This window comes from Bartonella sp. MU37NMGALS, assembly GCF_042194015.1.
In the GTDB taxonomy this organism is placed as follows: domain Bacteria; phylum Pseudomonadota; class Alphaproteobacteria; order Rhizobiales; family Rhizobiaceae; genus Bartonella; species Bartonella grahamii.
This window is the reverse complement of sequence record NZ_JBHIML010000004.1, coordinates 57,672-152,695: the sequence shown is the minus strand read 5'-3', so window position 1 is coordinate 152,695 and position 95,024 is coordinate 57,672. Positions and strand designations below refer to the sequence as shown.

At 37.1% G+C, this 95,024-nt stretch carries 71 protein-coding genes, 1 other RNA gene and 3 pseudogenes (1 of these 75 only partly in view); 37 read left to right on the top strand and 38 right to left on the bottom strand.

Annotated elements, in window-relative coordinates:
- Positions 1-153: 153 nt before the first annotated feature.
- Positions 154-357, bottom strand: a complete 204-nt coding sequence (locus tag ACFIJP_RS04095) for a helix-turn-helix transcriptional regulator (RefSeq protein WP_375625724.1) — start codon at positions 355-357, stop codon at positions 154-156.
- A 1,051-nt stretch (positions 358-1,408) separates the two neighbouring features.
- On the opposite strand from ACFIJP_RS04095, the gene ACFIJP_RS04090 reads away from it, so the two are divergent.
- Positions 1,409-2,071: a lysozyme gene (locus ACFIJP_RS04090; protein ID WP_012754682.1), complete on the top strand. Its 663-nt coding sequence runs from the start codon at positions 1,409-1,411 to the stop codon at positions 2,069-2,071.
- Positions 2,072-2,921: 850 nt separating this feature from the next.
- Here ACFIJP_RS04090 and ACFIJP_RS04085 read toward each other — a convergent pair.
- Positions 2,922-3,376 (bottom strand): annotated as a pseudogene (locus tag ACFIJP_RS04085) (integrase); the annotation flags it as partial.
- Positions 3,377-4,848: 1,472 nt separating this feature from the next.
- On the opposite strand from ACFIJP_RS04085, the gene ACFIJP_RS04080 reads away from it, so the two are divergent.
- On the top strand, positions 4,849-4,971 hold the full coding sequence (locus ACFIJP_RS04080) for a hypothetical protein (protein ID WP_375625722.1): 123 nt from the start codon (positions 4,849-4,851) through the stop codon (positions 4,969-4,971).
- A gap of 1,086 nt (positions 4,972-6,057) precedes the next feature.
- On the opposite strand, the gene lldD is transcribed toward ACFIJP_RS04080, so the two are convergent.
- Both lldD and ACFIJP_RS04070 read right to left on the bottom strand, forming a co-directional pair.
- Positions 6,058-7,209 (bottom strand): FMN-dependent L-lactate dehydrogenase LldD, encoded by a 1,152-nt coding sequence (gene lldD / locus ACFIJP_RS04075; RefSeq protein ID WP_375625720.1) that lies wholly within the window; start codon positions 7,207-7,209, stop codon positions 6,058-6,060.
- 1,165 nt (positions 7,210-8,374) lie between these two features.
- Positions 8,375-9,463 (bottom strand): 2'-deoxycytidine 5'-triphosphate deaminase, encoded by a 1,089-nt coding sequence (locus ACFIJP_RS04070; protein WP_375625718.1) that lies wholly within the window; start codon positions 9,461-9,463, stop codon positions 8,375-8,377.
- Positions 9,464-9,702: 239 nt separating this feature from the next.
- Between ACFIJP_RS04070 and mutL the strand changes: the two genes are divergently transcribed.
- Both mutL and ACFIJP_RS04060 read left to right on the top strand, forming a co-directional pair.
- Entirely contained in the window at positions 9,703-11,556 is a 1,854-nt protein-coding gene (gene mutL, locus ACFIJP_RS04065; protein ID WP_375625716.1) for a DNA mismatch repair endonuclease MutL, read from the top strand.
- A gap of 108 nt (positions 11,557-11,664) precedes the next feature.
- Positions 11,665-11,901, top strand: coding sequence for a DUF2093 domain-containing protein (locus ACFIJP_RS04060; RefSeq protein WP_375625714.1), 237 nt, complete (start codon positions 11,665-11,667; stop codon positions 11,899-11,901).
- A 19-nt stretch (positions 11,902-11,920) separates the two neighbouring features.
- Here ACFIJP_RS04060 and lpxK read toward each other — a convergent pair whose 3' ends face one another.
- The 9 genes and pseudogenes from lpxK to ACFIJP_RS04015 form a co-directional block, all read right to left on the bottom strand.
- Positions 11,921-12,961 (bottom strand): tetraacyldisaccharide 4'-kinase, encoded by a 1,041-nt coding sequence (lpxK, locus tag ACFIJP_RS04055; RefSeq protein ID WP_375625713.1) that lies wholly within the window; start codon positions 12,959-12,961, stop codon positions 11,921-11,923.
- Positions 12,951-14,273: a lipid IV(A) 3-deoxy-D-manno-octulosonic acid transferase gene (gene waaA / locus ACFIJP_RS04050; RefSeq protein WP_375625711.1), complete on the bottom strand. Its 1,323-nt coding sequence runs from the start codon at positions 14,271-14,273 to the stop codon at positions 12,951-12,953. The genes lpxK and waaA overlap by 11 nt, the downstream gene beginning before the upstream one ends.
- A 903-nt stretch (positions 14,274-15,176) precedes the next feature.
- Positions 15,177-15,440, bottom strand: a pseudogene (locus ACFIJP_RS04045) (type ISP restriction/modification enzyme); the annotation flags it as partial.
- 259 nt (positions 15,441-15,699) lie between these two features.
- Positions 15,700-15,945 (bottom strand): DUF4170 domain-containing protein, encoded by a 246-nt coding sequence (locus ACFIJP_RS04040; protein ID WP_375625709.1) that lies wholly within the window; start codon positions 15,943-15,945, stop codon positions 15,700-15,702.
- A gap of 46 nt (positions 15,946-15,991) precedes the next feature.
- Positions 15,992-16,795, bottom strand: a complete 804-nt coding sequence (locus ACFIJP_RS04035; RefSeq protein WP_375625708.1) for a 3'(2'),5'-bisphosphate nucleotidase CysQ — start codon at positions 16,793-16,795, stop codon at positions 15,992-15,994.
- Positions 16,782-18,113, bottom strand: a complete 1,332-nt coding sequence (locus ACFIJP_RS04030; protein WP_375625706.1) for a TldD/PmbA family protein — start codon at positions 18,111-18,113, stop codon at positions 16,782-16,784. Before ACFIJP_RS04030 ends, ACFIJP_RS04035 begins: the two co-directional genes overlap by 14 nt.
- Before the next feature lie 1,695 nt (positions 18,114-19,808).
- Entirely contained in the window at positions 19,809-20,258 is a 450-nt protein-coding gene (locus tag ACFIJP_RS04025) for a hypothetical protein (protein WP_375625704.1), read from the bottom strand.
- A gap of 803 nt (positions 20,259-21,061) precedes the next feature.
- A complete protein-coding gene (gene rsmD / locus ACFIJP_RS04020) occupies positions 21,062-21,628 on the bottom strand; it encodes a 16S rRNA (guanine(966)-N(2))-methyltransferase RsmD (protein WP_375625702.1) in 567 nt (188 codons plus the stop codon).
- Positions 21,609-23,009: a pseudouridine synthase gene (locus tag ACFIJP_RS04015; RefSeq protein ID WP_375625701.1), complete on the bottom strand. Its 1,401-nt coding sequence runs from the start codon at positions 23,007-23,009 to the stop codon at positions 21,609-21,611. The genes rsmD and ACFIJP_RS04015 overlap by 20 nt, the downstream gene beginning before the upstream one ends.
- A 268-nt stretch (positions 23,010-23,277) precedes the next feature.
- Here ACFIJP_RS04015 and ACFIJP_RS04010 point away from each other — a divergent pair, with 268 nt between their 5' ends.
- Positions 23,278-23,724, top strand: a complete 447-nt coding sequence (locus tag ACFIJP_RS04010) for a nucleoside deaminase (RefSeq protein WP_375625699.1) — start codon at positions 23,278-23,280, stop codon at positions 23,722-23,724.
- 647 nt (positions 23,725-24,371) lie between these two features.
- Here ACFIJP_RS04010 and ACFIJP_RS04005 read toward each other — a convergent pair.
- The 19 genes and pseudogenes from ACFIJP_RS04005 to gshB form a co-directional block, all read right to left on the bottom strand.
- Entirely contained in the window at positions 24,372-24,863 is a 492-nt protein-coding gene (locus ACFIJP_RS04005; protein WP_375625697.1) for a hypothetical protein, read from the bottom strand.
- 178 nt (positions 24,864-25,041) lie between these two features.
- Positions 25,042-27,957, bottom strand: coding sequence for an isoleucine--tRNA ligase (gene ileS, locus ACFIJP_RS04000; RefSeq protein WP_375625696.1), 2,916 nt, complete (start codon positions 27,955-27,957; stop codon positions 25,042-25,044).
- A gap of 248 nt (positions 27,958-28,205) precedes the next feature.
- Complete coding sequence (locus ACFIJP_RS03995) at positions 28,206-29,693, bottom strand: porin (RefSeq protein ID WP_375625694.1); 1,488 nt, start codon at positions 29,691-29,693, stop codon at positions 28,206-28,208.
- Positions 29,694-31,514: 1,821 nt separating this feature from the next.
- The gene (locus tag ACFIJP_RS03990) at positions 31,515-32,405 is read right to left on the bottom strand and encodes an outer membrane protein (RefSeq protein ID WP_375625693.1); all 891 of its coding nucleotides are present in this window, start codon (positions 32,403-32,405) and stop codon (positions 31,515-31,517) included.
- Positions 32,406-32,588: 183 nt separating this feature from the next.
- A pseudogene (locus ACFIJP_RS03985) lies at positions 32,589-33,432 on the bottom strand (outer membrane protein).
- A gap of 347 nt (positions 33,433-33,779) precedes the next feature.
- Positions 33,780-34,613 (bottom strand): porin, encoded by an 834-nt coding sequence (locus tag ACFIJP_RS03980; protein ID WP_375625691.1) that lies wholly within the window; start codon positions 34,611-34,613, stop codon positions 33,780-33,782.
- A gap of 326 nt (positions 34,614-34,939) precedes the next feature.
- Entirely contained in the window at positions 34,940-35,773 is an 834-nt protein-coding gene (locus ACFIJP_RS03975; protein ID WP_375625689.1) for an outer membrane protein, read from the bottom strand.
- Between the two features lie 1,966 nt (positions 35,774-37,739).
- The gene (locus ACFIJP_RS03970) at positions 37,740-38,093 is read right to left on the bottom strand and encodes a hypothetical protein (protein WP_375625688.1); all 354 of its coding nucleotides are present in this window, start codon (positions 38,091-38,093) and stop codon (positions 37,740-37,742) included.
- Between the two features lie 1,394 nt (positions 38,094-39,487).
- Complete coding sequence (locus ACFIJP_RS03965; RefSeq protein WP_375625686.1) at positions 39,488-40,108, bottom strand: ribonuclease D; 621 nt, start codon at positions 40,106-40,108, stop codon at positions 39,488-39,490.
- The gene (locus ACFIJP_RS03960; protein WP_375625684.1) at positions 40,101-41,495 is read right to left on the bottom strand and encodes a M20/M25/M40 family metallo-hydrolase; all 1,395 of its coding nucleotides are present in this window, start codon (positions 41,493-41,495) and stop codon (positions 40,101-40,103) included. Before ACFIJP_RS03960 ends, ACFIJP_RS03965 begins: the two co-directional genes overlap by 8 nt.
- Before the next feature lie 83 nt (positions 41,496-41,578).
- Positions 41,579-42,442, bottom strand: a complete 864-nt coding sequence (mutM, locus tag ACFIJP_RS03955) for a bifunctional DNA-formamidopyrimidine glycosylase/DNA-(apurinic or apyrimidinic site) lyase (protein WP_375625683.1) — start codon at positions 42,440-42,442, stop codon at positions 41,579-41,581.
- Between the two features lie 284 nt (positions 42,443-42,726).
- Positions 42,727-43,974, bottom strand: a complete 1,248-nt coding sequence (locus tag ACFIJP_RS03950; RefSeq protein ID WP_375625681.1) for an aminopeptidase — start codon at positions 43,972-43,974, stop codon at positions 42,727-42,729.
- Positions 43,975-44,148: 174 nt separating this feature from the next.
- Positions 44,149-44,985 (bottom strand): cell wall hydrolase, encoded by an 837-nt coding sequence (locus tag ACFIJP_RS03945; RefSeq protein ID WP_375625679.1) that lies wholly within the window; start codon positions 44,983-44,985, stop codon positions 44,149-44,151.
- 586 nt (positions 44,986-45,571) lie between these two features.
- Complete coding sequence (gene phoU / locus ACFIJP_RS03940; RefSeq protein ID WP_012754655.1) at positions 45,572-46,294, bottom strand: phosphate signaling complex protein PhoU; 723 nt, start codon at positions 46,292-46,294, stop codon at positions 45,572-45,574.
- A 21-nt stretch (positions 46,295-46,315) separates the two neighbouring features.
- Positions 46,316-47,074: a phosphate ABC transporter ATP-binding protein PstB gene (gene pstB / locus ACFIJP_RS03935; protein WP_375625677.1), complete on the bottom strand. Its 759-nt coding sequence runs from the start codon at positions 47,072-47,074 to the stop codon at positions 46,316-46,318.
- A gap of 51 nt (positions 47,075-47,125) precedes the next feature.
- On the bottom strand, positions 47,126-48,415 hold the full coding sequence (gene pstA / locus ACFIJP_RS03930) for a phosphate ABC transporter permease PstA (protein WP_375625675.1): 1,290 nt from the start codon (positions 48,413-48,415) through the stop codon (positions 47,126-47,128).
- Complete coding sequence (gene pstC, locus ACFIJP_RS03925; RefSeq protein ID WP_375625673.1) at positions 48,412-49,872, bottom strand: phosphate ABC transporter permease subunit PstC; 1,461 nt, start codon at positions 49,870-49,872, stop codon at positions 48,412-48,414. Before pstC ends, pstA begins: the two co-directional genes overlap by 4 nt.
- A 75-nt stretch (positions 49,873-49,947) precedes the next feature.
- Positions 49,948-50,994, bottom strand: a complete 1,047-nt coding sequence (locus tag ACFIJP_RS03920) for a substrate-binding domain-containing protein (RefSeq protein WP_375625672.1) — start codon at positions 50,992-50,994, stop codon at positions 49,948-49,950.
- A 142-nt stretch (positions 50,995-51,136) separates the two neighbouring features.
- A complete protein-coding gene (gshB, locus tag ACFIJP_RS03915) occupies positions 51,137-52,075 on the bottom strand; it encodes a glutathione synthase (RefSeq protein ID WP_375625670.1) in 939 nt (312 codons plus the stop codon).
- A gap of 87 nt (positions 52,076-52,162) precedes the next feature.
- On the opposite strand from gshB, the gene ACFIJP_RS03910 reads away from it, so the two are divergent.
- On the top strand, positions 52,163-52,957 hold the full coding sequence (locus ACFIJP_RS03910; RefSeq protein WP_375625668.1) for a molybdopterin-synthase adenylyltransferase MoeB: 795 nt from the start codon (positions 52,163-52,165) through the stop codon (positions 52,955-52,957).
- An 873-nt stretch (positions 52,958-53,830) separates the two neighbouring features.
- Here the strand turns inward: ACFIJP_RS03910 and ACFIJP_RS03905 are convergent.
- Positions 53,831-54,394 (bottom strand): c-type cytochrome, encoded by a 564-nt coding sequence (locus ACFIJP_RS03905; RefSeq protein ID WP_375625666.1) that lies wholly within the window; start codon positions 54,392-54,394, stop codon positions 53,831-53,833.
- A 104-nt stretch (positions 54,395-54,498) separates the two neighbouring features.
- On the opposite strand from ACFIJP_RS03905, the gene ACFIJP_RS03900 reads away from it, so the two are divergent.
- The 24 genes from ACFIJP_RS03900 to truB all read left to right on the top strand — a co-directional run bounded on the left by ACFIJP_RS03900 (position 54,499) and on the right by truB (position 80,270).
- Positions 54,499-55,230 (top strand): 3-deoxy-manno-octulosonate cytidylyltransferase, encoded by a 732-nt coding sequence (locus tag ACFIJP_RS03900; RefSeq protein WP_375625665.1) that lies wholly within the window; start codon positions 54,499-54,501, stop codon positions 55,228-55,230.
- Positions 55,227-56,090 (top strand): prephenate dehydratase, encoded by an 864-nt coding sequence (locus ACFIJP_RS03895; protein WP_375625663.1) that lies wholly within the window; start codon positions 55,227-55,229, stop codon positions 56,088-56,090. The genes ACFIJP_RS03900 and ACFIJP_RS03895 overlap by 4 nt, the downstream gene beginning before the upstream one ends.
- Positions 56,091-56,601: 511 nt before the next feature.
- A complete protein-coding gene (locus tag ACFIJP_RS03890) occupies positions 56,602-57,009 on the top strand; it encodes a hypothetical protein (RefSeq protein ID WP_375625661.1) in 408 nt (135 codons plus the stop codon).
- Positions 57,010-58,595: 1,586 nt separating this feature from the next.
- An RNA gene (ffs, locus tag ACFIJP_RS03885) (signal recognition particle sRNA small type) lies at positions 58,596-58,693 on the top strand.
- A 222-nt stretch (positions 58,694-58,915) separates the two neighbouring features.
- Complete coding sequence (locus ACFIJP_RS03880) at positions 58,916-60,844, top strand: DNA polymerase III subunit gamma/tau (RefSeq protein ID WP_375625659.1); 1,929 nt, start codon at positions 58,916-58,918, stop codon at positions 60,842-60,844.
- A 14-nt stretch (positions 60,845-60,858) separates the two neighbouring features.
- On the top strand, positions 60,859-61,185 hold the full coding sequence (locus tag ACFIJP_RS03875) for a YbaB/EbfC family nucleoid-associated protein (protein WP_375625657.1): 327 nt from the start codon (positions 60,859-60,861) through the stop codon (positions 61,183-61,185).
- Positions 61,186-61,213: 28 nt separating this feature from the next.
- Positions 61,214-61,819, top strand: coding sequence for a recombination mediator RecR (gene recR, locus ACFIJP_RS03870; protein WP_375625655.1), 606 nt, complete (start codon positions 61,214-61,216; stop codon positions 61,817-61,819).
- Between the two features lie 49 nt (positions 61,820-61,868).
- Positions 61,869-62,897: a YeiH family protein gene (locus tag ACFIJP_RS03865; RefSeq protein WP_375625654.1), complete on the top strand. Its 1,029-nt coding sequence runs from the start codon at positions 61,869-61,871 to the stop codon at positions 62,895-62,897.
- Between the two features lie 543 nt (positions 62,898-63,440).
- Positions 63,441-64,127, top strand: coding sequence for a tRNA (adenosine(37)-N6)-threonylcarbamoyltransferase complex dimerization subunit type 1 TsaB (tsaB, locus tag ACFIJP_RS03860; RefSeq protein WP_375625653.1), 687 nt, complete (start codon positions 63,441-63,443; stop codon positions 64,125-64,127).
- Positions 64,127-64,609 carry a ribosomal protein S18-alanine N-acetyltransferase gene (gene rimI / locus ACFIJP_RS03855; protein WP_375625651.1) on the top strand — a complete coding sequence of 161 codons (483 nt, stop codon included), beginning with the start codon at positions 64,127-64,129 and terminating at the stop codon, positions 64,607-64,609. Before tsaB ends, rimI begins: the two co-directional genes overlap by 1 nt.
- A 40-nt stretch (positions 64,610-64,649) precedes the next feature.
- Positions 64,650-66,026 (top strand): tRNA (N6-isopentenyl adenosine(37)-C2)-methylthiotransferase MiaB, encoded by a 1,377-nt coding sequence (gene miaB, locus ACFIJP_RS03850; RefSeq protein WP_375625649.1) that lies wholly within the window; start codon positions 64,650-64,652, stop codon positions 66,024-66,026.
- A 159-nt stretch (positions 66,027-66,185) separates the two neighbouring features.
- Positions 66,186-67,310, top strand: a complete 1,125-nt coding sequence (locus tag ACFIJP_RS03845; protein WP_375625730.1) for a PhoH family protein — start codon at positions 66,186-66,188, stop codon at positions 67,308-67,310.
- A complete protein-coding gene (gene ybeY / locus ACFIJP_RS03840) occupies positions 67,307-67,798 on the top strand; it encodes an rRNA maturation RNase YbeY (protein ID WP_375625647.1) in 492 nt (163 codons plus the stop codon). The genes ACFIJP_RS03845 and ybeY overlap by 4 nt, the downstream gene beginning before the upstream one ends.
- 85 nt (positions 67,799-67,883) lie before the next feature.
- The gene (locus ACFIJP_RS03835; RefSeq protein ID WP_375625645.1) at positions 67,884-68,909 is read left to right on the top strand and encodes a hemolysin family protein; all 1,026 of its coding nucleotides are present in this window, start codon (positions 67,884-67,886) and stop codon (positions 68,907-68,909) included.
- On the top strand, positions 68,872-70,506 hold the full coding sequence (lnt, locus tag ACFIJP_RS03830) for an apolipoprotein N-acyltransferase (RefSeq protein ID WP_375625643.1): 1,635 nt from the start codon (positions 68,872-68,874) through the stop codon (positions 70,504-70,506). The genes ACFIJP_RS03835 and lnt overlap by 38 nt, the downstream gene beginning before the upstream one ends.
- 148 nt (positions 70,507-70,654) lie before the next feature.
- Positions 70,655-71,068, top strand: a complete 414-nt coding sequence (locus ACFIJP_RS03825) for a helix-turn-helix transcriptional regulator (protein ID WP_330168649.1) — start codon at positions 70,655-70,657, stop codon at positions 71,066-71,068.
- A 130-nt stretch (positions 71,069-71,198) separates the two neighbouring features.
- Positions 71,199-72,467: a methionine adenosyltransferase gene (gene metK, locus ACFIJP_RS03820; protein ID WP_375625641.1), complete on the top strand. Its 1,269-nt coding sequence runs from the start codon at positions 71,199-71,201 to the stop codon at positions 72,465-72,467.
- Positions 72,464-73,165, top strand: coding sequence for a tRNA (guanine(46)-N(7))-methyltransferase TrmB (locus tag ACFIJP_RS03815; RefSeq protein ID WP_375625639.1), 702 nt, complete (start codon positions 72,464-72,466; stop codon positions 73,163-73,165). Before metK ends, ACFIJP_RS03815 begins: the two co-directional genes overlap by 4 nt.
- Positions 73,166-73,292: 127 nt before the next feature.
- Complete coding sequence (rimP, locus tag ACFIJP_RS03810; RefSeq protein WP_375625728.1) at positions 73,293-73,943, top strand: ribosome maturation factor RimP; 651 nt, start codon at positions 73,293-73,295, stop codon at positions 73,941-73,943.
- 47 nt (positions 73,944-73,990) lie between these two features.
- Positions 73,991-75,622, top strand: coding sequence for a transcription termination factor NusA (gene nusA, locus ACFIJP_RS03805; RefSeq protein WP_375625637.1), 1,632 nt, complete (start codon positions 73,991-73,993; stop codon positions 75,620-75,622).
- Positions 75,623-76,258, top strand: a complete 636-nt coding sequence (locus ACFIJP_RS03800) for an RNA-binding protein (RefSeq protein ID WP_375625635.1) — start codon at positions 75,623-75,625, stop codon at positions 76,256-76,258.
- Positions 76,255-78,774, top strand: a complete 2,520-nt coding sequence (infB, locus tag ACFIJP_RS03795; RefSeq protein WP_375625633.1) for a translation initiation factor IF-2 — start codon at positions 76,255-76,257, stop codon at positions 78,772-78,774. The genes ACFIJP_RS03800 and infB overlap by 4 nt, the downstream gene beginning before the upstream one ends.
- A 121-nt stretch (positions 78,775-78,895) precedes the next feature.
- Positions 78,896-79,303 carry a 30S ribosome-binding factor RbfA gene (gene rbfA / locus ACFIJP_RS03790; protein WP_375625631.1) on the top strand — a complete coding sequence of 136 codons (408 nt, stop codon included), beginning with the start codon at positions 78,896-78,898 and terminating at the stop codon, positions 79,301-79,303.
- 4 nt (positions 79,304-79,307) lie between these two features.
- On the top strand, positions 79,308-80,270 hold the full coding sequence (gene truB, locus ACFIJP_RS03785) for a tRNA pseudouridine(55) synthase TruB (protein ID WP_375625629.1): 963 nt from the start codon (positions 79,308-79,310) through the stop codon (positions 80,268-80,270).
- A 457-nt stretch (positions 80,271-80,727) separates the two neighbouring features.
- Here the strand turns inward: truB and ACFIJP_RS03780 are convergent, their stop codons facing one another.
- A complete protein-coding gene (locus tag ACFIJP_RS03780) occupies positions 80,728-82,356 on the bottom strand; it encodes an MFS transporter (protein WP_375625627.1) in 1,629 nt (542 codons plus the stop codon).
- Positions 82,357-82,670: 314 nt separating this feature from the next.
- On the opposite strand from ACFIJP_RS03780, the gene rpsO reads away from it, so the two are divergent.
- The 3 genes from rpsO (at position 82,671) to ACFIJP_RS03765 (ending at position 86,453) form a co-directional block, all read left to right on the top strand.
- Positions 82,671-82,940, top strand: a complete 270-nt coding sequence (rpsO, locus tag ACFIJP_RS03775; RefSeq protein WP_005774142.1) for a 30S ribosomal protein S15 — start codon at positions 82,671-82,673, stop codon at positions 82,938-82,940.
- Between the two features lie 249 nt (positions 82,941-83,189).
- Positions 83,190-85,385 carry a polyribonucleotide nucleotidyltransferase gene (gene pnp, locus ACFIJP_RS03770; RefSeq protein ID WP_375625625.1) on the top strand — a complete coding sequence of 732 codons (2,196 nt, stop codon included), beginning with the start codon at positions 83,190-83,192 and terminating at the stop codon, positions 85,383-85,385.
- A gap of 72 nt (positions 85,386-85,457) precedes the next feature.
- On the top strand, positions 85,458-86,453 hold the full coding sequence (locus ACFIJP_RS03765) for a class I SAM-dependent methyltransferase (RefSeq protein WP_375625623.1): 996 nt from the start codon (positions 85,458-85,460) through the stop codon (positions 86,451-86,453).
- A 19-nt stretch (positions 86,454-86,472) separates the two neighbouring features.
- Here ACFIJP_RS03765 and hslU read toward each other — a convergent pair whose 3' ends face one another.
- A complete protein-coding gene (gene hslU, locus ACFIJP_RS03760; RefSeq protein WP_375625621.1) occupies positions 86,473-87,783 on the bottom strand; it encodes an ATP-dependent protease ATPase subunit HslU in 1,311 nt (436 codons plus the stop codon).
- On the bottom strand, positions 87,784-88,365 hold the full coding sequence (gene hslV, locus ACFIJP_RS03755) for an ATP-dependent protease subunit HslV (RefSeq protein ID WP_012754621.1): 582 nt from the start codon (positions 88,363-88,365) through the stop codon (positions 87,784-87,786).
- A 220-nt stretch (positions 88,366-88,585) separates the two neighbouring features.
- Between hslV and ACFIJP_RS03750 the strand changes: the two genes are divergently transcribed.
- The 4 genes from ACFIJP_RS03750 to ACFIJP_RS03735 all read left to right on the top strand — a co-directional run bounded on the left by ACFIJP_RS03750 (position 88,586) and on the right by ACFIJP_RS03735 (position 93,104).
- Positions 88,586-89,575, top strand: coding sequence for an asparaginase (locus tag ACFIJP_RS03750; protein WP_375625619.1), 990 nt, complete (start codon positions 88,586-88,588; stop codon positions 89,573-89,575).
- Positions 89,576-89,697: 122 nt separating this feature from the next.
- Positions 89,698-90,696, top strand: a complete 999-nt coding sequence (gene coaA / locus ACFIJP_RS03745; protein ID WP_375625617.1) for a type I pantothenate kinase — start codon at positions 89,698-89,700, stop codon at positions 90,694-90,696.
- A 13-nt stretch (positions 90,697-90,709) separates the two neighbouring features.
- Complete coding sequence (locus ACFIJP_RS03740) at positions 90,710-92,083, top strand: M17 family metallopeptidase (protein WP_375625615.1); 1,374 nt, start codon at positions 90,710-90,712, stop codon at positions 92,081-92,083.
- Positions 92,084-92,240: 157 nt separating this feature from the next.
- Positions 92,241-93,104 (top strand): NlpC/P60 family protein, encoded by an 864-nt coding sequence (locus ACFIJP_RS03735; RefSeq protein ID WP_375625613.1) that lies wholly within the window; start codon positions 92,241-92,243, stop codon positions 93,102-93,104.
- An 845-nt stretch (positions 93,105-93,949) separates the two neighbouring features.
- Here ACFIJP_RS03735 and mutT read toward each other — a convergent pair.
- Both mutT and argJ read right to left on the bottom strand, forming a co-directional pair.
- Complete coding sequence (gene mutT / locus ACFIJP_RS03730; protein WP_375625611.1) at positions 93,950-94,363, bottom strand: 8-oxo-dGTP diphosphatase MutT; 414 nt, start codon at positions 94,361-94,363, stop codon at positions 93,950-93,952.
- A 130-nt stretch (positions 94,364-94,493) separates the two neighbouring features.
- Positions 94,494-95,024 carry the end of a bifunctional glutamate N-acetyltransferase/amino-acid acetyltransferase ArgJ gene (argJ, locus tag ACFIJP_RS03725; protein WP_375625609.1) on the bottom strand. The gene runs 702 nt beyond the window's last position, so the window shows 531 of its 1,233 coding nt (coding positions 703-1,233); its start codon lies off the right edge, out of view; its stop codon occupies positions 94,494-94,496.

Here is a 95,024-nt window from a genome sequence, read left to right as displayed (position 1 = left end):
AATAACCATAAAAACAACAAATTATCACGTATCCCTACCTAATCCCACTTAGTATAAAACCTAGTGTCAAACTGCAAACATCCAGATTTTTTATTTAATTATCTGTTTGAAAACCACCTTTTAGACCACCTTCTACCGTTTATACAATTTTACCTAATCTGTTGTTATTTGCTCCGTATTTTTCTCTGGAGTAAAGGCTAAGATCTCTTTCTTTCTCCACCTCACCGCTCTCCATAGCTTATATGGCTCCGGAAACAACCCCTGAAGCACCCAATTGCAAATCGTTGTTGTGGATACACTAAAAAGCTGTACACATTCACGGGTTGTTACATATCTATCGCCATCATCAAATATCATCTCATTACCTTTCTCTTTTTTATGTTATGTAAATGGGCGGAGATGCTAGGAGGAGAGAACCTCCCATATCTTCAAGCGGCTTTTTGTTAAAATCTTTTGTATCTCTTGTATTATTGCCTCTAAAAAGATTTCAATAGCTTGATTGATTTGTTTAAGACGCTTCTGGAAACGTAGCCAATACATCACTAGACAAAGATGATACCATTGGCCTCAGATGCCCCATAAAACGCTTCATATGAAAAAGACGAAAGCGTTATTCATATGGAAAAAATATATGAAACCGAAATCATCGTTCAAGTTTATTACAATACAATATTCTTTACAACACTATCCAATATCATTGGTCCATATATTGAATATGCTCCACTACTATATTGTTTTAGTTGGAAACAGACTACTAGAGAGGGAGAAAATATCGATTATGTTTTATATAACATTTTATTTAAAATCCTTCATAAAGATATTTTTAAGAAAATTAAGCAATTAGAGGAAAAAATAAATAATAGTTAAATTCACTATAGATTTTTTTATTAAATATGTATAATACGTTACGTGTATATCGTGTTGATTCTAAGATAATTTGTAGATCTATAATATTCAACTGTAATGTTTTTTTGTTTTTATGAAAATAATTCTATGGTGTAATTTATGGGTTATGCAATTACTTGAAAATCAATACCTATTATTTCATTACTTATTATATCTCTTATTTTTTTGTTAAAAAATGCTTTTTTTCATCAGGATTATTGAAGTTTTTTAAGTAAAGTTCTTCTAAATCATTCTGGATCAACTGTAAGAATTTATGAGTAAAATCTATCTGATTATAAATGGATCTATTATAGAGTTATTATCTTGAGATGGAGATCAATTGCTGCAAAATGAATGGTGTTTAGCATAATATTTGTTCAAAAAACGATATGGATTTTAACATAACTCACTATGGAGATTTTGAATTTATTATGCCCTTTCGCTGTTCTGTTCTTAAAAATGAGTAGATGTAAGTTTTCGATTCATATCCTGCTTTGTGTAGGTTTTTTTATAGGTAAGAATAATGCGAAAAATATCAAAAGAAGGGCTTGCATTGATTAAGCAATTGGAAGGCTTACGTTTATCGGCTTATGAATATTCTGGTGGTGTATGGACAATTGGTTATGGACATACAAATGCTGCTGGTGCTCCAAGCGTCCACAAAGACATGCAAATTACGGAAAAAGAAGCTGAAAAAATCCTTTGTCAGGATTTGAGAGAGTGTGAACTCGTTGTTGAAAAAGCCGTTACCGTTCCTTTAAACAATGAACAATTCGCGGCATTAGTATCATTTTGCTATAACGTAGGAATAACAGCCTTTTGCAACTCTACACTTTTAAAAAAGCTCAATAAAGGTGCATATGAAGTGGTACCAACTGAATTACAAAAATGGACAAGAGTAGGAGGAAAACGTATCCAAGGTCTTGTCAATCGCCGAGCAGCCGAAGCAGGATTATGGGCGAAAGGATCTCATGTTGCTCCAAATTATCATGTAGTAGAATCAGAGGGTGTAACAGGTATTTGCAAAGTAGAAGCTCTTGCACCAATCATAGGTTCTTTTTCAGGGCTTGGAGGGCTTTTTTCAGGAAATGGTCCTGTTCAATGGGTTTTAGCAGGCATTATGGTTTTAGCTGCTTGTACAGCTATGGTATACATTGCTAAACGCTTTCAAGAACACCGCCTATGATCTTATGGATAAAAAAATATCTAACAATGACATCAGTGACCATAGCAACTTTTCTTATAGCTTTAGTGAAAGCCTTTTTTCTTGGGAAACAAGTTGAGAAGCAAAAGCAAACAAAGGAAGCTTTCAAAATAGGACAACACGGCTTAAGGTAGAAAATGAAGATTAATAAGAAAACTGATGCTGCTATGCGTACTAAGCTTTCTAACTGGCTGCGCGACGAATGAATGAACTTCTTGTATTGGATGACTGTCAATTTATTTGAATCGACAAGATATCAATGTGATTAGTCCAAATTTGGCGAGAGATATTTAAAACATAATAAACAAGGTGCTGGTCTATGTGGTTGGAGGCATAAACGGAAAATAAAGTGCTAAGGATACAATTCCTCTGAAAGATTAATCAATGAAAAGATTTGAAAGAGGTCGATATATTCAGATTAAAAGTAAAAGAACTTAAAGGATAAAAACGCTCTGGTGGTCGATTGGATTTAATTAGAGTGACGGAGATGTCTGAGTTGAAGCGAAAGGATTCAACAAGGTTATATTTGTATAAAGTGATTGAATTTATTGATGTATTCCAAGAGCATCTTTGTTATCCTACCAAAAGAAGATGAGAAAAGATTTTACGGATTGCACTGCTGTCGTCGTTCAAAGAACTAATAATACTCAACGTTCTGTCTTCAACAAAATAGGATTTGGCATGCTTAAGAAAAACAATCCACGGGATTGTATAATGAACAATGGACAGCTTTTATGTGATTTGTGAATGACGTTGTTTCAGCTTTCTAATTGTAATAATGATGTTGAAGATAAGACAAATAGTTCCGCACGGTATCTGCTTTTTCATGCTAAAGTGGCGCAAAAACATTGTGAGTGATCTTGGCTGTTAATTTTTCTGTAGTAAATTCCCTATGTGGGAAATAACATGCAACTCTAGTGGAGAAAACCAGAAACCGTTTTTACCTTCATTTTTTAACTCTGCTTTTTTGCTTTCAAAAGTCGCTTTTGCAGTTTCTTGAAAAATATTGCTTTGCTGTTTTAAGATAACTTGTTCCTGAAATAAAATGGGACCATTACCTTCTTTTAAAACATCACTCTAATATCTTGCAAACTCATATGCTGCTTTTAGAGAAAGTTTGTAACAGAACCGTGCCTTTCACGGCGTTTATTGTGATGTGTATAACGGAAAAATTAAGAGCGTGTATTATCTTTTTGAACATTCAACCACTGTCTTACTTCATCACAATATTTACCTTGAGGAGACACTTTATACAAAAGATGCTGATAATCTATAAATCTCCCTCACCTAATTCACCTTCTCGTTCATCCTTCTATGCATTGCCCGTCCACCTTTTAAACCACCTTAAATTTTTGATATAGAATTTTTTCTTTAATTTTTATTGAATCATAAAAATGATCCATACCAATCTCACCTCTATGCATCTTTATACACTTTGATTCTTGTTTCTAAAGCCCAGTCTGCCAGCGTATCATACTGTTTTTTATATGTAATATATATTTTTAGATTTATTCGTAATTTGTTAGAAAAGTTTCTATATTTTGATAGCAAATCTTCTATCAGTTCACTTTTTGCAAAAGATTCTCAAAAAGTCCGCAAATTTAAAGACTCTTTAATGCGTATTGTTTCTTTTTTAGAAATCAAAATTGGTGGTGCCCTATTCCTTACCAGAAATTGTATTATTTGAAGAGCAATCTGTATAAGATGGTGTAATCTCTTTTATGAAATTAACTAAAGTTTTTTGAATTTCTAGCATATTGTTTAAAGACAAAAGAAACCTCCCTTTTATTTATACAAGCAGCTTAGACATCAGCTGATAATTCTCCCGCTTATAAAAATCTTTTCTGGAATAACCTTCAAAACCACAATAAAGTGGTGAAAGATAAAACAAGTTTTTTAGATGATCATAACGCACAATAAAATCAGACCAGTTTAAATGTTCAATGCTAACACCTGCTAAACAGAGGCAAATAAGTTTTAGCACGCCTTCAAATTGGAAAGACTTAAACCCACGCGCTACGACGGATTCCAACTCTCATCGTACGATTTACCTTCCCTCCAAAACTTAATCGCTGTAAATATAAAAATCTTGAAGCCCATTCTAAATCCGTGAGAGTTGTTGGGTCTTACTGTATTAAACGTTGAAACTCCTCACAGCTACTCATCTTAAATGCTAGATTTTTCATAAAAGGACGATAGTGACGTTGTAACATCCCCCAAAAGTTTACGACATCACCGGAGAGATTATTGCTAATTTCAGGGGATAGAATCAATTTCTGCTCAAAGAAAATCCCACCCATACCAACAAAAAGATTTAGTCTACATGCTATGAGGAATGTCCTCAATAATTTTGATAATTTTTTTAGTCAAATTTCTTTTGTTACCAATATCAGCAGCAACTGGTGTGGAATTAACATAATTATAATTTTTTATTTTAAAATGTATCCCTCATTTTTTACATTCTTTTATCTATCTTAGCCTTCTTTTCACAGCTTCAAGTGATAAAAAGTAACTGCAATGTTAAGTTGTCTTGCATCGAACAAATTGCTCGCAAACTATCCCTATTGGCTAGATGACAACACATCCTCTATTTAAAGAAAGAAAAATTTTTCTTTTTTATTCAGCGATAAAGTAAATATTATCCAATTACTTATGAGAGTAATTCGATCAAATGGAAACTGTAATTTTTTCCACTCTGAGTAATCCTGTACCCGTTTATATAAGTTTAGGAAAGCGCGCTGTTATGAATATTCACAAAAATGCTGCAAAAATTGATATCAGAAAAACTTCTGTTTAAAAAAGGGAAAGATGTTCTCTTACTTGCTACTGAAGAACCTGTTCAGATTTGTCTTGATATTGCTGTAGAGCTTCAAAAAACATAAAGTTATCCCAACGTTTACAAGTGTGCCAACAATTCAACTTTGAGATAATATATCTGTGCTAGAGTTATGCCAATCTCACCAATCTGTTGTTGTCTATGAAGAGCATAGTATCAATGGAGAAGCCTAGAGATGCAATTGTTAAATCCCTTATAGAACAAAACGTTCTATGCCAATTTGTATCATTAGGAATACCTAACGACCCCATCTGTAATAAAAACAAACTGGATTTTTTTAACAAATTATGAAATCAATAGAGAAAGCATAAACAGTGTTAGCAATGACATACTATACAAAAAATATTTAACTGCTTCCTAATATGTTCGCCAGTTCAAAAACATCATAACTCATTGAGGATGCAAGAAAATAAGAAAGAAAAACATTAATTCACGCAGTCTTGCTCTCAGTAAACGAGCTTTTTTAAAGATTGTATGGGTATTTTTTTCATTGCTTAAAAATGTACTCCATAAAAACAATATCATATCCATATAATAATTACCCAATAAAATTAATATAAATAATATATAGATTATAGAAATATTATTTATTAGATCTATTTTTTATTATAATTATAGATTACAATAAACACATATTGACATTTTTAATAATTTTATTTATATGCTATAATTAATATTGTTCTATATTAAAATAAAACTAAATGAAGTTTATAAATTTACGTTTTATGATAATGTGGGAAAGAAGTAATTAACATGTTATATTTTTATATATAGGAGAGAAAAATGCTCGCAGCATTATTTATATCTATTTTTTCTATATCAACAATTGTTTTACCTTTAATATCAGCGCTTGTTCCTTTTTATCCATAGAATGAGCTTTTAATAAAATAAGTAAAAGATGTATGCAATGTTATTAGTGTTTTTTTTGTGTTTATTATTATTAAGATTTTTGCGTTAAATATTATTGTATTTACGGAGTATTATTTTAGTTACTGAGTATTTTATGTGATTTTATAGAGGAGCTTTTTGATTTTTTCTATTTAACTTTAACTGTTAACATATTTGTAAAATATATAATTATGCTCCTCTATAAAAAGACTTTCTTTTTCTGAAAGCAGTAAAAATATTGCTTTCATTGCTTAAAAACATCTATATTTACTAGACTCTTGCGTGTAATATCTTTAATTGCCTGAGTACCGGTCAGTGTCATAGCTACCCGCATTTCATTGGCAAAAAGATCAAGGAGATGCATAACACCTTTCTTACCTGCTGCTGCAAGCGCATAAACAAAAGCACGGCCAATCATAACAGCATCCGCACCTTGTGCTATCATGCGGACAACATCAAGACCAGAACGAACACCTGAGTCCGCTAAAATAGTCAAATGATCCTTTACAGCATCCGCAATTGCAGGCAACGCTCGTGTTGTTGATAATACACCATCAAGCTGACGTCCGCCGTGATTAGAAACAACAATACCATCCGCACCAAATTTTACTGCTTCTCGTGCATCTTCTGGATCAAGAATACCTTTCAAAATCATTTTTCCTTTCCAAAAATCGCGAATCCATTGTAAATCATGCCAACCAATTGATGGATCAAAATTTGCACCAAGCCAACCAACGTAATCATCTAATGCAATTTTCTTTTTGAGATAAGTGGAGACATTTCCAAGATCATGGGGGCGCCCCATAACACCAACGTTCCAAGCCCAATATGGATGAGTAAACGCTTGTAAAAAACGACGTAATCCAGCATAAGGACCAGACATCCCCGAATGCGCATCACGATAACGCGCACCAGGAACTGGCATATCAACTGTAAAAACCAACGTGCGTACACCAGCTAACCAAGCCCGTTCTAGTGCATCACGCATGAAACCGCGATCTTTGAGAACATAAAGTTGAAACCAAAATGCACCTCCAACCGCTTCTTGCACTTCCGCAATGGGACAAACTGAAACAGAGGATAGAGTAAAAGGAATCCCTTTTGCCGCTGCGGCACGCGCTGCTTTTACCTCTCCACGACGTGTATACATGCCCGTTAGCCCAACAGGTGCAAGTACAATCGGTAAATCAAGTGTCTGATCAAAAAGCTTGATTGAAAGATCAACTTCACCAACTTGCCTTAGAATCCTTTGACGCAGTGCAAGAGCTTGAAGATCTTTACAGTTACGTCGCATCGTTTCTTCAGCATAAGCCCCACCATCAATATAGTGAAAAAGAAAGGGAGGAAGACGACGCTTTGCTGCCTTACGATAATCAAGTGTTGAAGAAATAATCATTGATGGCACCATTGTTCCTAAATGAAAAGAGAAGATATCCTAAAACGCATAAAAGCGAATCCGTGTACCTTCCTACTCGATATTCTCCCAAAACGCTCTATTGGATAGATAGAAGCAACAGAGATTGCAACTTTCTAAAAAAACTAATTGATAAAAACAATGTCTTTATTTCTCCTATCCAAATTTAAAATCTCACAGTATGGGGTATCATTAATAACGTATCCACTCATATATTGTTCATGTGCAATTGAAATGTTATATTTTCTTTAAACGAACACCTCTTCGAAAGCGATTGCTCCGCAGCTTAATTAGTTATAATTTAAAGTCGTTTCTCCCTCCACAGGTCCTTACATTATAGGTTATAAGAATATATATAATATAGAGCCTGTAGTCATTAAGTATAAACCATAATCTCCCCTAAAAGATAAAAAAATCCTTTATTAATACTGGAAATAAAGCTGTCGCATATATCCAGAAATCTTCTTATATCAATACTCAAAACTGAGACTTGTTACTTACTTCATGAAAGTTTATAAAAATATACAGTGCCTAATTCACATAAAGCATAAAAAAAATTTTAACGTTCATACGAGTAGAAGCTCTCCATATTGAATTGAATAATTTTCTAGCAATATTTTATATCTTGAAGCTATAAATGAGTTACTAAAAGTAGAACAATTTTTATTAAAAAAATTGTTAATAAACTTTAGTGCAAAACTTCTTTATTGGCTCTTAAGGATAATTTTTATACGAAATAAAATATACTGGTCATTCAAGCTCTAGAAAAATGGAGCAATAGCAGCATCCAATCTCGCATGTTTACTTTGAAAAGCAAATACGTTACTGTTATATTGAATTTTAGTAATTTATTGATTTATTATAATCAATAAATACGAATAACATATTGAATATAGTAAAATTCTTTCATTTTAGATTTTTTCATGATGAAATAATCAAAACTATTCTTTTGCACATCATAAACGAAGTTCCTATAGATACAACCTCTTGAAAAAAAAGAAATAAAAATGCCTCTCAAATGCAAGGGATGCAATAACTTTGGAAACTAAAAATAGAATGAATGGCGCCGGTTTTGCGAAGAACAAAATTTTCTTTTATCCAAAATACACTTTCTGCATACATGTTATCAAAATTCGTAGTTTCCAACTCATTTAAAATGCTTGGACAACTTTAAACCCTGTGCTTGATAATGTGATCCAACATCATGTCCATAAAGGGTTGATGGTCGATTAAGCATATGCTCATAGACCAAACGGCCAATCATTTGACCATGCTCTAAGATAAAAGGAACTTCATGGCTCCGCACTTCTAAAACCGCTCTTGCTCCTTTTCCACCCGCTTCCACATGCCCAAATCCTGGATCAAAAAAGCCTGCATAATGCACCCTAAACTCACCAACTAAAGGATCAAAAGGAGTCATTTCTGCGGCATAAAGCGGAGGCACATGAACAGACTCTCGTGAAACTAAAATATAAAATTCATCAGGATCAAGAACCAACTCCCTTTGACCACGATCAAAAAGAGGTTCCCAAAAATCTAAAACGTGGGCAACAGCACGTTTATCAATATCAATAACACTTGTATGATGTTTACCACGATAACCTATAAGCCCGTTTTCGTCTCCCTTTAAATTAATGGAAAGACCAATACCACCAGCGCTAATATTAGGAAGATCCTCCGATATCAGTGTTTCTTGCTTTTGCAAAGTGTGTAACTCAACTTCATTTAAATAACTTTGCCCTTTTCTAAACCGAAGCTGTGATAAATGTGAGCCTTTATGCACCAAAATTGGAAATGTGCGTGGACTAATTTCCAAATAAAGTGGACCATGATAACCAGCACAAATTTTATCAAACTCCTGAGCATTATCCGTAATGACACGCGTAAAAATATCTAATCGGCCTGTAGAACTTTTGGGATTGGCAACAGCAGATAAAAATTCTGGTAAAGCTAAACTTTCCAAAAGAGGAACAATATAAACACACCCCGTTTCCAAAACGGCTCCGTCTCGTAAGTCAAACTCATGCAACTTTAACCGTTCAAGCTTATCCAAAACTTTTGTATTAGGACCCGGCATAAAAGAAGCACGTATACGATAAGCTTTCTCCCCTAAACGAAGATCAAGGCTTGCTGGTTGTATTTGAGATCTATCAAATGGATACTGAGCCTTGAGAAAGTTATTCTCAATCAGAGCTTGTATATCACTATCTGCTAAAATACCGCTTATACGCGCCATATATATTGCCTTCCCTTTTTACATTGTTTCTTTTTTGACCTAGATGATAAATTGGTGCAAGCTATTTTAAGGTGATAAAAACTATTTTTTCTGTTTTTTCCAACCAATTTGTTAACATAAAATAAAATAGGAGGTATTGTAAAAATAATACCTTCCATACTCTCTTATTCTTGAATGTCGCGCAAATGATGTTATCATAATTTTTTATAGAAGCCTTAAGATTCCTGTTAGAATTTATTATGATTATACGCCATCTTAGCGAAAATATTATTAATCAAATCGCCGCTGGTGAAGTTATTGAACGACCAGCAAATGTTGTCAAAGAACTTGTTGAAAACGCTATTGATGCTGGTGCAACACGCATCGAAATTATTACAGCAAATGGTGGAAAAAATTTTATAAAGGTGAGTGATAATGGTTATGGAATTCCTGCAGATCAGTTAACTTTAGCAGTTTCTCGCCATTGTACCTCAAAGATTACCGATGACGTACACAATATCTGCTTCCTTGGGTTTAGAGGAGAAGCCCTCCCCTCTATTGGTTCTGTTGCTAAACTTAAACTCATTTCACGAACAAAAGATGCTGAGAGCGCTGCTGAAATTTCCGTTACTGCAGGAAAAATTGTAGGACCCAAACCAGCTGCTGCAAACCTTGGAACAATTGTTGAAGTTCGTGATCTTTTCTTTGTCACGCCGGCACGATTAAAATTTATGAAAACCGATCGGGCTGAAACAAATGCTATTAGCGATATGATTAAACGAATTGCTATCGCATTTCCACATATCCGCTTTTCTCTTTCAGGACTAGATAGAACATCTATAGAACTGTCCGCTACAGAAAATAATATTCAAGGACAATTGCAACGTATTACGCAAATTATGGGAAAAGAATTCGCCCCTAATAGCATCGCACTGAATGCTAAACGCGAAGCAGTGCGCTTAACGGGTTTTGCCTGTTTGCCATCCTTCAACCGAAATAACAGCCTTCATCAATTTGCTTATGTTAATGGGCGTCCCGTGCGTGATAAATTTCTATGGGGCGCTATCCGAGGCGCTTATGCTGATGTCATGACACGAGATCGTTATCCTGTCGCTATTCTCTTTATTGATCTCCCACCTGCTGAGGTAGATGTTAATGTACATCCAGCCAAAGCTGATGTACGATTCCGTGATCCAGGATTAATTCGTGGTTTGATCGTTGGAGCTATTCGTGAAGCATTACAGCAATCTGGTATTCGTCCTACTTCAACCCGTTCTGAAGCAACGCTAGCTGCATTTCAAATACAAAAACCATTGGCACAACAACCGTTAGGCAATTTTAAGAACACGTACCAGTCCTCTTCCTATAGCCCACAGCCTCATCATTTTGCCACCGCTTCAATGGTTCACAAACCATTGGATATTACTAGTTCTTCTGGTTTAAAAGAAGATGCTACTCCTATTATGGAGGGCTTAAATATACCAAGTGGAGATGCATACATTCCAAACACTACATCTTCATCAGAAGAGTTATCTTATCCATTAGGAGCGGCCAGAGCACAAATCCATAAAAACTATATTATCGCCCAAACACAAGATAGTTTGATCATTGTCGATCAGCATGCAGCTCACGAACGATTGGTTTATGAAGCACTCAAAAATGCACTTTATTCCAAACCGCTTCCTTCACAGTTATTACTTATTCCTGAAATTGTAGAACTCTCTGAAGAGGATGCAACATGCCTTTTAACCCACAAAGATGCTTTGCAAAAATTTGGATTAGGAATAGAACCATTTGGACCAGGAGCAATTGTTGTGCGTGAAACACCTTCCATGTTAGGAGAGATCAACGTCCAAGCCCTTATTAAAGATCTCGCAGATGAAGCCGCTGAATATGATACAACAAACAATTTAAAAGCAATGCTTGATTATGTTGCAGCAACGATGGCTTGTCACGGTTCAATACGGTCTGGGCGCCTTTTACACCCCGAAGAAATGAACACACTGTTGCGACAAATGGAGGCAATACCCAATACAAGTACATGTAATCATGGACGCCCTACTTATATTGAACTCAAATTGGCAGATATAGAACGGCTTTTTGGCAGAAAATAAACTCTTAACCATTTTGACAAGAAAAATATTTTTAAATTAACTCTCGACTTTATAATATATCTTATGGCACTTTTCCTGAATATCTTGTATCAGTAAAAAGGAGTTATAATGTTTTCCGATAGTGAACGCGAAGCAAAAATTCATTATTCTAATAATGGATATGACATTATAGAATATGGTTCCTATACCATTTGTGCTGTTAGTGGACAAAAGATCCCTATAGATGATTTAAAATATTGGAATCATCACCGCCAAGAAGCATATGCTAGTTGTGAAATCTCCTATAAGCGCGAACTTGAGTGCAACCCATATCTCAAGCAATTGTTAAAAACAAAAGAAAAATAAACCCTCGAAAGCTATAAATTTAGCCTTTGCCTCTTAGACAAGAAAACTCAAGGGAACGTTTTCTAAAGCGGGTCATGACCTCCTCAAGGACCATGCGACAGAAGTCTTTTTGAACAAAATCGACATTCACATCAAAGACAATAAGATTTTTCAAATCTTTTTGCGTGTGAATTGTCTGTATACGGGTATAATCTTTAGCTGTTGTTGCTAGCCATAAATTGTGCATTTTAGCCTTTTGTATAAGGATTTTTAAATTTTCATCTGTGAAAAAATAGTGGTCTGGATATATGTAAGTTTGCACCACATGACCAGACAATTCTTTAATAGATTTAAAAAATTTATCTGGATTGCCAATCCCGGCAAATGCCAAAAATGATTTTCCTGAAACCTCATCAGAGGCACTGGCTTTAAGATGAGCACGATATAAAGGCTTTCCAGTACGAGACACAAGAAAAGCAACATTACCAGGCGCATCGGAGTGACCAACCAATAAAACACTATCCATAAAAGAAAATTGCGTTTTTAATGGTACGCGCAAAGGTCCTGCTGGAAAGACAGCTCCATTACCAAAACCGCGCATCGCATCAACAACGAGTAACGTATAATCCATATAAAGACGGCGACTTTGAAATCCGTCATCCATTAAAATAAGATTACATCCCTCTTTTTTCAGCCGTTGTGCCGCTGCATAACGATTAGGTGATACAGCTACCAAAGCATGCCGTGCAAGTAAAAGTGCCTCATCTCCAACATTGTGTGGAGTATCATATTTCTCATTTACAAGATGTACCCCTTTAACTGATCCACCATAACCACGTGATACAACACCAGGTACGAAACCAAGTTCTTTAGCCACTTTGGTAAAAGCAATAACAACCGGCGTTTTACCCGCACCGCCACATGTAAAATTTCCAATACACAAAACTGGCAAATCAATCACGGGAGGCTGTCTTGCCATAAAACGACTTGAAAAATAACCATACCCCCATGAAACTGGAGCTAATACAAAACGCAAAAAGCTTTTATTTTTCCACCAAAAATGGGGGGCGCTAATATGCATATCTACCCTGACGCTGACGTAAACCTGTTTGTATTACAAGGGGTTGTAAAAATGGATCTAAAATCTTTAATGTGCGCTCAAGTGCACCTGCCATATTTGTCGCCACTTCATGAGCCTTATCAACCATTTCTTGTCGCAATGTTTCATTTGTTAAAAGCTTATACACCTGAATAGCAAGCTGTTTTGTATCTTGAACCATATATGCTGCAGCATGCGTTAAAAATTGTTCGAACATCTCTTGAAAATTTGAAACATGGGGCCCTGTCAAAATAGCGGAACCAAGCAAAGCCAATTCCAATGGATTGTGTCCACCATTTCCACATAACGACTTACCAACGAAAGAAACTTTCGATAAGCGAAGAAAAAGACCCATTTCTCCAATTGTATCTCCCCATAAAATATCGGTATTCATGTTTGGAACAGCATCTCTACTCCTACGAATAAAACGTAATCCCTTATTGTCGCATTTTCTGATAAGATCTTCTGAACGTTCAGGATGACGAGGCACAATAATTGTTAATAAATCTGGCAAATAATTTTTAACAATCTTATGGACCTCAAAAGCAATCTCCTCTTCCCCTTCATGCGTTGAAACAGCAGCCCAAACTGGACGATTGCCGATAGCATTACGATAACGTGCAAGTAATGCTTGATCTTCAACCAGAAAAACATCAGCCTTGAGATTACCAGAAAACGTAACAGATTTTACGCCAAGTGTATGGTAATAAGCTACATCTCTTTCGTTTTGACCAATCGCCAAATCAATATCCTTAAAAATATGTTTGGCAAGAACGCGTCGTTTTTGCCAAGCTTTAAAAGAATGTTCAGACATATGGGCATTAACCAAAATCTGCGGAATACGCATTTTTGCAAGTTCTTTAATACGAAGGGGCCAAATTTCTGATTCACAAATCAAGACGAGATCAGGCTTCCAATGACTAATAAAACGGCGCACTGCAAAATCTAAATCCAAAGGAGCATATTGATGAATCAACCTATTACCAAAATGTTTTTTCACAAGAGTAGAAGATGTTACAGTCCCAGTTGTCATTAATACATTGATTTTTAATGATAAAATATAGTTTACAAGTGGAACAAGTGCAAGTGTTTCTCCAACACTTGCTGCATGCAACCAAACTAACGAACCTTGGGGACGTACATGAGAACTTTTACCTAAACGCTCTTTTTTGCGATACCACTCTTCTTTTCCACGAATAGCACGAAAGAACAAATAAAAAGGAATAACAGGACATAAGAAAAAACCAATCATCCGATAGCTTAAAAGAGCCGTATGTGCCTTTAATTCTACCATTTAAATCACCTCATCCAGCTACTTTAAGATATCTATATGCTTATTTTGTTAAAAAATTCATCAACACTATTAGTTACATCCATATTTTTTTAATATCATCCATATCTTGAATAAAAAACGCTTCACCCATGAGAAAATTCAATACATAAAGGACAAAAAACGTAATTTTATCGCCATATTTTTTTTAAATTTTCCTATAAAGATAACATATACAGATTATTTAAATCTCTTTTAATGAAATTTTGTATCACTTCATTCTGCACCCTATGAAAAGTCTTACTCAAAAAATAACAAAGCTACATTTCAGTCGATTATAATTTTGAGAATATAAATGATAAATATCATACAACCTATAACATAGATTATATCAATTTTTTTCAGCTCACTGAATAAATACTTCTTATGATTTTAGTAAAAATTTGAATTTTGCACGTTGATATTTTAGAGAAAAAACTTATTTTTACATATGTTAGGTATTATCAATTTTTCAAAAAATAATCCATATAAATATTACAACCTATATAAATACAACAAATAAAATATGTTTAAAAGAAAGCCCAATCTCTATAATTTCATTTCAATAAAATGAATATGTAAAACTAATCTTAAAAAAACTTTTGAGCGGTATAAAGTTCTCATTTTAAATTGTGATATAATCTCTTAAAGGTAATCCAGAAAAATCTAATCTTGTTTAATAGAAAATTTCTTAAAAGTCTTAAAGCAATTTAAATAAGAGTTTTCAAAATTTTAAATCCTCTCTTTTCAGGAAATCGCATGGTATATTATTCCTTTTAAGGTTGTATATAATCAACGCAAAATGATTAATTTATAGATTGTAGTTTTAAACGAGTACTCAAGAAATCCTTATGAGGTAAATTAACTTCATCAATCTATTCAGTTTTTCTAAGTTTCTAATTTTGGTAAGTTTCTAACGACTTTCATGGTTTCTAAGCTTATAGTGATAACTTGTTGGAAAAATTCCAATGGATAAGTAGGGAGTGCTAATAATCTCAACGAAGTAGTAATTGGTATCATTAATAATGCTACTCTTTTTATTAATCTGAACGCATTAATGTTTCATACTCCATTCAAAAGCAGAGTGACTATTCACAATATAATCATAAACTTCGAGTGATCGCTCGTCATGATAATATTGCTGTTGTAAATAGGTTAATAGAACTGTCTTGAATTTTTATTAAGCGTAAAGATGGTGGTATAACAATGGATTTTATACCTTGCACGGACACCATTATGAAATGTGCTTGGGTGCCTTGAAAGATGTTTCCTTAAGAAAACATATGAATTTTAAATAACAAGCATATTTTTTTACGGCATTCTATTTTACCCAAAGAACGTACCTATGAAAAGGACGACTAAACAAAAGCGTGAAACAATCTACAAGCTATGATGACCAAATATTCAAGCTTTATTCTACATCGCCTAACTCAGCATCAAGACACTGATGCAAATCTACAATGTAATAACGTTGTAATGCATTATCTACACTGCTTTGTGCTTTTGCCTGCCATGCTTCTTTAGCCGATTGATAATCTGAGAAAATACCAACCACATCTAAATCATCAGGATTCTTAAATTGATTACTGTTAAGGTTTTTTAATTCCCCACCAAATACAAGATGTAAATACTGTTTTTTTTTGTTGGTTTCAGTCATATGTGCCTCTATATCATTTAGATTATTTTAGCGTGCTTTTACGTGATTAAACTAACTTTGTTTGACGAACAACATCTATCATATCTTGACAGCAATTATTTTTACCAGCAATTAAAAGTCCATATTGGTAAGGTTCAATTCCATAAGATAGTAAAGGGGCATCAAGCGATAAAAAACACCCTCCACACTCCTGCAAAATAAGATCAGCAGCGGCAATATCCCATTCATGACAATTCGGACGAACTAATACGATATCAATTTCATCTTGAGCAACAAGGACAATACGATAAGCAAGAGAAGGAAGATAATGGTAAAGACTAACTTGATTGAGAAAATCATCTGGTAATTTTTGTGCGAGCGATTTATCAAGTGAAATTTTATATTTTCGATGCCCCCCCGAAGTTAAACGAGGAAGTTTTACCCCATTTAATGTTGCCCCTCCACCCGTTACAGCTGTATAAACATCTCCTTGAGCCGGACATTGTAGTACGCCCACAATAGGACGCCCATTCTCAATAATGGCAACCGAAATACACCAATAAGGACTGCCAGAAAGAAAACCACGCGTTCCATCAATAGGATCAACAACAAAAGAGCGTTCATAATCTTGTTGTTCTCGACTATCTTTTGTTTCTTCTGAAATCCATCCATAATTTGGACGTGCTCCAAGAAGCTTCTCTTTCAAAAAATGATCAACAGCAAAATCTGCTTCACTGACTGGAGAATTACCCTCTTTAATCCAAACATCCAACGTACACCCAAAATACCGCATTGCTAAATCTCCTGCCTCTCGACAAACGTCACGCAAAAGATTTAAATCAGAAGAATGATGCGTGTTATTTTCCTGCAAGTGTCATCCCTTCAATTAACAATGTTGGAGCTGCTGTACCATAACGCCGATCAATATCATTGGCAGGTGTTAAATGTGCTAACATATGAAGCAAATCAGAACCTAGCGTTACTTCACTCACCGGATAAGCAATTTCACCATTTTCAATCCAAAAACCGGAAGCCCCACGACTATACTGACCAGTAATAAAATCAATGCCATGACCGAATAATTCAGTCACATAAAATCCATTTTGCAAATCTTTTATCATATCGCAAGGCGATACTAAACCCGGTTCAATAGCAAAATTTGTACTGGTCGGCTGCACTAATGATGCCGAACGCACACCATGTCCATTTGTTTTAAGTCCCAGTTCACGTGCTGTAGATGATGAAAGAAGCCAATTTTTTAAAATACCATTTTCAATAATATTGAGCGTTTGCCCCTCTACCCCTTCTCCATCAAAAGGATGAGAAGCATTTCCACGTAATCGCAAAGGTTGATCGGTTACATTAACATTAGGCTTCATCACTTCCTTGCCTAGGAAATTCTGTAAAAGACTCGTTTTACGAGCTACAGAGGCTCCATTGACCATAGATGCGATATGCCCTGCAATTCCGCGAGCCGTACGCGGATTAAAAATAACATCAACGCCGCCAGTTGCCGCACGAACTGCACCCAAACGTCGGACAGCACCAAACCCTGCATTCTTTCCAACAATTTCTGCTGCCTCTAAATCAGAAAAATGTAAGGCTGTTGTATAATCATAATCCCGCTCCATCTGTGTTCCTTCACCTGCAAGAGCACTACAAGAACGTGAAAAACAACTGGAGCGATAGGCTCCACAAAAACCATCGCTGGTCACAAGAATAAACCCACTACGGCCATAAGCTGTTGCAGCGCCACCAGAATTACTTACACCTTTAACATCAAGAGCTGCTGCCTCTGTTTTTAAAGCATCTTCTGTTAAAAAATGACTACTTGGCACAAAATCATCAAAAAGATCAAGATCTTTAGGAGACTTAACCAGACACTCTTTATCTGCCAAACCTTCAAATAAACTATCGGGAGAAGCTTTAGCCATCGCAACAGCACGTTCCGCAAGTTCTTGCGGATAAGACGCTAAATTAGCAGAAACACTTGCTACTTTTTTTCCAACAAAAACCCTTAGAGTAAAATCATTGCTCTCTGCTGCTTCTGTTGATTCGACTTTCCCAAAACGCACTGATACACTGGTAGAATGAGCATGAACAATAACGGCATCAGCAGCATCTGCCCCAGAACGCCTTGCTGCTTCAACCAATGAAACAGCTTTCTCAATCTGGTTTTTGTCAGTCATTATAGACTCCCTGAAATATTTTATTATTTACATTGATAAGCACTCTGACAAATTTATATAAATCAGAATATACTCTTGTATGTTTATTCATAAGATTACGCATATTTCATGCATTTTTTTCTTTTAATGCATCGAATAATTTCCCTTTTAGCTTCTTTATGAAAAGACGCAGTATGTCGTAAAATTTCTTTAGTTTCAAGATTTCTCATTGCCCCTTATCATTTTAGAAAACCCAATCTGTACTGATAATCAAATCAACCGAAAACTTGGCAATCAACAAAAGACCTAGCAATAACACTTGAATTTAAGTCAAAATCCTCAAAAATTCGAAAAGCATAAAACGACTTAAGTCACAAGCCTTATGTCCTCTGGATAGTGAAATAACTTCCTTCATTCCTATAGCACTCTTTAATTTCCAAGCAAGAATCAAGAAAATGCCTTATATTTGTGTATACTTCTTTGCTTCTATAAACTCTCTCACAATAAGATGGCAATCTTGTAAACAAAAAGACATAAACGGAATAAAAAATTTTTCCTTTCATTATGGTTTCAACAAAATGAGCAGTCATAAACTTCTTTACCCTCATGGACGTGGTATCACAAAGAACTCATTTTTTATATTTATCAGAAATAAGTTATAATCATAACATTCTCTCTCGTTTCTAATACGTCTAATCGAGAGCATCTCATTTTTTCATGCGGCATCCTTAATCGGTTATTTTGTTATTAAACAGGCATAATTTGACTGACTTCTTTTTCCTAAAATAAAAGTCCCAAAATACAGGATAGATTTTGATTTAAGAACTATACTCTTTCCCTTCCATTAAAAAATAAAGAAGCGTAGTATTGTCATAAAATGATAATTAATAAAACTTTTATATGAAACTCAACGTTGTATCTATCTTTCAATTCAATCTGCAATAAGCGTATTCTTCCAATTAATTTTGGCAAGTTTATCGCTCATAATTGTTTTAATAGATACAAAAATATTTGCAGAAACTGGGATATCTTTAAGCATTTTAAAAAATCGCTTTTTTAAACATTTAAACCCAGTATATACAATGATACGAAATTAATTTTTACGAAAATTAAGGGAGGTGTTATTTTATCATCTAGAGCCTTTTAGAGCTGCACTCTCTAGAGAAGTGATCATCTTTTAATCAAAAAAACACTTTGATTTATAATAATAATTGATCGGTTTGTAATTTGCATAAAAGAATCAAATATCATTAAATTTTCTCCATTTTAAACTTATTTATGTTGAGGAAATCACAACTATTTGCTCTCACATCATGAATAGAGGTAATATTGATAAAACCTATTTAAGAAGAAGTCAAAATGCCTTTTATGAATGCTCCCAAATCAAAAACTATCGCAATACTAGAAACTGGCAAATATCATGACAATATCGACCTCAGATTCACAAGAGCAGAAATAAGCTTCTACAACTTTCTTTATTTTCAGTAAAAATGCGCACCTTATAAGCTTTTATATATTGAATAAAATTCAATGACTTTTATAAGATCTTTGGTGCAAAATTAATTTTCTCAGATGATTTGACTCGATTTCAACGACTAATGAAAAAACAAATCATAGCTCATCGATTTGCTATGTACTCATAACAAATTTTATTCTAACAAGACTAAGGTTTCTGCGCCTTTGTAAAGGTATTAACTTCTTTATAAATGCACCCCCTTACGAGATGATTTTGTTTTCAGTAAGAGCACGTCTGCTCATTTCAATCATTGCATCCCGAAGATGTAACTTAATTTTTGACCCAATAATCATTCCAAAGAAAGGAGAAAATAAACCAGACATGGTTACAGTATGACGAATTTTGTTATTTGAAGAACCCGATTTTGTTGAACAAATATATTCATGATCAAAACTCATGTGAGTAAGAGGAAGTTTAGCATAATCAGAAAAGAAAACATTTTTTATAACTTTATCAAGTGTAAAAGTTACTGTAGGTCCCTTTCTAGGTTTCATGCGTCCTGTAGCCCCTTCTTTGAAAGGACCAGAAAGTTCTACCCACTCAAGTTCACTATCCCAACAAGGCCATGATGACACATCTTCCCATATAGCCCAAATTTGCTCAGCACTCGCTTCTGTGTTAATTTCTTCGCTATATATCCATTTAAACATGATAATCTTCCCTGTTTTAGAAATCATTTAGTTTTATTGCTTAAGAATAATATAAAAATTATTCTTAAAAATGTAATAACGATAACACACTTAATACTTTCAGATTTACTTAATATAATGATTAACTCACTAAGCGATATTAATAAAATAAACACACAAATGTTCAGTATAAATGAACACTATTGTCTACCTTAAATAGAAAATATCTGTTTTAAGTTCATACAATAACAAAGATAAAAGTTACGCACTATTTAGGATATAAATGCAGACTGCATAGTTGAAAGCTTTCAGCTGCTAATGAGATGTTGATGATTAATGTGCAGCCGAAAGAAATTAGACAAAAAGGTATCATAACTGTTGTCGTGAAATATATATCCTATTGGAGAAAAAACATTCATCGGTAGTAAAGCTAATAATACACTAAAGCTTTGACAATGTGTTACACTTTTAATGTAGATGAAATTAACAAATCAGCATATAACTTACAAAAATTAGCAGCAATACATACTGCTAATTTAGGTCTAATAGCATTATACCTCAAAGCAATTTTTGGCTAGACAAAAGAACAGATGGCCCCTCTATATTAAAGGGCGTATATTGTAAAAACTCGCTCTTGAGGCTATAAAAAACTTCAAAAAAAATAAGAGATTGAGACAAAAAACATAATGAAATAAAAATTCATCAATTTCTTTAACATCAAAATCTTTTATTTACTTTCTGCTTAACCTTTTAAAAACCATATAAAATGAAGAAAACTGTAAAGAAGCATTTTTTCATCCTACCGGATAAAAACAAGAACTTTCTCAAGATGTAAGCGATCGTAATTTATAGAGACGGATTGCTGTCTCACCATAAAAACGCTCATCATCTAGATAAAAGACGTCAGGTAAATGAATCATTGTATCTTTCTTTTCTTCAAGTATGAAAAGTGTATCAGCTTTTGCCCACCCCCCTCGCAAAGCTTCTACGAAAGCACGTTCCCCTAAACAACGGCTATAGGGAGGATCAGCGCAGATAACATCAAATGGAAGCATAGTGCCAATATTGCCAAGTTTGGTCGCATCGCGACGCAAAATCCGTCCTATCGACTGTAATTCAAAGGCTTCTATATTTTTTTGAAGCAACGCCCGCCCCTCAACCGAGTTTTCAACAAAAACAGCCGCCTTTGCTCCACGTGAAAGTGCTTCGATGCCTAAAGCACCAGTACCAGCAAAAAGATCAAGAATACGTTTATTGGTCCAAAATTGTTCTTCACGGCTAGAAAGAATATTAAAAAGGCTTTCACGTGTACGATCACTCGTTGGGCGAATCGACTGATTAACAGGCGAAAACAAAACACGACCAGCAAATTTACCGCCTATGATCCGCAAGTGAGCCTCCAAATCGCTTCGAAGTTTTTCCACCATCCCTATGTGGTTTAGATTTTTTCATAGCACCACCAAACGATTTTACCTTTTTCTTTCTCTCAAAAGAATGCTCCTCATGTCCACTTTTTATCATTTTCTCTTTATCCTTGAAAAAGCGATCTTTCTTACCAAAGGGATGCGTCTCGTCATAAGATGTTTTGCCACGTTTTTGAACAAAACTTCCCCTCTTTTCTTTGTGTAACGGACTTTCTTTTAGTTTTTCCTTGCCTCGATGAAAGGATTTTTTACCATCCAAACCGCTCTTATGATCATGCGATTTCTCCTCACTATAGGAAGGCTTTCTACGTGTACTCTGGGGACGCGCACCAGGAGCCATCCAAACATTAGCACGGCGAGAACGCGGTAGAAAACGCTCTGCTTTTCCTTCCTCACTTTTCTCCTTCTTTACATTCTCATGAGACTTTGTACTTAATTGCGCGCGACTATGTTCAACAGAACCATCTCTTGGTCGGCGCCGTATCGCCCTTTCACTTGAGAAAACCCAACCATCATTTGCAACAGAAAGATCTTTCTGGCTTTGCTTTTCTGCAACAACTGCAGAATTTGAAAAGGGTTTCAGAATAGGAGCATCAAAATCTGCATTGGCTTGCATAATCAAACGCTCCCCCAACTGATCTCGTAACATCCGCCCTTTTAACTCTTGCACGGCTCCTTCTTCTAAATCAGAGAGATGAAATGGACCATAGGATACACGGATTAATCGATTAACTGATAATCCCAATGCCCCTAAAACATTCTTTATTTCACGATTTTTTCCTTCACGCAAAGCGACAGAAAGCCATACATTCGACCCTTGTTCACGTTCAATTGATGCTTCAATCGAACCATAAAAAATACCATTAATCGCAATACCATTTTTAAGGTTATCCAGCGCACTCTGTTTTACTCTTCCATGAGCACGGACGCGATATTTGCGGACCCATCCTGTTACAGGAAGCTCTAATACACGCGCTAAGCCACCATCATTGGTTAAAAGCAAAAGACCTTCCGTGTTAATGTCAAGCCTTCCAACAGAAAGAACACGCGGCATTCCTTTTGGTAAGTTACTAAATACTGTAGGTCTGCCTTCAGGATCACGGTTCGTGGTGACAAGGCCTGCTGGCTTATGGTAAAGCCATAAACGCGTTCGTTCTATAGGAGGTAAAGGTTTGCCATCAACTTTAATAACATCAGAGCGGCTAACATTAAAAGCAGGCGTTGTCACGACTGTACCATTCACAGAAATACGACCTGCAACAATCATCATTTCTGCATCTCGACGCGAAGCAATACCAGCACGCGCTAACCTTTTAGCAATTCGTTCACTCTCATTATTTTCATTCATTTGCGTTTCAAACCAATCTTTGCCAGTATGTTCAGAAAATTATTCACATGCACCATACCGCTTATCCTGAAAAAGGAAGTAGCATAATCATTTATCATTTTCTATCCTTTAACGACAATAATGTATCTGTCGACTTGCAAGTTTGTTTTAAACTCTTTAAAAATAGAGGTATTCCTTTCATTATAAAAGCGTAATAAATTATTCATTCCATAGCATTCCTTATCGAGATAACCTTTAGATTTTCTATACCTTCAGTAGAAAGAATATTATGACTTTGACGCCCATGGAAATAGCTCTTTTAGAAGCGCAAGGGGCTGCAAAAAAAGATGAAGTTCCCGTAGGTGCTGTCATTACACGTGGAAAAGCTATCATTGCACGCGCTGGTAACTTTATAAAATCTGCATATGACCCTACAGGACACGCAGAAATGCGCGCAATCCGTATGGCTTGCAAAACATTGCAAAGCGAAAGGCTTCCTGATTGCGATCTTTATGTAACACTTGAGCCTTGTGCTATGTGTGCTGCTGCCATTTCATTTGCACGCATACGACGTCTCTATTATGCAACAAATGATCCCAAAGGGGGTGCTATAGAAAATGGTCCACGTTTTTATCAGCAACCAACCTGTCATCACAAACCTGACATTTATTCTGGTTTTAAAGAAAAAGAAGCTGCTCAATTACTTAAAGATTTTTTTGTACAAAAGCGATACTAAAAAAAATTCTTCTTCCATAACTTTCACTCTTTAAAAACTATCCTATTTCTCAAACAAGACTATTAATACTTCTGATATATATAGCAAAAGCTACTTCAAAGCATTTTTTCTCTCTTTTAATCCTGCATATTGCTTCTACTAGATGATACATTCATTCATAAGAATAATTCATTATTTTATATAATAAAATATAAAGTCCAACATATCGTAGATATCCTCTCATTTCAAATTACATTGAAGCAATAAAAATCACTTTCTTGCATATCATAAGCGGGATTATCGTCTAGATAAAGAACGTTTTAGAAAAGATTAAAAATGTCTCTTATGAAGGCTCTCAAATGCAAGAATTGTCGCAATATTAGAATCTGGAAAATAAAATGATGGTATCAGATTTCTCCTTCCTAAGCATAAAGCTTCTGGAGCACAATAGATTTTACGTTATACTATCCACATGAGCGATGTTGTAAAATGAGCTTGAGAAATTTTTCGTGTTAGGAAACGCATAAGGACTCTCTCGATGCTGTTGTCATATTGCTATTTCATGAGAATAACACCCCTCCTACAGCAGCATTATAACTGTGCGTGAATGAGAGCTTGGTACCATAAGTAATTGGAAAAATACTTTACTTAAATATTTTGTTTTTCCCCTATCGACCAATAGGTGCAGTTTTTGCAGGTTGGCGATAACTTAAAGGTGGTTCAGTGAGGTAGCGACGGTATTTTGAACTTCCAACTTGTGCTCTCTGACGACGTAAATATTCCTGTCGTTGCTTTGCATTCAACTGTGAAGGATTTTCTGAACCAGCACCATTAACTGACGATCCTTTGTGAGGAAAAGGAGTATTTCCTTGATGCTTCTTCGATGCTGCCATTTCATTGACAGATCTATCTTGTTGCGGCACCGGCAAAAATCCGCGCGAACTAGGGCTTGGTATTACAAGTTTTGGATGAGGTTTCATAACAATCTGGCTGCTGTTATTTGTTGGTGTTAATGAAGTAATATTAGCAACATCTTCAAAAAACTGTATCGAAACTGGTTTATCGGTACCATAGGTAGGAGCGGATAAATTACATCCCGTTAAAACAAAGCACATCCCTAAAATTCCTATTGGAAATATTTTTATTTCACGTTTTCTCACTGCCTATTCCATTTCCTAGGTGTATGGCTGATTAATATTCCCGTTATTTATGAGAGAACGGTCCATACACAAATTTCCCCCCCTGCAGATAAAACAACGGAATTTTCTTCGTACCACAAAAAACTATATTCATCAATATGAGAAATTTACTTGCATTTCTTTCCTTTAATCTAAAATTTTAAATCTTGCCAAGAATCTGCAATTCCCGCAAAGCAGCTGCATCACGAGCAGACACATCCGGATAGGCAGGATCACTCCCAACATCTTGTGTATAACGCCATGATCGAGCACATTTTTTTCCTAATGCCTTCTCTGGATATACACCAACACCTTCAACATCACTCAAAGTAAAAGCATCAGAAGGTATTGTATCCTGCGTAATTGTGAGTGCACTTGTAATACAGATCTCCGCCATATCCACATTTTCTAATGCTTCTCGTAAAGCCGGATTGGAAATAAAAACAATGGGAGCGGCTTCTAACGAGGATCCAATACGCTTATCAACGCGTTCAAGCTCTAAAGCACCTGTAACAACTTTACGGACCTGCCGAATTTTTTTCCAACGCTCAGACAAAGATTGGTTTTGCCATTCTTCTGGTACAGAGCGAAATTGTTCCAAATGCACCGATTGGCTTTCTGGGTAACGCTCTAACCAAGCTTCCTCCATAGTAAAAGGTAACATTGGAGCAAGCCATGTTACCATACGCTCAAAAATCTCACGGACAACCTGCAAGGAGGCCTTGCGTTTTTTTGATGAAGGCGCATCACAATAAAGAGAATCCTTGCGGATATCAAAATAAAATGCCGATAACTCAATGATTGAAAAATCCAATAATGCACGCATAATCTTTTTAAAATCAAATTCATCGTAAGCGCGATTAATCAACTGATCAAGTTCAAAAAGCCTATGCAATATAAATTTTTCAAGATCCGGCAGTGCGCCATAAGATATTTCTTCTCCATCATCATATGCTAAAGTTCCAAGCATCCAACGAATTGCATTGCGTAGTTTACGATACGAATCCACATTTGTTTGAAGAATTTTTTTGCCTAAACGCTGATCTTCCCAATAATCAGTTGTCATAACCCAGAGACGAAAAATATCAGCTCCAGATGTTTTAATGATCTCTTGCGGAACAACCGTATTGCCTAAAGATTTAGACATTTTCTTACCATTCTCATCCAAAGTAAAACCGTGTGTGATCACTGCCTTATAGGGAGAGCAAGCACGCGTACCACAGCTTTCCAAAAGAGAAGATTGGAACCATCCGCGATGTTGATCTGAACCTTCAAAATAAACATCAGCAGGCCATTTCAAATCCGCCCTATCTTCCAACACAAAGCTATGGCTTGCTCCAGAATCAAACCAAACATCCAAAATATCATAAACCTGTACCCAAGGCTCATGTGCACGCTCACCTAAAAAACGTTCACGTGCTCCTTCAGCAAACCATGCATCTGCCCCTTCTGCTTCAAAAGCCCGTAAAATACGCTCGTTCACACCTTCATCTTTTAGAATAACACCATCCTCATTCGCAAAAATACAAATAGGAACACCCCAAGAACGCTGACGAGAAAGAACCCAATCAGGACGATCTTCTATCATAGAAGCTAGGCGGTTTTGACCAGAAGACGGCACAAAACGCGTTTTTGAAACAGCTTCCAAAGCCCGACTACGTAAAGTTGAACCATCCCCAAAATCTTTATCCATTGAAATAAACCATTGTGGTGTATTGCGAAAAATAACGGTTTTTTTTGAACGCCAACTATGGGGATAGGAATGCTTTAAACGCCCCCGTGCAAACAATCGATCTGCTTTAATTAAAGCGTTAATGACCTCTTTATTGGCATCACCCATTTTTCCATTATCATCAATAACACGCGCAGGTCCTCCTTCACGATCTGGTCCTAAACCTGGAACATCTTTCGTATAGAACCCTGCATCATCAACAGGAAACGGTATAGACGTATCAATCCCCGTTTGCTCCAGTAAGGACTTATAATCATTCCAAATTTCAAAGTCCTCACGCCCATGGCTTGGTGCTGTATGGACAAAACCTGTACCAGCACTCTCTGTTACGTGCGAACCATTTAGCAATGGAATTTTAAAGTTATACCCCCCAGCCAAACCTTTGAGTGGATGAGAAAGAACAAGAGCTTTCAATTCTTCAGCAGAAATAACACGCAAACGCTTCAAAACAAGTTTGGCTTTTTCTGCACAAATCATTGCTAAAGCGTCTGCAAAGAGAAGCTTTTCTCCCACTTGAGGACCAAAATCATTTTCAGCACTTTCAACTTCGTAAATACCATAAGAAATCTGTGAAGAATAACTCACTGCACGATTGCTTGGAATTGTCCACGGCGTTGTTGTCCAAATGACGACATAAGCACCATATAAATCATCAGAATTTGCTTCAAAAACAGGAAACTTAACCCAAAGCACCTCTGATTCATGATCATGATATTCAATCTCAGCCTCTGCCAAAGCCGTACGCTCTACAACAGACCACATCACCGGCTTGGAACCACGATAGATCTGATCTGACATAGCAAATTTTATCAATTCACTGGCAATGCGTGCTTCTGCATGGAAAGCCATTGTAGTATAAGGCGTGTTAAAATCTCCCATGACACCAAGGCGTTTAAATTCTTCACTTTGAACGGTTACCCAATGCTGTGCAAATTCACGGCATTCTTGACGAAACTCGTTAAGCGGTACCTCATCCTTATTTTTTCCTTGTGCTCGATATTTTTCTTCAATTTTCCATTCAATTGGAAGCCCATGGCAATCCCAACCAGGTACATAATTTGCATTAAAACCGCGCATTTGGAATGAACGGACAACCACATCCTTTAAAACTTTGTTTAAAGCATGCCCAATATGAATATGACCATTGGCATAAGGTGGACCGTCATGAAGAATATAAAATGGACGATCTTTTGCTTGTTGGCGCAATTGCGCATAAAGCCCCATATTTTCCCAACGCGCCATCAATTCAAGCTCTTTTTGCGGAAGCCCTGCACGCATAGGAAAATTTGTCTGTGGGAGATAAAGAGTTTTTGAATAATCTATTGTTTCATTTTTCACAGCCATTGTGAAATATTCCTGTCCACTTTTACGATTTCATTTTTGCATAACTTCCCTGAATCCTGCAACTCTGGTTTTTATCTATAGGGAAAGCCGAGCTTATTATTCGTATTAAGCAGCGATCAGGAAAATATATCATCACACTCTGTGGGCTTTATCATGAAATTCACAGGAAAAGAAACCAAAAAGTGATCTTTAAAAAAATAAAGGCTCCACTGACAGTGGAGCCTCTTAGAAATTTACTCTTTAAAAAATTAGAATTTATAAGCTACACCAACGCGGAAATCATTGGTTTTGTAGTTAACTTCAAGTTTTTCCTTTGCAAATTTCTTTTTACCAAAATCAGAGTAACGATATTCTGCCCGTACAATCACATTATCCAGAAGCGAGAAATCAACGCCACCACCAAGTGTGTAGCCAATCATGGTTTTTGTTTCATCAGCTAAGTTCTTAGAAGAAACGACTCTTCCATCCTCATCCTTAATGGATATTGATACAGTGTCTTGGAACTGCCCATAAGCAATACCCCCAGCAAGATAAGGCATAAAGCGATCAGCAGCAAAACCAATACGTACCCGTGTAGCACCACCCCAATTTTGTTTGAAAGTATGACTTAAAGTTTCAACTTCATCCTCTTGATCAAGACCAAATTCAGAAGCCATCTTTTTCATTTGTTCTATACCATATACACTGGAATCGTTCTTATCCACCGCTTGTGTACTTTGTGTACCATGAGAACGAGAAGTATGTGAATTAGCACCATGCGCATGAGCGCCAGAACCATACCCACCTGCATGAGATGCACCATGCGGATTAGTACTTCCACCACCATGATGAGTACTATGATGACCTTGGGCTCCACTTGTTCCATTGGAAGCTTTTGCTGATTCAGAGGATGATCCTAATCTCGCCAGTACAAGTGGTCCGCTCGGTATTGTTTTTTCTGCTGCTGAATTAACATTGCCAGAACTTCTAGTTGTTGGGGATTGACTTAATTGCCTTGCTCCTACTTGTGGTTGCTGAGCTGCATTTGCTGACTGATTTGATTGTCCTGCTCCTGCTTGTGGTTGCTCAGCTGCTGCTGGTTTAGCTGCTGCTGGTTTAGCTGCTGCTGGTTGCGCTGGTGCTGCTGGTTGCGCTGGTGCTGCTGGTTGAGCTGGCGCTGGACCGGATCGCGTTGCAGCAGATCTTCCTGATGCGGCTTCTGCCGTTGGAGCCCCTCCTGTTACAGTTCCTACACCTGCAGGTGTTCCTGAAGCGGTTCTTTGTGCTTGTGTTCCTGATACTGCTGGTGGGGCTGGAAGCGTTTGTGGGTTTGCGGATCTGCGGGATCTTACGACTGCATTTTCTATTGTAGTGTTATCAGCTGCACCTATGGTAATGGTCTTTGTGTGTTTTTTACCAGATATCATTAAATCCGTATCGACACCAAAAATAAAGTTATCACCGAGGTCAATATTAGAACCTACATAAAAACCACCTACAAAACCTGAAAGTTTAGGAGAGAACTCTTTATCTAGTGGCAAACTCTTTTCTTGACCAACAAGAGCGATATCAGCTTTGCTCGAAAAACCACCAGCTTGGACACCTAAATAAAGACCTGTCCATGAAAAAGTAGGTGCAACAATGGTAGAAGAAGTCGATAATGCTGGCTGATGAGGAATCATAACATCAGCAGCCAGCGCTGTAGACGCTGAAATTAAAGAAAAAATAGACGCTGTTATTAAACGTTTTGTATTCATAAAATCTCTCCAAATATCCAAAATGAAATGTATATAGAGCATCTTTTTTGAAAGATCTGTAGCAAAAATGACACACTCACAAAAAAATAAAGATTTTTTTTTGAAAATAAGGCTTCTTAAACTTTTAATTTTGCATTCAATGAAAATTTGTAAACTAAACCACACTAGAATTATGTATCTTAAAGTTGGATTCATTTTCATTAAATTTTTGCATAACTGTTAATGATAATATTCTTTATAAATTTCTTTTTACCGAAATCTGAATAACAGTATTCTGCATGCAATAAGCTATCATCTGTTATTGCAAAATCAATGCCAGCGCAAATAGTGAAATCAAATATTGCCTTTTTTAAAACCAGGCGACATCAAAGTTTCATCCATTTATCGCATGATCTATTTTTGATGCTTTAGCAATAATATTTTGTATCTAAAATTAAGAGAAACAAAAGACTTATTCAAACACTCGCAAAAAAACTTTCAGATTCTTTCCATAAACATCTTCATCCTGATACATCAATTTGATTTATAAGGATAACTTATTGTTTTCATGTTGAATGAAAAAACTAATACTGTAGGATTCTATCCTTTAAAACCTGTTCCATGTTGTATTAATCAAAACCATATCTCTCGATAGCGGAAAAAATCTATGAATAAAAAATATTAAAGAAAGAATTTTAAATATCTCTTATAAACACTTTTAACAGCCAAGGTCTATCCACAACATTCGTGGCCGGCAAAATGTATGATAATGCTAGCTTGCTCTTTTTATTAAGCGTGTAAAGATAATGGTGCTCTATAAATTTTATATTATTTCATTGGGAGGCTTTACCGTCTTATATCACTCACGGATACTGACATGAAGTGGGCTTGATGTACTTTGAAAAATATTTCTTTAAAACAAGCGTGTGACTACACAACAATAAGTGTATTCCGTTTGGGGTGCTCTGTTTTGCATAAGGGACTTTAACAGTTTTCTTGTAATCTATTTATATGTGTTTAATAGTATATATGGATAGATTTATTGGGATAGGTAGGGCAGCTCAAACTTTGGGGGACTCGATTAGCACTTTACGCAGTTGAGGAGGTGAAGGCGGAATTATTTCTGAGCATATGGTAATAAATCACCACCGTTATGACCTATTCAAGCTGAGACCTGATCTTTTCCATTCAAGAGAACTGTCACAAAAAAACTATTGCTTATGCTTGTGTATCGAGCCATCAAAAAGACGACTGAGAGCGGTAAGAACAGGTTCTTGAGCTTTATTACGCAAGCCAAGGTTGGACTTATGAAATCATCTCTGATTGAGGGTGGATCCTATAAAAAGAATGCAATAAACAAAAACGTAAGACATTATTCTAAATGCTTTTGAAAATCGTAAAGCTAAATTAAAAGAAGATGGTAAAGTTGGAAACTAGCTTTTCTCTTTGTCACTTCATATGCTTCCCCAATGAGGCTGTATTCCCGTTTAAGAACTTACTCCAACAGATATACGTAATACGTTTGCTCTAATCTGGTATATGCAGAATAAAGTTCGTCACTGGTTATGATCTTTTCCTATTTCTGAGATTAATTGAATACTTTTCACTTAGGCGTAAAATGATAGCCGTAATATAAGATTTTATGTAATAAGTAGTTATAAAATCGATGCATACTACTAATTAGCCTTTTATAATATAAACTTTTTTAAAGCCCTATAATACAAAATGATACCAATAAAAATAGAAGGAATTAAGAGAGTTAAAATAGAGAGCGAATAAAATAAAGGCCTCGTTAAACGAGGCCTTAGTATTTTTTATGCTTCTAATTTCGTTTTTACAAAATTAGAATTTGTAAGCGACACCTACACGGAAGTCATTGGTTTTGTAATTGAATTCACGTGTATCGTTTGCAAATTTCTTTTTACCAAAATCGGAGTAACGGTATTCTGCACGTAAAAGAACGTTATCTGTCATTGCAAAATCAACACCGCCACCAATAGTGAAACCAAGCATTGTCTTCGTTTCATCAGCCCAAGCACCACCAGTCAAATCTATGGCTTGCTTAGCTCCTGCATCTGGCACTTTTTCACCCCCGTCAGCTTTCTGCTCAACTTTAGCTCTCTCTCCTTTTCCTGCAACGGATTGAATGCCCTGTACCTGCGCATAGGCAATACCACCAGCAACATAAGGCATAATACGGTCAACAGCAGTAAAACCGATACGAACGCGTGTAGCACCAGACCATTTTTCTTTGTAACTGTGCGTTTCTGTTACCTTGTCACCTTTTTGAAACTGTTGCTGATCTTTTAGTTCAACCTTAGCTTTTTCAAGGGCAGCATTAAAATTTTCTGCATCTTTTTCAGTAAGAGTCAATTCACGGGCTTTTTTTGATTCTTCACGGTCTGCCCAAACTGCATCGGTTTCAACACCGAGAATGAGACCATTTCCGAGGTCTACGTTAGATCCGGCATAAATACCACCCATGAAACCAGAAGGACTAGGTATGTTATCTTTTTTGAAAAGTTCTTTGTCTGCTCCTGGAATAGTTACTTTGGTTTTACTCGAAAAGTTGCCAACTTGACCACCAAGATAAAAACCTGTCCAAGAAAATGAAGGGGCTGCTGCAATAACTGCTGGTGCAGCTTCATGAGGGATCACCACATCAGCAGCTTGTGCTGCAGAAGCTGAAATTAAAGCGGCAACAGACGTTGCTATTAAATATTTTGTATTCATAATTTTGCTCCTAAATTAACTATAAAATGACCTTACAAGATTATAGATAAAAAAGCTGTAGTAAAAATGTCACAGTCATACAAATAAAAACCCAGAAAAACAGCGGTTTTGTAAAAGTCAAGATCTCTTGAAAATTTAATTTTTTATTAATACTTTTTATTCATAATTGCAGTTTTGATTAAATTAGACCTTGTAAGCGACACCTACATAAAAGTCATTGTTTTGTAGCCTAGTTTAAGGTAATCTTTTTTAAATTCCTTCTTACCAAAGTCTGAGTAGCGGTATTCCGCACGAAGAAGAATATGATCTGTCATCGCGAAATCTATACCACCACCAAGAGTGAAACCCACCATCGCTTTTATTTTATCAAATACCGTAGCAGAAACGGCTTTACTTGGTTTACCATTTGCCGACTTTTTTGTTCCTGAAACTTTACCAACACCTTGTATTTGCGCACAGACAATACCACCGGAAACATAAGGCATAAATGCGGTCAGCGACGAAAAAGCCTACACGAACCCGTGTTTCACCAGACCTTTTTCCTTTTAAACCAATGCGACACACTGCTGTGTTACCCTTTTGAAACTTTTCATCTTCATCCAATGTAACATCAGCATCTTCAAATTCATCATTAAAATCATTAAATTCGTCAATCGCAAGAATCTTTGAGACCGTCTTCGTCTCTCCTCGGTCTGCCCAGACTGCATCGGTTTCAACACCTAGAATGAGGACATTTCCAAGATCTACATTAGAACCTAATTGGAACCTAAATAAATACCACCTATGAAACCTCAAGGCTTAGGTAGTCCATCTTTATCTGAAGTTTTTTCTTTTGTCTCTAAATCAAATACATCAATTTTGACTTGAAAAGTTGCTAACTTGACCACCAAGATAAAAATCTATCCAAGAAAACGAAAGGGCTGTGATAACTGCTGAGACTGTTTCACGAGGAATGATAACATCAGAAGATTGTGCCACAGAAGCTGCTGCCATAGCGATAACAAAAAGTTGTTCCTAAAGATTTTATATTCGTAAACTTTGCTCCTTATTTATTTAGGAACAAAGTATTATGAAACTACAGAAAAAACGCTGTAGTCAACATGACACAACCATAGAAAATGAAAGACAAACCCAAGATAAAATCATTTCAAAACTTCACTTCGTACAAGAAATTGTAAGTTACAAGTACGTATAACTTATTGATTTTATGGCATAATTCTTATCTTTCGTTTATAAAAATCTTTTTAATAAAATCTGAATAATATCTTTTACTTCCCTAATAAATATAGGGTATGTGATAATATAACAACGGAAAATAATAGAGGCTCTGTCTTTGACAGAGCCTCTTGGAAGTTTATTTCGTTGTTTACGAAATTAGAATTTGTAAGCTACACCTACACGGAAATCATTGGTTTTGTAAGCGAGTTTATCCCCATCCTTTACAAATGCTTTTTTACCGTAGTCTGAGTAACGATATTCTGCACGCAATAGAACATTGTCTGTCATTGCAAAGTCAATACCACCACCTACAGTGAAACCAACCATTGTTTTTGATGCATCAAACACTTTAGCAGAAGCGATTTCGGCACCATCAGCTCCTTCCGCCTTAAGAAAATCAACCACTTGCAGCTGCGTATAAGCAATACCACCAGCAAAATAAGGCATAATGCGATCAACTGCTGCAAAACCAATGCGAACGCGTGTAGCACCAGACCATTTTTCTTTTATAGAGGTGCCCTTTACACGTTTGTCAGTCGCCCCGATACCAGCAATAGTTTTTCCTGCAGCAGGTGTAGCTTTCGCTTCTATAAGCTCATTTTTGAAAGCATCAAGGCCAGTTTCTCCAATAACTGCTGAATGCGTTTTTGAATCTTCGCGGTCTGCCCAGACTGCATCGGTTTCAACACCTAGAATGAGGCCATTACCAAGATCTACGTTGGAACCTACATAAATACCACCCATGAAACCGGAAGGCTTAGGTGTCCAGTCTTTATCTGTAATTTTCTTGTTTGTTTCTGAATCAACTACATCAACTTTACCTGAAAAGTTACCAACTTGACCACCGATATAAAAGCCTGTCCAAGAAAATGAAGGGGCTGCGATGACTGCTGGGGCTGTTTCACGAGGGATGATAACATCAGCAGCTTGTGCTGCAGAAGCTGCTGCTATAGCGATAACAGAAGTTGTTACTAAAGATTTTATATTCATAAACTTTGCTCCTAATTTATTTACGAGCACAGTGCTACAAGATTACAGAAAGAAAAGCTGTAGTAAAAATGATACAGTCACAGAAAATGGAGGGCACATCCCAGACAAAAGCAATTCATAGCTTTGTTTTGTACGAGAAATTACAAACTGTATATATAAATAACTTATTGATCTTAAATGTAATTATTGTTTATGATTTTTTTAAGAAAATCTGAATAATATCTTTCCACATCCACAATAAATTATGTATTGTGTGATAATATAGCAACAGAGAATAACAGAGGCGCTGTTAAAGACAGCGCCTCTGTTATTTAACTTATCATCTGTTAAAATTTGTAAGCAACACCAACTCGGAAATCATTGGTTTTGTAAGATGTCTCATATTTATCATTTGAGAATTTCTTTTTTCCAAAATCAGAGTAACGGTATTCCGCACGGACAATAACGTTATTGGTCATAGCTAAATCAACACCAGCACCCAGAGTGTAACCAACAAGGGTCTTTGTTTCATCAGACAAGCTACCAGAAGCTATTACTTTATCTGAATCTTTGCCTGTTATTGAAATCGATGCAGTATCTTGAAGCTGTGTATAGGCGATACCACCAGCAACATAAGGCATAATGCGTTCAGCTGCAAAACCAATACGTACACGTGTCGCACCAGCCCACTTTTCTTTAAAAGTGAAACTGTGGGTCCGTTTAGCACCAGCTTCAAGCGCATCTTTACCAATACTAATTCCAGATTCTGTTAATATCTTCTTAATATAATTTATGTGATCTGGAGCAATAACGTATGTGTTTCCTGTCTTCGTGTCATCTTTATTAGACCACACGATATCTGTATCAACACCTAAAATAAGGCCATTACCGAGATCAACGTTGGAACCTGCGTAAAGACCACCCATGAAACCAGAGAGTTTTGGCAAAAGTTCATCAGGTGCTGGAATCTTTTTTCCGTTACTGAGGATATCCATTTTCGTTTTACCCGAAAAACCACCAATCTGTCCCCCAACATAAAAACCTGTCCAAGAAAAAGTTGGAGCAACAATAACGGGAGCAACAGGTGTTGGACTAGGGGGAACAATAACATCTGCTGCTTGTGCTGCTGAAGCTGAAACAAAAGCGAAAGCAGAAGCTGTTATTAACCATTTCATATTCATATTTTCTCTCCATAGCTGAATATTTATTTGAACACATCATTTCATATAGAGCCCAAACTTCAGATATCTGTAGCAAAAATGATACACTCATAAAAAAAACAAAAAGCCAATCAAAGCACCTTTGATCGCTTGATCTGTAATATCTTTAATAAATGAGAATTAAACTATGCCAATGCACAAATGATTTTCTCTTGTCACATTTGCTCTCCTTTATAATTTTTCAAAAATATCTGCATTATCACCATGTAAAGCGTGTGCTATTAGCATGAAAATATAATGTATTGATTATAATGAAAAAATATCTTTATATTCATTCATCTGCAATATTGAAGATGTTCTTTAAGCCTTTTTATATTAAAGAAACCAAAACTACCCCCTGCACCTCACAAACGAGCAAATGTGTGTGGATAAAAAAACTATTTAAAAGCTGAAATGCTTCCTATTAATACTCTCAATATTGGAACAGTGAAAACTGTTCCAATATTGAGAGTAACTAAATGTAACCGTTCTATTTAAATTCATACAAATAACGTTTTTACCTTTATCCTTAACATGACCAAAAGTGAAAGCTATGTATTTGTTTTTTCATCATTGTAAAGAACGCTTGTACCACATAGAACAAGATCTCTACTACCCCATGGACTGCAACAAGATTACATGCAATTTCATCACGCTTGCTCTTTGTTTACAATTTAGGCATCTATGGTTTTTTGACATACTTACTATTTTTTTTCTTCTCTCAACCGTATAGTAAAGTCTTTTTCAGAGCTTCAGCCTTATTTGTAGGCTATCATTTCATACCCCTTTACAAGACTAAATTGAAAAAATGCCTAAAGACAGACAACCGGTATGATAAACATTAAAACTTATATAGAAATCTCCTTAAAGCTGAAAAAATGAGAAATCTTTCTTAAAGTTTTCAAACCAAACTTTGCTTTGAAAGTCATTTTGAGCAAACAATTTGGCAGAGCAAATATCTGATATTTTGAATCATAGACAAATAAAGAATATTTTATAAACTCTGTAGTCAAACAATATATTAATGTATGACATAATTCATCATTTCGCATATTGGATAAGAAACCCGAATATCGTAAGATTCTCTCATTCCAAACCGGTTGCATGTTGCAATCAATCGAAACAATTCCCTTGCACGTTACAAGCAGGAAAAGCCATGTGGATAAAAACTGTACAAAAAAGGATTAAAAACGCCTCTTATGAAGAGTCTCACATACCAAAGGCTGTCACAAAATTGAGAGCCAGCAAAGTGTGTGATAAATGCTAGCTTTCCCTTTCATAAGCGTAAAGATAGTAGTACTCAATGGATTTATGATTATAGCCTTCATAAATGGTGTCGCGAAATGGGCTCAGAAGCATTGAAACATATTTCTTTAAAACAAGCGCACATAAGTATGCAACTCAATGACGTTTTATTTTTTGAACTACGCTATAAAGATCAAAAGTTTAACATTAAAATAAATACTTGGTTTTCTTCTCTATTTGGATGAAGCATTCTATTAGACCCTGTCTGCAAATAGTCCAGATTTTTGTCGAGTGGATTTCATTTAGCTTCCCATTCATGTAATTCACTTAATCAAAGGTTCTATAGACAAGCTCTTTACTTGATCCCACTATGTACTCTAAAAACACTTATTAAAGCGCTTTACATACCTTATATAATCACACTCAAAATGATGATATTTACAGCGTTAAAAAAATAACCCCAATCTCTAGGCTATATTCATCTAAACCCATGAATTTTTAATAACTAATTGCTATTATACAGTGTTATTCGTTCACTGCAATTTCCCTGCTCGTATCTTTTCCGAACAGTACTCTTCATTCTCGTCGTATACAATCATAACATCCTTTAAACAAATAGCTCCCTCCTGTTTTCAGGTGATAATATCTCCTTTCTTTATTTTTCGAGCATACGTTATAACTCTCAATGTTGTTTTCTCACTTTCTAAAAACTCGTTGGACTTCGTGTAAATAGGTTTGGCCGTCCTCTTTTCCTTGGTCCTTTTTTAGAATTATATCCTCTTTTTTTACCAGAATGTGACACAGGTACTAACTTAGCTGCTGTTATATATTCATTGTTATTTGTGCAAGAAAGTTCTATTTGAAAAACTTCAGATAAGACCCTGCGAAGCTGTTCACCAGAAAAAAAACCTATTGGAGAAACAACCGAAGATGCTCTCTGTATAAGGTTTTGAGACGCTAAAAAACTCGCACCCTGAGCGATAGAGATTGAAGCAAAAGTAGCAAAAGTTGTAATAAAGTATTTTATGCTCATAAATTTAACCTCATTAATATCCATAATGTATTTTACCTAGTGCCTTCATTGCAAATTTCTAGAGAAAATAATATGTTTATAGATAAAAAGCGAAAATCCTTAAAAATAAAGCTTTGGAGCATTTTTATTTTAAAATAAAAGCAAATTGCCCTGCGCTGCCAACATAAAAATCACTTATTGAGTAATAAATAAAGACACGAAGTATCGTCTAAAAATAATAAACCATACGAACTTCACGACAACATATTGATTTATAAATATAATTTGTATTTCATTCACACAAAATGAGCCTCTCAAATATCAGATATTCTCTCATTTCAAACTTGTTCATTATACATGAAGAAAATTTATTCGCTTCCACATCATAAATGAGATTTGTATATGGATAAAACTCTTGACAAAAGGGAGATTCTTACGAATCTGTTGAAATGCAAAAGCTATTGCGGTATTTTGACTTAGTAAAGAGAACTCTTGCTGACTTGTTTCTAGCACACTTTTCTAGGAGTTGCTCTTTGCATTATTCAGTATAATCGTGATTATCTTTATACATTAATCATATAATGTATTGATCTATAATGATCGTTTAGCGTTATTCATATTGAATGAGAACCCTGAATACCGTAAAATTCTCTCATTCCAAATCTTTTTTATATTGAATTAATCAAAATCATTTGTTTGCACGTTTGGGAGAGCTGTGCAGACAAAAAACACTAAAAAAGACTAAAAATGCCTCTTATTAACTGTCTCAAGTGCCAAGGGGCTACACAAAATATTGGGAGTTGGCAACAGTGTGTGATAGTAGCAGCTTATTACTCCATAAGCGTAAAAATGGGAGTGCTCAATGAATTTTATATCATATTTTTTGGCTTTATCATTATACCATTCACTAAGCGCCCCCCGTGAAATGGGCTTGGGGATTGGTTTCTTTAAAAAAGCACATGAATTAGCAGAACAAATATACTCCGTTTAGGGGGCGTTCTGTCTTACATGAAGAACGTAAATCCATTAAAAACGTGAGGCAATGCGTAATCTCTATTATTTAACAGACATTGCTTTATATACTTTTGAAAGTCGTAAAGCAGAATAAAAACAATGGTAAAGATGAGTTTTGGTCTTTACATTTACGACTTCATATTCTCCCCTAATTAGGCCGCATACCGGTTTCAGAGATTTAAGTCTTCAACCTACCGTATATTTCCAGCCTCTCCTCAAAATTGTTTTTTTAAACAAAAGCTATTACAAAAATAAAAAATATGAATTCGCAAAAGTACTTTGATTACCTAAACTTCAAATGAAACAGCACTTAAGAAGTTATTATAACTCTTATCAAAAAAATGAGAGGATAAAATGCCCATAATGTGTAAGAATTTTGTCCTTTTACATCAATAATTAACTCCATTTAAAAGCCAATTTTAAAGTTAGCTATGCGCAAAAATATCCACTTCCGCCCATCCTAAAAGATCAAGCCTAGCTCTCATAGGCAAAAATTGAAAGCATGCCTTGGCAACATTTTCTCGCTCTTCACGTCTTAAACGTTCTTCAAATATAACTTTTAAACGATGCAAATATAACACATCCGACGCAGCATATTCAATTTGTGCCTGTGATAACGTTTCCGCCGCCCAATCCGAAGATTGTTGCTGTTTAGAAATACTCACATTTAGCAATTCATTACAAATTTCTTTCAAGCCGTGGCGATCCGTATAAGTACGCGTGAGTTTAGAAGCGATCTTTGTACAAAAAACAGCCTCTGGCATAACACCAAATGTATGCGCTAAAATCGCAAGATCAAAACGCCCAAAATGGAATATTTTGATGACTGCGTTATCTCCAAGAAGCTTGACCAAATTAGGTGCACTCTTTTGTCCTTTAGCAATTTGTATAATATCGGCAGTACCATCTCCAGAAGAAAGCTGAACAACACATAAACGATCACGATGGGGTTGTAACCCTAAAGTTTCAGTATCAATCGCAATGGCGTCAGTTTTATAATTATCTAAGTTTGGTAAATCACCTTGATGAACGCGAATCTCAGCCATTTACCCTCCTATTTGCGAAAGCAGCAAGAATACGCGCCCAAGACCGCTGCCCCTTATGAAACGATTTTAAATTATACTTTTCATTAGGCGAATGAATACGGTCATCAGCCAGTCCAAAACCAACCAAAAGAGTTTCCATACCAAGAATTGACCGAAAATCTGCTACAATTGGGATCGAGCCCCCCATAGCTGTCAAAACAGCAGGCACTTCCCACTCTTGTGATAAGGCATCCTTCGCTTCCTTGATAAAAGATGAATCATCAGAAATCTGAAGTGCCGGAGAAGAACCGTGATTCTTAAATTCAACCTTACAATCAGCAGGAATTGAGCTACGTACATAATCACGCAACGCTTGGCGTATTTTCTCTGGATCTTGCTTATGCACCAAACGACACGATACTTTTGCACTCGCTTGAGAAGCAATAACCGTTTTCATCCCTTCCCCTTCATAGCCGCCACTAATACCATTAATTTCCATGGTAGGACGTGCCCATACAAGCTCTAAAATGCTCCGTCCTTTTTCACCAGCTGGAATGGAAAGTCCTATAGGACCAAGAAAATTTTCAGCAGTACAATTAAGCGCATTCCATGATTGTAAAATATGTGGAGGTGTTTCTTCTACTCCATCATAAAAACCAGGAAGTGTTACCCTATTATTTTCATCGTGAAGTCCTGCTAAGATTTTCGTTAAAATACGAATGGGATTAGCTGCTACTCCTCCAAAATAACCAGAATGCAAATCACGATTAGCTGCTGTGATAATAATCTCTTCTGCCATAATTCCCCGAAGAGAAAGAGCAATAGATGGTGTATCCGCATCCCACATTGACGTGTCACAAACCAATGCATAATCTGCCTTAAGTTCATCTTTATTTTCTTTTAAAAAAGGAACAAGGGAAGGAGAAGCGCATTCTTCCTCACCTTCACATAAAATAGTAACTTTAACAGGAAGCTGCCCTTTTTCTTTCTTAAATGCACGACATGCTTCAACAAAAGTCATCAACTGACCTTTGTCATCTGAAGCTCCACGAGCACAAATAACTTTCTCTCCATCTCTCTCTTTTAATGAAGGTGTAAATGGATCATCCTCCCATAAACTCAATGGATCAACAGGTTGAACATCGTAATGTCCGTAAAACAACACATGCAAACAATCATCTGAAGGCCCTGGATGATGCCCAACAACCATTGGATGACCTAGTGTATCACGGCGTGAAGCCTCAAAACCGATGCTTTTTAAATCCTCTACTAACCAATCAGCTGCTTTGCGACATGCATCCTTGTAAGCCGAGTCTGTAGAAATCGATTGAAAACGTAAAAGAGAAAAAAGGCGTTCAAGGCTCTTTTCTATATTTCCATCAAGATGTGTTAGTACTTTATTCAGCATAAAAAACCCTCTCAAGCCTTGTGTAATTATATTATAGATATGACGACTTTAAGCCTCTTGTAAGATTTTGCAAGACACCTTATTCATTTTTGGCATTGTGAGCAGTAAAAACTTGAACGTCCAGCCTGTAAAATACGCACAATAGGCGTTCCACATTCCAAACATTGCTTGCCTTCTCGTCCATAAACTGAAAAAGCATGTTGAAAATAACCAAGTGAACCATCTATATGCATATAATCACGTAAAGAGGAGCCACCAGACAAAATGGCTTCAGAAATCACATTGCGTATATTTTGTGCTAAAGAATCTGCAAATTCACATGCACGTACCGTTTTTGATGCCAATGTGAATGCACCACGTTGTGGAGACAAACGACTCCGCCAAAGTGCTTCACAAACATAAATATTCCCAAGACCTGCAACAATAGACTGATCAAGTAAAACGCTCTTAAGAGACATTCTTTTATTAACAAAAGTCTTTTGTAAATAACGGCCAGAAAACGAATTACTCATAGGTTCAAGCCCTAGCTTATTTAAAAGTGGATGTTCATAAAGCTTGTCCGTATTGACTAAAAGCATAAATCCAAAGCGACGCACATCATTATAAATAAGATGATAAACTTCACCATTCCTTGTTTGAATATCCATGACAAAATGATCATGTTTAACCAATTTACTTGTCGTTCTTAAAAGATCATTCTCTATACGCCATGAACCAGACATTCCTAAATGGCTTAAAATCGTTTCATTCTGAGAAAGATGAAATAATAAATATTTTGCACGCCGACCAAGTTCTATAATTGTTCTGCCAATAAGGCGCTCAGAAAAAGCCTCAGGAAAGGGAAAGCGTAAATCTCTACGATTAAGCCTGACTGATACTATCTTTGCATCAGTTACAACAGACTCAAGTCCACGACGAACTGTCTCTACTTCAGGAAGTTCAGGCATCTCTCTTCTTTAATAATTATACACTTTCCAATTGTATCACCAATAAATTGGCTTCTTTTCTCCCCTCAAAGAACGAAACCTTCCTCTACATCTGCTCTATAAACGACTCAAATTCTTGATGAGTGGATTTCACTTAGCTTCCTACTCATGTGAGTCACTTAACTAAAGGCTTTATGACCAAACCCTGCCTTGAATATTCACTAGGCATTCTAAAATACTTAACGTATCAATGAGGCTTACACCCCACCCTACCTCAAATGACAATATTTGAGGACATAGCAGGATTAAGCCCACTCACCTTTACGAAATACAGGAACTCTTACACCATCTTGGGTAATGCCATCTATATCAATTTCGCCAGAACCAATCATCCAATCAATATGAATGACACTTTTATTACCACCACGCGCTGCAATCTCTTCTGATGTCAATGATGCCCCATCTAAAAAGCATTTGGAATAACACTGTCCTAAAGCAATATGACATGCAGCATTTTCATCAAATAAGGTATTATAAAAAAGGAGGTCACTCTTAGAAATTGGTGAAGAATGAGGAACAAGAGCAACTTCGCCCAATCGGCTTGCACCCTCATCACTTTGCAAAACCTGCTGCAAAACTTCCTGCCCCGTTGATGCACGGGATTCAACAATACGCCCTGCTTCAAAACGTACTTCAATATTATCAATCAGTGTTCCTTGATAGGAAAGTGGCTTTGTTGAGCGAACAAAACCTTCAACCTTATGAGCATGAGGAGTCGTGAAAACTTCTTCTGTCGGAATATTCGGATTGCAAATAACACCATTTTGAGCAACAGATGCACCACCATGCCATTCATGATCATCTGCCAAACCAACAGTTAAATCAGTCCCTGGCCCTGTAAAGTGTAAAGTAGAAAAACGCTGCTCATTAAGCCAAGATGACCGTTTCTTTAAATTCTCGTTATGGACGAACCACGCATGTACCGGATCTTCTTCTGTAACACGTGAAGCAGAAAAAATTGCATCGGCTAATTTTTTAATCGCCTCATTCAGTGGTAAAGAAGGAAACATTGCCTCAGCCCATCCTGCTGTTGGATAAGCAACAATTGACCAATTTATAGAAAAATTCGATATTTTTTTGAGAGCAGGCTGGTAAGCTAGTGAAGTCGCCTTATTCAAACGCGCAACCTTATCGAAATCTTGATTGGAAAGGAGCAAAGGATTATCACCAACAATTGCTAACCGCGCTGCCCCCTTTTCAAAAGCCTTCGCCATTCCCTCATAAAGCCAAGAAGGGGCACAATCAAAACTAGCTGTATGGGCATTTTCAAAACGTGTAAGCGATAACATATCATCACTAAAAATTGGTATAATGACACCAGCACCAACCTTATAAGCATGATACGCAATACGCCGAACAAAAGGTAATGCTGAAACTGGAGCGGTCAAAACAAGATCCTGCCCCTCTTGTAAATTCAACCCCACTTTTACTGTAATTTCTGCAAGACGATTAAGCATTTCAGGCGAAATTGTCTCATGAATATCAAAGTACATTAGCAATACCCTTCTTTAAATAAAATGCGTTCTTTATGTCGTCATCTTATAAATTTTTTTAGATCCTTCGAGTTCATTTTCTCTACGTATATTTATGCGTGTCATTATCGCTAAAAGGTTCACTTAATTCATAAACCGCAATGGGTATATAACCCTTCTTTTGTCGTGAAAAACTTACCAGTTTCTATGTCGTTTTTCTAACATTGCAACAATTGCATTTAACTGATCTGATGAAGGCAAAGTCATAATCGTTTTATTTTCCTCTTTCCTAGCTAGATGTTGAGGTGCATAGGCAGGAATAGGAACTTTATCAAGCTGTACCAAAGCAAAAGATGCAAGATGTGCCGTCTTGGACTGTGCTATTTCTATCGAAGGAGATGCCCTTTTTTCTACCTTTACTTCCCCACTTTCTAAGCCTTCATCTATAAAGCTTGGCGCATGACCAGAACGTTCTTGAGCAAAAGCATAAGCAACATCATAAGGGCGATTATTTGTAGGAACTTGAAGTTCCCCATCACGTGATCGTTTTTCATAAAAAGCATTTCCCCCTGCAACCTGAACATAATGCATGTTTTTATACGGAAAAGACAAACCAGCGGTATGAAAAAACTTAGCGTGTCTAACTTTCTTATCTCGCTCACCCCGTAAAACAGCATCAGCCGCCTCTCTTACACGAGCAACAGATGCTTTCTCCGTCATAGGACGCGTTAAAACACCAGGAGCAAACTGCTTATATTGACCAACAACACCACAAATCGTCTTAGGATAGGCGGTTGAATTAACACGATTCATAACAACCGTCCCAACGGCAATCATTCCTTCACGGCTTGTGCGATTTGATTCAAAATACATCGCTCGCATAAGACATTGACGCTCTGTCAATGGATACGTAACTATTTTTGTCTTATTATTATTTACTTTTCCAGTATCTAAACGATTTGAAGCACATCCCACAACAACTAACGGCGCTACACAACAGGTAACAAAAACATTCCAACGATTTTTTTTCATCTTATGCAACACATTCCTATAATCTCTGAGCTACTCAAATTTTGAAATGAGCTTTAACTGTGTCTCTCAATAAAGTACATAGCTAACTGTTACCACTCAGTAAAATTTTAATGCAAGAGGTAATCAAAAAGTATCTATGCAAAATAAAAAATAAAAAACTCTTAATTTACAGATCAATATTGTTATTCTTTATGGTTCAATATAGGCCATAATAGCCCACACGTTCCAATTACAATGAAGTAACACTATCCACTTCTCCTACATACAAAAAATTTGGATACCAAAACTCTTTGCATCGATATTAAAAAAATAATACAGATATCCCCTTTAATATAAAATTTTAACAAAATGATCTGAAAGGAAATTCCCCTAGAAAACTCCCCTCCGTCCGCAATACGAGTGATGATATCATCCAATATACAAATATGTCAAACCAAGAGTTAGCAATCTGCTATGCTTCTCTGAAAAAACTCTTTGTTGCCTCTTTATGCTTTTCCATAAGATAGTTATCTTATTCTTTCTATAGCCGCACTGTAAGAAAATACTCATATATCTACAAACTGATTTTATACATATAAGAAAAATCTTAATCTATTTTCTTCTCACCTACCCCAACTTTATAAGTAAGGTCATCGCGAGGACGATCAGAGGACATATGGTAACCCGTTATGATATAATGCAGCATCTCAGCAATATTAGTAACATGGTCACCAATCCGTTCAATATTCTTTAAACAAAACAGTAAGTGCGTACAAACCGTAATATTACGCATATCTTCCATCATATATGTCAAAAGTTCACGAAAAAGAGAAGTATACAAAGCATCAATCTTCTCATCACGCTCACGCACCGCGTCAACACGCTCTAATAGGCGACTCGTATAAGCATTTAAGACTTCTTTTAATTGATTGAGTGCTAAAGCTGTAATTGTTTCAAGCCCATGATAAACAGAAGCAGATTGACGTATTTCTGAAAGTGCAACAGTCCTTTTAGCAATGTTTTTGGCCATATCCCCAATCCGCTCAAGATCAGAAGAAATACGAATGGCTCCAATAATTTCACGCAAATCGACAGCCATCGGTTGGCGTTTGCAAATAATAGCAACCGCTTTTTCATCAATGTCACGTTCTGCTTCATCTAAAAACACATCATCGGCAATCACTGTCGTTGCAAGTTGAAGATCACTACACACAACCGATGCTACAGAACGTTCAATCATTCTTTCTGCATGGCTCCCCATTTCTGTAATCCTTGCTTTTAAATATTTTAGTTCTGCATCATAAGAACGGACAGTATGGTTCATAGACATATCTTACACTCCTCAATTCACCTATCCAAAACGCCCCGTAATATAATCTTGCGTCCGTTGCTCTTTTGGTGAGGTAAAGATCATTTCAGTCGCACCAACTTCTACCAAATGCCCTAAATGAAACATAGCCGTATATTGAGAAACACGTGCGGCCTGTTGCATGGAATGCGTTACAATAACAATTGTATAATTTTGCCGTAACGCATCGATAAGCTCTTCAATCCGTGCCGTCGCAATGGGATCAAGAGCTGAACAGGGCTCATCCATCAAAATAACTTCAGGACTAACCGCAATAGCACGTGCAATACACAAACGCTGTTGTTGTCCCCCTGACAAACTTGTTCCAAGATCATGAAGACGATCTTTTACTTCTTCAAACAAACCTGCCTGCCTCAAACTCTTTTCAACTACATCATGCAATTCAGAGCGCGTTTTAACTAAACCATGAATGCGTGGACCATACGCAACATTCTCAAATATAGATTTTGGAAAAGGACTGGGCTTTTGAAAAACCATTCCAACACGAGCGCGCAATTCTACAACATCAATCCTCTGGTCATAAATATTCTCCCCATCTAAGGTAATAAGACCGGTTGTTTTAGCGCCTTCAATCGTATCATTCATACGGTTAAAACAACGCAAAAAAGTCGACTTTCCGCATCCTGATGGACCAATCAAGGCTGTTACTTGATGTTCAGGAATATCAAGTGTAATACCATGGAGTGCTTCTTTGTCTCCATAAGAAACCTTCACATCCTGACCGCGCATTTTAATCTTCATTACAAAAATTCACCTTACAAAAATCTTATCAAAGCTGTTGTTTTATTAAAATTACTGGCGGCGTTCAAATCGTCGACGTAAAAAAACCGCAGAAATATTCATGATCGCAAGAAAAATCATTAATACAATAATAGCTCCTGATGTCTTTTCAACAAAAGCGCGCTCTGCTTCACCCGCCCACATAAAAATTTGAACAGGCAAAGCCGTTGCTGGATCCATGGGGGTCGTAGGAATATTCACAACAAAAGCAACCATTCCAATCAAAAGCAAAGGCGCTGTTTCACCCAAAGCCTGCGCGACTCCAATAATTGTGCCTGTCACAATACCAGGCGCAGCTAAAGGAACAACATGATGAAAAATCATTTGTGTTTTTGATGCTCCCAGTCCTAAAGCTGCTGCACGAATAGAGAGAGGAACAGCACGCAGAGCAGAACGTGTTGCAATAATGATCGTGGGAAGAGTCATGAGCGCTAAAACAAGACCACCAACAAAAGAGGCTGAACGTGGTAATCCTAAAAAATTAACAAAAAAAGAGAGTCCTAAAAGACCAAACACAATTGAAGGAACAGCTGCAAGATTATTGATATTAACCTCTATAAAATCTGTAAATTTATTTTTGCGTGCATATTCTTCCAAATAAAGAGCCGTTGCTATGCCTATCGGGAGTGAAACTAATAAAACAATGCCTATCATATAGAGAGAACCAATGATCGCAACACCTAATCCCGCAGTCTCAGGACGACTTGAAGCGCCAAATGTAAAAAAACCAATATTAAATGTTTTATAAAGCGTACCATCATGCGCTAAACGCTTTATCCATTCTACTTGTCGATTAGAAACTTTACGGTTTTTTTCTGCTACACGCAGATCAATCTGTCCCTTATAAGCAGAATCAATATCCGCAGATGCCAAAACTTTAACTTTTTGCATTGTGCCAATCAGTTTGGGATTCTTTGTTATCATTTCACGCAGCTGAACGCGGACACCATTTGAAAACATACGATTAACTTCCCGAAGAGAGGCTCGATCATTTTGATCTATATTAAGTTTCTTTGCTAAAGCATTGCGTACAAGAAGTGGATAATTCGCCGTCATGAGCACTCGCGGTTTTGTTTTATGTTGACCACTTGGATCAATGATCTTTTCATCCAAATAAATCGATAATGTCATTTCACTTTGAAAAAAAGCTGTATAACCCTGACCAATGATAGACCATAAAAGCGTAAATAAAAAAAACAAACCAATAGAAATGGCAATCAAACCATAGGCACGAAAACGACGTTCAGCCCAATACCGACGCTTGAGGCTAATATTGCGACGAGGGAAAAAATCTTCATTCATTCATATTGTTCCCGATATTTACGCACAATATAAAGAGCTAGGATATTCATCAAAAGTGTCATAACAAAGAGCGTCATTCCTAAGGCAAAAGCCACCAGAGTTTGTGGAGAATTAAACTCAAAATCACCGGTCAATTGATTAACAATCTTTACAGTCATCGTAGTCATTGCTTCGAAAGGATTGAGTGTTAAGTTTGCTGCAACACCTGCCGCCAAAACCACAATCATTGTTTCTCCAATTGCACGCGATGCCGTCAACAAAATGGCCCCCATAATCCCTGGAAGCGCTGCTGGTATAACAACTTTTTTAATTGTTTCAGATTGCGTTGCGCCTAAACCATAAGAACCTTCACGTAAAATGCGTGGAACAGCCGTAATAACATCATCCGATAAAGAGGAAACAAAAGGTATCAACATAATTCCCATCACAACTCCAGCAGTCAAAACACTTTGTGCCATAATAAAACCACCCCCATCTGAGAGAGACGCAGAGAGATCACGTAAAAATGGTCCTATAACCTTCAAAGCAAAAAAACCATAAACAATGGTTGGGATGCCAGCAAGAACTTCCAACAATGGTTTTACAATTGCTCGCAATCGCGCAGAAGCATACTCAGCCATATAAAGAGCTGAAAATAGTCCTATAGGTACAGCAAAAAGCATGGCGACAAATGCAATATAAAGCGTACCAGCAAGAAGCGGTATTAAACCAAATTGTCCTACTTCATCGCTTGAGCCACTCGCGGAAAAACGCGGATCCCAAACAGTTCCTAAAAAGAAATTTGAAAAGGATACAGACTGAAAAAAGCTCACTGTCTGAAAAAGCATAGAAAGCGCAATGGCTATTGTTGTCAAAACTGCAACAATAGATGCACAAATTAACCCAATAATAATAAAAGATTCAACCTTATTGCGCGCACGCTGATGAGGCGCAATTTGCATCATTCCACAGATAAAACCAAAAGACGCAACAGCAAAAAGGAAACCATAACCTATAAACTTAAGCTTTTCAGAAAAGAATACCCACGACTGTGCTATTTTGAACACATCATCCGATGCTTCATGAGGTAAAATCAATCCCTTCGCGAGTAATTGTGTCTGCACTTCCTTATAGGAAGCGGTAGAAAGATTCCCCTCAAAGCGATGAATCATTTTGACGAAACTTCGAAGTGTCTCCCAAAGTAGATCATGATTTACAGGCTCTGTCACATGCGCACTATACGCCCCAAGTTCTCGAGAAGCATTATATTCTAAATAAATTGTACTCCCAGCATCCCAAAAAATTAAAAAAATAAAAGCTGGAATAACAGTAATCAAAAATGTCCACCAGCCATAATAATACGCACGAGAATGCATTTTATGCTGTCTGTATTCAAGAGTGCGTGCTCGCATATAAGAAATACAAAAGCCACAAAATCCAAAAATCAATAATAGCAAAATAATGAAGGAAATGCGCATTTTATCTTTCAGTTTTTATAAAAAATAGCACCCAAATTTCCTATCCCAGAAATCCAACAAATTATTCCCTGCAAATTATTTCAATGTCATTATTCGACCAGCAGAAAAATCAGAACGCTGTGCTTGACGCTCCTTTTCAGGAGAAACAATCAAACCATATTCAGCCAAAGGACCCTCTGGACCAATCATTTGATCAGAAAGAAAAAAGTCAACATATTCTCGCAAACCTGAAACAATACCTAAATGTGCTTTCTTAATATAGAAAAAAAGCGGACGAGAAACTGGATATTGTCCACTAGAAATCGTCTCAACTGTTGGTGCAAAACCGTTAATATCGGCAACCTTTAGCCTATCAGCATTATTTTGATAAAAAGACAAACCAAAAATACCAACCCCTGTTTTATTAGAAGTTAGACGCGCAAATGTTTCAGAATAATCACCATCAATATCAACCGCTTTTCCATCCTTACGTATCGCAATACAAGCAGTGTGTATCTCCTTATCATCCATTCCTAAAGACTTCATCACCTCAACTGCCCCACTCTCTTTACACCCCTCAGTAAGTAATTTTTCCTCAAAAACTTCACGCGTCCCATGCTTCTCTCCAGGAATATACGCTGCTATCGTCCAATCAGGAAGAGCACTATTAACTGCACTCCATTTCAAAACATTATTCGGTTGCAACTTTCCGTCTATAATAATTCGAGCAGCAAGAGCTTTATAAACATCTACTGGCTTTAACTTCCAATCAGGACCCTTAATATCTGTTGCAAAAACAATACCATCATACCCAATACGTATTTCCTCAACATCTTTTACACCAGCATCAAAACAAGACTGTAATTCACTCGGCTTCATTGCTCGCGAAGCATTGACAATATCAACGGTGTTCTCCCCAATACCACGGCAGAATTCCTTAATACCAGCTCCTGTTCCACCTGATTCGATAACAGGAACCTTAAAATGGGGATAAATTTCTCCAAATGTCTCAGCAACAATCTTTTGATAAGGTAAAACTGTAGATGAACCAGTAATCTGTATTTGATCGCGCGCATTGCCTCCATTTGCTGACAGCAGTAGCGCAAAAATCAATCCCACTCCAATTGATAATACTCTGCTCATCTATAAACTCCCTAAAAATTGAGGACAAAGCCTCTTAATTTATATCATACGGTCATTCTAGTTCACATTTGCAACATAACAAATATAAAAAACAACATGGATCATTTTTTTAAAACCATGTTTTTGTCCTCTGTCAAATAAATTAATTTGAACGCTTGAACTCAATAACATCCCAAAACAAATGAGCAACATCTGTACCGCAGAAGCGTTTAATTTCACGAATTCCTGTAGGAGACGTCACATTAATTTCTGTTATATAATCTCCGATCACATCAATCCCCACAAAAAGAAGACCACGTTCCTTTAAGGCTGGAGCAATACGTTCACAAATCTCATAATCACGTTTTGTTAACTCAACATTTTCCGCGCGACCTCCAACATGCATATTAGAGCGCACATCTGTTTTTGTCGGAATTCGATTAATAGCTCCAACGGGTGTACCATCAAGCAAAATAATCCTTTTATCTCCTTTTCGTACTGCCTCTAAATAGCGCTGAACAATAAAAGGTTCATGATAAATTTCTGCAAACATTTCCAACAATGATGCTAAATTGCGATCATCTTGTTTTAAATAAAAAACACCAGCGCCCCCATTTCCATAAAGTGGTTTAACAATAATATCGCCAAATGTCTCTCTAAAAGCTGTTATTTCTTCAATATCTTTGGTAATTAATGTTTCTGGCATCAGATCGGAAAATTCAGTAACAAAAATTTTTTCTGGACTGTTGCGTACCCATGCTGGATCATTCACAACAAGTGTTTTAGGACGAATCCGTTCTAACAAATGTGTCGTTGTAATATAATTGAGATCAAAAGGTGGATCTTGTCGTAAAAGAACCACATCCATATCTGTTAATTCCGTGCGAACAGGCTTTTCTAATTGATAGTGGCTTCCCTCTTTATCACGCACAATCAATGGCTCCAATCGTGCAATCACACAACCATCACACAGAGATAAACGATCTGGTGTATAATGGAAGAGAGAATGTCCACGTTCTTGTGCTGCTAAAGCGAGTGCAAATGTCGTATCTCCTTGAATCCAAACTGTTGAAATATGATCCATCTGAATAGCAATTTTCATAAATAAATCCTCCCTATCCTAAAAGCAGACTGGTCTATGCACCACAAACTTAGTAAACAATAAAAGAACTATGACAAGAGAAAATTTATGACACAAGAAACAGATATAAAATTAAATAACAAAGAAATCGAACGCTATGCACGCCACATCATTTTGCCTGAGATTGGTGGTGCAGGGCAACAAAAGCTAAAAAAAGCACGTGTTCTTGTTGTGGGCGCTGGTGGTCTTGGTGCTCCTGTCTTAACCTATTTGGCTGCCGCAGGTGTTGGAACCCTTGGAATTGTCGATAACGACATCGTTTCACTTTCCAATTTACAACGCCAAGTTATTCATAAAACAAATGCAATAAACAAAAGAAAAACAGACAGTGCTGAAACCACTATAAAAGCAATAAATCCTCATGTTGTAGTTGAAAAACACACCCTACGCTTAGATAAAAGTAATGTGGATAAACTGCTCAATGCTTACCACATCATTGTTGATGGAAGTGATAATTTTACGACACGCTATCTTCTTGCTGATCACGCTGCCCAATGCAAAAAACCTTTAATAAGTGGTGCTGTAGAACGTTTTAATGGCTCATTAACCGTCCTTATGCCGTATAAAGACAATAATCCTCACTATCGCGATTTATTTCCCTCGCCTCCGGCTCACGGGACTATCTCAACATGCGCTGAAACTGGAATCATCGGTGTTTTACCTGGCGTTATTGGGACCCTACAAGCAATGGAAGTTATTAAAATGATCACAAATATTGGTGAACCTTTAGTAGGAAAAATTCTTCTCTATAATGGATTATTAGCGCAATTTAATATTATTGCTTATAAACGCTCAAATTATAAAAAGAATGCCATAGTTATTAAGAAGCTTGGAGGATCATGATTATGTCCCCTCTCCCACTAATTTTTAACACTCTCGCAATGTGTATTGAAATACTAATATTTTATCGTAAGTCATCGAAACACTGTAACCAATGAAAATTATTAAATTTATCACAAATATGGAAAACCGTTTGTGAAAAAATAATTCTTTATAACGGATTATCAGCATAATTTCATGTCATCGTCTATAAATGGACAGAGACTCGTGCAAATTTAGCTGCCATCAGTATTCTTGTGTAAAAAATTTTCGAAGTAGATAAAAATACAATCAGCAGAACTCTATTCAACTATTTTACTATTCACACATAAAAACTCCCTCACATGAAAGTACTTACTTCAAACCATAACCTATAAATAAATAATCTAAGTCATATTTTAGTGATCTATACTATAAAGGTCAATGATTTGTACTTACACCTTTAAGCTCAAGAGAAAACCTCTATTCATCAAGCATCATAGAACGCAGCTTAGGATTATTGCGCGTATAAGAAAAATACATGGGGATTGATGTGTATAGAAGGATTAAGATAAACTTCATGGAGAGCTTTAATTACATAATTATTGCATTCAGAAGCAGAAAGCTGCAGCTCATGAATTGATAATCCTTCAGCAATAATTTCACAGACAAGTATATGTAGAAAAAGTGAAGCACACAAATCTTGAAAACCAATCTACAGATGACAGCGTAAAGAGTGCATTTTTATAAAAGATCTCTTTAAAATAAGCGAGTAAATATGCAACGTTAAATGTGTTCTATTTTGCGTGAGGGGCGTTCCCCTTAACAAAACATCAATAAGAGCTCTTTTGATAAAAGTGTGAAACTCAAATTACAAAAAATCAGACTTCTTTCTAAAATTAACATTTATGGTATAAGTTAATTTCGCTCGTTCGCTTTATTATTATCCATTGGTAAAGGAACAGGATGATCGGATAAACTGCGTAAATAAAGCAAAAGATCGGCACGATCTTGGTCATTTTTAATTCCACGAAAAGACATAATGGTTCCAGGAAAAGCTTCACGTGGAGAATGTAAATAACGATCTAACGTTACAAAATCCCATTTTTGATCAGAATGAGCACGCAATGCCCGTGAATAAGCAAAACCTGCTGCTGATGCCAAAGGGCGGTTAACAATCTCCCAAAGAACTGGACCAACACGCCCTGCTTCATTGCGTCCAGAATTATGGCATATGGCACATTGGCGAAAAATTTTACGGCCATTTTCAAAATTTCCTTGTTGAAGACGGCTGTCTAGTGATAGGAAAACATCAGGTGCTTTTTGTTTTTCTTTAAATGTATCATTCTCGGCAATTGTATGATAATGTTGGACTGATGTAGGATGATCGTAAATGATATTGCTGAGTGTGAAAATCCCCACAATAATGACCAGTACACATAAACAAGCACAAATAAAATAAATAAATCTCAGGCGATTCATAAAAACTCAAATGTTCACGGTTTCATTACCATTTTTAGTTTAAGCTTTTTCTTTATAACACACAACATCATAAATGCATCACAGATGACATTTGGAATCTTACAATGGCCCTTGAACCAATTATTCTTATTCCTGCCCGTATAGGCTCAACCCGTCTTCCTCAAAAAGCTCTCGCTGAAATTGGCGGAAAGCCGATGATTGTTCATGTCGCAGAACAAGCCAAAAAAGCTGCAATAGGGCGTACGATCGTTGCAACAGATCATAATGATATTGCTAAAGCTGTTGCAGATTATGGACATGAATATATCATAACACAAGGTGATCATAAGTCTGGATCTGACCGTATTTATGAAGCTTTAATGCGTATTGATCCCGAACAACGTTACAATACCATTTTAAATATACAAGGTGACTTACCAACAATAATGCCTCGTGAAATCATTCATGCTTTACGCCCTTTAGAAAATAGCTTTACTGATATTGCAACCCTGGGTGCTCAAATCATTGAAGAAAATGAAAAAAGAGATTCCAATGTCGTCAAAATCATTGGTACACCGCTTTCTCAAAATCGCCTTCGTGCTCTTTATTTTACGCGCGCCACAGCACCCTATGGAGATGGTCCTCTTTATCATCATATTGGAATATACGCTTATCGGCGCGAAGCACTTGAGAAATTTGTATCATTCAAACCCTCCACACTTGAGCAACGTGAAAAACTTGAACAATTACGTGCATTAGAAAACAATATGCGTATCGATGTGGAAATAGTCGATACAATTCCCTTAGGTGTAGACACACAACATGATCTCGATAGAGTTTGTGAGATTCTAGCATGAAAATACTTCAAAAAACCAATAAAATTTCTTTCCAAGGAGAATATGGCGCTAATTCCCACATTGCTTGCTCCAATATGTTCCCCAATATGGATGCTGTTCCCTCTGCTACTTTTGAAGACGCACTTAATTTAGTGGAAAGTGGGCAAGCTGATCTTGCTATGATCCCTATTGAAAATACTCTTGCGGGACGCGTTGCAGACATTCATCATCTTTTACCGCAATCATCCCTTTATATTATTGATGAATATTTTTTACCTATCCATTTTCAATTAATGGTTTTGCCCGGCGTTACATATGACGAAATTAAAACCGTCCACAGCCATACGCATGCCCTTGCACAGTGCCGAAAAATCATACGAAACAACGGTTGGAAACCTGTTGTTTCTACAGACACTGCTGGAGCTGCAAAATTTATTAAAAAAAATGCTAAACGTTCACAGGCTGCCTTAGCTCCTCTGATCGCAGCAGAACTCTATGGACTTGATATTCTTGAAAGAGATGTTGAAGATAACCCTCATAACATTACCCGTTTTGTCATCCTTTCACGCTCCAAACGACATGTCCCCAAACCTAAAAATGGCGAAAAAATCATCACCAGTCTTCTTTTTCGAGTGCGCAATGTCCCCGCTGCTCTCTATAAAGCTATGGGAGGATTTGCAACGAATGGTATCAATATGACAAAATTAGAAAGCTATCAAATTGGTGGAAATTTCAATGCAACACAATTCTTTGTTGATATTGAAGGACATCCTGAAGACCCGATGATGAAACTTGCCTTAGAAGAATTATCTTTCTTTTCTGCAGAACTGCGTATTATCGGTACTTATCCAGCACAAAACGATCGAACATCGTATATATAAAAGCAATTAAACTGCCATCATTCTTTGCTGATATCAAAGAGCATCGTAAAAATTTCATGATGCGACGCATCTTGGAAGAGCTCGCTTTTTTCTGCTCAACACCCTTCATAAAAACTGAAGAAGAAAAAACGGCTCATAAAGGAATATATAAATTATTTCCATAATATTTTTTCGCAAATTATATCATGATAAAATGTAAAAAACACAGTAACCACAAATAAAAACACTTGTACCATATATTTCCCTTTATATATTATAGAGAGGTTCTTGAGACAAGTCATTTCTTCTGATAGTTTATTCCAATAAAGATAACGAACTTCTAATTAACTCTCAAAACAATTCAAATTATTATACATGATAGAGCATTCAAATTTCTTAGACTGATATCAGTCTGAACATGGTTTAAAGCCAGAAAATGCGACTTAGCCCTGCTTTTAGAATTAAGTTTGAACTTTCATTTTTATAAAAACTGATTTATGATTCATCTCACTTTAGAAAAAAGGAAAGGATAATGAAAAAAATCTTCGCGCAAGGATTATTAGCCGCAAATATTTTTGCCTACTCTAGTGTTGCATTTGCTGGCTTTGGCGAGAGAAAATGGGATTTTGCGCTGGATGAAAGTGTTGTGATCATCCCATCCGATATTGTCCATCAAGGAGTTGAATACTCTTGTAGTATCTTTAAACCGAATAAAGTATCCTTCACTTTATCGTACTCTACCCCTTCTGATCTAAACAAATTGAGAATTGTTGTTGATGATGAAAAGAAAATAACCCATGATAAAGAAAAGAAGATCTTTACACTAAAAAATATAAAATCTCTTCATATAAGTTTTCCTTCGTCAGGACATTATATTTTTAAAAATATTACGAAGAAAAAAGTTGTTGGAACAAATTGTGACACAGGGGATTATGATTAATAATATTTCTATAACATCTAAATTTGAGTAGATTTATTTTTTTCAAAATACAGCATAATGAGCTATTAAAACTAATCGCTGAAGAGGTGTTTTTATACTAATATGGAAAACCTTAAGCTGCTCAGAACGTTAGATATTAAAGGACTTTTGCAAAAACTAAAAGACTAAAATTCAATTGTTCTGTATTTTCTACTATCAGAGCTATTTTTAAAATAAGAATATAACTTCTATCTTCGCAATTGCTTCATTTTAAGCACTATAAGCGTATCGTGCCCAAATCACTTAGATAAACAGAAAAGCAAAATTTGCTCTATAGATGCATTCCTCGCTGCATTTTAAATCATACTCATTCAGCTTTTTGTAAAAATTCATCTCGCTTTTCCCTCCTTGTTAAAGAATATAATTATTTGAAACTATAAAATGTCACTTATATCGAATAAGAACCATTTTATGCTTATAAAACCAATACCCCCTTATTTCTATAGCGTTGAATGTCGCCTCTTCTCTTGTATGAACACAGCCACTTAAAAAATATATGAAATCTTTTCTCAAATGATGAAAATTCATATATTGATTTATCTTGTGATAAACATCGATGTTTTTTAATTAAAAGAACAAGCACGCAAAAAGGAGCGATAACATCTACTCAGTATTTATATTCGTATATGTTAAAGGAAAAAAATATTACGTATTTGATATTCTCATTCGTTATAGAAATAAGGTGCTGGTCTTATAAAATATTTAAGATATGACTTATCATTATAAGACTTTGATTTTTTTATACTGAATTACAACCACGAATAAAGTAAGATCCTCCCATCTTAAATCTTCATATTGAATCAATTAAAATTGTTTCCTTGAAAGTTACAAATGGGAATGGTGTGTGAGTAAAAACGATTAAAAAAGGAATAAAAATGCTTCTTATAAAACCTCTCAAGTGCAAGGGATCGCAACATTGGGATTTGTTAAATAGTATGAGAGCTCAATGTCTACTTTTATTAAGTGTAAAGAGAGTAGTGCACAATGGATTTATACCTTAAGGGAAGGGATTTATACCTCAAGGGAAGCATGTATACTATTACGAGGGGGGGTGATATAGAGTATTGAGCAATAGCTCTTTAAAAAGCCTGTGAGTGTACAACATTAAGTTATTCTGTTTGAGATGTTCTGTTTTGTGTGAGAGGAGCAACACCATTAAAGCAATATTTTATAATCATTTAAATAGCACACTTACCCCTAATTTTCGAATGTTAACCAATTACATGATCTATCTGCTTTATTTGCTTCTTTGACTGTTGTAAATTTTTGATGATTCAATTTCGTGGTTTTAGAACAAACGTATCTATCTTAAAACTCTTACATATTTCAGAGAATGAGAATAATTATACATTCAAATTATCCTAAGCGAAAAAATATTTTCATACCAATGAATATAAAGAGCTACTGTTATGAAAACTGATAAATCCACAATCTCTTTGTTGTTTATATGTCAATAAATTAAACGCAAAGGAAAATTCTTCATCGTTCTTAAGATATTTTTCGTTTCTGCGCTTGATTTTTCATTCCAAATCGACAATATGAACTTGGGAGGTTGGTGGTGGACGAACTGCTCGCCAACTGGGTCAGGTCTGGAAAGAAGCAGCCCCAACGAGTTCTGGTACGGGTCATCGTTCCAACCTCCTATTTTGCTGAAGAAATTATTTTTTATGCTGTCTTTTAGCGAGGTATTTTAAATCTTCAGAGCGGCATTTGTATGCAGCAAATGAAGGGGTTTGGTTATTTTTAAACAAATTGTCCCATAAATAATTTGATTAAGAAAAAATCCTTTTATATGAGACTACAGTATTGATCTACGCTTTTGTATATCAAAATGTACGCATAAAAAACTTCGAAGTTGGAACTATTCATGGAAAATGTACCGGTAGAAACAGCCTATCGTGTTCTTGCTCGTAAATATCGACCCCAAAACTTCTCTGACCTCATTGGTCAGGAAGCTATGGTGCGTACTCTTACCAACGCCTTTGAAAAAGGTCGTATTGCACAGGCGTGGATGTTAACAGGGATTCGTGGCGTAGGTAAAACCACAACAGCACGTATTTTGGCACGTGCGCTTAATTATAAAACAAAAGATATTGACCAACCAACAACCGTATTGGACTCTCTTGGTGAACATTGCACACAAATTATCGAAGGACGCCATATTGATGTTATAGAAATGGATGCCGCTTCTCATACGGGCATTGATGATATTCGTGAAATTATTGAACAAATACGCTATCGTCCTGTTTCTGCACGTTATAAGGTTTATATTATCGATGAAGTACATATGCTCTCAACACAAGCCTTTAATGGTTTATTGAAAACTCTTGAAGAACCACCGTCCCATGTGAAATTTATTTTTGCCACAACAGAAATTCGCAAAGTTCCTATTACAATCCTTTCGCGTTGCCAACGTTTTGATTTGCGACGTATTGAATCAAAAGCTTTGAGTGCACATTTGCACCAAATTGCGAAATATGAAAAGGTAGAAGTAGAAGATCAAGCACTCTCTATGATTGCCCGTGCTGCAGAAGGATCTGCACGTGATGCATTATCCATTTTTGATCAAGCGATTGCCCATAGCAATGGCAACGTTAATGCCATTGCGGTGCGTACAATGTTAGGATTAGCGGATCAAGCACGTATTATTGATCTTTTTGAATTTATCATGAAGGGCGATATTGTCAATGCATTACATGAATTACACAGTCAATATGAAGCAGGTGCTGATCCTCTTACTATATTGACAGAACTAGCCGATTTTAATCATCTGGTTACACGTTTACGTTTTACACCAGAAATAGTGGAAGATTTCTCACTGACTGAAGAACAACGTTTAAGAAGCTTAAACTTTTCAAAAAAACTTTCTATTCCTGTTTTATCCCGAAACTGGCAAATGTTACTCAAAGGTTTACAGGAAGTTAATCAAACTGCACGTCCGCTTCAAGCCGCTGAAATGCTTTTAATTCGTCTTGCTCACACGGCTGACTTACCAACTCTTGATGAAGCTTTAAAAAAGCTTACACAAGAAAAAACACCTCTCACATTGGTTACAAACTCTTCTCATCAAGAATCTACAAATGCAAATAATATAACAAAAAAAACAATGGTCGAAGCCCATGCTTCCTCGAACGTTTCAAATATGTTACCAGATCAATCAGATTTAAAAAACCAATTAGATCATTCCTTACAATCAGAGAAATTTGTTAAAAATCAAGACCCTGACAAAATCAATGCCCAAGAAGTAACAGAAAGTCTTGAAACTTCTCAATCTATTGATCTTTCTGAAAATAGTGCAAATTTATCGCATTCTGTTACACAAATAACAGAAAAGATTACTCAACCTAAAACTCTCGTGATTAATTCTTTGCACGATATTGTTCAATTAGCCGAACAGCATAATGACGCTCCTTTCAAACTCCTTGTTAAAGAATTTGTTCATCCTGTTTCTTTTGAAGCTGGGCATATTACTTTAAGACTTTCTGAAAATACCCCACAATTTCTTGCTCATGATATAGAAAAAAAGATATCTCAATGGACTGAAAAACGCTGGACAATAAATTTTGTTAATGAAGGAGGTGGACCAACCTTACAGGAGGAAAGTATAGCGATTCAAAAGACTCTTTTTTCCAATGCAGAAACAGATCCCGATATTGCGAAAATTCTCAACCATTTCCCAGAAGCAAAAATTGTCGATATTCGACTCAATAAAGAAGAAAATGATCTTGATCTACTCCCCAATACCTTTAAAAATGCTGATATTTTTAAAAATAAAAATGATATTAATGATGAATAAGGATACCTATTCCTATGCGTGAAATGATGAGCATGATGAAAAAAGCCAAAGAAATGCAAGAAAAAATGCAGAAGATTCAGGACGACATAGCTAATCTGCAAGCTACTGGCACTGCAGGGGGTGGTCTTGTCAATATCACTTTAAGTGGCAAAAATATTATAACAGCAATTCAAATTGATCCTTCATTACTCAACCCTGAGGAAGCTGAAATTCTCGAAGATCTCATTATGGCAGCTTATAATGAAGCAAGAACAAAAATCGAAATTGCAATAGAAGAAAAAACCAAAAGTATAACGGCAGGGTTACCGCTCCCTTCAGGTTTCAAGCTTCCATTTTCATGAAACGGATTTTTCCCCGTGGGACGAAAATATGTCTAAATACATTGCAGGACCTGAGATTGAACGTCTCATTCAGATTTTATCACGTATACCAGGTCTTGGTCCACGTTCAGCACGTCGTGCTGCGCTTCATCTTATCAAAAAAAAGGAGACATTGCTGGAGCCTTTAGGAGCAGCTATACAAGCAGCTATAGAAAAAGTCGGCATTTGTTCTGTTTGTGGAAATGTCGATACCATTGATCCTTGTTCAATTTGTACAGATCCTCGCCGCGATGATACAACAATTATTGTTGTTGAGGATATTGCTGATCTGTGGGCTCTTGAGCGCGCAAAAACTTTAGCCGCACGTTACCATGTATTGGGTGGACGACTTTCTCCCTTAGATGGAATAGGTCCTGACGAACTCAACATTGCCGCCTTAATACAACGTGTTGTACAAAACCCTATTAAGGAGATTATTCTTGCTGTCAATGCGACTGTCGAAGGTCAAACAACTGCTCACTATATCACCGATCAGCTTTCCAATTTTTCAGTTAAAATTACGCGACTTGCTCATGGTGTTCCTGTAGGAGGCGAACTTGATTATCTTGATGATGGAACTTTAGCGGCAGCTGTACAAGCACGAACAAATCTTTAAAACTTTTTCCTCTTTACTCTTAGCTCTTTAATGACGGGGGACTATTCAAATGCTAAAGAAAAAGTTCTCATTTTTAAACGACCTTAGTCCTAGTATTTTAGTATGTTTATTCATATCAGCTTTAGCGTATGGTTTAGAAGTCGTGGAAAAGCAGCTTTTTGGGCAAGCATGGCTTGAAAGCCTTGTTTTAGCAATTCTTTTAGGATCTGTTACCCGTAGTTGTTTTACTTTGCCAACATATTTTCAAAAAGGTATAACTTTTTGTGCCAAAACACTTCTTGAAATTGCTATCGTACTTCTAGGAGCAAGCATTAGCATTAACGCAGTGCTTTCAACCGGTTGGAATTTACTTTCTAGCATCATATTCGTTATATGCGTAATGATTATCCTTAGCTTTGCCATTGGTCGAATCTGCGGGCTCTCTAAACATTTAGCAATGCTCGTTGCTTGCGGAAATGCTATTTGTGGTAACTCAGCTATCGTTGCCGTTGCACCTATCATTAAAGCTAAACACGAAGAAGTAGCTGCATCAATTGCTTTTACTGCTCTTTTAGGAGTTGTTATTATTTTACTTCTCCCTTTTTTATATCTATTTTTGAACTTGTCATTTAGTCAATATGGTGTGCTTGCTGGCATGATAGTTTATGCCGTACCACAGGTCTTAGCAGCAACAGCGCCAATATCTTTCGTGAGCATTCAAATTGCAACAATTGTCAAATTAGTACGTGTTCTCATGTTGGGACCTGTTATTTTTATCCTATCCATTATCTATCGTCGATCAGCACAAACACGCCTGCGTCTACACACCCTTGTCCCATGGTTTATTATTGGATTTATTCTTATGATGCTTGTTCGCTCAAGTGATCTTATCCCTGAAAAAGCACTTAATCCCATCAAACTAATTGCTCAGTTATTGACCGTCATTTCAATGGCAGCATTAGGACTAGGCGTTGATATTCGCTCATTGAAAAAAGCAGGATGGCGTGTTATCTTAGCTTCAACCTGCTCCATACTCACCCTTGGAGCTTGTAGTCTGATCATGATAAAATTAATCGATTTAAATCAGATAATATTTTGAAATAGCCCTTAAATACTTTTGCTTTTTTTCAATGTAGTACACAATAAACCCCAATATTTGCTAATATTGGGGTAGCCTTTTCACCAAACTAGACTAAAATTTCAAAGAATTCGCTATCATTCTATACAAAAAATTTAATGCGCTTTAATATAGTGCAGAAAGCTATCAAATTGCTTATAACTGAGTATCATAATACTGAAATACATCATTCATAAAAAACTCTACTCTAACCAAAATCAAGTTTTTACAAAAGGCTGATGAATATGCTCTTATTGGGAAAAAAAATGTGATCTTACGATTTCTTCCCTTCAAATGGTTGTTATTTACTCTGTTATACAACAAAGCATAATGAAAATTAAATCTCCCCTGAATTCAATAAGGAAAAGAATATTAAATATTGATAAGACATAATACAAAACTTAAAAAACAGTGTTATCTATTTGTTTTATAAGTTATTTTAACTATTGCAAAATGTAAAATAAAAAAGAGTAAAAAAATACAGCAGGCCTTTTGTTTATCATATTATTCAACTACAATATTTTTATGCTTATCCTTACCATAGACACTGCTTCAATCTATTGCGCTGTTGCGCTTATTCGTCATAACTCTGTTATTGCGCGTATCAATGAGCGCATGAATAAAGGGCATGCTGAAAAACTTATTGGCCAGATTACACAAATAATGACACAAGCCAATATGACGCTTGATCAAGTTGAGCGTATTGCTGTCAATATTGGACCTGGATCATTTACTGGTGTACGTGTCGGTGTTGCAACAGCGCGCGCTTTGGCATTAGCACTTGAGATACCAGCTATTGGAGTGAGTGCTCTTGAAGCGTTAGCAGCACAAGTCATAAACAGTAAAAGTACAGCATCAGCAATTACTGTTGTCATTGAAGCAGGGAGAGAGATGTTCTATCATCAAAATTTTCATAATGATCTCACACCTTTGGGAGCGCCGGGATTAAAAACAATTGAAAATATCCTCGACGATTTGCCAAAAAAAACCCGTCTGACGGGCCCAGCTGCTGATGTCGTTGTGGAGCATATTAAAAACCATAAAATAAACGAAAAAATTGTCCTAGAAAACATCCCCTGCGAAGCGGCTGATATTATAAACTATGCTTATCTTGCTGCAAACAAACAATCAAAAAATTCGCCTCGCCCACTCTATCTACGCAGCGCTGATGTAAAACAACAAACCAATTTTGCTTTACCACAAAAAAAATAATGTCCAAGTTTTCATTGACAAAAAAGATTTTTAGAATTGCTCCGCTACAAGTTAATGATAGTGCTCCTCTTCATCAAATTCATCAACATTGTTTTACCCCTTCTTGGGGAAAACAAGCTTTTGATAATTTCTTAACAGATCACTCTATCTTCGGATACAAAGTTTTTCTCATTAATCGCTCTGATCAAATTTTAGGCTTTTGCCTATGCCGTCTCATCATTGATGAAGCAGAAATCATCACAATTGCTGTTCACCCTCATTATCGTCAACAAGGAATTGGTACCTTTCTTATCGAAAGCACAGTTCAGTATCTTCACAACAAAGGCGCTATAAAATTATTCTTGGAAGTAGAAACCACAAACCTTTCTGCTTTGAACCTTTATCAACGCTTTGAATTTCAAAAAATTTCTGAACGTCTTGCCTACTACCCGTCAAAAAATGGTCGTGGTGATGCAATTATCATGCAAAAAACTTTTAAGTAAATAGATTGAGATTTGTGTAAAAAACATTTACACATGCGCTATGAATAAAGTAAATCCTAAAAATACGTCTCCTGTTGCTCCGAAAAAGGTTTTTATCAAAACCTATGGATGTCAAATGAATGTTTATGATAGCCAACGGATGACTGATAGTCTCAGTTTGCAAGGCTATGTGACAACACAAGTTCCCAACGATGCCGATCTTATTCTTGTTAATACCTGTCATATTCGTGAAAAAGCAGCAGAAAAACTTTATTCTGATCTCGGTCGTTTGCGCGTTATGCGTCAAGAACGCACACCTGATAAACCCCTGATGGTTGGTGTAACAGGTTGTGTTGCACAAGCTGAGGGAAGTGAAATCTTGCGTCGTGCTCCAACAGTGGATCTTGTTATTGGTCCGCAAATGTATCATCGCTTGCCAGAATTATTAGAGAAAGCCAAACAAGGAAAAAAATTTATCGAAACAGACTATGCTGTTGAAGATAAATTTGCTCATTTGCCGCCCCATAATAAACATGCAGTAAGAAAACGAGGCGTTAGCGCATTTTTAACAGTACAGGAAGGCTGCGATAAATTTTGCACTTTTTGTGTTGTGCCCTATACACGCGGTGCTGAAATATCACGATCCGTTGAGCAAATTACTGAAGAAGCCCTTCAACTCATCGAAGCGGGTGTCAAAGAAATTACGTTGCTTGGACAAAATGTCAATGGTTGGCATGGACAAAGTGCTGATGGCAAAACTTGGCGTCTTGGCGATCTTCTTTATCATCTTGCAAAACTCGATGGTTTAAAGCGTTTGCGTTACACAACTAGCCACCCACGTGATATGGATGATAGCCTTATTGCCGCGCATCGAGATCTTGATATGTTAATGCCTTACCTCCATCTTCCTGTTCAATCAGGTTCAGATCGCATCTTAAAAGCTATGAACCGCCAACACAAAAGCTCTCATTATCTTCATCTTATCGAAAAAATTCGAACCGCACGGCCGGATATTGCCTTTTCAGGCGATTTTATTGTAGGGTTTCCTGGAGAAACAGATGAAGACTTTGAAGAAACCATTAAACTTATTCAACAAGTACAATACAGTTCAGCTTATTCTTTTAAATATTCCCCTCGTCCTGGAACAGTGGGAGCCACAATGAAAAATCATGTTGATGAATCTGTAAAAGATGCCCGACTTCAACATTTACAAGCCCTTCTCCTTGAGCAACAAAATGCGTTTTTGCGTTCTAAAATTGATCAAAAAACGAACGTTCTCATCGAAAAGCCTGGACGTCACTCAGGGCAAATGGTAGGGCGTTCCCCTTGGCTTTTACCTGCTGTTGTCGATACAGAAGCCTCTACAGGTAGCGTGATAGAAATTCATATTAAAAATGCAAGCTCAAACAGTTTTGTTGGTGAAGTGACAAATAGATAAACATGCTTCTAAAACCTTGTTCAAAAATAAATATTTTGGAAAACTCTTTTATTTTAAAAGAAAATGATTACATCTAAAGCGTGCACTTTTTGTAAAAATTGTCTTTTATAAAATTTACTTAACAAAATGTGCAATATTTACGTAGATATGGAGAATAGGCTGAAAGTTTCAACCGAAAAAATAAAGCGTATTAAAGAAAAAGTAAATATGTCCCTTGAAAAGGCTGCTACCTTGAAACAAACAAACGCTTCAAATCTGAGCCACGTTGTTTTGATTTTCGAAAATAACAAATATGCAAACGCAGTTTTTGGTAAATTTGACGAAAATCTCGCTTATATCGAAAAAAAACTCGAACTTAGTATTCATCCGCGTGGTAATGAAATCTTAATCCGTGGAAATATTTCTGTTATAAAACGTGCGCAATATGTATTGCAGCAGCTTTATGAACGTGCCAAAACACATCAAGAGCTCACTTTATCAGATATAAAAGGAGCGATTGCTATGGCAAATATACCAAAGAAGCAGAAAGAAGACACAATAACACAAAAATCTGCAACGAAACGTATACCAGCACGGTTGAGTACCCATAAAAAAATAATTCATGCAAGAACTCCAACACAAGATGCTTACATACGCGCTATGGAGCATACTGAACTTGTGTTTGGTGTAGGACCAGCAGGAACAGGCAAAACTTATCTTGCTGTTGCTCATGCTGCTATGCTTCTAGAACGTGGTATCATTGAGCGAATTATTCTCTCACGTCCGGCTGTTGAAGCTGGAGAGCATCTTGGTTTTCTCCCCGGTGATCTCAAAGAAAAAGTCGACCCATATTTACGACCACTTTATGATGCCCTTTATGATATGATGCCCGCTGAAAAAGTCGAGCGCATTTTAGCTTCAGGTGTCATAGAAATTGCTCCTCTTGCCTTTATGCGCGGACGAACACTTGCCCATGCTGCTGTTATTCTTGATGAGGCACAAAATACTACGCCCATGCAAATGAAGATGTTCCTCACACGTCTTGGTGAAGGAACACGTATGATTGTTACCGGTGACGTAAGCCAAATTGATTTGCCTACAGGGCAAAAATCAGGTCTCATTGAAGCAATTCGCATTCTTTCAAATGTAGAAAATATTGCAATTGTACATTTTGATGAAGAAGATGTTATACGCCATCCACTTGTTGCTGCTATCGTTCGTGCTTATGATCGTGATTCCGAAATACAAAATAAAAAAAAATCATTCGCATGCGATGCATTAAAAAATGAATTTGATTCATCATGATTATTATTGATATAATGGTCAAAAGCGCAGGGTGGAATGATGAGAAAATGCTTTATAATATCACTGAAAAAGCATTAATGACGACTATGCATCATGTTTCATTGGAAAATGTTGTAAGCGAGATTAGCCTGCTTTTTACGGATGATAAACATATGGCACAAATCAATGCACAATGGCGCAACAAAAACAAATCTACTAATGTATTATCCTTTCCTGCTTTTCCACTTAAAGCTGGAAATCCTCCTGGTCCCATGCTCGGTGATATTATTATTGCGCGAGAGACTGTTGTTCTCGAAGCAGAAAAACAAGGAAAAACATTTCAAGACCATTTAACGCATATGATTGTTCATGGTATCTTGCATCTGCTTGGCTATGACCATGAAACTGATAATGAAGCATATCAAATGGAAAAGCTCGAAAGAGAAATTCTGCAAAAGCTTTCCATAAAAGATCCTTACGCTGAATTGTCTATAAATGATAAAATTTAACTTTTAAAATCAATATTACGAGCATACCATTCAAAGCCTCTCATTCACCTAATTATAAAAAGAAAGTTTAGAAGATTTCAAAACCATGACAAACAAAACAAATGCACAAAATAATAGTCAAACATCTTCTAATAATGAAAAAAAAACCTCTCAACAGACGAATCATACAGAAAAATATTCTCTGATGAATCATTTGTTTTCATTTTTACGGGGTCGTAATTGTGTGTCTACATCACTGCGCGATGATCTTACCGTTGCACTCACGACTGACAATAAAAAAGACACTGCCCTCTTCTCACCTGAAGAACGTACTATGTTGCATAATATTTTACGCTTACGTGAAGCACGCGTGGATGATGTTATGATACCACGTTCTGAAATCGAAGCACTGGAAATAAACACTTCACTTGGAGAAACCCTTAAATGCTTCGCAAAAATTGGTCATTCTCGCTTACCTGTTTATGCTGAAACTTTAGATGATCCGCGTGGCATGATTCATATCCGCGATATTCTTAACTATATGACTCGCTTTATTGTCAGCCCAACAAAAACCGAACAGAAATCCGATTTGCTTCAATTAAACCATACAGACTTACATACCCCAATCGGTGAATTGGATCTGATCCGAACTGTTCTCTTTGTTCCAAGTTCCATGCTTGCAAGCAAATTATTAACACGAATGCAAACTACACGAACTCAAATGGCTTTAGTTATTGATGAACATGGGGGAACAGATGGTCTCGTTTCAATGGAGGATATTGTTGAATTGGTTGTTGGTGATATCGAAGATGAACATGATAATGTCGACAATGCTATCGTACGTGAACCAAACAATAAATGGCTCGTTGATGCAAGAACTGAACTAGAAGATGTGGAGAAAGCTCTTGGTCCTGATTTTATCGTAGGGGAATATGGTGATGATGTTGATACGATTGGTGGTTTGATCGTCTCCATTCTTGATCGCATTCCTGCCAAAGGTGAAATTGTCGAAGCTGTACCTGGTTATAGATTTCGTATTTTAGAAGCTGATAAACGCCGGATTAAGCGATTGCGTATTTTTCGCATTCCAAAAAATGAGAATCTTGAGAACAATGTCATCCCTAAAGAATAGTCCAGCGTTTTTAAACAATTTTATCGTTTTTTTGTCCTCTGTTACCGGTTGGAAGCGCCAAGCATGGATATTTCTCTGTGGTGCTCTTACTTCTTTTGCACTTCCACCCTTTTATTTGACACCTCTTTGCTTTTTAACTTTCCCTCTCTTTATTGTTTTGCTGGACTCAATACGGGACGCAAAAAACAATAAAAAACATTTTTTTACTTACGCTTTAAGCTGTGGAACCTTTGGTTTTAGTTATTTTATTTGCGGACTTTGGTGGCTATGCAATGCTTTGTTAACAGATCCAGATTCTTTTGGTTGGGCAGTCCCATTAGCCATTTTAGTTCCTCCACTCTACCTTTCTCTTTATTGGTTTTTTTCTGGTTTCATTGTCGGTTTATTATGGACAAAAGGAATAGCACGCTTTTTTGTTTTAGCCTTTGCATTAGGATTGTCCGAGTGGTTGCGTGCGTTTTTATTCACAGGATTTCCATGGAATGCTCTTGGCTATACAGCCATGCCAACCCCAATGTTCATGCAATCTGATGCAATCGTGGGACTTTACGGAATGAATATTCTTGCTGTCTTAGCCTACAGTTTGCCAACTGTTTTATTAACAAATGAAAAAAAGAAAGTGGCACTCTCTCTTTGCTTATCACTTATATTCATTCACAGTGGTTTTGGGTTTTATCGTCTTCATACTATAGAAAACACAGCTAAAAATCAAAAAAGTTCTTATTGGGTGCGCATTGTTCAACCTTCCATCCAACAAAATATAAAATTGCGTGATAATACACGAGAAGCTATGTTGGAAGCGCATATGAATCTAAGTGCAATGCCAACAACCGATCAAAATTCAGAACCCGATTTTATCGTATGGCCCGAAGCTTCCGTTCCTTACCTTCTCTATGATAACTCATCTATCACAATGCGCATTGCCTCTCTTTTAAAACCTAAACAATGGGCTATTATCGGAGCAATACGAGCCAGCAATGATCTACCTCATTCCCAAACACAATATTTTAATACAATTGCAGTCATTAATGCTCAAGGTAATATTTTAAATACTTCCGATAAACTTCATTTGGTTCCTTTTGGTGAATATCTTCCTTATCAGAATTTATTGAAAAAAATTGGATTGCGTACCCTTGCCGATAATATTGGTGGATATAGTGCTGCAAGTGTGCGCAAAATTGTTACAATGCCAAACGGATTTTCTTATCTACCCTTGATTTGTTATGAAGCAATATTTCCTCATGAAATGACTTTTAAAGGCTCCCCGCCTCAAGCAATTATTAATATTACAAATGATGCATGGTTTGGTGTAACACCAGGACCCTATCAACATCTTCAACAAGCACAACTTCGTGCCGTTGAACTCGGAATCCCCCTCATACGAGCAGCCAATAACGGAATATCAGCTGTTATTGATTCTTATGGACGAATCGTTGTAGCTCTTCAACAAAATGCTGTGGGCATTATTGATTCACAAGTTCCATCATCCATTACCCCTATAGGAAGCAATGAATACAGAACTTTCTCTACTTTTATCTTATTCATCCTTATGCTATTGTGCCGTGTTGGTTTTGGTTCTACAAAACAGCTTAAATGATTCAAGTGCCCTTTGTACGGTATTATGTTGCGTTTACCAGTAATATTGGGAAAAAATATTACATATTATTTTAATTATATGATAAATCAGCTGCGCGTAAATATGATGTTGGTTTAGAATAAAAGTGCTGGAAATAAAGAGTTGCATTATGACCGAAACTAGAAAAAAACCTGACCCTATAGATATCTATGTTGGAACTCGTATCCGCTTACGTCGTAATATTTTAGGACTCACTCAAGAGAAACTAGGTGAAAAATTAGGAATTACTTTTCAGCAAATCCAAAAATATGAAAAAGGAACAAACCGTATTGGTGCCAGTCGTCTTCAAGCGATAGCGGAAATTATGGATGTTCCTGTTTCTTACTTTTTTGATAAAGGTATTACCTCCCAACAAGTAGAGGGTTTTGCTGAAAATGATCACAATTTTATAGACTTTTGTTCTAGCAGCGAAGGGATTCAGCTCATGCGCGCTTTTACAAATATATCTGATGCTAAAGTGCGTCGAAAAATTATTGATTTGGCAAAAGCACTTTCTGAGGAAGATTTGACAAATAAGCTATAAATTTAAATTATATCTTTTCTCTTTTATTCATATAAATTTTCATTGACGATTTGCTGTAGAATTAGCAAATCGTGACAACTTTAGTAAGCAATTAATTAAATCGTTGATTTTCTTTTTTGAAGGAGTTCCTATGCCGCATCAAGATTATCTTTTTACGAGCGAATCGGTATCGGAAGGACACCCTGATAAAATTTGTGATCGTATTTCCGATGAAATCGTTGATATGATCTATAAAGAAGCTGAAAAGACTGGTACTGATCCATGGTTAATACGCGTTGCCTGTGAAACTCTCGTCAGTGTCAACCGTGTTGTTATCGCTGGTGAAGTGCGTGTCCCCGATACGCTATTAAAAAAAGATAAAAATAAAGAATTTATCTATGATGAAACTGGCTTTCCACTCATTAATCCTACGCGTTTTCGTACAGCAGCGCGCCGTGCTATTCGGACCATTGGCTATGAACAAGCAGGATTCCATTGGAAAACTGTTAAAATTGATGTTCTTTTGCGCCCTCAATCAGCTGACATAGCAAGAGGGGTTGATAATGCTACGGATCGGCATGGTGAAGAAGGAGCAGGTGATCAAGGCATCATGTTTGGATATGCTTGCCGTGAAACACCTGATTTCATGCCTGCGCCAATTTATTATGCGCATAAAATTCTCAAACTTCTTGCCGCAGCCCGTCATAAAGGAGAGGGAGAAGCTGGAAAATTAGGACCAGATGCTAAAAGCCAAATAACCATACGCTATAAAAATGGAAAACCGATAGAGGTCACATCCATTGTTCTTTCAACTCAGCACCTCGATGAAAGCTGGGATTCCAACAAGGTACGTACAGTGGTTGAACCTTACATTCGTCAAGCTTTACATGACATTCCCATTGCAGCTCAATGCAGTTGGTATATTAACCCAACAGGAAAATTTGTCATTGGTGGTCCTCAAAGCGATGCCGGATTAACAGGACGCAAAATTATTGTGGATACTTATGGAGGCGCAGCACCCCATGGAGGCGGTGCTTTTTCAGGAAAAGATACAACAAAAGTTGATCGTTCTGCAGCCTATGCGGCACGCTATCTGGCTAAAAATATTGTTGCGGCTCATTTAGCAGAGCGATGCACTATTCAACTCTCTTATGCAATTGGTATTGCACAACCTTTATCTATTTATCTCAATCTTCACGGAACAGGAAAAGTCGATGAAAAAGTTATTGAAGCAGCCATTCGCAAAATAATGGACCTTTCACCTACCGGCATTCGAAAACATCTTGACCTCAATAAACCTATTTATGCGAAAACAGCTGCCTATGGTCATTTTGGGCGAAAACCAAAACACGATGGTTCGTTTTCATGGGAAAAAACTGATCTCGTGAAAACGCTTCAAACAATGATCCAAATTCCATGATTAAATATAATACACGCAAGAGTGAAGCATTTTTTGGACGCCGACAAGGAAAACGATTACGAAACTGTCAGCTTATCCGTATAAAAACGCTTCTCCCAACTCTTAACATTGATTTAAATGTCCCTCCTCCCTCAAACCTTACATCCTTATTTTCAAGCAAAGTAAGAGAAATTCGACTTGAAATCGGCTTTGGTGGAGGTGAACATTTACTTCATGAAATGGAATATTTTCCACAAACCGGTTTTATTGGCATCGAGCCCTTCATTAATGGCATGGCAAAAATGTTAATGTCTCTTGAACAGCATGCACAGCATCAAAATCATCTCCGACTCTATGATGATGATGCTACACGCCTCCTTGATTGGCTCCCAAATGCATCACTCGATGGAATAGACCTCTTCTACCCTGATCCTTGGCCGAAAAAGAAACACTGGAAACGACGTTTCATCAACATAAAAAATCTTAATCGTTTTGCGCGCGTTCTTAAAACAGGCAAAAAATTCCGCTTTGCTAGCGATATAGACAGTTATGTAAACTGGACTTTGTACCATTGTGCACAACATGATCACTTTGAATGGAAAGCAGAAAGCCCTCAAGACTGGAAACTCCCTTATCTACTATGGAAAGGAACCCGCTATGAAGCAAAAGCTTTACGCGAAGGACGAACACCTGCCTATCTTACCTTTATCAAGAAATAAATGATCAAGCGCTTTTCTCATAAACAACTTGAAAAATTTTGAATTTAAGAGTATCAATAGTTAAATTCTTGGTCTTATGATGAAGGGTGGGCCGTTGGACCCGCTCTTTTTTAATATCATAAAACTGATGAAACCAACTTGGATAAAATGTATGAACGAAGCTGGAAAAATAAGCAATCTTGACGAACCACGCCTGTTTGAAGAAGATGGTATCGAAGCACAGGTTGCTGCTCTTGTCATACCACTACTTAAACCTTTAGGTTTTCGTTTGGTTCGTGTGAAACTTCTTGGTCAAAATGGTTTAACACTTCAAATTATGGTTGAACGTGCCGATGGTTCTATGACCGTAGAAGATTGTGAAACTGTTAGTCGAACTGTTTCCCCCCTCCTTGATGTACAAAATGTTATTGAACGCAAATATCATTTAGAAATCTCATCACCTGGAATTGATCGTCCATTGGTAAGAAAATCTGACTTTTTTCATTGGCAAGGGCATCTTGCAAAAATTGAAACCAAAATAACAATTGATGGGCGCCGAAAATTTCGCGGGACACTTACAAATATCACGCAAGATGGATTTATTTTAAACACTGATAAAGCTGCTTATGGAGAAGCCATGTATACCCCTATTTCCTTTTGTGATATCATAAATGCGCATTTAGTGCTTACCGATGAGCTTATTCGCGATGCATTGAAAAAAAATAAAGAGTTAGGTCAACAATTCATTGCTGAAGAGAAAGCTAACGACTCTATACAGACGCTCAATTTCAAAAAATAATATCACTGGGAAATACCCATCGTGTGGCACAAAGAAGGAGAAAATTGATGGCTACAAGCGCTAACAGGCTTGAGATTCTGCAAATTGCAGATGCTGTTGCACGTGAAAAGTCAATCGACCGTGAAATTGTCATTTCTGCGATGGCTGATGCTATTCAAAAAGCAGCACGTTCTCGTTATGGTCAAGAAACAAATATCCGTGCTGAAATCAATTCTAAAACAGGTGAAATTAAATTACAGCGCCTGCTTAAAATCGTTGATGTCGTTGAAGACTATACAACGGAAATTACTTTGTCTGATGCTCTTAAACATCAAGCAGAAGCAAAAATTGGTGATTTTTTTGCTGATCTTTTACCTCCTATGGATTTTGGACGTATCGCAGCACAATCTGCTAAACAGGTTATTGTACAAAAAGTACGCGACGCAGAGCGTGATCAGCAATATGAAGAATTCAAAAATAAAGTTGGTGAAATTATTTCTGGTACAGTTAAGCGTGTGGAATATGGTAATGTTATCGTTGATCTCGGACGTGGTGAAGCTATTGTGCGCCGTGATGAATTAATTCCTCGTGAATCATTCCGCTATGGAGATCGTATTCGTGCTTTTGTCAATGATGTACACCGTGAAACGCGTGGTCCGCAAATTTTCCTTTCACGCACACATCCCCAATTTATGGTAAAACTTTTCACTATGGAAGTGCCAGAAATTTATGATGGTATTATAGAAATCAAATCTGTTGCTCGTGATCCAGGTTCACGGGCTAAAATCGCCGTTGTTTCACGCGATGGTTCCATTGATCCTGTTGGAGCATGCGTTGGAATGCGAGGAAGTCGTGTACAAGCTGTTGTTGCTGAATTACAAGGCGAAAAAATTGATATTATTCCTTGGTCGCCTGATGCGGCAACATTTGTCGTTAATGCACTGCAACCTGCTGAAGTTTCTAAAATCATCCTTGATGAAGATGCTGAACGGATTGAAGTTATTGTGCCAGATGATCAACTTAGCCTTGCTATTGGACGACGTGGACAAAATGTTCGCTTGGCTTCGCAACTAACAGGATGGAACATTGATATTTTAACGGAAAAGGAAGAATCTGAAAATCGTCAAAAAGAATTTACTGAACGGAGTAAATTGTTTATGGAAGCCTTAGAGGTTGACGAAATGATCGGACAAGTTATGGCATCAGAGGGTTTTTCTTCTATTGAAGAAATCGCCTATATTGATCTTGAAGAGATCGCTTCTATTGATGGTTTTGACCATGATACCGCCGCTGAAATCCAAAGTCGTGCCCGAGAATATCTTGATCATCAAGAAAAAGAACTCGATGAAAAACGCAAAAAGCTCGGAGTTTCTGACGAATTGCGAACACTTCCTGGAATGACAAGTGCTATGTTGGTTGCTGTAGGTGAGGATGGTGTAAAAACAATAGAAGACTTTGCTGGCTATGCCGTTGATGATTTAGCTGGTTGGAGAGAACGCAAAGAAGGTCAAACACAGAATTTTTCTGGTATTTTAACCCCTTTTGACATTACACGCGCGGATGCAGAAGCTATGGTTTTAGCCGCACGTGTACAAGCAGGCTGGATAGACCAAGCTGATCTTGTTACAGAAAATCCTGTAGAAGATGAAAATTCTGCAGAAAATGAAAAAACAGATGATTTGGATGTGGATACACTTTAAATGAATGAACGGACTTGCATTGTGACCAGAAAAAATGCTTCAGCACAAACGCTGATCCGTTTTGTTATTGGTCCCAATAACCAAATTGTTCCTGATCTTAAAGCGAATTTACCAGGGCGTGGCGTTTGGATTTCTGCCCATCACGCTATTATTGAGAAAGCAATCAAACAGAAAGCTTTTCATAGAAATTTTAAAACAGATGTTGAGGTTGCGCCAAATCTTGTGCATATTGTTGATACGCTTTTACTAAAAGCCGCTCTTTCAAGCCTTTCCATGGCACGAAAAGCGGGAGCAATTGTTATGGGAGCAACAAAGGTTGATGCTGCTATCCGCTCTGGTAAAGTTATTCTTGTACTCCATGCTAAAGAAACAACAGAAGATGGAAAACGAAAAATTGCACAAGCCATCCATTCAATACAACAACAAACAAATTGGACTATAAAAACCATATCTTTATTTACAAGTGATGAAATGCGAGTGGCTTTTGGCTCTAATCCTGTAATGCACGCGGCCTTATTGGATACAAAAGCTGCCGAAGGATTTCTCAAAACGACATATAAATTGATCAGCTATCGTGACGACAAGCATAGTAAGCCTAGTGAGATGACGGCACAAGCCGTGAAGGAAATACAATGAGTGAAAATAACAACGACAAAACAACAGTCAAGAAGACACTAACTCTCAAGAGGTCTGTCTTGGAAACGAGCACGGTCAAACAAAATTTTAGTCATGGCCGTACGAAGGCTGTCGTTGTCGAAACCAAACGGCGTAAAATTACGCGACCTGATGAAAAAGCTGAAACCCCACAGCCCATTACAAAGCCGCATGTGGCCCCTCAGCGCTCTAAACCGCGTTTTGAGGGAAAAAAGCCTCAAGAATCTATGGCCAAAAGCAATCTTTCATCGACTGAAATGGAAGCGAGACTTCGCGCGTTAGAAGAAGCACATACCCAAGAAAGAATAACGCGAGAACAAGCCGAAGAAGAAGCAAGACGCGCTAAAGAGCGTGAAGAAATTTTACAGCAAGAAATTAAAGAAAAAGAAATACATCTCCAACAAGAAGAAGAAATATTGCCAGTACAGACTCCACCTGTTCCCCCTCTCATTGAAAAGACAGCTATTCCTATTGCGCCTAAAAACACAACCTTAGTTGAAAAACGCAAAATAGATGAAAATAAAGAGGACGAACGGCATAGTCGACGTGCTAATCCTGCTAAATCAGAAATACGTGTACCAAAAGTTGTCAAAGGAGCTGATGAACGGCGACGCGGAAAGCTAACTCTGAATAGTGCATTAGATGAAGAAGGAAGCGCACGTGGGCGGTCAATGGCTGCAATGCGGCGTAGACAGGAAAAGTTTAAGCGTGCACAAAATCAAGAACCAAGAGAAAAAATTTCTCGCGAGGTTGTTCTTCCTGAAACGATTACCATTCAAGAGCTCGCACAACGTATGACTGAGCGTTCTGTTGATGTGATTAAATTCTTGATGAAACAAGGACAAATGATGAAACCTGGCGATGTTATTGATGCGGATGTTGCCGAACTCATCGCTGTTGAATTTGGTCATACTGTTAAACGTGTTTTAGAATCTGACGTAGAGGAAGGTATCTTTAATATAAAAGATGATCCCCAAAACATGCAGCAGCGCCCTCCTGTTGTGACCATTATGGGCCATGTTGACCACGGAAAAACTTCTCTTTTGGATGCTATTCGTAAAGCAAATGTTGTTTCTGGCGAAGCAGGAGGTATTACGCAGCATATTGGTGCCTATCAAGTAGAACAAAACGGTCAAAAAATTACCTTTATTGATACACCAGGACATGCTGCTTTTACGGCTATGCGTGCACGTGGAGCTCGTGTTACCGATATTGCTGTTCTCGTTGTAGCCGCTGATGATAGTGTTATGCCCCAAACGATTGAATCAATCAATCATGCGAAAGCTGCTGGTGTACCCATCATTGTTGCAATCAACAAAATTGATAAACCAGCTGCGAATGCACAAAAAGTACGTACAGAACTTCTACAACATGAAGTGTTTGTTGAAACTATGGGTGGAGAAACTTTGGACGTTGAAGTTTCTGCTAAAACTGGTCAAAATCTTGATAAACTTCTCGAAGCTATCCTTCTTCAGGCTGAAATGCTTGATCTGAAAGCAGATTCTCAACGAACTGCAGAGGGCGTTATCATTGAAGCCAAATTGGATCGCGGACGTGGATCTGTTGCAACAGTTCTTGTTCAAAAAGGTACATTACACCCTTCTGATATTATAGTTGCCGGAAATGAATGGGGTCGTGTGCGTGCTTTGATTGATGACCATGGCCGCCATGTCAAAGAAGCCGTTCCCTCTACACCGATTGAAATTTTAGGCATGCAAGGAACGCCACAAGCCGGAGATCGTTTTGCTGTTGTCACACATGAAGCAAAAGCACGTGAAATTTCTGAATACCGTCAACGATTAGCACGTGATAAAGCTGTTGCGCGGCAAACTGGTTCGCGTGGTTCTCTTGAACAAATGATGACAAAATTGCAAACGACTGGTGTTAGGGAATTTTCTCTTATTGTAAAAGGGGATGTACAGGGATCAATTGAAGCAATCGCTTCAGCCTTGGAAAAACTCGGAAATGATGAGGTTCGTGCGCGTATTGTACATTCTGGTGCTGGAGGGATTACCGAAAGTGATATTTCTCTTGCGGAAGCTTCTAACTCTGCTGTAATTGGTTTTAATGTTCGAGCTAATAAGCAAGCACGTGATTTTGCTAAAACACAAGGAATTGAAATCCGTTATTACAACATCATTTATGATCTTGTTGACGATATCAAGGCTGCCATGTCTGGATTACTCTCACCAGAACAGCGTGAAACTTTCCTTGGTAATGCTGAAATTCTAGAAGTCTTTAACATTACAAAAATTGGAAAAGTTGCAGGATGTCGTGTTACAGAAGGTAAAATAGAACGAGGAGCAGGTGTTCGCCTTATCCGCGATAATATCGTTATTCACGAAGGAAAGCTTAAAACACTCAAACGCTTTAAGGATGAAGTCAATGAAGTGCAAAGTGGTCAAGAATGTGGAATAGCCTTTGAAAATTATGAAGACATGCGCGCAGGAGATATCATTGAAACCTTCCGTATCGAACATATTAATCGCACATTATAAAATAATCCAATAACTTTACTCTGTTGTAAAATGAAGAAAGTTATTAGGTTTTATAGAAAAAATCTCTTTTTCCTTATCTAAATGGTCAAAAAAGAGGTCCTGTAGCAAGGATAGAATTTTGATGAAAAATGCAAATCCATCACAACGGCAACTTAGAGTAGCAGAGCAAGTACGTCATGCAATAGCGCATATATTACAACGTGATATTTTGTTTGATGATATCTTGAAAGATATTGTTATTTCTGTCTCTGAAGTACGCATGTCACCAGATTTAAAAATTGCTACTTGCTTTGTATCACCTCTCTGCACTCCTAAAAATGCTTCTCATACCGATGTTGTTGATACCCTCAATAAACATAGTCGTTTTCTCCGTGGAGAAATCAGTCATGCGTTGCGACAAATGAAATATATGCCAGAACTGCGTTTCCGACTTGATAATAGTTTTGATAATTTTTCAAAAATTGAAGCCCTCCTTCGCTTGCCTGAGGTTGCACGCGATCTTCACCATAGTGATACAGATGAGGATTAAAGATATGGCGCGACAACACAAAAAAAAAGGGCGTCCTGTTTCTGGCTGGGTCATATTTGATAAACCAAAAGGTATGAAATCAACAGAAGCTGTCTCACAAATCAAAAGGCTCTTTCATGCACAAAAGGCAGGACATGCGGGTACGCTTGATCCTCTTGCTTCTGGTCTCCTTCCCATTGCATTGGGCGAAGCAACCAAAACCGTCCCTTACGTGATGCAAGGCAAAAAAACTTATCGTTTTCATATCGCTTGGGGACAAGAGCGTTCAACAGATGATCTAGAGGGGGAAATAACGAAAACTTCTCTCAAACGTCCAACACAAGAAGAAATACTTGCTCTTCTTCCTCAATATACAGGTATTATTTTGCAAACACCTCCACAATTTTCAGCAATCAAAATTGCCGGAAATCGTGCCTATGATTTAGCGCGTGAAGGGGAAGTTGTTGAAATTCCACCCCGTGAAGTGGAAATAGAAACTTTCAAGTTATTAGAAATGCCTACCAAAGAGCACTCTGTCTTTGAAATAACCTGCGGAAAAGGAACTTATGTGCGCTCTTTATCACGCGATATGGGACGTGATCTAGGTTGCTATGGACATATTGCTGATTTAAGACGTATTTCCGTCGCACCTTTTGATGAAGAAGATCTCATTACATGGGACGAACTAAAAGCGGCCATTCTGCCAAATAAAAACACTACAGATGAAAATAATCGTTCTTTTGAAAAAAACTTCTCAACACTCGATGAGCTCTTAATTGAAACAAGCGCCGCATTGGACTGCCTCCCGCATTATACCCTTAATGAAACTCAAGCACAGAGAATTATAAAGGGTCATTCTATCCTCTTGAGTCATCACAAAGCACCTCTTGATGAAGATGAGATTTTTGTCCTCTATAAGGAACAACTTCTTGCCATTGGCACCCTCGATAAAAGTTTATTTAAACCGAAGCGGATTTTCACAATTTAATCGATTATTTTCCAAAACCACCTTTTACGGAAAGATATTTTTCTTTATCAATTAAGAAAAATGTGGTGCTTTTCATTGTCTATATTTACCGTATTCATATCAAAATTTACGTCAATGCTATAAGCTGAAACCACTACACACTTTTTCCTCTTAATGTCGCAACAATCCTTGCATTTGAAAGGATTAATAAGAAAATTTTTATTTCTTTTTCAATCGTTTTTTACTCACACTTTAGCCCTCGTTTGTAATGTGTAAGCGAAGATTTAAACTAATTTACTCTAAATAGATTTGAAATGAGAAAAGCTTAAGATTTTCAGGACCATCACTCAACATAAAAAATAATCATTATAAATCAATTTACTAACTATTGAATCAGCAATTTTTTGTTATAATTATGCTAACAAATTGATCGAAATAATATTAACATATTTAATATTTTACAAAAACTGTTTTAACCCTAAGGGAGATGATCAGAGGAGACTTTTAAAAGCATCTCATTGGCTTGGGGTATTGTTTGGCGTTCAATCATACGGTGCACTCTTATGCCGTTAGGAGCACAATTTAAATAACGCAAACGCTTATTAACTTCTGCATCCGCTTTTGTACGACGATAATTATGGCGTAAATAATCTACCCATGTTGGCATATGATAAGCCTCTGTCCAATACTCAGGTCTTTCAAGATCTCGTAAAAGGACCCACTGACGCGCACCATCACGTAACCGAATATGGCGTCGACGCGTCATCACTTTGAGAAACTCTTCGAGATCATTTTCATGAATTTGATAATCAATCATTATCATGATCGGGCCACTTCTTGCTTTGAGGTCGAGCAATAATTCGGGCTCTCTAAAATAATCAAGAGGATTTAAATCTATCTGAGGAATTTCTTGAATTCTAAATTTTACCCCCGCAAGAGCACCAAAAATCAAGAATAGAGAACAAACACTCAAAGCAATTGTTGGAGAATAACCATCAGCTAAACCTCCACAGATTGCACTTCCAATAGCCATCCCCCCATAAGACGCCGTTTGATAAAGTGCTAAAGAACGTGCAACAACCCAGCGTGGTGTAGAGAGTTGTACAGATGTATTAAACAATGATAATGCTAAAACCCAACATAAACCTGCAGGAAATAAAGCAATATGGCTTATAACCAGTGAACGGCTGATTCCCAATAAAAAGCAAGAAAAGGCGAAACCAATAAATGCACTTGCAATAATTGTTTCTGAACGAAAATGATGCCGTACAACTGCATTAATAATACCTGCTGTCATGGCTCCTAATCCAAAACAACCGAGCAATGTACCATAAAGAAGGGCACTTCCTCCAAGAACTTTATGCGCAACAATTGGCAAAAGTGCTAAAATAGAAATAGCTCCTATACCAAAAAGGAACGCTCGAACCATAATACTCAGGAGATTAGGTGACATCGCAACATAACGCAAACCATCTGAGACAGCTCCTAAAAGCCTTTCTCGTGGCAATGAGTTTTTTTTATAATTCGACTTCCAGAAAAACAACGCACCGATAAGAGGAATATAGCTTATAGCATTAAATAAAAAAGCAGCAGATGCCCCCAAAGTTGCAATGATGGCACCACCAATAGCAGGACCAACACTCCGCATCAAATTAAAGCCGACACTATTCAAACTAACAGCAGCAGGAATATTTTCCCTGCTCACAATATCCCCTATCGTTGCTTGCCACGAAGGATTATAAAAAGCTGTGCCACATCCAATCAAAAATGTAAAACATAACAAAAGCCAAGGTGTTAGAAATCCCATATAGGCTAAAACAGATAAACTCATGGATATAACCATCATCATAATCTGCGCACACAACATAATTTGACGCCGATTAAAATTATCAGCTAATGCCCCTGCCATCAAAGAAAACATAACAAGTGGTAATGTTGTGGCACTTTGAACAAGCCCAACCATGGAGTGCGAAGAACTAATCAATGCCATTAACCACCCTGCTCCAACAGCCTGTATCAGTCCCCCTAAATTAGAAATAAGAGTAGATGACCATAAATTTCGAAATACCGAATTACGAAAAAGCTTTAATGTTGAAATGCTCTGCATCTTTTTCCTCCAAATCGGTATTTATCACTTTTGTTACCACACACGCGCTCATAATCTTTGTATTAAAAGGATGCATAATTCTTTAAAAAACTTCTCATAAATCTCTATTTAAATCAATATTTCAAAATAAAAGCTTTTATTTAAAGAAAGCCTTCAAAATACTGTCAAGGACTAGTATTTTAACCTTCTTTCCTATATAAGGACGAAAATAGGTAAGAGTCTTCGACTCTTCTTGTTTCCTCGCAGACCCTTGCTGAACGACATCTCGGCTATGGGTGACTTTGTGTTTCTTCATTTTTGGAAAGGATAATACGATGTCGATTACAGCTGAACGTAAACAAGCTCTTGTCGCAGAATATGCAAATAAAGTTGGTGATACAGGATCACCAGAAGTACAGATTGCTGTACTTTCTGAACGTATTTCTAATTTAACAAATCACTTTAAATCTCACAAAAAAGATAATCATTCTCGTCGTGGTCTTTTGAAGATGGTGTCTCAACGCCGGCGCCTTCTTGATTATCTTAAAGGAGTTGACCAAAATCGTTATCAGACACTTATCAAGAAGTTAGGTTTGCGTCGCTAAAAGAAAAATGGAGGTGGTGTTTAAAAAGCCACCCATTTTTCAACGTGTTGCTTTTAATTAAAAATTTTAAAAACTGACAAAGTATTATGGGATAGGACTGCTCATCGTTTCGCATTTAAGGCAGTTTATTTCTCTCTTATCGCAACAAAGATAAAAAGTATGTTGTCCACCCCAGAGCTTGGAAATATGCTACGCAAAACCAGAATGTGAGCAATCAAAGATTTAAACACTGGTCATTAAGGATAAAAAATGTTCAAAACGCACAAGATAGAAATTGAATGGGCTGGGCGTCCTCTCACCCTTGAAACAGGGAAAATAGCACGTCAAGCTGATGGTGCAGTGATTGCTACCTATGGAGAAACCATTGTCTTAGCAACCGTTGTATCAGCCAAAAACCCAAAACCAGACCAGGATTTTTTTCCACTCACTGTTAATTATCAAGAAAAATCCTATGCTGTTGGTAGAATACCTGGGGGCTATTTAAAACGTGAAAGTCGACCAAGTGAAAATGAAACTTTGGTTTCACGTTTGATTGATCGCCCAATTCGTCCCCTTTTCGTTGAGGGATATAAAAATGATACGCAAGTTATTGTTTCCGTTATACAGCATGATCTCGAAAACAATCCCGATATCCTTGCGATGATTGCATCTTCTGCCGCATTGACCCTGTCAGGTGTTCCTTTCATGGGCCCTATAGCAGGTGCCCGCGTTGGCTATTGTAATGGACAATATGTTCTCAATCCTCATATCGATGAAATGCCTGAATCAAAACTTGATCTTGTTGTTGCTGGAACAGAAAGTGCTGTTTTGATGGTTGAATCAGAAGCACAAGAATTACCGGAAGATATCATGTTAGGTGCCGTGATGTTTGGTCATAAAGGCCTTCAACCTGTCCTTGATGCCATTATAAAGCTTGCTGAAGTTGCTGCAAAAGATCCTCGTGATTTTGTTCCTGAAGATCTTTCTGAACTGGAAAAAGCAATGCAGAAAATGGCAGAACAGGATATACGAAAGGCTTACACAATTACCGATAAGCAAGAACGTTATGCTGCAATTGATGCGCTAAAGACAGAAATCCTCAATAAATTTATTCCCAAAACAGAAGAAGACTGTAAGTTTAGTGCAGATCAAGTTGCAACCGTATTTAAACAGTTGCAAGCAAAAATTGTTCGCGGGAACATTCTTGATACCCAAAAGCGGATTGATGGACGCAATCTTTCTACAGTGCGCCCTATCCAATCAGAAGTAAGTATTTTACCCCGCACACATGGATCAGCACTCTTTACCCGCGGAGAAACACAAGCTATTGTCGTTGCAACACTAGGAACTGGTGAAGATGAACAATATGTTGATTCCTTAACCGGAATGTATAAGGAAACATTCCTTCTCCACTACAATTTCCCACCATTTTCAGTGGGTGAAACGGGACGCCTTGGTTCTCCTGGTCGTCGTGAAATTGGACATGGCAAATTGGCATGGCGGGCAATTCACCCCATGTTGCCAACGAAAGAATCTTTTCCTTATACCATTCGTGCTGTCTCAGAAATCACAGAATCCAATGGATCTTCTTCTATGGCAACGGTTTGTGGGACCTCACTTGCTCTCATGGATGCTGGTGTTCCTTTAGCACGCCCTGTTGCTGGTATTGCTATGGGCTTGATTAAAGAAGGAGAACGCTTTGCTGTTCTTTCTGATATTTTAGGGGATGAAGATCATCTTGGAGATATGGATTTTAAAGTTGCAGGAACAGAAAATGGTATTACTGCCTTGCAAATGGATATCAAAATTGATGGTATTACCGAAGAGATTATGAAAATCGCGCTTGAACAAGCCAAAGGTGGCAGAATCCATATCCTTAATGAGATGGCAAAAGCTTTAACCAGTGCACGTGCTGAGCTGAGTGAATTTTCTCCACGAATCGAAGTTATGAATATTTCTGTCGATAAAATCCGTGATGTTATCGGCTCTGGTGGTAAAGTTATTCGGGAAATCGTGGAACAAACTGGAGCAAAAATTAATATTGAAGATGATGGTACCATTAAAATTGCTTCTGCTGATGCTAAAACCATTGAAGCAGCAAAACGCTGGATCCATTCTATTGTTGATGAGCCTGAAGTTGGTGCTATCTACCAAGGAACAGTTGTAAAAACCGCAGAATTTGGTGCATTTATAAACTTCTTTGGTTCTCGTGATGGACTCGTTCATATCTCTCAGCTTGCATCAGAACGCGTCACCAAAACAACCGATATTGTAAAAGAAGGTGACAAAGTTTGGGTTAAATTAATGGGCTTTGATGAGCGTGGAAAAGTTCGGTTATCAATGAAGGTTGTTGATCAAAAAACCGGAAAGGAAATAACCGGTGATAAAGCGATAAATGAAGAAAAGTGCGTAGATGAAAAAAAACAACCTGAAAATAAGCGCCGCCGTAAGAAAAAAGAAGAGTAGGTTTTTCCTCTTATCGTATCATGAAATGCCATCCCAACATTGGAGTGGCATTTTTCTTTGAAAGAGTCATGTGTGTTATTATTTTTGCCTTTTGGAAATCATGAACTCCCGTATCCTGATCCAAACCAATGTTGGTTAGGTTTCGGTTTAACAGAAATCCCAACTCCAGAATGGGCACAGAATTTAAAAGTTATTACGCCTTGGCGACCAGATTTTTTAAAATTTGTCGATACTCCATTTCACTGCTCTCCTCAAATAGATAAAACCTGCAGCTATGATGGTGCATTTTTACATTTGAGCAAATATCGTGGTTTTAACCAAAATTGTTTTCTTGATTTATTAGAATGCGTTAAACCCAATGGATGGATTGTAATCAGTGGGAATAAAACTGCTGGTGCTGCTTCAATGATGAAGTGGGTTAAAACAATTGTTCCCATCACCAACAAATTGTCTAAAAATCATGGTCTTGTATTTTGGTTGCAAGTTCCTCAACAAATTAAGAGACATAACATTGCACAATTGCGCTTACCACCGCTCACTTTTGGTAAATTTCAAACCACTTCTGGTATGTTCTCACACGGACGTATTGATCCGGGATCTGCTGCACTTGCTTCTTATATGCCCAAAGTTATTTCTGGAAAAACGGCTGATTTTGGTGCTGGATGGGGCTATCTTTCTCACGTTGCGCTTGAAAGAAGTGAAAAACTCACCGCTCTCGACCTTTATGAAGCAGACTACAACGCTTTGAGAGCAGCACAACAGCACCTTAAATCCATAACAGCTCCTTTTTCAATTCATTTTTATTGGCACGACCTTGTGCATGAACCTATCACAAATCTGTATGACACCATCATTTCAAACCCACCCTTTCACACGCAACAAACGACAGATATTTCATTAGGAAAAAATTTTATTATAAATGCTGCAAAGTGTCTAAAACCAGGCGGCAGTCTGCTTTTTGTTGCAAACCGCCACCTGCCTTATGAAACATTATTAAAAAATATTTTCCGCACAGTGTTGATACATGAACAAGCCCATGGTTTCAAAATTATCGAAGCACGCAGATAAACAGAACAAGCTATAACTTTCAAAGAATAAAGCGTGAAAGATCGATATCAGCAGCAAGCTCACCAATAGATTTTCTCACATAAGCGGCATCAATTGTAAACGATGTTCCAGCTTTATCAGGTGCCGTGAAAGAAATTTCATCCAAAACGCGCTCCATCACTGTTTGCAAACGACGTGCCCCTATATTTTCAATCCTTGCATTTAAATCTACAGCAATATCTGCTAAAGCATCAATTGCATCATCGGTAATTTCCAAATGAACCTCTTCTGTTGCCATAAGAGCAATATATTGTTTAATCAAACTAGCTTCTGGTTCTGTTAGAATGCGCCGTAAATCTTCTCTTGTTAAAGGGTTGAGCTCCACACGGATGGGCAAACGTCCTTGAAGTTCCGGTAATAAATCAGATGGCTTAGAAACATGAAATGCACCTGAGGCAATAAAAAGAATATGATCTGTTTTGATTTGCCCATATTTTGTACTAACCGTTGTTCCTTCAACCAAAGGCAAAAGATCACGTTGAACGCCCTCACGTGAAACGGCAGCACTAGCTCCACCATCCCTAGTTGCAATTTTATCAATCTCGTCAATAAAAACAATCCCGTCATTTTCAGCAACACGAAGCGCTTCTTGAATAATTTGATCCTGATCAAGGAGTTTTTCAGATTCATCATCAATAAGCGGCTTAAAAGCATCCCTTACTGTCGTCTTACGGACTTTTGTACGACTGCCCATTTTTCCCAAAATATCTGATAAATTCATAATACCCATTTGCGCCCCAGGCATACCAGGAATATCAAAGGTTGAAGCACTATTGCTATTATTATCGGCGACTTCAATTTCAATCTCTTTCTCATCCAATTCACCTTCACGCAATTTTTTGCGAAAACTATCACGGGTGGCAGGACTGGCTGTTTTACCAACAAGGGCGTCTAGAACGCGCTCTTCAGCATTCACGTGAGCCTTTTCATTTATTTCATCCCGTTTCTTTTCACGCACAAGAGAAATGGCAATTTCAACAAGATCTCGAATAATTTGCTCAACATCACGTCCCACATAACCAACTTCAGTAAATTTAGTCGCTTCTACTTTAACAAAAGGTGCTCCAGAAAGTTTTGCTAATCGACGTGCAATACCAGTTTTACCAACACCTGTTGGCCCTATCATTAAAATATTTTTTGGCATAACTTCTTCACGCATCGGCTCATCAAGCTGTTGTCTACGCCACCGATTGCGCAGTGCAATAGCTACAGAGCGTTTGGCATCATTTTGGCCAATAATAAAACGATCAAGTTCAGAAACAGTCTCGCGAGGGGAAAATACAACACACATTTAAATAGCTTTCTCTAAAGAAGATAATTCTGCATCCAATGTTTCAATCGTAAAATGATCATTGGTGTAAACACAAATTTTAGCGGCAATAGCCATAGCTTTACGAGCAATAGTTTCTGCATCCAAATCCAAGTCCATGAGTGCACGCGCTGCTGAAAGAGCAAAATTTCCTCCAGAGCCAATTGCCATAACCCCATCTTCTGGTTCTAAAACATCACCAAGCCCTGTTAGAGCCAAAGTTACTTTCTTATCAGCCACGAGCATCATTGCTTCGAGACGACGCAAATAGCGATCTGTTCGCCAATCTTTTGCAAGTTCTACACAGGCACGCATAAGCTGATCAGGATATTGTTCAAGCTTTGTTTCCAATCTTTCCAGTAATGTGAAAGCATCTGCCGTAGCACCAGCAAAACCAGCAATAACCACTCCGTTCTTTCCAAGACGACGCACTTTACGTGCATTACCTTTCATAATTGTCTGCCCAAGAGAGACCTGACCATCACCGGCCATCACGACTTTTCCACCTTTTCGTACCGTAATAATTGTTGTACCATACATTATGTCTGGCTTATGTTCTGTCATAAGGAGACTCCTTAATATTAACTTTACTTTTTAATATTGATTTCTTTTCATACAATGTAAAACTCAACTACTATTGTCCTATTTAAGAACATATACAGCAAAACACAATGATTCAGCATAACTCAATTTGTTGAAAATGGAAAAATGATATCATTGTTGTCAATGTAAATTACTGCTAAATAGCTTTATATAAACAGTTTGTGCCTTTTAGAGGAAAATTATGAAAAAAATAGCCATAGGGACCTTAGGTGGAACAATTGCAATGACTGCTGATCGTTTTGGTCACATGAAACCGACTTTAACTTCAGATAACCTCATAAAAAGTGTTCCTGATTTAAATAACGTTGCTGATATTCATGCACAAACATTAATGCAAATACCAAGTGGATCTTTATCGTTTCAAATTCTTTTTGAAATAATCGAGTGGGCAAAACAACAAATAAACGCTGGTGCAGAAGGTATTGTTTTAACACAAGGGACTGATACTCTGGAAGAAACAGCTTTTTTTCTTTCTCTTTATTGGAAGGAAGCTGAACCACTCATCATAACCGGCGCTATGCGCATGCCTCATGAAGCAGGTGCGGACGGCCCGGCCAATATTTTAGCAGCCACTCGTGTCGCAGCAGCTCCACAAAGTCGTAACAGGGGCGTTCTTGTTGTCATAAATGATACAATTCATTCACCTTATTGGCTTTATAAAAGCCATACCGTCAAAGTCGAAACATTTCAATCAGGTCTTGTAGGTATTTTAGGAACTATTTTAGAGGGAAAACTTATTTATTTCAATGATCAAAAACTTTTTCCGACAACGTTTGATCTCCCCCAAAACCACGATCATCAAATTGCACTCCTCTATTCCTCTTTATCATCTGATGCACAATTAATGAAACTATGCCTTGAAAGTGGGTATTATGCTGGAGTTGTTATTGCTGGTTTTGGTGCAGGACACTGTAGTTTTCAAGAAGCCGACCTTGTGCAACAATATGCACAAAAAATACCAATCATTATTGCTAGTCGTTGTTGTAATGGCTCAACAACTCGTATAACTTATGGCTATAAAGGCTCAGAAATCGATATGATTGCTTCTGGTGCTCTCATGTCTGGTTATTTATCAGCCGTAAAGGCGCGTCTACTTTTATGGGCGTTTTTATCGCAAGGGCACTCATTAGCACAAATCCGTGCAAACTGGAATGACTGGACTATAAGTTAATGAAAAATGATCTATTATCTTAAAGAAGAGAGCATGCAAAACAAAATTTATTTGAAAATCAAGCCGCTCATCTTGTCCACTTTTAATCGATTGCTGCGGCAAAAAATTCTCGTCCAATACAAATGATTGATACGACTATACAAAAAATTAATCAGGAAGATAATCTGGTCAAATGCGTTTCTGACCGATATTCACCCTATCGTGTTTTTACTGCACAAGAATGGTCAGAGTTTCGCGCAGACACACCTCTTACTTTGACTTTTGATGAAATTAAGCGTTTGCGCTCTATTGATGATCCTATCGATCTTAAAGAAGTCCAACGCATTTATCTTTCTTTATCGCGTCTGTTAGCATGCCATGTTGAAGCAGTACAGGAACTTTTTCACAAACGTCAGCAGTTTCTCCATCAAGAAGAGAGTAGAAAAACGCCCTTTATTATTGGAATTGCTGGTTCTGTAGCAGTAGGAAAATCAACCACGGCTCGCATTATTCAAGAACTGTTGAAACGATGGGCATCTAGCATTAAAGTTGATCTGATCACAACGGATGGTTTTCTCTATCCTAATGCAATCTTACAGCAAAAAAATCGTATGAATCGTAAAGGATTTCCTGATTCCTATGACATTAAGAAATTGCTGTGCTTTCTTTCGGCTATAAAAGCAGGTATCGGAAATGTTCGTGCCCCGCTTTACTCACATATGACCTATGATGTTCTAGAAAATCAGACAATTACCATTGATCGTCCTGATATTTTAATTGTTGAAGGTATTAATGTATTACAGGTCAGTGATCTTCCTAAAGATGGGAAAGCTATTCCTTTCGTATCAGATTTTTTTGATTTTTCAATCTATGTCGATGCCGAAACAGAAGTCATTCGTCACTGGTATTTGGAACGCTTTAAACGTTTGCGTAAAACAGCTTTTCAAAATCCTGAATCCTATTTTCATCGTTATGCCCAGCTCAGTGAAAAAGAAGCCTCAAAAATCGCTGAGGATCTTTGGCAAACAATTAATTTAAAAAATTTACAAGAAAATATATTGCCAACACGACCACGATCCAATCTCATTCTACGAAAAGGGAAAAATCATTTGGTCGAGTATGTCGCACTTAGACGACTATAAGGAACTCATAACTATGCAGCACTATCACGTTCATTTTACCTCAACGCGTATCGATAACAGTTGCCCTATCATCTTGGTAAACCAAAGAACTCTTGCCAATCTATCACTTGATGCGGCAACAACAGCATGGATAAAAGTTAATGACTTTACTGGTAAAGCAGGACAAGTACTCTTTGTTCCTCACGAAACTGGGCATTTAAAAAAAGTTTTATTTGGAATTGGCAATGGTAACGATCCCTTTATCACAGGACTTCTTTCTCAAAAACTTCCTGCTGGTCAATGGCATTTAGAAGGTACAACCTCTGATGAAATAAATGCCTATCTTGGATTAGCATTCGGTAGTTATCAATTTAATCGCTATCGTCAAAATTCTTCTTTCAAATCATTATCCATCCATGTCAATGAGGCCGTTGATCTTAATGAACTCCAACGAATTTATGAAGCTGTCTTTTTCGTCCGTGATCTCATCAATATTCCAGCCAATGATATGACCCCTGATGCTCTCGAAAAAGAAGTACGAAAACTAGGAAAAATCTACGGTGCTCATATCCAAAGTATTTGTGGAGATGATCTCTTAACCCATAACTTTCCGATGATTCATGCCGTAGGACGAGCAGGCAGTACTGCACCGCGACTGATTGAGTTACACTGGGGGCAAGAACATCATCCTAAAATAACGTTGGTAGGAAAAGGGGTAACTTTTGATACGGGAGGGCTCGATATTAAATCAGCCAATAACATGTTGCTTATGAAAAAAGATATGGGGGGCGGAGCAAACGTTTTGGGATTGGCTAAACTTATCATGGATGCCAAATTGCCTTTCCGTCTAAGTGTTTTGATTCCAGCTGTAGAAAATGCAATTTCTGCGAATGCTTACCGACCAGGTGATATTCTCAAGAGTCGTAAAGGCTTAAGTGTTGAAGTAGGTAATACAGACGCTGAAGGGCGACTTGTCCTTGCAGATGCGCTCGCCTATGGTGATGAAGAAAGTCCACAATTCATGCTTTGTATGGCTACTTTAACAGGGGCAGCGCGTATAGCATTAGGACCAGATCTTCCCGCATTTTATTGTAATGATTCAATATGGGCACAACAAATTTCTGAATCTGCTCACGCTGTTTTTGATCCTCTTTGGCCAATGCCCCTTTGGAAACCTTATCAAGAGATGTTATCATCACCAATTGCTGATCTTAACAATGTAACTGGAAATAGCTTTGCTGGCTCTATAACGGCTGCTTTATTTCTTAATTCTTTTGTTGAAAAAGCTGAACATTTTGCGCATTTTGACCTTTATGGATGGGTTCCAAAAGAAAAACCAGGATACCCTATTGGTGGATCAGCACAAACTATTCGTGCCCTTTATAATATATTTAAAAATGAAGTTTGACACACAATATCCACAAAGATAGACAATTTTGCATCTTAAAGAATAATTGCAATCGTCTTAAACTGTGTTCTTAGTTTTGTTTGAGGATAAAAACCTTACCAATAGAGTTTTCATGAGTTTGTTTAAAAGTAAGAAGTAACAAAATGGAAGCAAAAAGATGATCTCTAAAGACCCAAGACTTTATGCATTCAGAAATGATCTAGCAGATCAACGTCTTGAAACAGAAATTACAGCCCAGCGCTTTGTTCAAGGTGAAAAAAGACGTGTTAATACAGCGGTCGCTGGACTTTTTAAAGAAAATAGTAAAAAAAGTGAAAGACAAACAGAATGCTTATTGGGAGAAGAACTTCTCATTTTTGAACAAGGGGAAACGATGTCGTGGGGACAATCCCTCAAAGATGGTTATGTTGGTTATATTGATACAACAGCCCTTTGTACATCAACTATAAAACAAACGCATATAGTTTCAGTACCACGTACATTTAAATATTTACACGCTGACTTACGTGGACCAATAGTGTCCCCATTATCTATGGGAAGCAAAGTCAGTGTTGTTGATGAAATTGAAGTCCGTGACACAATGTATTCTATTCTTGAAAATGGAACAGCAATCATTACAAGCCATCTCAGCCCCATTGGACGTGTATACGAAGATTATGTCACAGTTGCAGAAACCTTTATCCGTACACCTTATCTTTGGGGTGGTGTCAGCGGTTTTGGAATTGATTGTTCGGGACTCATTCAACTCTCTATGATGATGACCGATCAAATAGTTTTACGTGACACCGATATGCAGCAAGAAACTATAGGCAGTCCTCTTACAGATACTGATAAACTTCAACGAGGCGATTTAATTTTTTGGAAAGATCATGTTGCTATTATGGTTGATCATGAAAATATTATTCATGCAAATGGTTTTTCCATGGACGTTATGATCGAGCCACTGGAAGAGGCAATTACGCGTATCGCTAAAAAAAATCAATATCCCATCGCAAAACGTCGTCCAATGCAAGAAACTTAATACATGCCTCCTATAAAAATAATTAATTGGATGTTTTTGTTATATAATAAATTGATTTATAAGGATAATTATCCATCATTCATTCTGTGTCAAGAATTCCAAATATCGTAAAATTCTCTCATTTCAAATCGGTTTTTATGTTGAATCAATCAAAATCGCTTGCTTGTTCATCACAAGCGACATTGATGTATAAGTAAGAATATCCCTTCTGAATGCTCTCAAATGCCAAAAGCTATCATAATAACATTGGGACCAGCTTACTCTTTCATAAGCGTAAGGATAGTGGTGCTCAATAGATTTTACATTATTTCCATGGGGGCTTTAACGTTATACCATTCACTAGTGCGACACGAAACGGGCTTTGGAGCATTGCGAGATGCCTCTTTTAAACAAGCTCGTGAATATACAACACAATGCCGTTCTACATTACCTAAAGAATGCCCCCCTCTTAATCAAAAGCAACATTTTTTGAAATTTTTCCTATTATCGATATCTCATGAAATAAGTACCCCTTATACCTCTCAGTGCACCCAAACCCATCTCACAATGATCCGCGTGAAAAAGCATCATTATATACTTTGCCAATTCTCAATGTTGCGATAACCCTTGGCTATTGGAGAGTTCTTTCAGCACGTATTTTATTTCTTTCTTAAATAATTTTATCCACATGACCCTCCTCACTTGGAACGTGCAAAAGAATGATTTTGATTAATTTAACATAAAACAGATTTGAAATGAAAAAAATTACGACTCTGGACTTTCCCATTCAACATAAAAATTATAAATTATCAATTTAAATCAATATATTGAATTATATTTAAACAATATTTCCTTCTTATAACACATTAAAGAAGATGATTTTTCAATACCTGAACCAATGGTTTATCAGCATCAGGCATAGGGTATTTATCAAGATCATTAACAAAAACCCATTCTAAATTTTGCCCCTCTCGTCCTTGCGCAACTCCCTCATAATGATAACAAAGATACAACGGCATCAAGAGGTGAAATGTTGTATAGCTATGGCTCGCAAACGTTAAAGGGTGTAAATTATTTGCCTGAACATACACACCGAGCTCTTCTTCTAGTTCACGAATCAATGAAATTTCTGGAGTTTCACCTTGCTCAACCTTTCCACCAGGAAACTCCCATAAACCAGCCAGCGATTTTCCTTCAGGACGCTTGGTAAGCAAAACACGATTATCTTGATCTAACAGTGCACATGCAACAACAAGAAGAAGGGGACTTTTTATATACATATCACTCTCCAATGAGAATATAAAGATAACTGTCTCTTTCTAGTATATTCCCTTACCTCAAAAAGAACGCACATATCTCATTCTCTTTTAAAAAATAATAATAGGCAGTTAAATATAGAGAGTGCATCCATTAACTTCTGTAATCGCTATTGATCATAACGTACTCTTTTGTTAAATCGCAAGACCAAATCGTCGCTGTGCTCTTACCCAAACCGATATCAACACGAATTGTGATGTGTTTACCTTGCATATAAGCACCTATTGTCTCTTCACAATACTCAGGATCTCGTACGCCATTCACGGCCACACGATGCTCACCAAACCAAATCGTCAATAGATCACGATCGACTTCAACACCGGCCTTCCCAACTGCCATAACGACCCGCCCCCAATTCGCATCTTCACCGGCAATAGCCGTTTTTACGAGCGGTGAATTTGCAATTGATAAAGCAATAGTTTTAGCTGCATTGTTTGTTGTAGCGCCCATCACATTAACCTCAATTAAATGACGAGCACCTTCGCCATCACAAACAACTTGTAGTGCAAGTTCATGCAGAAGTGCACTCAATTGTTTCACAAAAACTCCATAACGCGGATCAGATTTACTTGTAAGACGTGGAAAATGTTCTTTTCCTGTCGCAAACAACATAAGCGTATCTGA

Coding starts and splice junctions, on each gene's coding strand:
- ACFIJP_RS03975 (WP_375625689.1), bottom strand. CDS start 35,773: ATGAATATGAAATGGTTAATAACAGCTTCTGCTTTCGCTTTTGTTTCA.
- ACFIJP_RS03750 (WP_375625619.1), top strand. CDS start 88,586: ATGAAAAAAATAGCCATAGGGACCTTAGGTGGAACAATTGCAATGACT.
- recR (WP_375625655.1), top strand. CDS start 61,214: ATGTCTAAATACATTGCAGGACCTGAGATTGAACGTCTCATTCAGATT.
- ACFIJP_RS03800 (WP_375625635.1), top strand. CDS start 75,623: ATGAATGAACGGACTTGCATTGTGACCAGAAAAAATGCTTCAGCACAA.
- ACFIJP_RS03970 (WP_375625688.1), bottom strand. CDS start 38,093: ATGGATATTAATGAGGTTAAATTTATGAGCATAAAATACTTTATTACA.
- infB (WP_375625633.1), top strand. CDS start 76,255: ATGAGTGAAAATAACAACGACAAAACAACAGTCAAGAAGACACTAACT.
- waaA (WP_375625711.1), bottom strand. CDS start 14,273: ATGGTAGAATTAAAGGCACATACGGCTCTTTTAAGCTATCGGATGATT.
- ACFIJP_RS04060 (WP_375625714.1), top strand. CDS start 11,665: ATGTTTTCCGATAGTGAACGCGAAGCAAAAATTCATTATTCTAATAAT.
- ACFIJP_RS04090 (WP_012754682.1), top strand. CDS start 1,409: ATGCGAAAAATATCAAAAGAAGGGCTTGCATTGATTAAGCAATTGGAA.
- ACFIJP_RS03865 (WP_375625654.1), top strand. CDS start 61,869: ATGCTAAAGAAAAAGTTCTCATTTTTAAACGACCTTAGTCCTAGTATT.
- ACFIJP_RS04080 (WP_375625722.1), top strand. CDS start 4,849: ATGCTGCAAAAATTGATATCAGAAAAACTTCTGTTTAAAAAAGGGAAA.
- ACFIJP_RS03905 (WP_375625666.1), bottom strand. CDS start 54,394: ATGAATCGCCTGAGATTTATTTATTTTATTTGTGCTTGTTTATGTGTA.
- ACFIJP_RS04025 (WP_375625704.1), bottom strand. CDS start 20,258: ATGTTTAAATGGATATATAGCGAAGAAATTAACACAGAAGCGAGTGCT.
- gshB (WP_375625670.1), bottom strand. CDS start 52,075: ATGAAAATTGCTATTCAGATGGATCATATTTCAACAGTTTGGATTCAA.
- mutM (WP_375625683.1), bottom strand. CDS start 42,442: ATGCCTGAACTTCCTGAAGTAGAGACAGTTCGTCGTGGACTTGAGTCT.
- pstB (WP_375625677.1), bottom strand. CDS start 47,074: ATGAAGATTAAAATGCGCGGTCAGGATGTGAAGGTTTCTTATGGAGAC.
- ACFIJP_RS03995 (WP_375625694.1), bottom strand. CDS start 29,693: ATGAATACAAAACGTTTAATAACAGCGTCTATTTTTTCTTTAATTTCA.
- ACFIJP_RS03875 (WP_375625657.1), top strand. CDS start 60,859: ATGCGTGAAATGATGAGCATGATGAAAAAAGCCAAAGAAATGCAAGAA.
- ACFIJP_RS03980 (WP_375625691.1), bottom strand. CDS start 34,613: ATGAATATAAAATCTTTAGTAACAACTTCTGTTATCGCTATAGCAGCA.
- lldD (WP_375625720.1), bottom strand. CDS start 7,209: ATGATTATTTCTTCAACACTTGATTATCGTAAGGCAGCAAAGCGTCGT.
- ACFIJP_RS04030 (WP_375625706.1), bottom strand. CDS start 18,113: ATGACTGACAAAAACCAGATTGAGAAAGCTGTTTCATTGGTTGAAGCA.
- phoU (WP_012754655.1), bottom strand. CDS start 46,294: ATGTCTATGAACCATACTGTCCGTTCTTATGATGCAGAACTAAAATAT.
- ACFIJP_RS03895 (WP_375625663.1), top strand. CDS start 55,227: ATGAAAATACTTCAAAAAACCAATAAAATTTCTTTCCAAGGAGAATAT.
- ybeY (WP_375625647.1), top strand. CDS start 67,307: ATGATTATTATTGATATAATGGTCAAAAGCGCAGGGTGGAATGATGAG.
- ACFIJP_RS04095 (WP_375625724.1), bottom strand. CDS start 357: ATGATATTTGATGATGGCGATAGATATGTAACAACCCGTGAATGTGTA.
- ACFIJP_RS03910 (WP_375625668.1), top strand. CDS start 52,163: ATGACACAAGAAACAGATATAAAATTAAATAACAAAGAAATCGAACGC.
- pstA (WP_375625675.1), bottom strand. CDS start 48,415: ATGAATGAAGATTTTTTCCCTCGTCGCAATATTAGCCTCAAGCGTCGG.
- ileS (WP_375625696.1), bottom strand. CDS start 27,957: ATGGCTGTGAAAAATGAAACAATAGATTATTCAAAAACTCTTTATCTC.
- ACFIJP_RS03950 (WP_375625681.1), bottom strand. CDS start 43,974: ATGTACTTTGATATTCATGAGACAATTTCGCCTGAAATGCTTAATCGT.
- ACFIJP_RS03780 (WP_375625627.1), bottom strand. CDS start 82,356: ATGCAGAGCATTTCAACATTAAAGCTTTTTCGTAATTCGGTATTTCGA.
- pstC (WP_375625673.1), bottom strand. CDS start 49,872: ATGCGCATTTCCTTCATTATTTTGCTATTATTGATTTTTGGATTTTGT.
- mutT (WP_375625611.1), bottom strand. CDS start 94,363: ATGTATATAAAAAGTCCCCTTCTTCTTGTTGTTGCATGTGCACTGTTA.
- ACFIJP_RS03880 (WP_375625659.1), top strand. CDS start 58,916: ATGGAAAATGTACCGGTAGAAACAGCCTATCGTGTTCTTGCTCGTAAA.
- pnp (WP_375625625.1), top strand. CDS start 83,190: ATGTTCAAAACGCACAAGATAGAAATTGAATGGGCTGGGCGTCCTCTC.
- ACFIJP_RS03965 (WP_375625686.1), bottom strand. CDS start 40,108: ATGGCTGAGATTCGCGTTCATCAAGGTGATTTACCAAACTTAGATAAT.
- ACFIJP_RS03990 (WP_375625693.1), bottom strand. CDS start 32,405: ATGAATACAAAATATTTAATAGCAACGTCTGTTGCCGCTTTAATTTCA.
- rbfA (WP_375625631.1), top strand. CDS start 78,896: ATGAAAAATGCAAATCCATCACAACGGCAACTTAGAGTAGCAGAGCAA.
- ACFIJP_RS03920 (WP_375625672.1), bottom strand. CDS start 50,994: ATGAGCAGAGTATTATCAATTGGAGTGGGATTGATTTTTGCGCTACTG.
- ACFIJP_RS04040 (WP_375625709.1), bottom strand. CDS start 15,945: ATGACTGAAACCAACAAAAAAAAACAGTATTTACATCTTGTATTTGGT.
- lnt (WP_375625643.1), top strand. CDS start 68,872: ATGAGAATCTTGAGAACAATGTCATCCCTAAAGAATAGTCCAGCGTTT.
- ACFIJP_RS03825 (WP_330168649.1), top strand. CDS start 70,655: ATGACCGAAACTAGAAAAAAACCTGACCCTATAGATATCTATGTTGGA.
- mutL (WP_375625716.1), top strand. CDS start 9,703: ATGATTATACGCCATCTTAGCGAAAATATTATTAATCAAATCGCCGCT.
- truB (WP_375625629.1), top strand. CDS start 79,308: ATGGCGCGACAACACAAAAAAAAAGGGCGTCCTGTTTCTGGCTGGGTC.
- ACFIJP_RS03900 (WP_375625665.1), top strand. CDS start 54,499: ATGGCCCTTGAACCAATTATTCTTATTCCTGCCCGTATAGGCTCAACC.
- ACFIJP_RS03835 (WP_375625645.1), top strand. CDS start 67,884: ATGACAAACAAAACAAATGCACAAAATAATAGTCAAACATCTTCTAAT.
- ACFIJP_RS03735 (WP_375625613.1), top strand. CDS start 92,241: ATGATCTCTAAAGACCCAAGACTTTATGCATTCAGAAATGATCTAGCA.
- hslV (WP_012754621.1), bottom strand. CDS start 88,365: ATGACAGAACATAAGCCAGACATAATGTATGGTACAACAATTATTACG.
- nusA (WP_375625637.1), top strand. CDS start 73,991: ATGGCTACAAGCGCTAACAGGCTTGAGATTCTGCAAATTGCAGATGCT.
- rimI (WP_375625651.1), top strand. CDS start 64,127: ATGTCCAAGTTTTCATTGACAAAAAAGATTTTTAGAATTGCTCCGCTA.
- rpsO (WP_005774142.1), top strand. CDS start 82,671: ATGTCGATTACAGCTGAACGTAAACAAGCTCTTGTCGCAGAATATGCA.
- ACFIJP_RS03890 (WP_375625661.1), top strand. CDS start 56,602: ATGAAAAAAATCTTCGCGCAAGGATTATTAGCCGCAAATATTTTTGCC.
- hslU (WP_375625621.1), bottom strand. CDS start 87,783: ATGTGTGTTGTATTTTCCCCTCGCGAGACTGTTTCTGAACTTGATCGT.
- ACFIJP_RS03960 (WP_375625684.1), bottom strand. CDS start 41,495: ATGCTGAATAAAGTACTAACACATCTTGATGGAAATATAGAAAAGAGC.
- ACFIJP_RS04015 (WP_375625701.1), bottom strand. CDS start 23,009: ATGAATGAAAATAATGAGAGTGAACGAATTGCTAAAAGGTTAGCGCGT.
- ACFIJP_RS04010 (WP_375625699.1), top strand. CDS start 23,278: ATGACTTTGACGCCCATGGAAATAGCTCTTTTAGAAGCGCAAGGGGCT.
- tsaB (WP_375625653.1), top strand. CDS start 63,441: ATGCTTATCCTTACCATAGACACTGCTTCAATCTATTGCGCTGTTGCG.
- ACFIJP_RS04070 (WP_375625718.1), bottom strand. CDS start 9,463: ATGGCGCGTATAAGCGGTATTTTAGCAGATAGTGATATACAAGCTCTG.
- miaB (WP_375625649.1), top strand. CDS start 64,650: ATGAATAAAGTAAATCCTAAAAATACGTCTCCTGTTGCTCCGAAAAAG.
- metK (WP_375625641.1), top strand. CDS start 71,199: ATGCCGCATCAAGATTATCTTTTTACGAGCGAATCGGTATCGGAAGGA.
- rimP (WP_375625728.1), top strand. CDS start 73,293: ATGAAACCAACTTGGATAAAATGTATGAACGAAGCTGGAAAAATAAGC.
- ACFIJP_RS03945 (WP_375625679.1), bottom strand. CDS start 44,985: ATGAAAAAAAATCGTTGGAATGTTTTTGTTACCTGTTGTGTAGCGCCG.
- coaA (WP_375625617.1), top strand. CDS start 89,698: ATGATTGATACGACTATACAAAAAATTAATCAGGAAGATAATCTGGTC.
- ACFIJP_RS03815 (WP_375625639.1), top strand. CDS start 72,464: ATGATTAAATATAATACACGCAAGAGTGAAGCATTTTTTGGACGCCGA.
- ACFIJP_RS03740 (WP_375625615.1), top strand. CDS start 90,710: ATGCAGCACTATCACGTTCATTTTACCTCAACGCGTATCGATAACAGT.
- lpxK (WP_375625713.1), bottom strand. CDS start 12,961: ATGCATATTAGCGCCCCCCATTTTTGGTGGAAAAATAAAAGCTTTTTG.